The organism is Bradyrhizobium sp. MOS002, from assembly GCF_003020115.1.
Lineage (GTDB): Bacteria > Pseudomonadota > Alphaproteobacteria > Rhizobiales > Xanthobacteraceae > Bradyrhizobium.
Genome location: NZ_PYFX01000006.1, coordinates 221,807 through 331,273, shown reverse-complemented (window position 1 = coordinate 331,273; position 109,467 = coordinate 221,807). Strand labels below are relative to the sequence as shown.

Annotated in this window: 117 protein-coding genes and 1 tRNA gene (2 of these 118 only partly in view); 83 read left to right on the top strand and 35 right to left on the bottom strand. The window is 63.8% G+C overall.

What is annotated here, in order from left to right; all coding sequences use genetic code 11:
• The 8 genes from C7G41_RS21205 to C7G41_RS21170 all read right to left on the bottom strand — a co-directional run.
• On the bottom strand, nucleotides 1-755 hold the 5' portion of the coding sequence (locus C7G41_RS21205; protein WP_106944333.1) for a DegT/DnrJ/EryC1/StrS aminotransferase family protein. Its footprint begins 352 nt before the window's first position; the window shows 755 of its 1,107 coding nt (coding positions 1-755); the start codon lies at nucleotides 753-755; the stop codon falls past the left edge of the window.
• An 8-nt stretch (nucleotides 756-763) separates the two neighbouring features.
• Nucleotides 764-1,723 carry a transketolase family protein gene (locus C7G41_RS21200; protein ID WP_106944332.1) on the bottom strand — a complete coding sequence of 320 codons (960 nt, stop codon included), beginning with the start codon at nucleotides 1,721-1,723 and terminating at the stop codon, nucleotides 764-766.
• A 10-nt stretch (nucleotides 1,724-1,733) separates the two neighbouring features.
• Complete coding sequence (locus C7G41_RS21195; RefSeq protein ID WP_106944331.1) at nucleotides 1,734-2,582, bottom strand: transketolase; 849 nt, start codon at nucleotides 2,580-2,582, stop codon at nucleotides 1,734-1,736.
• Nucleotides 2,579-3,607 (bottom strand): aminoglycoside phosphotransferase family protein, encoded by a 1,029-nt coding sequence (locus C7G41_RS21190; RefSeq protein ID WP_106944330.1) that lies wholly within the window; start codon nucleotides 3,605-3,607, stop codon nucleotides 2,579-2,581. The genes C7G41_RS21195 and C7G41_RS21190 overlap by 4 nt, the downstream gene beginning before the upstream one ends.
• Nucleotides 3,604-4,215, bottom strand: coding sequence for a hypothetical protein (locus C7G41_RS21185; protein WP_245446599.1), 612 nt, complete (start codon nucleotides 4,213-4,215; stop codon nucleotides 3,604-3,606). Before C7G41_RS21185 ends, C7G41_RS21190 begins: the two co-directional genes overlap by 4 nt.
• A 5-nt stretch (nucleotides 4,216-4,220) precedes the next feature.
• On the bottom strand, nucleotides 4,221-5,222 hold the full coding sequence (locus C7G41_RS21180) for an NAD(P)-dependent oxidoreductase (protein WP_106944328.1): 1,002 nt from the start codon (nucleotides 5,220-5,222) through the stop codon (nucleotides 4,221-4,223).
• A gap of 27 nt (nucleotides 5,223-5,249) precedes the next feature.
• Nucleotides 5,250-6,821 (bottom strand): PfkB family carbohydrate kinase, encoded by a 1,572-nt coding sequence (locus tag C7G41_RS21175; protein WP_106944327.1) that lies wholly within the window; start codon nucleotides 6,819-6,821, stop codon nucleotides 5,250-5,252.
• 83 nt (nucleotides 6,822-6,904) lie between these two features.
• Complete coding sequence (locus tag C7G41_RS21170; RefSeq protein ID WP_106944326.1) at nucleotides 6,905-7,933, bottom strand: SDR family oxidoreductase; 1,029 nt, start codon at nucleotides 7,931-7,933, stop codon at nucleotides 6,905-6,907.
• A 162-nt stretch (nucleotides 7,934-8,095) separates the two neighbouring features.
• Here C7G41_RS21170 and C7G41_RS21165 point away from each other — a divergent pair, with 162 nt between their 5' ends.
• The 13 genes from C7G41_RS21165 to C7G41_RS21100 all read left to right on the top strand — a co-directional run bounded on the left by C7G41_RS21165 (nucleotide 8,096) and on the right by C7G41_RS21100 (nucleotide 28,304).
• A complete protein-coding gene (locus tag C7G41_RS21165) occupies nucleotides 8,096-8,683 on the top strand; it encodes an SIS domain-containing protein (RefSeq protein WP_245446597.1) in 588 nt (195 codons plus the stop codon).
• Between the two features lie 51 nt (nucleotides 8,684-8,734).
• The gene (locus tag C7G41_RS21160) at nucleotides 8,735-10,027 is read left to right on the top strand and encodes a class I SAM-dependent methyltransferase (protein WP_306768044.1); all 1,293 of its coding nucleotides are present in this window, start codon (nucleotides 8,735-8,737) and stop codon (nucleotides 10,025-10,027) included.
• 378 nt (nucleotides 10,028-10,405) lie between these two features.
• On the top strand, nucleotides 10,406-10,597 hold the full coding sequence (gene secE, locus C7G41_RS21155; protein ID WP_007611620.1) for a preprotein translocase subunit SecE: 192 nt from the start codon (nucleotides 10,406-10,408) through the stop codon (nucleotides 10,595-10,597).
• On the top strand, nucleotides 10,597-11,151 hold the full coding sequence (nusG, locus tag C7G41_RS21150; RefSeq protein ID WP_007602985.1) for a transcription termination/antitermination protein NusG: 555 nt from the start codon (nucleotides 10,597-10,599) through the stop codon (nucleotides 11,149-11,151). Before secE ends, nusG begins: the two co-directional genes overlap by 1 nt.
• Before the next feature lie 130 nt (nucleotides 11,152-11,281).
• Nucleotides 11,282-11,710 (top strand): 50S ribosomal protein L11, encoded by a 429-nt coding sequence (rplK, locus tag C7G41_RS21145; protein WP_007602986.1) that lies wholly within the window; start codon nucleotides 11,282-11,284, stop codon nucleotides 11,708-11,710.
• A 6-nt stretch (nucleotides 11,711-11,716) separates the two neighbouring features.
• The gene (gene rplA / locus C7G41_RS21140) at nucleotides 11,717-12,409 is read left to right on the top strand and encodes a 50S ribosomal protein L1 (protein ID WP_106944323.1); all 693 of its coding nucleotides are present in this window, start codon (nucleotides 11,717-11,719) and stop codon (nucleotides 12,407-12,409) included.
• A 90-nt stretch (nucleotides 12,410-12,499) separates the two neighbouring features.
• Entirely contained in the window at nucleotides 12,500-13,447 is a 948-nt protein-coding gene (locus tag C7G41_RS21135) for a 2-hydroxyacid dehydrogenase (RefSeq protein WP_106944322.1), read from the top strand.
• Nucleotides 13,448-14,025: 578 nt separating this feature from the next.
• Nucleotides 14,026-14,544 (top strand): 50S ribosomal protein L10, encoded by a 519-nt coding sequence (gene rplJ, locus C7G41_RS21125; protein ID WP_106944381.1) that lies wholly within the window; start codon nucleotides 14,026-14,028, stop codon nucleotides 14,542-14,544.
• Between the two features lie 54 nt (nucleotides 14,545-14,598).
• A complete protein-coding gene (gene rplL / locus C7G41_RS21120) occupies nucleotides 14,599-14,976 on the top strand; it encodes a 50S ribosomal protein L7/L12 (RefSeq protein WP_007602994.1) in 378 nt (125 codons plus the stop codon).
• Nucleotides 14,977-15,457: 481 nt separating this feature from the next.
• Nucleotides 15,458-19,573 carry a DNA-directed RNA polymerase subunit beta gene (gene rpoB / locus C7G41_RS21115; RefSeq protein WP_007602996.1) on the top strand — a complete coding sequence of 1,372 codons (4,116 nt, stop codon included), beginning with the start codon at nucleotides 15,458-15,460 and terminating at the stop codon, nucleotides 19,571-19,573.
• Nucleotides 19,574-19,701: 128 nt separating this feature from the next.
• A complete protein-coding gene (gene rpoC, locus C7G41_RS21110; RefSeq protein WP_106944320.1) occupies nucleotides 19,702-23,898 on the top strand; it encodes a DNA-directed RNA polymerase subunit beta' in 4,197 nt (1,398 codons plus the stop codon).
• 191 nt (nucleotides 23,899-24,089) lie between these two features.
• A complete protein-coding gene (locus C7G41_RS21105) occupies nucleotides 24,090-26,150 on the top strand; it encodes an FAD-dependent oxidoreductase (RefSeq protein ID WP_106944319.1) in 2,061 nt (686 codons plus the stop codon).
• Between the two features lie 132 nt (nucleotides 26,151-26,282).
• The gene (locus tag C7G41_RS21100; RefSeq protein WP_106944318.1) at nucleotides 26,283-28,304 is read left to right on the top strand and encodes an ABC transporter ATP-binding protein; all 2,022 of its coding nucleotides are present in this window, start codon (nucleotides 26,283-26,285) and stop codon (nucleotides 28,302-28,304) included.
• On the opposite strand, the gene C7G41_RS21095 is transcribed toward C7G41_RS21100, so the two are convergent.
• Nucleotides 28,232-29,470 carry an NAD(P)/FAD-dependent oxidoreductase gene (locus C7G41_RS21095; RefSeq protein WP_106944317.1) on the bottom strand — a complete coding sequence of 413 codons (1,239 nt, stop codon included), beginning with the start codon at nucleotides 29,468-29,470 and terminating at the stop codon, nucleotides 28,232-28,234. The two genes, C7G41_RS21100 and C7G41_RS21095, sit on opposite strands and share 73 nt — an antisense overlap.
• A 641-nt stretch (nucleotides 29,471-30,111) precedes the next feature.
• On the opposite strand from C7G41_RS21095, the gene rpsL reads away from it, so the two are divergent.
• The 34 genes from rpsL (at nucleotide 30,112) to C7G41_RS20920 (ending at nucleotide 51,590) form a co-directional block, all read left to right on the top strand.
• Nucleotides 30,112-30,483: a 30S ribosomal protein S12 gene (gene rpsL, locus C7G41_RS21090; protein ID WP_007603006.1), complete on the top strand. Its 372-nt coding sequence runs from the start codon at nucleotides 30,112-30,114 to the stop codon at nucleotides 30,481-30,483.
• A 15-nt stretch (nucleotides 30,484-30,498) separates the two neighbouring features.
• On the top strand, nucleotides 30,499-30,969 hold the full coding sequence (rpsG, locus tag C7G41_RS21085) for a 30S ribosomal protein S7 (protein ID WP_106944316.1): 471 nt from the start codon (nucleotides 30,499-30,501) through the stop codon (nucleotides 30,967-30,969).
• A gap of 30 nt (nucleotides 30,970-30,999) precedes the next feature.
• Complete coding sequence (gene fusA, locus C7G41_RS21080; protein ID WP_027518591.1) at nucleotides 31,000-33,072, top strand: elongation factor G; 2,073 nt, start codon at nucleotides 31,000-31,002, stop codon at nucleotides 33,070-33,072.
• A gap of 40 nt (nucleotides 33,073-33,112) precedes the next feature.
• Nucleotides 33,113-34,303, top strand: coding sequence for an elongation factor Tu (tuf, locus tag C7G41_RS21075; RefSeq protein ID WP_018456453.1), 1,191 nt, complete (start codon nucleotides 33,113-33,115; stop codon nucleotides 34,301-34,303).
• A gap of 81 nt (nucleotides 34,304-34,384) precedes the next feature.
• Nucleotides 34,385-34,693 (top strand): 30S ribosomal protein S10, encoded by a 309-nt coding sequence (gene rpsJ / locus C7G41_RS21070; RefSeq protein WP_002712302.1) that lies wholly within the window; start codon nucleotides 34,385-34,387, stop codon nucleotides 34,691-34,693.
• A 53-nt stretch (nucleotides 34,694-34,746) separates the two neighbouring features.
• The gene (rplC, locus tag C7G41_RS21065) at nucleotides 34,747-35,460 is read left to right on the top strand and encodes a 50S ribosomal protein L3 (RefSeq protein WP_106944315.1); all 714 of its coding nucleotides are present in this window, start codon (nucleotides 34,747-34,749) and stop codon (nucleotides 35,458-35,460) included.
• Between the two features lies 1 nt (nucleotide 35,461).
• On the top strand, nucleotides 35,462-36,082 hold the full coding sequence (gene rplD / locus C7G41_RS21060) for a 50S ribosomal protein L4 (protein WP_106944314.1): 621 nt from the start codon (nucleotides 35,462-35,464) through the stop codon (nucleotides 36,080-36,082).
• A complete protein-coding gene (locus tag C7G41_RS21055) occupies nucleotides 36,079-36,381 on the top strand; it encodes a 50S ribosomal protein L23 (protein ID WP_007603019.1) in 303 nt (100 codons plus the stop codon). The genes rplD and C7G41_RS21055 overlap by 4 nt, the downstream gene beginning before the upstream one ends.
• Before the next feature lie 12 nt (nucleotides 36,382-36,393).
• Nucleotides 36,394-37,227 (top strand): 50S ribosomal protein L2, encoded by an 834-nt coding sequence (rplB, locus tag C7G41_RS21050; protein ID WP_106944313.1) that lies wholly within the window; start codon nucleotides 36,394-36,396, stop codon nucleotides 37,225-37,227.
• Between the two features lie 12 nt (nucleotides 37,228-37,239).
• Complete coding sequence (gene rpsS / locus C7G41_RS21045) at nucleotides 37,240-37,518, top strand: 30S ribosomal protein S19 (RefSeq protein ID WP_007603021.1); 279 nt, start codon at nucleotides 37,240-37,242, stop codon at nucleotides 37,516-37,518.
• Between the two features lie 10 nt (nucleotides 37,519-37,528).
• Nucleotides 37,529-37,915 (top strand): 50S ribosomal protein L22, encoded by a 387-nt coding sequence (rplV, locus tag C7G41_RS21040; protein WP_007603022.1) that lies wholly within the window; start codon nucleotides 37,529-37,531, stop codon nucleotides 37,913-37,915.
• Between the two features lie 18 nt (nucleotides 37,916-37,933).
• Nucleotides 37,934-38,659, top strand: a complete 726-nt coding sequence (gene rpsC, locus C7G41_RS21035; RefSeq protein WP_007603023.1) for a 30S ribosomal protein S3 — start codon at nucleotides 37,934-37,936, stop codon at nucleotides 38,657-38,659.
• A 32-nt stretch (nucleotides 38,660-38,691) separates the two neighbouring features.
• Nucleotides 38,692-39,105: a 50S ribosomal protein L16 gene (gene rplP / locus C7G41_RS21030; RefSeq protein ID WP_007603024.1), complete on the top strand. Its 414-nt coding sequence runs from the start codon at nucleotides 38,692-38,694 to the stop codon at nucleotides 39,103-39,105.
• Between the two features lie 5 nt (nucleotides 39,106-39,110).
• The gene (rpmC, locus tag C7G41_RS21025; protein ID WP_007603026.1) at nucleotides 39,111-39,317 is read left to right on the top strand and encodes a 50S ribosomal protein L29; all 207 of its coding nucleotides are present in this window, start codon (nucleotides 39,111-39,113) and stop codon (nucleotides 39,315-39,317) included.
• A gap of 13 nt (nucleotides 39,318-39,330) precedes the next feature.
• Nucleotides 39,331-39,579: a 30S ribosomal protein S17 gene (rpsQ, locus tag C7G41_RS21020; RefSeq protein ID WP_007603028.1), complete on the top strand. Its 249-nt coding sequence runs from the start codon at nucleotides 39,331-39,333 to the stop codon at nucleotides 39,577-39,579.
• An 83-nt stretch (nucleotides 39,580-39,662) separates the two neighbouring features.
• Nucleotides 39,663-40,031 (top strand): 50S ribosomal protein L14, encoded by a 369-nt coding sequence (rplN, locus tag C7G41_RS21015; protein WP_007603030.1) that lies wholly within the window; start codon nucleotides 39,663-39,665, stop codon nucleotides 40,029-40,031.
• Nucleotides 40,031-40,345, top strand: coding sequence for a 50S ribosomal protein L24 (gene rplX / locus C7G41_RS21010; protein ID WP_007603031.1), 315 nt, complete (start codon nucleotides 40,031-40,033; stop codon nucleotides 40,343-40,345). Before rplN ends, rplX begins: the two co-directional genes overlap by 1 nt.
• Nucleotides 40,338-40,895, top strand: coding sequence for a 50S ribosomal protein L5 (rplE, locus tag C7G41_RS21005; protein ID WP_007611607.1), 558 nt, complete (start codon nucleotides 40,338-40,340; stop codon nucleotides 40,893-40,895). The genes rplX and rplE overlap by 8 nt, the downstream gene beginning before the upstream one ends.
• A 46-nt stretch (nucleotides 40,896-40,941) precedes the next feature.
• Nucleotides 40,942-41,247: a 30S ribosomal protein S14 gene (gene rpsN, locus C7G41_RS21000; protein WP_007611604.1), complete on the top strand. Its 306-nt coding sequence runs from the start codon at nucleotides 40,942-40,944 to the stop codon at nucleotides 41,245-41,247.
• A gap of 14 nt (nucleotides 41,248-41,261) precedes the next feature.
• On the top strand, nucleotides 41,262-41,660 hold the full coding sequence (rpsH, locus tag C7G41_RS20995) for a 30S ribosomal protein S8 (protein WP_007603034.1): 399 nt from the start codon (nucleotides 41,262-41,264) through the stop codon (nucleotides 41,658-41,660).
• A 16-nt stretch (nucleotides 41,661-41,676) separates the two neighbouring features.
• The gene (gene rplF, locus C7G41_RS20990; RefSeq protein WP_007603035.1) at nucleotides 41,677-42,210 is read left to right on the top strand and encodes a 50S ribosomal protein L6; all 534 of its coding nucleotides are present in this window, start codon (nucleotides 41,677-41,679) and stop codon (nucleotides 42,208-42,210) included.
• Nucleotides 42,211-42,221: 11 nt separating this feature from the next.
• Entirely contained in the window at nucleotides 42,222-42,584 is a 363-nt protein-coding gene (gene rplR, locus C7G41_RS20985; protein ID WP_007603036.1) for a 50S ribosomal protein L18, read from the top strand.
• A gap of 47 nt (nucleotides 42,585-42,631) precedes the next feature.
• Nucleotides 42,632-43,219, top strand: coding sequence for a 30S ribosomal protein S5 (rpsE, locus tag C7G41_RS20980; protein WP_007603037.1), 588 nt, complete (start codon nucleotides 42,632-42,634; stop codon nucleotides 43,217-43,219).
• A gap of 25 nt (nucleotides 43,220-43,244) precedes the next feature.
• Nucleotides 43,245-43,451, top strand: coding sequence for a 50S ribosomal protein L30 (gene rpmD / locus C7G41_RS20975; RefSeq protein ID WP_018456457.1), 207 nt, complete (start codon nucleotides 43,245-43,247; stop codon nucleotides 43,449-43,451).
• 73 nt (nucleotides 43,452-43,524) lie between these two features.
• Entirely contained in the window at nucleotides 43,525-44,010 is a 486-nt protein-coding gene (gene rplO / locus C7G41_RS20970) for a 50S ribosomal protein L15 (RefSeq protein ID WP_007611602.1), read from the top strand.
• Between the two features lie 151 nt (nucleotides 44,011-44,161).
• Entirely contained in the window at nucleotides 44,162-45,493 is a 1,332-nt protein-coding gene (gene secY / locus C7G41_RS20965) for a preprotein translocase subunit SecY (RefSeq protein WP_007611601.1), read from the top strand.
• 265 nt (nucleotides 45,494-45,758) lie between these two features.
• The gene (locus tag C7G41_RS20960) at nucleotides 45,759-46,640 is read left to right on the top strand and encodes an adenylate kinase (RefSeq protein ID WP_106944312.1); all 882 of its coding nucleotides are present in this window, start codon (nucleotides 45,759-45,761) and stop codon (nucleotides 46,638-46,640) included.
• Nucleotides 46,641-46,827: 187 nt separating this feature from the next.
• Nucleotides 46,828-47,196: a 30S ribosomal protein S13 gene (gene rpsM, locus C7G41_RS20955; protein ID WP_007611599.1), complete on the top strand. Its 369-nt coding sequence runs from the start codon at nucleotides 46,828-46,830 to the stop codon at nucleotides 47,194-47,196.
• A gap of 123 nt (nucleotides 47,197-47,319) precedes the next feature.
• Nucleotides 47,320-47,709, top strand: coding sequence for a 30S ribosomal protein S11 (rpsK, locus tag C7G41_RS20950; RefSeq protein ID WP_007603045.1), 390 nt, complete (start codon nucleotides 47,320-47,322; stop codon nucleotides 47,707-47,709).
• Nucleotides 47,710-47,820: 111 nt separating this feature from the next.
• Entirely contained in the window at nucleotides 47,821-48,852 is a 1,032-nt protein-coding gene (locus C7G41_RS20945; RefSeq protein WP_106944311.1) for a DNA-directed RNA polymerase subunit alpha, read from the top strand.
• 189 nt (nucleotides 48,853-49,041) lie between these two features.
• Nucleotides 49,042-49,458 carry a 50S ribosomal protein L17 gene (rplQ, locus tag C7G41_RS20935; RefSeq protein ID WP_063995936.1) on the top strand — a complete coding sequence of 139 codons (417 nt, stop codon included), beginning with the start codon at nucleotides 49,042-49,044 and terminating at the stop codon, nucleotides 49,456-49,458.
• 120 nt (nucleotides 49,459-49,578) lie between these two features.
• Nucleotides 49,579-50,418, top strand: coding sequence for a cytochrome c (locus C7G41_RS20930; protein ID WP_106944380.1), 840 nt, complete (start codon nucleotides 49,579-49,581; stop codon nucleotides 50,416-50,418).
• An 80-nt stretch (nucleotides 50,419-50,498) separates the two neighbouring features.
• Nucleotides 50,499-51,287, top strand: coding sequence for an SDR family NAD(P)-dependent oxidoreductase (locus tag C7G41_RS20925; RefSeq protein WP_106944310.1), 789 nt, complete (start codon nucleotides 50,499-50,501; stop codon nucleotides 51,285-51,287).
• A 9-nt stretch (nucleotides 51,288-51,296) separates the two neighbouring features.
• Nucleotides 51,297-51,590: a DUF1330 domain-containing protein gene (locus C7G41_RS20920; RefSeq protein ID WP_106944309.1), complete on the top strand. Its 294-nt coding sequence runs from the start codon at nucleotides 51,297-51,299 to the stop codon at nucleotides 51,588-51,590.
• A gap of 31 nt (nucleotides 51,591-51,621) precedes the next feature.
• Here C7G41_RS20920 and C7G41_RS20915 read toward each other — a convergent pair whose 3' ends face one another.
• Both C7G41_RS20915 and C7G41_RS20910 read right to left on the bottom strand, forming a co-directional pair.
• On the bottom strand, nucleotides 51,622-52,635 hold the full coding sequence (locus C7G41_RS20915; RefSeq protein ID WP_106944308.1) for a zinc-binding alcohol dehydrogenase family protein: 1,014 nt from the start codon (nucleotides 52,633-52,635) through the stop codon (nucleotides 51,622-51,624).
• 81 nt (nucleotides 52,636-52,716) lie between these two features.
• A complete protein-coding gene (locus C7G41_RS20910; protein WP_199198508.1) occupies nucleotides 52,717-54,330 on the bottom strand; it encodes an OprO/OprP family phosphate-selective porin in 1,614 nt (537 codons plus the stop codon).
• Nucleotides 54,331-54,642: 312 nt separating this feature from the next.
• Here C7G41_RS20910 and C7G41_RS20905 point away from each other — a divergent pair, with 312 nt between their 5' ends.
• The 4 genes from C7G41_RS20905 to C7G41_RS20890 all read left to right on the top strand — a co-directional run bounded on the left by C7G41_RS20905 (nucleotide 54,643) and on the right by C7G41_RS20890 (nucleotide 58,986).
• Complete coding sequence (locus tag C7G41_RS20905) at nucleotides 54,643-56,049, top strand: DegQ family serine endoprotease (protein WP_199198507.1); 1,407 nt, start codon at nucleotides 54,643-54,645, stop codon at nucleotides 56,047-56,049.
• The gene (locus tag C7G41_RS20900; protein WP_106944306.1) at nucleotides 56,046-57,380 is read left to right on the top strand and encodes a replication-associated recombination protein A; all 1,335 of its coding nucleotides are present in this window, start codon (nucleotides 56,046-56,048) and stop codon (nucleotides 57,378-57,380) included. Before C7G41_RS20905 ends, C7G41_RS20900 begins: the two co-directional genes overlap by 4 nt.
• Nucleotides 57,381-57,457: 77 nt before the next feature.
• On the top strand, nucleotides 57,458-57,775 hold the full coding sequence (locus tag C7G41_RS20895) for a HigA family addiction module antitoxin (protein ID WP_106944305.1): 318 nt from the start codon (nucleotides 57,458-57,460) through the stop codon (nucleotides 57,773-57,775).
• Complete coding sequence (locus C7G41_RS20890) at nucleotides 57,772-58,986, top strand: RluA family pseudouridine synthase (RefSeq protein WP_106944304.1); 1,215 nt, start codon at nucleotides 57,772-57,774, stop codon at nucleotides 58,984-58,986. The genes C7G41_RS20895 and C7G41_RS20890 overlap by 4 nt, the downstream gene beginning before the upstream one ends.
• A 157-nt stretch (nucleotides 58,987-59,143) precedes the next feature.
• Here C7G41_RS20890 and C7G41_RS20885 read toward each other — a convergent pair whose 3' ends face one another.
• The gene (locus C7G41_RS20885; RefSeq protein WP_106944303.1) at nucleotides 59,144-59,590 is read right to left on the bottom strand and encodes a hypothetical protein; all 447 of its coding nucleotides are present in this window, start codon (nucleotides 59,588-59,590) and stop codon (nucleotides 59,144-59,146) included.
• Nucleotides 59,591-59,664: 74 nt separating this feature from the next.
• On the opposite strand from C7G41_RS20885, the gene C7G41_RS20880 reads away from it, so the two are divergent.
• From C7G41_RS20880 to C7G41_RS20860, 5 genes are all read left to right on the top strand, one after another.
• Nucleotides 59,665-60,459 carry an ATP12 family chaperone protein gene (locus C7G41_RS20880; protein ID WP_106944378.1) on the top strand — a complete coding sequence of 265 codons (795 nt, stop codon included), beginning with the start codon at nucleotides 59,665-59,667 and terminating at the stop codon, nucleotides 60,457-60,459.
• A gap of 54 nt (nucleotides 60,460-60,513) precedes the next feature.
• Nucleotides 60,514-62,118 carry a flagellar hook-length control protein FliK gene (locus C7G41_RS20875; protein WP_199198506.1) on the top strand — a complete coding sequence of 535 codons (1,605 nt, stop codon included), beginning with the start codon at nucleotides 60,514-60,516 and terminating at the stop codon, nucleotides 62,116-62,118.
• Nucleotides 62,115-62,375, top strand: coding sequence for an EscU/YscU/HrcU family type III secretion system export apparatus switch protein (locus tag C7G41_RS20870; RefSeq protein WP_007603059.1), 261 nt, complete (start codon nucleotides 62,115-62,117; stop codon nucleotides 62,373-62,375). Before C7G41_RS20875 ends, C7G41_RS20870 begins: the two co-directional genes overlap by 4 nt.
• A gap of 70 nt (nucleotides 62,376-62,445) precedes the next feature.
• Nucleotides 62,446-63,264: a penicillin-binding transpeptidase domain-containing protein gene (locus C7G41_RS20865; RefSeq protein ID WP_106944302.1), complete on the top strand. Its 819-nt coding sequence runs from the start codon at nucleotides 62,446-62,448 to the stop codon at nucleotides 63,262-63,264.
• Between the two features lie 63 nt (nucleotides 63,265-63,327).
• Nucleotides 63,328-63,984 carry a carboxymuconolactone decarboxylase family protein gene (locus C7G41_RS20860; protein WP_106944301.1) on the top strand — a complete coding sequence of 219 codons (657 nt, stop codon included), beginning with the start codon at nucleotides 63,328-63,330 and terminating at the stop codon, nucleotides 63,982-63,984.
• Between the two features lie 169 nt (nucleotides 63,985-64,153).
• Here C7G41_RS20860 and C7G41_RS20855 read toward each other — a convergent pair whose 3' ends face one another.
• Together C7G41_RS20855 and C7G41_RS20850 are read right to left on the bottom strand one after the other, a co-directional pair.
• Entirely contained in the window at nucleotides 64,154-64,750 is a 597-nt protein-coding gene (locus tag C7G41_RS20855) for a hypothetical protein (RefSeq protein ID WP_199198505.1), read from the bottom strand.
• A 205-nt stretch (nucleotides 64,751-64,955) separates the two neighbouring features.
• Nucleotides 64,956-65,360: a DUF4260 domain-containing protein gene (locus tag C7G41_RS20850; RefSeq protein WP_106944299.1), complete on the bottom strand. Its 405-nt coding sequence runs from the start codon at nucleotides 65,358-65,360 to the stop codon at nucleotides 64,956-64,958.
• Nucleotides 65,361-65,508: 148 nt separating this feature from the next.
• Between C7G41_RS20850 and C7G41_RS20845 the strand changes: the two genes are divergently transcribed.
• Complete coding sequence (locus C7G41_RS20845; protein ID WP_007603066.1) at nucleotides 65,509-67,041, top strand: acyl-CoA carboxylase subunit beta; 1,533 nt, start codon at nucleotides 65,509-65,511, stop codon at nucleotides 67,039-67,041.
• Between the two features lie 120 nt (nucleotides 67,042-67,161).
• Nucleotides 67,162-67,509 (top strand): hypothetical protein, encoded by a 348-nt coding sequence (locus C7G41_RS20840; protein ID WP_106944298.1) that lies wholly within the window; start codon nucleotides 67,162-67,164, stop codon nucleotides 67,507-67,509.
• A gap of 9 nt (nucleotides 67,510-67,518) precedes the next feature.
• Here the strand turns inward: C7G41_RS20840 and C7G41_RS37875 are convergent, their stop codons facing one another.
• Nucleotides 67,519-67,671: a hypothetical protein gene (locus C7G41_RS37875; RefSeq protein WP_018456483.1), complete on the bottom strand. Its 153-nt coding sequence runs from the start codon at nucleotides 67,669-67,671 to the stop codon at nucleotides 67,519-67,521.
• A gap of 90 nt (nucleotides 67,672-67,761) precedes the next feature.
• The gene (locus C7G41_RS20835) at nucleotides 67,762-68,409 is read right to left on the bottom strand and encodes a glutathione S-transferase family protein (protein ID WP_106944297.1); all 648 of its coding nucleotides are present in this window, start codon (nucleotides 68,407-68,409) and stop codon (nucleotides 67,762-67,764) included.
• Between the two features lie 129 nt (nucleotides 68,410-68,538).
• Here C7G41_RS20835 and C7G41_RS20830 point away from each other — a divergent pair, with 129 nt between their 5' ends.
• A complete protein-coding gene (locus C7G41_RS20830; protein ID WP_106944296.1) occupies nucleotides 68,539-68,853 on the top strand; it encodes a hypothetical protein in 315 nt (104 codons plus the stop codon).
• Between the two features lie 136 nt (nucleotides 68,854-68,989).
• Nucleotides 68,990-69,268 carry a twin-arginine translocation signal domain-containing protein gene (locus C7G41_RS20825; protein WP_106944295.1) on the top strand — a complete coding sequence of 93 codons (279 nt, stop codon included), beginning with the start codon at nucleotides 68,990-68,992 and terminating at the stop codon, nucleotides 69,266-69,268.
• A 152-nt stretch (nucleotides 69,269-69,420) separates the two neighbouring features.
• Here C7G41_RS20825 and C7G41_RS20820 read toward each other — a convergent pair whose 3' ends face one another.
• From C7G41_RS20820 to C7G41_RS20810, 3 genes are all read right to left on the bottom strand, one after another.
• The gene (locus tag C7G41_RS20820; RefSeq protein ID WP_007603074.1) at nucleotides 69,421-69,672 is read right to left on the bottom strand and encodes a GCG_CRPN prefix-to-repeats domain-containing protein; all 252 of its coding nucleotides are present in this window, start codon (nucleotides 69,670-69,672) and stop codon (nucleotides 69,421-69,423) included.
• 214 nt (nucleotides 69,673-69,886) lie between these two features.
• Complete coding sequence (locus tag C7G41_RS20815; protein WP_106944294.1) at nucleotides 69,887-70,897, bottom strand: alpha/beta fold hydrolase; 1,011 nt, start codon at nucleotides 70,895-70,897, stop codon at nucleotides 69,887-69,889.
• Nucleotides 70,898-70,981: 84 nt separating this feature from the next.
• Nucleotides 70,982-71,680, bottom strand: a complete 699-nt coding sequence (locus C7G41_RS20810) for an ArsR family transcriptional regulator (RefSeq protein WP_199198504.1) — start codon at nucleotides 71,678-71,680, stop codon at nucleotides 70,982-70,984.
• Nucleotides 71,681-71,837: 157 nt separating this feature from the next.
• Here C7G41_RS20810 and C7G41_RS20805 point away from each other — a divergent pair, with 157 nt between their 5' ends.
• The 3 genes from C7G41_RS20805 to C7G41_RS20795 are packed head-to-tail and all read left to right on the top strand — an operon-like array spanning nucleotide 71,838 to nucleotide 73,393.
• Complete coding sequence (locus C7G41_RS20805) at nucleotides 71,838-72,146, top strand: NIPSNAP family protein (protein ID WP_199198503.1); 309 nt, start codon at nucleotides 71,838-71,840, stop codon at nucleotides 72,144-72,146.
• A gap of 35 nt (nucleotides 72,147-72,181) precedes the next feature.
• Complete coding sequence (locus C7G41_RS20800) at nucleotides 72,182-72,532, top strand: antibiotic biosynthesis monooxygenase (RefSeq protein ID WP_106944292.1); 351 nt, start codon at nucleotides 72,182-72,184, stop codon at nucleotides 72,530-72,532.
• Between the two features lie 51 nt (nucleotides 72,533-72,583).
• Nucleotides 72,584-73,393 (top strand): oxaloacetate decarboxylase, encoded by an 810-nt coding sequence (locus C7G41_RS20795; protein WP_106944291.1) that lies wholly within the window; start codon nucleotides 72,584-72,586, stop codon nucleotides 73,391-73,393.
• A gap of 58 nt (nucleotides 73,394-73,451) precedes the next feature.
• On the opposite strand, the gene C7G41_RS20790 is transcribed toward C7G41_RS20795, so the two are convergent.
• The gene (locus tag C7G41_RS20790) at nucleotides 73,452-73,844 is read right to left on the bottom strand and encodes a hypothetical protein (protein WP_199198502.1); all 393 of its coding nucleotides are present in this window, start codon (nucleotides 73,842-73,844) and stop codon (nucleotides 73,452-73,454) included.
• Nucleotides 73,845-74,008: 164 nt separating this feature from the next.
• Between C7G41_RS20790 and C7G41_RS20785 the strand changes: the two genes are divergently transcribed.
• Nucleotides 74,009-74,653 (top strand): trimeric intracellular cation channel family protein, encoded by a 645-nt coding sequence (locus tag C7G41_RS20785; protein WP_106944289.1) that lies wholly within the window; start codon nucleotides 74,009-74,011, stop codon nucleotides 74,651-74,653.
• A gap of 105 nt (nucleotides 74,654-74,758) precedes the next feature.
• On the opposite strand, the gene C7G41_RS20780 is transcribed toward C7G41_RS20785, so the two are convergent.
• Entirely contained in the window at nucleotides 74,759-75,982 is a 1,224-nt protein-coding gene (locus tag C7G41_RS20780; RefSeq protein ID WP_106944288.1) for a cytochrome c, read from the bottom strand.
• 280 nt (nucleotides 75,983-76,262) lie between these two features.
• Here C7G41_RS20780 and C7G41_RS20775 point away from each other — a divergent pair, with 280 nt between their 5' ends.
• The 9 genes from C7G41_RS20775 (at nucleotide 76,263) to C7G41_RS20735 (ending at nucleotide 89,734) form a co-directional block, all read left to right on the top strand.
• On the top strand, nucleotides 76,263-79,754 hold the full coding sequence (locus tag C7G41_RS20775; RefSeq protein WP_106944287.1) for an indolepyruvate ferredoxin oxidoreductase family protein: 3,492 nt from the start codon (nucleotides 76,263-76,265) through the stop codon (nucleotides 79,752-79,754).
• 542 nt (nucleotides 79,755-80,296) lie between these two features.
• Entirely contained in the window at nucleotides 80,297-81,454 is a 1,158-nt protein-coding gene (locus C7G41_RS20770; protein WP_106944286.1) for a thiolase domain-containing protein, read from the top strand.
• Nucleotides 81,454-81,843: a Zn-ribbon domain-containing OB-fold protein gene (locus tag C7G41_RS20765; RefSeq protein ID WP_106944285.1), complete on the top strand. Its 390-nt coding sequence runs from the start codon at nucleotides 81,454-81,456 to the stop codon at nucleotides 81,841-81,843. The genes C7G41_RS20770 and C7G41_RS20765 overlap by 1 nt, the downstream gene beginning before the upstream one ends.
• Nucleotides 81,844-82,099: 256 nt before the next feature.
• Nucleotides 82,100-82,960: a MaoC family dehydratase gene (locus C7G41_RS20760; protein WP_106944284.1), complete on the top strand. Its 861-nt coding sequence runs from the start codon at nucleotides 82,100-82,102 to the stop codon at nucleotides 82,958-82,960.
• A gap of 185 nt (nucleotides 82,961-83,145) precedes the next feature.
• Nucleotides 83,146-84,024 carry an SDR family oxidoreductase gene (locus C7G41_RS20755; RefSeq protein WP_106944283.1) on the top strand — a complete coding sequence of 293 codons (879 nt, stop codon included), beginning with the start codon at nucleotides 83,146-83,148 and terminating at the stop codon, nucleotides 84,022-84,024.
• Between the two features lie 131 nt (nucleotides 84,025-84,155).
• Nucleotides 84,156-85,109 carry a dihydrodipicolinate synthase family protein gene (locus C7G41_RS20750; protein WP_106944282.1) on the top strand — a complete coding sequence of 318 codons (954 nt, stop codon included), beginning with the start codon at nucleotides 84,156-84,158 and terminating at the stop codon, nucleotides 85,107-85,109.
• A 4-nt stretch (nucleotides 85,110-85,113) separates the two neighbouring features.
• Nucleotides 85,114-85,914 carry an NUDIX hydrolase gene (locus tag C7G41_RS20745; protein ID WP_106944281.1) on the top strand — a complete coding sequence of 267 codons (801 nt, stop codon included), beginning with the start codon at nucleotides 85,114-85,116 and terminating at the stop codon, nucleotides 85,912-85,914.
• Nucleotides 85,915-85,994: 80 nt separating this feature from the next.
• A complete protein-coding gene (locus tag C7G41_RS20740; protein WP_106944280.1) occupies nucleotides 85,995-86,921 on the top strand; it encodes a DMT family transporter in 927 nt (308 codons plus the stop codon).
• A 125-nt stretch (nucleotides 86,922-87,046) separates the two neighbouring features.
• Nucleotides 87,047-89,734, top strand: coding sequence for a PAS domain S-box protein (locus C7G41_RS20735; protein WP_106944279.1), 2,688 nt, complete (start codon nucleotides 87,047-87,049; stop codon nucleotides 89,732-89,734).
• A gap of 103 nt (nucleotides 89,735-89,837) precedes the next feature.
• On the opposite strand, the gene C7G41_RS20730 is transcribed toward C7G41_RS20735, so the two are convergent.
• Nucleotides 89,838-90,188 carry a GrlR family regulatory protein gene (locus C7G41_RS20730; protein WP_085395594.1) on the bottom strand — a complete coding sequence of 117 codons (351 nt, stop codon included), beginning with the start codon at nucleotides 90,186-90,188 and terminating at the stop codon, nucleotides 89,838-89,840.
• A gap of 259 nt (nucleotides 90,189-90,447) precedes the next feature.
• Here C7G41_RS20730 and C7G41_RS20725 point away from each other — a divergent pair, with 259 nt between their 5' ends.
• Nucleotides 90,448-90,945, top strand: coding sequence for a hypothetical protein (locus tag C7G41_RS20725; protein WP_106944278.1), 498 nt, complete (start codon nucleotides 90,448-90,450; stop codon nucleotides 90,943-90,945).
• A gap of 49 nt (nucleotides 90,946-90,994) precedes the next feature.
• Here the strand turns inward: C7G41_RS20725 and C7G41_RS20720 are convergent, their stop codons facing one another.
• Entirely contained in the window at nucleotides 90,995-91,378 is a 384-nt protein-coding gene (locus tag C7G41_RS20720) for a VOC family protein (protein ID WP_106944277.1), read from the bottom strand.
• A 179-nt stretch (nucleotides 91,379-91,557) separates the two neighbouring features.
• On the opposite strand from C7G41_RS20720, the gene C7G41_RS20715 reads away from it, so the two are divergent.
• The 3 genes from C7G41_RS20715 to C7G41_RS20705 all read left to right on the top strand — a co-directional run bounded on the left by C7G41_RS20715 (nucleotide 91,558) and on the right by C7G41_RS20705 (nucleotide 93,049).
• The gene (locus C7G41_RS20715; protein ID WP_199198501.1) at nucleotides 91,558-92,127 is read left to right on the top strand and encodes a hypothetical protein; all 570 of its coding nucleotides are present in this window, start codon (nucleotides 91,558-91,560) and stop codon (nucleotides 92,125-92,127) included.
• Between the two features lie 160 nt (nucleotides 92,128-92,287).
• Entirely contained in the window at nucleotides 92,288-92,821 is a 534-nt protein-coding gene (locus tag C7G41_RS20710) for a hypothetical protein (protein WP_106944275.1), read from the top strand.
• Nucleotides 92,822-92,972: 151 nt separating this feature from the next.
• Nucleotides 92,973-93,049: transfer RNA gene (locus C7G41_RS20705), tRNA-Arg, on the top strand.
• Nucleotides 93,050-93,098: 49 nt separating this feature from the next.
• Here C7G41_RS20705 and C7G41_RS37870 read toward each other — a convergent pair.
• From C7G41_RS37870 to C7G41_RS20690, 3 genes are all read right to left on the bottom strand, one after another.
• Nucleotides 93,099-93,251: a hypothetical protein gene (locus tag C7G41_RS37870; protein ID WP_018455284.1), complete on the bottom strand. Its 153-nt coding sequence runs from the start codon at nucleotides 93,249-93,251 to the stop codon at nucleotides 93,099-93,101.
• Nucleotides 93,252-93,411: 160 nt separating this feature from the next.
• Nucleotides 93,412-94,377, bottom strand: coding sequence for a helix-turn-helix domain-containing protein (locus C7G41_RS20700; RefSeq protein ID WP_199198500.1), 966 nt, complete (start codon nucleotides 94,375-94,377; stop codon nucleotides 93,412-93,414).
• 439 nt (nucleotides 94,378-94,816) lie between these two features.
• Complete coding sequence (locus C7G41_RS20690) at nucleotides 94,817-95,089, bottom strand: hypothetical protein (protein ID WP_106944274.1); 273 nt, start codon at nucleotides 95,087-95,089, stop codon at nucleotides 94,817-94,819.
• Between the two features lie 313 nt (nucleotides 95,090-95,402).
• On the opposite strand from C7G41_RS20690, the gene C7G41_RS20685 reads away from it, so the two are divergent.
• Entirely contained in the window at nucleotides 95,403-95,864 is a 462-nt protein-coding gene (locus C7G41_RS20685) for a host attachment protein (protein WP_106944273.1), read from the top strand.
• 30 nt (nucleotides 95,865-95,894) lie between these two features.
• Here the strand turns inward: C7G41_RS20685 and C7G41_RS20680 are convergent, their stop codons facing one another.
• Nucleotides 95,895-96,158: a hypothetical protein gene (locus tag C7G41_RS20680; protein ID WP_106944272.1), complete on the bottom strand. Its 264-nt coding sequence runs from the start codon at nucleotides 96,156-96,158 to the stop codon at nucleotides 95,895-95,897.
• Nucleotides 96,159-96,448: 290 nt separating this feature from the next.
• Here C7G41_RS20680 and C7G41_RS20675 point away from each other — a divergent pair, with 290 nt between their 5' ends.
• The 3 genes from C7G41_RS20675 to C7G41_RS20665 all read left to right on the top strand — a co-directional run bounded on the left by C7G41_RS20675 (nucleotide 96,449) and on the right by C7G41_RS20665 (nucleotide 98,715).
• Nucleotides 96,449-96,895 carry a hypothetical protein gene (locus tag C7G41_RS20675; RefSeq protein ID WP_106944271.1) on the top strand — a complete coding sequence of 149 codons (447 nt, stop codon included), beginning with the start codon at nucleotides 96,449-96,451 and terminating at the stop codon, nucleotides 96,893-96,895.
• A 102-nt stretch (nucleotides 96,896-96,997) separates the two neighbouring features.
• Nucleotides 96,998-97,870: a DMT family transporter gene (locus C7G41_RS20670; protein WP_106944270.1), complete on the top strand. Its 873-nt coding sequence runs from the start codon at nucleotides 96,998-97,000 to the stop codon at nucleotides 97,868-97,870.
• A gap of 98 nt (nucleotides 97,871-97,968) precedes the next feature.
• Nucleotides 97,969-98,715 (top strand): hypothetical protein, encoded by a 747-nt coding sequence (locus tag C7G41_RS20665; protein ID WP_199198499.1) that lies wholly within the window; start codon nucleotides 97,969-97,971, stop codon nucleotides 98,713-98,715.
• A 56-nt stretch (nucleotides 98,716-98,771) separates the two neighbouring features.
• Here the strand turns inward: C7G41_RS20665 and C7G41_RS20660 are convergent, their stop codons facing one another.
• Entirely contained in the window at nucleotides 98,772-99,089 is a 318-nt protein-coding gene (locus tag C7G41_RS20660; RefSeq protein WP_199198498.1) for a histone, read from the bottom strand.
• A 66-nt stretch (nucleotides 99,090-99,155) separates the two neighbouring features.
• On the bottom strand, nucleotides 99,156-100,559 hold the full coding sequence (locus C7G41_RS20655; RefSeq protein ID WP_245446606.1) for a deoxyribodipyrimidine photo-lyase: 1,404 nt from the start codon (nucleotides 100,557-100,559) through the stop codon (nucleotides 99,156-99,158).
• 177 nt (nucleotides 100,560-100,736) lie between these two features.
• On the opposite strand from C7G41_RS20655, the gene C7G41_RS20650 reads away from it, so the two are divergent.
• The gene (locus C7G41_RS20650) at nucleotides 100,737-102,467 is read left to right on the top strand and encodes a methyl-accepting chemotaxis protein (protein WP_106944267.1); all 1,731 of its coding nucleotides are present in this window, start codon (nucleotides 100,737-100,739) and stop codon (nucleotides 102,465-102,467) included.
• Nucleotides 102,468-102,523: 56 nt separating this feature from the next.
• Here the strand turns inward: C7G41_RS20650 and C7G41_RS20645 are convergent, their stop codons facing one another.
• Complete coding sequence (locus C7G41_RS20645; protein ID WP_007611501.1) at nucleotides 102,524-103,183, bottom strand: peroxiredoxin; 660 nt, start codon at nucleotides 103,181-103,183, stop codon at nucleotides 102,524-102,526.
• A gap of 391 nt (nucleotides 103,184-103,574) precedes the next feature.
• Here C7G41_RS20645 and C7G41_RS20640 point away from each other — a divergent pair, with 391 nt between their 5' ends.
• Nucleotides 103,575-104,147 (top strand): hypothetical protein, encoded by a 573-nt coding sequence (locus C7G41_RS20640; RefSeq protein WP_199198497.1) that lies wholly within the window; start codon nucleotides 103,575-103,577, stop codon nucleotides 104,145-104,147.
• Between the two features lie 55 nt (nucleotides 104,148-104,202).
• On the opposite strand, the gene C7G41_RS20635 is transcribed toward C7G41_RS20640, so the two are convergent.
• The 5 genes from C7G41_RS20635 to C7G41_RS20610 all read right to left on the bottom strand — a co-directional run.
• The gene (locus tag C7G41_RS20635) at nucleotides 104,203-106,068 is read right to left on the bottom strand and encodes an alkaline phosphatase family protein (protein WP_106944266.1); all 1,866 of its coding nucleotides are present in this window, start codon (nucleotides 106,066-106,068) and stop codon (nucleotides 104,203-104,205) included.
• Between the two features lie 1,032 nt (nucleotides 106,069-107,100).
• On the bottom strand, nucleotides 107,101-107,418 hold the full coding sequence (locus tag C7G41_RS20625) for a response regulator transcription factor (protein WP_106944264.1): 318 nt from the start codon (nucleotides 107,416-107,418) through the stop codon (nucleotides 107,101-107,103).
• 48 nt (nucleotides 107,419-107,466) lie between these two features.
• Nucleotides 107,467-108,690: an ABC transporter permease gene (locus C7G41_RS20620; protein ID WP_106944263.1), complete on the bottom strand. Its 1,224-nt coding sequence runs from the start codon at nucleotides 108,688-108,690 to the stop codon at nucleotides 107,467-107,469.
• Entirely contained in the window at nucleotides 108,687-109,412 is a 726-nt protein-coding gene (locus tag C7G41_RS20615; protein ID WP_106944262.1) for an ABC transporter ATP-binding protein, read from the bottom strand. Before C7G41_RS20615 ends, C7G41_RS20620 begins: the two co-directional genes overlap by 4 nt.
• Nucleotides 109,409-109,467, bottom strand: partial view of an efflux RND transporter periplasmic adaptor subunit gene (locus C7G41_RS20610; RefSeq protein WP_106944261.1) — the final stretch only. It continues 1,369 nt past the right edge of the window; only the last 59 of its 1,428 coding nucleotides appear in the window; its start codon lies off the right edge, out of view; the stop codon is at nucleotides 109,409-109,411. Before C7G41_RS20610 ends, C7G41_RS20615 begins: the two co-directional genes overlap by 4 nt.

The window sequence follows — 109,467 nt, the reverse complement described above, 5'->3', positions numbered from 1 at the left end:
CGACGGCGCGTGATCTCGCTGGTCTGGCCGATCAGCCAGTTGCCGACCACCGCCTGGAGGGAATCGAGCCGCGAGTTGCAGCCGAGGATCGCGATCTCGTCGCGATTCTTCATGCCGTGGTTGCGGATCAGGCGAAGCCGCTCGTTCATCCCGTCGTCGTTGGTGACGACGACGCCGGCATCGCCCCAGACGTTGAGGTTCTTGAGCGGATGCAGGGAGAAGCCGGCCGCGATGCCGTGGGTGCCGGACCGTTTTCCCGCGAACTCGGACAGGATGCCCTGGCAGGAATCCTCGACGACGGGGATGTTGTGACGCTGGGCGATCGCCATCAGCTTGCCCATGTCGGTGACCTCGCCGGTCAACTGAACCGGCATGATCGCCTTGGTTTTCTCCGTGATCGCAGCTTCGACGTAGTCGACGTTCATGCAGAAGGAGTCGTCGCAGTCGACCAGCATCGGCGTCGCGCCGGTCTCCGCGATGGCGCCGACGGTGGCGATGAAGGTGTTGGCGGCGGTGATGACCTCGTCGCCATGGCCGATGCCGAGCGCTTTGAGCGGCAGCTTGAGCGCATCGGTGCCGGATCCGACGCCGATGGCGTAGCGCACTCCGATCAGCTCGGCAAAGCGCCGTTCGAATTCGGCGACCGGCTTGCCCAGGGTGAAGTCACCGGTCGCCACCAGTCGGCCGATCTCGGCCAGGATCGGCGCCGGGTCGGAGAATTGCTCGAGCAGATAGGAATATCGAACGTCGTGCATGGGGCCCGTCAGGTGGAATGAAGTTGAGGAGAGGAGGGGTGCGAGGCGGCGAGCGCGCGCTCGATCGAGGTCGCGATGGCGCTGGCGGAAAGACCGTGCTTCTTCAGCAGAGAGTCCTGCGATCCGTAATTGTGCATGAACCGGTCCGGCAGCGACAACCGCAGCATCGAGGGCAGGCCAGAGCCAAGCTTGTCGATCAGCGCCTCCGCGACCGCGCTGCCGAGGCCGCCGGAGGGCACGTGCTCCTCGAGTGTCGCCACCAGCCTGGTGCCCCGGATCGCTTGCAGCAGCGTCGCGGTGTCGAGCGGCTTGACGGTGTGCATGTGCAGGATACCGGCGCGAATGCCCTGCGCGGCCAGCAGGTCGGCCGCAGCGAGTGCGCGCTGGAGCATGATGCCTGTCGTGACCATGACGACGTCGCCGGGCGGCCGCATCAGGATGGCCTTGCCGATCTCAAAGCCGTGCTCGGCTTTCGAGACGATAGCGTCGCCACCCTTGCCGAGCCGGATGTAGATCGGCCCGGTCCAGTCGAGCGTCTGCTCCATCAAGCGCGCCGCTTCGTCGGCGTCGCACGGGCAGACCACCGTCATGTTCGGCAGCGCCCGCATGATGGCGATGTCCTCGATCGCCTGGTGGGTGGGGCCGAGCGGCGCATAGACCAGCCCGCCGCCGTTGGCGATCAGCCGTACCGGCAGATTGTGCAGGCAGAGATCGACGGCGACTTGCTCGTAGCAGCGGCGGGTGAGGAACGTGGCGATGGTGTTGACGTAGGGCACGAAGCCTTCCATCGCGAGACCGGCCGACATGCCGATGATGTGCGCTTCCGAAATGCCTTCGATCAGGTGGCGCTTGGGAAACTCCTTGCTCATCGCGCGCAAGGTGCCAGCGCCGGGATCGGAGCCGATGTAGAGCACACGCTCGTCGCGCGTGGCGAGCTTGTGGACCATGTTCATCGCGGTGTTGCGCATGGGTAGCCGATCAAAAATCGCCGACGGCGACGCGGATGGCGTCGAGTTCGCTGTCGGTCAGCTTGTTCTTGTGATGCCAATCGGCGTTGGATTCTGCGGCCGGCAGACCCTTGCCCTTGACGGTATGGCAGATGATCGCGGTGGGTTTTCCCGGAACGGCCGGGACCTGCTTCAGGACGGTGCGCAGGGCGCCGACGTCGTGACCGTTGAGCTCCTGCACGGCAAAGCCGAAGCTGCGCCACTTGTCCGCGAGCGGCTCCAGCGGCAGGACATAATCGGTGGGCCCGTAGCTCTGCAGCTTGTTGTAGTCGATCAGCGCGACAAGATTGTCGAGCCCGTGCTTGGCCGCGCCCATGGCGGCTTCCCACACCGATCCTTCGTTGATCTCGCCGTCGCCGAGCAGGACGAAGGTGCGGTAGGTGCGCTCGCGCATGCGCGCGGCAAGCGCAAGGCCGACACCGATCGACAGGCCGTGTCCAAGCGCGCCGGTCGAGGCCTCGACCCCCGGCACCATTCCGTACTCGGGATGTCCGCCCAAGATGCTGTCGGGGCCGCAGAAACCGTTCAGCTCCGACAGCGGAAAGAAGCCGCGATCGGCCAACAGCGCATAGAGCGCCAGACACCCGTGTCCCTTGCTGAGGATCGCGCGGTCGCGGGCCGGATCGCGCGGGTTGTTCGGATCGATCCGCAGTACGTCGTCGTAGAGCACGCGGACCATCTCGATCAGCGACAATGCCGGACCGACATGTCCGCGGCCTGCGGAGCGGACAGACGCCAAAACCAAGCGGCGCAAATACAGGCTGCGCTCATCCAGCGTGCAGGTGAGGGCGGCTTCAGCGTGGGGTGAGATCTGGATCACTTCGGTAAATCGGTTCGGCGAATCGTCTGGTGAAGCCGGCGGGCTTTGTCGAGCTGACCGGCGAGGCGGATCGTAACATCGCCACCTTGCGCAGCCATTGCGCGCCGGGAGCGGCTGTCCGGCAAATAGGCGTTCAGGACAATCAGGCACCAGATTCCCTTGAACACAGGATACAGTACGTCACGGCGGATCGCAAACGAGTCATCCCCCGCCTCGAAGGCGCGCGACAGTCGTTCAATCAAGTGATTCGCGCTCGCTTCCGGCAGGTCGCTGCCGGGGTGAATAGCGGTGTCGGACACGAGCTTGACCGGATCGTCCCAACCGAAATATTCGAAGTCGATGAATCGCAAACGCCCGTCTTCGGCGCGCAACGCGTTGTGCAGTCCGAAGTCGGACGGACTTAGCGCGCGATGGTTGGGCGCAAGGTCCGCCGCGGGATCCTGGCCCAGTTCCGCGTAGCGCCGGCGGAGCTGCCGAATCGCGAGGGCCGTGCTGGGAACCAGGCTGTCCTCGATGAACGCGCGCAGGTCGGGATGATCATCCGAGGCCCGCCTCAATCCGTCCAGGCGCTGCTCGTACTGGGCGATGGCCGCCTCGGGCGAAAAGATGCTGGCTGAGGCGTTCCGCAAATTCTGCGCGCCTTCGGCGTCGCGCAGCTTTTGCAGCGCGATGAGGAAATCGGCGAGCTGATCGGCATCGTCGCCCTGGGGGCGCAGCACCGCGGCTTCGCCGTCGAACCATTGGTAAAGCGCGCAGAACGCATCCGCGTCCTTCGCGACCGGCCGCGGTGTCGACGTGATACCGTGGCCCGCCAGGAACGAGAGTGCATCATACTCCTGTCCCAGGCGATCGCGTCCGTCGGACGGATAATGCTTGAGGGCAAGGGGCGGCCCCTCCGCCATCTGCAGCCGAAACACCCTGTTGTTGCCGCCGGACCGTGCCGGCTCGGCGGCTGCGACACGCGTACCGGCGAGGCGACTGCCGATCGCCATCGCATCCGGCGCGGTGATGTCGGTCTCGCTCATGCCGCAAACACCTCGCGGCGGATATCGGCCCATGTCGCGATCGGCTTGCAGTGTTCGGGGTGGGGAGGCTGCGCCTGCGTGAACAGGATCGATCGCGTGGTCGTCGGAAAATGCGGTTGCTCGAAGACGTCGACGAGATCGTCGATGAAGACATCGAGCTCCAGGCTCGCAACTCTCTCGACCTTGGCGGCCAGTGTGTCCTCGAAATAGACGTCGCCGATCGCCAGCGCCGCATCCGCAGCGTCGATCAGGCTGGCTCCCCGCAACCAGCTGCGCGCGGCGTCGCGCAGGTCGGTGCGGTCGGGGTCCTGATGACCGAATCGGGTCTTGTGGCTGACGATACAGACCTTCGAGCCGGCCTGCCTGCACGCCGCCAGGAATTCGCGCACTCCGGGATAGATCTCGGCGCCGCCAATTCCCTTGCCGTAGACGAAGCCTTGCAGTCCTTGCCAGGCAAGCTCGCCGCCCGCGCGGGATCGGAGATGATCCCGTAGGTCGGTCTTCAGCCCCTCCCATCCTTCCGGCACCAGCCCACGCTCACGTGCGACGGCGGCAAAGACCTTGTCGTAGCAGATGATCGTGTTGTCGAAATCGATGCCAATCCGCACGCCGCTCACTTCAGGCTGATGTTCTGCATCATCTTGATGTTGAAGTACCGGGGGTCGTTGAGCGAGTTCGGCAGGCGACCGCCCTTGAAGGCGTCCACGAGGCCGGACACCGCCTGTTCGATCGTATGGCTCGGCGCAAAGCCGAGCTCACGGCGGATCTTCTCCGAAGAGACGTGGTAGGAGCGGAGATCGTCGGTCGGCTCGACGACGACGTCGACATTGCTGCCGACCACCGACTTGACGATGTCGGCGATCTTCATCAGCGAGTGGTTCTCGTAGCCGATATTGTAGGTCTTGCCGTCGATCTTTGCGTCGTCCTGCTGGAGCAGGAACAGATAGGCGGCCGACATGTCCTCGATGTGCAGATTGGGCCGGCGCTGCGATCCGCCGAACACGCGGATGCGGCCGGTGTTGACCGCGAGATTAGTCAGGATGTTGACGACGACGTCGAGCCGCTGCCGCGGTGCGTAGCCGCAGACCGTGGCGGGGCGAACCGTGCAGGCGACGAACCCGGACGCGGCCTCGTCGGCAAGGTCTGTCTCGCACATCGCCTTGAACTTCGAGTAGTCCGTGAGCGGCTCGCAGGACAGGTCCTCCGTCACCTCGGCTTCGTCCTTGATGCCGTAGACGCTGGATGAGGAGGCGTAGATGAAGCGCTTGATGCCCGCCTTCTTGGCGGCGCGCACCATCGGCCGGAAGCAGTCGTAATTGATGGACTTGCCGAGCCCCGGGTCCAGCTCGAACGACGGGTCGTTGGAGATGCAGGCGAGGTGGATCACGGCGTTGTTGCCGCGCAGGGCCTCGTTGATCGCGGCTTCGTCACGGATGTCGCCTTTGATCAGGCGCAAATCGGGATTGCTGCGGACGGCATCGAATACGTCCTCGCCATACATGAACAGGTCGAGCACGGTGACCTTGTGGCCCGCGGCCAGCAACTGGGGAACCAGCACGCTGCCGACATAGCCGGCACCACCGGTGACCATCACATTCCATTTTCGACCAATCACTATCGTTCTCCAGTATCTGCCGTCGCGCTACTTCAACAACGCGGTGACGAACTTGACCAGCGGCACCTTTTCGACCGAGCTGCGGTGGCCGACGATCCCGACCTTGATCGCGCCGGCTGCGTTGCCGATGAAGGCGACGTCCTCGATGTTGCCGCCGGCGGCGACCAGCGGCGCGGTGATGGTCAGGAAGGCGTCCCCCGCGCCGACGGTGTCGACGACGGTCTTGGTGAAGGCGGGAACGCGCGTGACGCCGGTTTTTGACGAGAAGGGGTAGCAGCCGAAGGAGCCGTGCGTGATGATCATGTTGTCGCAATCGATCTTGCCGTGCAGGCCGGCCTCGATCACGGACGCGATGTCGCTGAACTTGTCGGTTGCCGCCAGACGCGCTTCCGGTGCGTCGATGCAGATGTAGTCGGCCCGCGGATACCTCGTGATCAAATTGTAACCGTGATTCCCGCTGTTGCTCTGGGCATTGACTGCCAGGAACCTGGAGTTGGCGATCAGGGTGTCGATCGTGCTCGCCGCGATCATGCCGTGACCGAAATCGGTGACGATCACCACGTCCGCACCACGCACGCGCTCCGTCGTGATACGGTCGATCTCCTTCCGATCGGCCTCGTCGAGCGGCGTGTCGTCCATGGTGTAGACTTCGAAGAGCTTGTGCAGATATCCCAGCTCGACGTACCGCGATTTGCGGGTCGTCGGACGGCCCTGAAGGCGGATCGGCGTCAACGTGACATTCGGGCGGACATGCGTGCGGATGAACTCCTCGGGGTAGTCGTTGCCACCCAGCGTCGTGACGACCTCCACCGACTTGCAGAAGCTCGCGACATGGTTCGCTGCGGCAATGACGCCGCCGGCAAATTGCTCGCCGCTCTTGAACAGCGTGGCGACGATGTTTTCCTTCGAGGCCTTTCCGAGCGCCGTGACGTACTGGTATTCGTCGATGATGGTGTCGCCGACCAGCACGACGTGCATGTCCTGCACCTTGTCGATCAGCTTCAGCAGGCGGTCGGCGCCGCCACCTTCGCGGACTTTTTGCAGGTAGTCGCGGAGTGGCGGATCGTAGATGTCGAAATACCGGTTCACCAGCGACGAGGAGCTGAACGTCACGTCGCGCGTGAACACGATGCGCCCGCCGTGACGCTCGACGGCGTCGCGCTCGGTCCGGATCTTGCCGGTCACGTCGTCTTCGGGATTCTCGTAGTCGGATCCCTTCACATAGATGTCCGGCCGCACCGTATCCAGGATCGGCTCGGCGCTGGAGGTGTGATTGATGCCGACCCAATCGACGGTCGCAAGCGAGGCCAGCATCTCGGCCCGCATGTTTTCGGGGAAGATTGGCCGGCCCGGTCCCTTGTTGACGTAACGGTCGGCGGTGATCGTCACCATGACGACGTCGCCCTCGTTGCGCGCCGCCTGGATGTGCCTGATATGGCCGAGATGCACGAGGTCGAAGACGCCGTGGCAGAGCGCAACCTTCCGGCCCCGCGCTTGCGCGGACCGCGCGATCTCACCCAGTTCCTCGATTGTCTTGATCTTCTCGTGCGCCGCCAGTTGGTCGTTCAACGCGGGATTATCGGTCGGAACATTGCCCATGTGAATAACCCAAAGCGCCGGCCGGCCTCAGCCGGGCGGTCCGGAATTGATCGATTCGGGGCAACGATACCCGGCGAACCTGTTCACTGGCTTGCCTTCTGCGGCGTGCCGGACGCCGCGTCGTTGTTGTCCCCGAGATATTTGAACCAGTCCTTCGTGGCATCCGCGATCTTGTCCACGGTCCACAGGGGGGCATCCTTGTACTGATCCATCGACTTCAGCATCGTCGCGACCCCGTCCTCAAATTTTACCTTCGGCGTCCATTTCAGGACCCGCTTGATCTTGGAGATGTCGGCGTAGGTGCAATCGGGCTCGCCGGGACGCTTGGGAATGTGGACCTTGTCGCCGCCGAGAAGCTCGACCAGCCGGTTGACACTGTAGGTGTTGTCGGAGCCGACGTTGAAAATTTCGTTCGAGACCTCGGAGCGCGCGGCGGTCACGAAAGCATCGGCCACATCGCTGACGAAGGTGAAGTCGCGGGTCTGCTCGCCATCGCCGACCACCGTGAAGGGCTTGCCGGCGAGCTTCTGCGCCATGAACACGCCGAACACGGCACCGTAGGTGCCCGTGGTGCGATGCCGCGGCCCGTACACGTTGAACAGGCGTAGCGCGATCGCGGGCAGCTTGTAGACCTGGCACCAGTGCATGACGCACTGTTCGCCGAGATTCTTGGTGAGCGCATAGGGATACATCGGCCGGATCTCGGCGCTCTCCGGCGTCGGATAGACGTCGGGAATTCCGTAGCAGGACGACGACGCGGCATAGACGAAGCGGCTGACGCCGGCCTGCCGTGCAGCCTCGAGAACGTTGACCGTGCCGTCGACATTGGCGCGGTGATACGGGATCGGGGACTCGATCGAGGGAACGATGTCGGCCAGCGCGGCGAGATGGAACACCCAGTCGATGCCGTCGAAATGCGGCTTGATCGATTCGAGTTCGGTGATGTCGGCGCGTACGATCTTGAGCCGACTCGAATCGACGCGCGAGGCCAGATTTTCGGGGCGTCCGATCACGAAATTATCGAGCGCGACGACCTCGTGGCCATCGTCAAGCAGGCGGTCGACGAGGTGACTGCCGATGAAACCGGCGCCACCGGTAACGATGCATTTCATAGGAACATCCGTGATGCGAATGCCCAGCGAAACAGGCCCGCCAATGTTGAGTGCAAGGTGGAAACCGAATCGCCTGCTGGTCAACTTCGAAGGTAATATACCTTTGCAATCGCTGGTGATAGCCGGTATCAGGGCGTCATGTCGCCGTCGAGCCGCGAGCCCATGCCTGCCGAGTCCGTCGATCCCGATCACAAGGCTTTCCTTGACGACTACGTAGGGCGCCTCCATCGCGCGACGGCAATTGACGACGGGGTTTTCGCCCGGATTTCCGCCACCCGCACGGCCTGGTTGCGCGCGCGCGAGCAGGGCGGCCGCGTCATTTTCATTGGCAATGGGGGCTCGGCCGGCATCGCCTCCCATCTCGCGATCGATCTGGCGAAGAACGCATCGGTGCCCGCGCTCTGCTTCAGCGATGCCAGCATGATGTCGTGCCTTGCCAATGATTACGGTTTCGAGGACTGGCTTGCGCATGCTGTGAGGCTGAGCGCCCGCGCCGGCGATTGCCTCGTCGCCATCAGCTCGTCGGGACGCTCGAAGAACATTCTCAATGCGGTCGCGCAGGCGCGGACGATGAAGCTCGATGTGATCACGCTGTCGGGCATGAACGCGGAAAATCCGCTGCGCAATCTCGGCGACGTCAATTATTACGTCGACAGCCGCAGCTACAACATCGTCGAGACCACGCACCAGTTCTGGATGATGGCCGCGATCGACCTCATCATCGGTCGCGCGGAATATCCGGCGTCCTGAGGCGGTGCCGTCGATCTGATCACCACGGGGTGAGATACCTCACCCGCTCGCATGTCTCTGTTTTCCGGTCCTACGATGAAAAATCTGTTTTACGTCCGCCATACCTGCCGCCTCTGTCATTCGGACAAGCAAGAGCTTGTCGTCCCGATGGCAGGCATGCCCATCGGTACGCCGAACTTCCAGGTGCCGGACGCAAGCGTCGACGATCCCGTCTTTCGGGCCGCGGTGCCGATGGCGCTGCACCTGTGCGCGGACTGCGGCCACCTGCAGATTCTCCACGTCGGCAATCCAGAGATCCAGTACCGAAACTACGTTTATACCACCTCGCTCTCGCTTGGTCTGCGGGAGCACTTCGCAGGTTATGCCAACGACGTCGTCAGCCGGTTCGCCATCGCGCCGGGCTCGCTGGTCGTCGAGCTCGGCAGCAACGACGGATCGCTGCTCGGTTTCTTTAGGGAGCGCGGCATGCGGGTGCTGGGTGTCGATCCCGCCGTCGACATCGCGCGGCGGGCGACGGAAGCGGGAATCGAGACCATCGGCGATTTCTTCACCGATGCCATCGGTCGTCGCATCCTGCAAAGCCACGGCGCGGCCAGCGTCGTGATTGCCAACAACATGATCGCCAATGTCGACAATCTCGACCCGCTGGTGATCGGGGTTCGCGACGTGCTCGCGCCGGACGGGCTGTTCGTTTTCGAAACGCAGTATGGCGTCGACGTCACCGAGAAGAACCTTCTCGACACCGTCTATCACGAGCATCTGTCGTATTTTAACATCAAGCCGCTGACGCGTTTCTTCGCGCGCCTCGGCATGGAAGTGATCGACGTCCAGCACATCGAGACCAAGGGCGGCTCGATCCGGGTGACGGTGCAGCGTGCCGACGGCGCGAAGAAGCCGTCCCCGGAGGTCGCGCGCTTCATCGCCGAGGAAGACCGGCTCGGCGTCGACCAGCCGGCCTACTATGTGCCCTATGCGAAGAGGATCGCCGCCATCCGCGACGAGTTGGTCGCGATGGCCGATGCCGCTCATGCGCGTGGCCAGCTCGTGGCCGGCTACGGCGTCTCGGTCGGTACCACGACCCTGCTGCCGCAGTTCGGCATGGAGAACAAGATCGACTTCCTGGTGGACGACGATCCCAAGAAGGGGAACGTGATGGCCGGCCCGGGGTACGACATCCCGATCCTGCCGCCCGCCGCCCTTTACGAGCGCAAGCCGGCGTTCGTCGTCGTCTTCGCCTGGCGGTATGTGGATCCGATCCGGGCCAAGCATGCCGCCTATTTCGCCGGGGGCGGAAAGTTCATTGTGCCGTTGCCGGGCATTGCGACGATCGACCGGGCCGACTGACTTCGAGGAGGCGCTAGAGGGGCGGCAGGTGAGGGGGGCCTGGTAGTGTCGTCCTGCGAGGAACCGGCTGCGGCTTTGGGACGGCGCATTGCAGGGGGCCAGATAAGCCCTTGATCGGCCTGATCTCTGGTCGGTCGTTCGGGGAGGTCGTTTTGCGCGCGTTTAGCCTCCCTATCTTGACCTTTGGCCCCATCCGCAGTAGATACCGCGCACTCGCAGCCGGCCCGTTAGACGCGGATCTCCGGCGCGGCTTTGAAATCCCCGAACAATCGAGCCCGGTTTCCGGCTCATCCTTCGAGACAGAGGGCTGGGCAAACGGCGGCTGTTCGGATCCCTGAAATTCATTCGCGTCTGTCGACGGACGTTGGACATCAAGCGATGGCAGTCAGCCCGTTCAAGTTCTTGCAGGAAGTGCGCTCGGAGACCGCCAAGGTCACCTGGCCGACCCGCCGCGAGACCACGATCACCACCATCATGGTGTTCGTCATGGTCGCCGTGGCCTCGATCTTCTTCTTCGCCGCCGACCAGATCATCCGTTACCTCATCACCTTCCTTCTGGGCATTCACTGATGGCAACAGCAACGGCTCAATTGTCTGACAAGCGCTGGTACATCGTCCACGCCTATTCAAACTTCGAGAAGAAGGTCGCCGAATCGATCCGCGAGCAGGCCAAGCAGCGCGGGCTCGAGGAGCTGTTCGAACTGGTGCTGGTTCCGACCGAGAAGGTCACGGAAGTGCGCCGCGGCCGCAAGATCGACGCCGAGCGCAAGTTCTTCCCGGGCTACGTGCTGGTGAAGATGAAGCTGACCGACGAGGCGTTTCATCTGATCAAGAACACGCCGAAGGTGACCGGCTTCCTCGGTGCGGAAAACAAGCCGATGCCGATCTCGGAAGCCGAGGCCATGCGCATCCTGCACCAGGTGCAGGAGGGCGTGGAACGGCCGAAGGCGTCGGTGTCGTTCGAGATCGGCGAGAACGTGCGCGTGGCCGACGGCCCGTTTGCCTCGTTCTCCGGTGTGGTCGAGGAAATCGACGAGGCGCGCTCGCGCGTGAAGGTCGCCGTGTCGATCTTCGGCCGCGCCACGCCGGTCGAACTGGAATTCGGTCAGGTCGAGAAGGTCTGATCGGGTAGGCGCGAGACTTCGGTCTCGCGCAACAAGAGGCCGTGGGAGGGAGAGGGCGGTTGCCAGCCGCATCCGACCCAGACCACGAACCTGAAACCGCCGGCCCAGGCCGGCCCAACAGGAGTGATACATGGCAAAGAAAGTGACCGGATACCTGAAGCTTCAGGTCCCGGCCGGTGCGGCGAATCCTTCGCCCCCGATCGGTCCCGCGCTCGGTCAGCGCGGTCTCAACATCATGGAGTTCTGCAAGGCGTTCAACGCCCAGACCCAGAAGGAAGAGAAGAACACCCCTATCCCGGTGGTCATCACCATTTATGCGGACCGTTCCTTCACCTTCGAGATGAAGACGCCGCCGATGTCCTTCTTCCTCAAACAGGCTGCCAAGATCCAGTCCGGCTCCAAGGCGCCGGGCCGTGACAAGGCCGGCGCGGTGACCAAGGCGCAGGTGCGCGAGATCGCCGAGAAGAAGATGAAGGATCTCAATTGCGATTCCATCGAATCGGCCATGAAGATGGTCGAGGGCTCTGCCCGCTCGATGGGTCTTGAAGTGGCGGGGTAAGCGGTCATGGCAATCGGAAAACGTTTGAGCAAAGCCCGCGAAGGTGTTGATCGCGAAAAGCTTTATCCGCTGGCGGACGCCATCAAGATGGTCAAGGAACGCGCGAAAGCGAAGTTCGACGAGACCATCGAGGTCGCGATCAATCTCGGAGTCGATCCGCGTCACGCCGACCAGATGGTCCGCGGTGTCGTGACCCTGCCGAACGGCACTGGCCGTACGCTCCGCGTTGGCGTGTTCGCCCGCGGCGCCAAGGCTGACGAGGCCAAGGCTGCGGGTGCCGATGTCGTCGGCGCCGAGGACCTGGTCGAGAAGGTGCAGAACGGCACGATCGATTTCGACCGCTGTATCGCAACCCCCGACATGATGCCGCTGGTCGGCCGCCTCGGTAAGGTGCTCGGCCCGCGCGGCCTGATGCCGAACCCGAAGATCGGCACCGTGACCATGGACGTCACCAGCGCCGTGAAGGGCGCAAAGGGCGGCTCGGTTGAGTTCCGTGTCGAGAAGGCCGGCATCCTGCAGGCTGGCGTCGGCAAGGCCTCGTTCACCGAGGAAAAACTGGTCGAGAACATCAAGGCTCTGGCTGACGCTGTCTCCAAGGCCAAGCCGGCCGGTTCCAAGGGCACCTACATCCAGCGGGTTGCGGTGTCCTCGTCGATGGGCCCCGGCGTGAAGGTCGAGCCGGGCACCATTCTCGGCTAAGGCTAGTAAATTGCATGAGGCGAGGGGCGGAATTGGGCAACCGATTCCGCCCCTCGTCGTTTGTGATGGCGTTCACCGGAAACAAGAACAATGACTGACAAGGTCCTGATCTACTCGCGCTTTCCCAAGACGATGATGGCGCGCTTCGCCGAGCGGTTCGAGCTGCTCGACACCGGCGGCAAGCCTGTGCGCGAGGTGTTTTCGGCCGACGAGCTCGGCGGCATCCGCGCGGTGCTCACCGCCGGCGGCACACCGCTGGGCGCCGAGGCGATGGACCTGTTTCCGCAGCTCGGCACTATTGTCTGCTACGGCACCGGCTATGACGGTGTTGACCTGAAGGCGGCTGCTGGCCGCAACATCGCGGTCGGGCATAGCCCCGGCGCCAATGCGGCCTCGGTCGCCGACATCGCGATGACCCTGATGCTCGCGACGACGCGGCGGCTCCTGGTTGCCGACCAGTACGTCCGAAGCGGGGATTGGGCGGCGTCAAAGCCCTCGCCGATGATGCGCCCGCAGGCCGGGATGCCGGGCCGCCGCATCGGCGTCTACGGCATGGGCGAGATCGGCCGCAAGATCGCGGAGCGCTGCGCCGCCTTCGAGAGCGAGGTCGGCTATTTCAGTCGCAGCAGATACGATCTGCCCTATCAATATTTCCCGACGCTGGAGGCGCTCGCCGACTGGTGCAGCGTGCTGATGATCGCGGTCCGGGCAGGGGCCGAGACCCAGCATGCCGTCAGCGCCGATATCCTCAGGCGCCTCGGGGCGGACGGCTATGTCGTCAACATCTCCCGCGGCTCGGTGATCGACGAGAAAGCCCTGGTGGCGGCGCTTACCGAGAAGACCATCGCCGGCGCCGGTCTCGACGTCTACGACAAGGAACCGCACGCTCCGGACGCGCTGACGGCGCTGCCCAACGTCGTGTTCGCCCCCCATATTGGCGGCCACACCCTCGAATCGCACGTCGCCATGCAGAGCTGCGTGCTGGCGAACCTGACCGCATTTTTCGAGGGCAAGCCGCTGCCTTACGGGGTCAAATGAGCTGAAATCGGCCCCTGTCCGCCCTGATTAAGCGCGAGCGACAACGGATTGGAACTGGTGTGAATTTTGCTCTTGGCAAGCAGGCCCCGAGCGGTTAAAGAACCGCTTCCGGACGTGCCGGCCTCGGCTGGCGCGTTCGTGCACGCATTCCGAAAACAAGCGATGGAGATCATTCCTTTTCAGGGCGTCCGTGAGGATTTGCCGGAAAAGGAGGGAAAGCCGTCGGGCGTGGGGTGCGGGCAGAGGTCGGACGGTTCGCCGGCTGACCTTGTCCTGTCCAAGACTGCAGGCGCCCGCGGGGAATTTCGATTTCTCAACGGCTTAATCGCATGGCCTGCATAGACGGGTGAAGACCGGATTTCACTTCGTGCCCACCTTAGGGTCGGTTGCGGAATGGGTTTGGTTCGGACCTCGACACGCCGTGGGCTCCTGTTGGCTCCCGGAGGGCAGGCTTTGAATTGTCGTCTTGCCCGGCGTGTCCGATGGGTTTGGCCCTGAGGTTCAGGTTTGGGCGGGACGATGGGTGCAACCCGGCGGTCCCCGCTTTCGCGATGACCGCCAACCGGAAAGAGCTTGCTGTGGAACGAGCGGCAAAAAAGGAAGCGGTCGAACAGCTCAATGCGGTCTTCAAGACCACGAGCGTCGCGGTCGTTGCCCAATATTCCGGCCTGACCGTTGCTCAGATGCAGAAGCTGCGCATGCAGATGAAGCAGGCTGGCGCCTCGGTGAAGGTCTCGAAGAACCGTCTCGCCAAAATTGCTCTTGAAGGCACTGACGTCGTTGCCATCGGCCCCATGCTGAAGGGACCGACCGTGATCGCCACTTCGGACGATCCGGTAGCGGCGCCAAAGGTCGCTGTCGAATTCGCCAAGGCGAACGAAAAGTTCGTCATCATTGGCGGCTCGATGGGAAAGACCGTCCTGAATGTCGACGGCGTGAAGGCTCTTGCCTCGCTGCCGTCGCTTGACGAACTGCGCGCCAAGATCGTCGGCCTGCTTGTGGCCCCGGCGACCAAGATCGCTCAGCTCGCCAACGCGCCCGCGGGCAAGCTCGCGCGCGTCATCCAGGCTTATGCCTCAAAGGGCGAAGCGGCCTGACGCCCTTCGCAAAACTCAAACCCGAACCAGACTTACATTCAAGGAAACTGAACAATGGCTGACCTGCAGAAGATCGTTGACGACCTCTCGAGCCTCACCGTGCTCGAAGCTGCCGAACTCGCGAAGCTCCTCGAAGAGAAGTGGGGCGTTTCGGCTGCCGCGGCTGTCGCCGTGGCCGGCCCGGCTGGTGGTGGTGCTGCCGCCGCTCCGGCCGAAGAGAAGACCGAGTTCACGGTTGTTCTTGCCGCCGCCGGCGACAAGAAGATCGAGGTCATCAAGGAAGTCCGCGCCATCACCGGCCTGGGCCTGAAGGAAGCAAAGGACCTCGTCGAGGGCGCGCCGAAGCCTGTCAAGGAAGGCGTGAACAAGGACGAAGCCGAGAAGCTCAAGGCCCAGCTCGAGAAGGCTGGTGCGAAGGTCGAGCTCAAGTAAGCAGCGCTTACTGGCACGAGATCCCGGTCAGCATCATCGCAACCGGGATCTCGGTCCACTCCCCGAAAGGGTGGGCCAGATGCAAAAGGCGTGCGACGGAACGACCCGACGCAGGCCGAACACGAAAAAGTGTGGGGATTTGAGGGTTTACCCCTCGAATCTGCACTAATGTCGCCCCATATCGGGTCGGCAGCACGAAAGCGCGGTGGGCAGGGATGCCGCATTCCCTGTAAGCCGTTGGGAGAGCAAGCTATTTCGGGCTTTTGCAGTCCGTGAAGAGGTTGGTTGTGACGGGCGGGCGCGCTACTGCGCCCCGCGCGTCGTTTTGCGTTTTGAAGGTCTGAAGAACAGATTCAGGACATTCCTGCCTGAAACTGAGTCTCCGGCCCCCAAGACGGGTTCGAAAATTCAACCCGGGAAGCGGCGGTAGCCGAGTTCCGGAGGGCGCGCCCAAATCGGGCGACGAAAATGAGAGGCCACGATGGCGCAGCAGACATTCACCGGTCGCAAACGCGTTCGCAAGTTCTTCGGACACATCAAGGAAGTGGCCGAGATGCCGAACCTCATCGAGGTTCAGAAGGCGTCCTATGACCAGTTCCTGATGGTCGACGAGCCCCAGGGCGGGCGGTCGGACGAGGGCTTGCAGGCGGTGTTCCGCTCGGTGTTCCCGATCTCCGACTTTTCGGGCACCTCGATGCTGGAATTCGTCCGCTACGAGTTCGAGCCGCCGAAATATGACGTCGACGAGTGCCGCCAGCGCGGCATGACCTTCGCGGCCCCCCTCAAGGTGACGCTGCGCCTCATCGTGTTCGATATCGACGAGGAAACCGGCGCGAAGTCGGTCAAGGACATCAAGGAGCAGGACGTCTACATGGGCGACATCCCGCTCATGACGATGAACGGCACCTTCATCGTCAACGGCACCGAGCGCGTCATCGTCTCGCAGATGCACCGTTCGCCGGGCGTGTTCTTCGACCACGACAAGGGCAAGACCCATTCGTCGGGCAAGCTGCTGTTCGCCGCCCGCGTGATCCCGTATCGCGGCTCCTGGCTCGACATCGAGTTCGACGCCAAGGACATCGTCTATGCGCGTATCGACCGTCGCCGCAAGCTTCCGGTGACGTCGCTGATGTTCGCGCTCGGCCTCGACGGCGAGGCGATCCTCAGCACCTTCTACAAAAAGATCCAGTACAAGCGGATCAAGGAAGGCTGGCGCGTTCCGTTCGACGCCAATCGTTTCCGCGGCTACTCGACCATCAACGACCTGATCGACGCCGATACCGGCAAGGTCGTGCTCGAAGCCGGCAAGAAGCTCACCGTGCGCGGTGCGCGTCAGATGCAGGAGAAGGGGCTGAAGGCGCTGCGCCTGTCGGATGCGGAGCTCGTCGGCAACTACATCGCCGAGGACCTCGTCAATCCCAAGACCGGCGAGATCCACGCGGAAGCCGGTGAAGAGATCACCGACAAGTCGATGAAGGCTCTCAACGAGCAGGGCTACAAGGAGCTGCCGCTGCTCGACATCGACCACGTCAATGTCGGCGCCTACATCCGCAACACGCTCTCGGCCGACAAGAACATGACGCGCGAGGACGCGCTGTTCGACATCTACCGCGTGATGCGTCCCGGCGAGCCGCCGACGCTGGATTCGGCGCAGGCGATGTTCCAGTCGCTGTTCTTCGACGCCGAGCGCTACGACCTCTCGGCGGTCGGCCGCGTCAAGATGAACATGCGCCTCGACCTCGATGCGCCCGACACCCAGCGCACGCTGCGCAAGGAAGACATCCTCTCCGTCATCAAGACGTTGGTGGATTTGCGCGACGGCAAGGGCGAGATCGACGACATCGACCATCTCGGCAACCGCCGTGTGCGTTCGGTCGGCGAGCTCATGGAGAACCAGTACCGCATCGGCTTGCTCCGCATGGAGCGCGCGATCAAGGAGCGCATGTCTTCGGTCGACATCGACACGGTCATGCCGCAGGACCTGATCAACGCGAAGCCGGCGGCCGCCGCCGTGCGCGAGTTCTTCGGCTCCTCGCAGCTCTCGCAGTTCATGGACCAGACCAACCCGCTGTCGGAGATCACTCACAAGCGCCGCCTCTCGGCACTTGGACCGGGCGGTCTGACCCGCGAGCGCGCCGGCTTCGAGGTGCGCGACGTGCATCCGACGCATTACGGCCGCATCTGCCCGATCGAGACGCCGGAAGGTCCGAACATCGGCCTGATCAACTCGCTCGCGACCTTCGCGCGCGTGAACAAGTACGGCTTCGTCGAGACGCCTTACCGCAAGGTCAAGGACGGTCGCGTCACCGACGAGGTCGTGTACCTTTCGGCGATGGAAGAGGGCCGCTACACGGTCGCGCAGGCCAACGTGCCGCTCGATCCGAAGGGCCGCTTCACCGAAGATCTCGTGGTCTGCCGTCACGCCGGCGAAGTCTTGCCGGTGACCCCGGACAAGGTCGACTACATGGACGTGTCGCCGAAGCAGCTCGTTTCGGTCGCCGCCGCGCTGATCCCGTTCCTCGAGAACGACGACGCCAATCGCGCGCTGATGGGCTCGAACATGCAGCGCCAGGCGGTGCCGTTGGTTCGCGCCGAAGCGCCGTTCGTCGGCACCGGCATGGAGGGCGTGGTTGCGCGTGACTCGGGTGCTGCGATCGCGGCGCGCCGTTCGGGCGTGATCGACCAGATCGACGCAACCCGCGTCGTGATCCGCGCCACCGAAGATCTCGATCCGACCAAGTCGGGCGTCGATATCTACCGGCTGATGAAGTACCAGCGCTCCAACCAGTCGACCTGCATCAACCAGCGTCCGCTGGTGAAGGTCGGCGACATCGTCAAGAAGGGCGACATCATCGCCGACGGTCCGTCGACCGATCTCGGCGAGCTCGCGCTCGGCCGGAACGTGCTCGTCGCGTTCATGCCGTGGAACGGCTACAACTTCGAAGACTCGATCCTGCTCTCCGAGCGGATCGTGAAGGAAGACGTCTTTACCTCAATTCATATCGAAGAATTCGAGGTGATGGCCCGCGACACCAAGCTCGGACCCGAGGAAATCACCCGCGACATTCCGAACGTCTCGGAAGAAGCGCTGAAGAACCTCGACGAAGCCGGCATCGTGTATATCGGCGCGGAAGTGCGCGCCGGCGACATCCTGGTCGGCAAGATCACGCCGAAGGGCGAAAGCCCGATGACGCCGGAGGAAAAGCTCCTGCGCGCCATCTTCGGCGAGAAGGCTTCCGACGTCCGCGACACCTCGCTGCGCGTTCCTCCGGGCGTGCAGGGCACCATCGTCGAAGTGCGCGTGTTCAACCGGCACGGCGTCGACAAGGACGAGCGTGCGCTGGCGATCGAGCGGGAAGAGATCGAGCGTCTGGCCAAGGACCGCGACGACGAGCAGGCGATCCTGGACCGCAACGTCTACAACCGTCTTGCCGAGCTGCTCGAAGGACGGCAGGGCATCGCCGGTCCGAAGGGCTTCAAGAAGGACACCAAGATCACCCGTGCGGTGCTCGAGGAGTACCCGAAGTCGCAGTGGTGGCTGTTCGCTTCGCCGAACGACAAGCTGATGGCCGAGATCGAGGCCATGCGGAAGCAGTACGACGAGTCGAAGAAGGGGCTGGAACAGCGCTTCCTCGATAAGGTCGAAAAGCTTCAGCGCGGTGACGAATTGCCGCCCGGCGTGATGAAGATGGTCAAGGTCTTCGTCGCGGTGAAGCGCAAGATCCAGCCCGGCGACAAGATGGCCGGCCGCCACGGCAACAAGGGCGTGGTGTCGAAGATCGTGCCGATCGAGGACATGCCGTTCCTCGAAGACGGTACGCATGCCGACATCGTGCTCAATCCGCTCGGCGTGCCCTCACGCATGAACGTCGGACAGATCCTCGAGACCCATCTCGGCTGGGCCTGCGCCGGCCTCGGCAAGCGTATCGGCCAGACGGTCGATGCCTATTTGTCGAAGCAGGACATCAGGCCGCTGAAGGAAACCTTGAAGAAGGTCTACGGCGAGGACGAGACGATCAAGTCGCTCAACGACAACGAGTTGATCGAGCTCGGCCACAATCTGAGCCGCGGCGTTCCGATCGCGACGCCGGTGTTCGACGGCGCCAAGGAAGCCGACATCGAGGAGATGCTGAAGCTTGCCGGTCTGGACGCTTCGGGCCAGTCGACCGTCTATGACGGCCGTACCGGCGATGCCTTCGACCGCAAGGTGACGGTGGGCTACATCTACATGCTCAAGCTGCACCATCTCGTCGACGACAAGATCCATGCGCGTTCGATCGGTCCGTACTCGCTCGTCACCCAGCAGCCGCTGGGCGGCAAGGCGCAGTTCGGCGGCCAGCGTTTCGGCGAAATGGAAGTGTGGGCGCTCGAGGCTTACGGCGCGGCGTACACGCTCCAGGAAATGCTGACCGTGAAGTCGGACGACGTCGCCGGCCGTACCAAGGTGTACGAGGCGATCGTGCGTGGCGACGACACCTTCGAGGCCGGTATTCCGGAATCGTTCAACGTGCTGGTCAAGGAAATGCGCTCGCTCGGCCTCAACGTCGACTTGCACAATTCCAAGGTCGGACCGGGGACGGCGGAAGCGGCCGAGTAATACGACCCTCATGCCCGGCCTGAACGGCCGGGCATCGGCGCCCAGTCCTGGAATCGCGAGGGCAGGGCGCCCCGCATAGTGATTTTCGAATTTGCTGCCGGAGGCGACCGGCACGCGAGGAGAAGACGATGAACCAAGAAATTATGAATCTCTTTAATCCGACGACGCCGGCTCAGGTCTTCGACCAGATCCGGATCTCGATCGCGAGCCCCGAGAAGATTCTGTCCTGGTCGTACGGCGAGATCAAGAAGCCGGAAACCATCAACTACCGTACCTTCAAGCCCGAGCGCGACGGCCTGTTCTGCGCCCGCATCTTCGGGCCGATCAAGGACTACGAGTGCTTGTGCGGCAAGTACAAGCGCATGAAGTACAAGGGCATCATCTGCGAGAAGTGCTCGGTCGAGGTCACGCTGTCGCGCGTCCGGCGCGAGCGCATGGGCCATATCGAGCTCGCAGCCCCCGTCGCCCACATCTGGTTCCTGAAGTCGCTGCCCTCGCGCATCGGCCTCCTGCTCGACATGACGTTGAAGGATCTCGAGCGGATCCTCTATTTCGAATATTACGTCGTGCTCGAGCCGGGCCTCACCGCGCTGAAGGACCGTCAGCTCTTGTCGGAAGACGAGTATCTGAAGGCGCAGGACGAATACGGCCAGGATTCCTTCACCGCCATGATCGGCGCGGAAGCGATCCGCGAGCTGCTCAAGGGCATGGACCTCGAGAAGCTCGAGCTGACCTTGCGCGCGGAGATGCAGGAGACCGACTCCGACATCAAGCACAAGAAGCTCGCCAAGCGCCTGAAGATCGTGGAAGCGTTCCGCCACTCCGGCAACAAGCCGGAATGGATGATCATGACCGTGGTCCCCGTGATTCCGCCGGACCTGCGTCCGCTGGTGCCGCTGGACGGCGGCCGCTTCGCGACCTCGGACCTCAACGACCTGTATCGCCGCGTCATCAACCGCAACAACCGCTTGAAGCGGCTGATGGAGCTGCGCGCGCCGGACATCATCATCCGCAACGAGAAGCGCATGCTTCAGGAGGCCGTCGACGCGCTGTTCGACAACGGCCGCCGCGGCCGCGTCATCACCGGTGCCAACAAGCGTCCGCTGAAGTCGCTCGCCGACATGCTCAAGGGCAAGCAGGGCCGGTTCCGTCAGAACTTGCTCGGCAAGCGCGTCGACTATTCGGGCCGTTCGGTGATCGTGGTCGGTCCCGAGCTGCGCCTGCATCAGTGCGGCCTGCCGAAGAAGATGGCGCTCGAGCTGTTCAAGCCGTTCATCTACTCGCGGCTTGACGCCAAGGGCCTGTCCACCACCGTGAAGCAGGCCAAGAAGCTGGTCGAGAAGGAACGGCCCGAGGTCTGGGACATCCTGGACGAGGTCATCCGCGAGCATCCCGTGCTGCTCAACCGCGCACCGACGCTGCATCGCCTCGGCATCCAGGCGTTCGAGCCCGTGCTGATCGAGGGCAAGGCGATCCAGCTCCACCCGCTGGTCTGCGCCGCGTTCAACGCCGACTTCGACGGCGACCAGATGGCCGTGCACGTTCCGCTGTCGCTGGAAGCGCAGCTGGAAGCGCGCGTCCTGATGATGTCGACCAACAACATCCTGCATCCGGCGAACGGACAGCCGATCATCGTGCCGTCGCAGGACATCGTGCTCGGTCTCTATTACGTCTCCATCATGCGCGAAGGCCTGCCCGGCGAGGGCAAGATCTTCGGCGAGATGGCGGAGCTCGAGCACGCGCTGCACGCGAAGGTCATCCACCTCCACACCAAGATCAAGTACCGGTGGGAAGGCATCGACGAGACCGGCAAGATCTCCAAGCGCTGGATCGAGACCACCGCTGGCCGCGTCATGCTGGGCAATTTGCTGCCGAAGAACCCGCGCGTTCCGTACGAGATCATCAACAAGCTGATGACCAAGCGCGAGATCTCCGGCGTCATCGACCAGGTCTACCGCCACTGCGGTCAGAAGGAGACGGTGATCTTCTGCGACCGCATCATGGCGCTCGGCTTCTACAACGCGTTCAAAGCCGGCATCTCGTTCGGCAAGGACGACATGGTCGTGCCGCACTCCAAGTGGAAGATCGTCGAGGCCACCCGTACGCTGGCGAAGGATTTCGAGCAGCAGTACAACGACGGTCTGATCACCCATGGCGAGAAGTACAACAAGGTCGTCGACGCCTGGTCGAAGGCCACGGAAGAAATCGCCAAGGCGATGATGAAGGAGATCTCCTCGACCAAGAAGACGGCGAGCGGGGCGGATGCCGACATCAACTCGATCTACATGATGGCTCACTCCGGTGCCCGCGGTTCGCCGGCCCAGATGCGCCAGCTTGCCGGCATGCGCGGCCTGATGGCCAAGCCGTCGGGCGAGATCATCGAGACGCCGATCATCTCGAACTTCAAGGAAGGCCTCTCGGTGCTCGAGTACTTCAACTCGACCCACGGCGCCCGCAAGGGCCTCGCGGACACCGCGTTGAAGACCGCGAACTCCGGTTACCTGACCCGTCGTCTCGTCGACGTCGCGCAGGACTGCATCATCACGCAGGACGATTGCGGCACCAAGCTCGGCATCAAGATGCGCGCCATCGTCGATGCCGGCACCGTGGTCGCTTCGCTCGGCTCGCGCATCCTCGGACGCACGGCCTGCGAAGACGTGCGTGACAGCACGGGCAAGGTGATCTTCAAGCGCGGTACGCTGATGGAAGAGAGCCATCTGGATGCCATCCATCAGGGCGGCGTCCAGGAGGTGAAGATCCGCTCGGCGCTGACCTGCGAACTCGTCAACGGCATCTGCGGCAAGTGCTACGGCCGCGATCTCGCTCGCGGCACGCCGGTCAACCACGGCGAAGCGGTCGGCGTCATCGCGGCGCAGTCGATCGGCGAACCTGGCACCCAGCTCACCATGCGCACCTTCCACATCGGCGGTGCGGCGCAGCTGAACGAGCAATCTTTCGTCGAATCCAACTTCGACGGCAAGATCGTGATCAGGAACAAGGCCATCGCCCGCAACAGCGACGGCCACCTGGTGGCGATGGTTCGCAACATGGTGATCGCGATCGTCGATGCCGACGGCACCGAGCGTGCGACGCACCGTATTCAGTACGGTTCGCGCCTGCACGTCGACGAGGGCGACATGGTCAAGCGCGGCCAGCGTATCGTCGAATGGGATCCCTACACCCGTCCGCTCCTCACCGAGGTCGAAGGCACCATCGGCTTCGAGGATCTGGTCGAGGGACAGTCGATCTCGGAAACGCTCGACGAGGCCACCGGTATTGCCAAGCGCGTGGTCATCGACTGGCGCTCGATGCGCGGCGGCGGGGACCTGCGTCCCGCCATCGTGATCAAGGGCAAGGACGGCAAGGTGCTCAAGCTCGCCCGTGGTGGCGATGCTCGCTACATGCTGTCGGTCGATGCCATTCTGTCGGTCGATGTCGGCGCCAAGGTCCAGGCGGGCGACATTCTCGCCCGTGTCTCGACCGAAAGCGCCAAGACGCGCGACATCACCGGCGGTCTGCCGCGGGTGGCGGAACTGTTCGAGGCTCGGCGTCCGAAGGATGCGGCGATCATCGCCGAAATCGCGGGCACCATCCGGTTTGGGCGCGACTACAAGAACAAGCGTCGCATCTCGATCGAGCCGATGGACAAGACCGACGAGGCGCGCGAGTACCTGATCCCGAAGGGCAAGCACATCCACCTTCAGGACGGCGACGTCGTCGAAAAGGGCGACTTCATCGTGGAAGGCAACCCGGCGCCGCACGACATTCTGGCGGTCAAGGGCATCGAGGAACTCGCGGCCTATCTGGTCAACGAGATCCAGGAGGTCTACCGGCTCCAGGGCGTGCTCATCAACGACAAGCACATCGAGGTGATCGTCCGTCAGATGCTCCAGAAGGTGGAAGTCACCGACCAGGGCGACACGGACATGATCTCGGGCGAGCAGATCGACAAGATCGAGTTCGACCAGATCAACGCGAAGGCCAAGGAAGAGGGCAAGAAGATCGCCACGGGGACGCCGGTTCTGCTCGGCATCACCAAGGCGAGCCTTCAGACCCGCTCCTTCTTCTCGGCAGCCTCGTTCCAGGAGACCACCCGCGTCCTCACGGAAGCGGCGGTCAACGGCAAGGTCGATCCGCTCGAAGGCCTCAAGGAGAACGTCATCGTCGGCCGGCTGATTCCGGCAGGCACAGGCGCCTCCATGGCGAAGATCCGCGAAGTCGCGGTGAAGCGCGACAAGATGATCCTCGACGAGCGCGAGAAGCAGGCGGCCGTCGTGCCGCCGGCGCCGGAAGTGGAGCCGATGGCGCTGCCACCTGCGGAATAATCGTTCATCCGTAGGAATACCGAGGACACTGAAAAGGCCGGCGCAAGCCGGCCTTTTTGCTGCTTTGTTTCCCTGTTGCGGTGCAGGATCAACCTTTGTTCATCTTTCCTTCAGGCGCAAAAGCGCTTCTGCTAGGAGAGCTTAGACCGGTGGTCCCGCGAAGGGGGCGGGCCGGAGACCACGGAATCCTCATGCTTGACCTCGCAATCGTAGGCGGCGGCCCCGGCGGGCTGATGAGCGCTTGGTATCTGAAGCGCAAGCTCGGCGACCTCTGCCGCGTCACCATCTACGAGGCATCCGACCGGCTCGGCGGCAAGATCGTCACGCGCAAATTCGATTCCGCGCCCGCGATGTATGAAGCCGGCGTTGCCGAGATCTACGACTACTCGATGACCGGGCCGGATCCGTTGCGCGAGTTGATCCAGCATTTCGGCCTGCAGACCATTCCGATGGATGCCGAGCAGGTGCAGTTCGGCGGCGAGCTCCTCAACGACGTCGCGGGCATGCGCCGCAAATACGGTGCCAAGACCGCAGCCGCGATCGAGGCGTTCCGTAAGCGCTGCGCCGAGGCGATGACGCCGATCGAGTATTACGAGGGTGTCGGCGCGCACGACAACGAGAATCCCTGGGCCTACAAGACCGCCGAACAGGTGCTCGACGAGGAGGTCGAGGACGAGACCGCAAAGCGATTCTTCAAGGTGATGGCGCGCTCGGACCTCGCGACCGAGAGCCACAACACCAACGGGCTCAACGCGCTCAAGAACTACCTGATGGATGTCGACGGCTATATCGGCCTCTATTCCATCCAGAACGGCAACGAGCAGCTCATCGAGTGCCTCCAGTCAGAGGTCAATGCCGACATCCAGCTCAATCACCGAATCCTCACGGTCGGCAAGGCGCCGACCGGCCGCTATCAGCTCAAGATGATGAACGGCAAGGGGCCGGAGACGCGCGACTTCGACCTTGTGCTGGTCTGCCTGCCGCATTCCTGGCTCGGGACCGTCGGTTGGGAGGGCGAACAGCTCCGCAAGTCGATGGTCAAGCACGTCTCGTACTTCGACCGTCCCGCGCATTATTTGCGTGTGTCGATCCTGTTCGACACGCCGTTCTGGGGCGACAAGATCGCCGGCGCCTGGTTCATGTCGGAAGCCTTTGGCGGTTGCTGCGTCTATAACGAGGGCGCGCGCCATGATGTGGGCAAGCACGGCGTGCTGAACTGGCTGATTCCGGGCTCTGACGCGCTCGCCTTTGCGAATCTCTCCGACCAGGAGCTGATCAATGCCGCGCTGAAATCGCTGCCGGCATCGTTCGGCGATGCGCGCGCGCATTTCATGGAAGGCAAGATCCACCGCTGGTTGTCGTCGGTGAACGCGATTCCGGGCGGCTTGCCCGTGCGCGACGTCATGACCAATCACCGGCCCGAGCCGAAGGAACATCCCGGAATCGTGGTGGTCGGCGACTATCTGTTCGACTCGACGCTGAACGGCCTGCTCGATTCCTCGGACGCGGCGACCGACATCATCTTGACCGAGATGATGCGCCTGCGCCGCGAGCGTTCGCAGGACGACAAGCCACTCTCGGACAAGATCGATCGCGACTATTTTGACAATTATCGCGGCCAGGGTCCCTACAGCGAAGCCTGGCACCACTTCACGGATCCCGACTATCTCACAAAACTGATCGGCATCGTCTGGGGCAAGACCAAAGGCACGAAGCTCTTGATCGCGGGCTCGGCCAGCGGCGAGCTTGTCGGCGCGCTGCGTGATCGCGGCATCGATGCCTGGGGCATCGAGAACAACCGCACCATTCACGCCAGAACGCCGAAGGCCTTGAAGAAGTACAACAAGCTCGTTTCGATCACCGACATGCCGTTCAAGGACGGTGCGTTCGACTTCGTGTTCGAGACCAGCCTCTGCCATCTTTCCCCGAAGCAGGTGGTCCGTGCGATCAGGGAGCTGAACCGCGTGGTCAAGACCGGGCTCGTGTTCGGCTCGATCACCTCGGACATGGCGCCGGCCCTGATCGACCGCTACGACCTTCTGCGCGGCGTCAAGAAGCTCGGCACCTGGTGGGAATGGTCCGAACTGTTCTTCGGCAACGGCTTCGACCTGTCGATGCACCGCAAGGACTGCACCGACGCGCTCTGGGAGGCGACGCTCGCCGCCAACAAGGGTCCGGGCCAGTGGTACGCCGACGCCGATTCCTTGCGCTATTCCTTTTTCGACAAGGTCGAGGACGAGGAAGACGACTAGCCGCTTGAAACGGGCGCCTTCGCCAATTGTTTTGCCGAATTCATCCTGATCGCATAGAATCGATGCAATAGCGGTTTCCGCTATTTCCTGCTTTCTCTGCGGTCATGCCGGCCGTCAGCATCGGTTGGTTTCATGGCGTCCAAGCCCCTCCCGCCCGACAAACAGAAGCTCGCCGCGGAAGAGGCGGCCGAGCTCGACGACAAGCTCGTCCCCACCGTCAAGCCGGACCTCGAAGACGACGAGGACGATGAAGACGAGGAGGATGGCGGGCTGGAGCTCGATGACGACGATGAGGACGAGGACCTCGTCGTCTTTACCGCGCGCGAGGCCGCTGGCGCGCTCGCGACCATCCTGGGCTTCGTCAAACCCTTCCTGGTCAACTACAAGCAGATGCTGTCCTTCGTGGCGTTCGGCGTCTTCGTCGAGACGCTATTCAACGTCATCATGCCGCTCAGCCTGAAGTACCTGATCGACGACGCGCTCGGCGAGGAGGATTTCCAGGCGCTGTACAAGATCCTCGGCGTGCTCGCGGTCGCGGGCATCTTCACCTCGATCGTCGCGGTCTGGTACGAACGCTGGGATGCACGGCTTGCGGCGTGCATCATCTCCGACGTCCGCAAACGGCTGTTCGAGCACGTCCAGGACCTGCCGGCAGCCTATTTCGGCCGCACCAAGCGCGGCGAGATCCTGTCGCGCTTCTCCGTCGACCTCGCGGCCTTCGAGGGCTCGGTCAAGACATTTGCCAACAGCGCGGCACTGCCGTTCCTGGAGTTGATCGCGGGCATCATCCTGATGGTGTTCCTGAACTGGCAGCTCGCGGCGGTTGCATTGCTGGTGTTCCCGATCACGCTGATCGGTCCGCGCATGCTCACGCCGAAGGCTGTTCAGGCGAATTACGAGCAGAAACTCAATGAGTCCGCGCTGCTCGGCATGGTGCAGGAGAACGTGGCGGCGCAGGCCGTGATCAAGGCGTTCAGCCTGCAACGCCGGATGTTCGGCTTCTTCAAATTCCGCAATGACGAGACGCGAAACAAGATGGCTTCGGCGGCGTTCCTGTCGACCATGGTGGAGCGGACGGTCACCATCTCGGTGCTGCTCTTGCATCTCGTCGTGCTCGCGATCGGCGCGTATCTGGCGACGAAGGGGCAGATCACCATCGGCACCTTCGTCACCTTCGAAAGCGCGTTCTGGGAGGTGTCCTACAACATCGCCCATGTGATGCATTTCATTCCCGTGTCGATCTCCTCGGCAGCCGCGATTCGTCACATGCAGGAGCTGCTCGACGAGCCCACGCGCAGCGCCGATCGTGCCGGCGCCCCCGATCTGCCCCGCATCACCAACGACATCACCTTCGACCACGTGACCTTCCAGTACGAAGGCAGCCAGACGCCGGTGCTGGACAATCTCAGTCTCAAGCTCAATGTCGGCAAGCGCATTGCCATCGTCGGCCCTTCGGGCTCCGGCAAGAGCACGCTGCTGAATCTGATCCTGCGGCTTTATGTGCCGGACGAGGGGCGCGTCACCATCGACGGCGTCGACGTCCGCAAGGTGACGCTGGATTCGCTGCGCCGGAGCATGGCGGTGGTGTTCCAGGAGAACATGCTGTTCAACATGTCGATCCGGGAGAACATCCGGCTCGGCAAGGAGGGCGCGACCGACGAGGAGGTGGAGGAGGCGGCCAAGAAGGCCGAGATCCACCGTTACATCATGAGCCTGCCGCAAAGATACGACACGCCGGTGGGCGAGCGCGGCGATACCTTGTCGGGCGGCCAGCGCCAGCGCATCGCGATCGCGCGCGCTGTCATTCGCAATCCCTCTGTGCTGCTGCTGGACGAGGCCACTTCGGCGCTCGACCAGACCACGGAAGCCGCGATCAACCGCACGCTGCTGAAGGTTGCCAAGGGCCGCACCATGATCTGGTCGACCCACCGCCTGACCTCGGTGGTCGAGATGGACGAGATCATCGTGATTTCAGGGGGCAGGGCGATCGAGCGCGGCTCGCATGCCGAGCTGCTTGCCAAGAACGGCACCTATCGCACGCTGTGGAACGACCAGATCCACCAACCGCATGGCGCGCCGGCTCACGTCGACGAGGACAGCGACGAAGACGACGAGGATGAAGACGACGTCGACGAGGACGATGAGGAGGAGTGACCGAGGAAGTTCGGCTCCAGATGGAAGGCTCCTCCCAGCGGCCGCAACAGCCCCTGAACCGACCAGGCAATGAAGCGTGCCCAGCGCTGCGCGGTCCAATAGGGGCTCGTCGCAATGGAGACTGAGCGGAAGTCGAACGCCTTCGCCGTCGACCAATGGTCGCACGCTCGCTTGACCGGATCTGCGTAGAAGGCGGCGATCTTGCTTGCATCCATCCCGTCGGAGGCGAGCCACTGCGGGATGTAGAGGTTGCAGAGCCGCTCGACGTCGGTGAAGACCTTGTCGCACCCGGTGCCGGCGGCCGGGCAGGAGGTCGAGAAGGCATCGCCCACCAGCACGAGACCGGGTTGGCCGCTGGCGTCGTTCACATAGAGATCGACCGGGCGGATCTTCAGCTCACCGGGAATGTCGAATGGTCCGGTGATGCGCTTGAGTCGTGGCAGCGCGGCGTTCAGCGTCTCGGCGGGCGCGCGGCGCAGCTCAAGCAGCCAGGGATCGTCGAAGCTGCGGTAGACGAACAGATTGGCGCGCATCCGCGTCCCGATCGGAAAAAGCGTGAGGTACGGGATGCGGTCGCTCGGCCGTTCCGAGAAATAGGTCAGAGCCGGGAAGTCGAACGAGTCTCGTCCCGCGGGTACCACGTCGAACCCGATCGAAATCGAATGGCAGGCACTGACGACTTTTCGCGCGATTCCCAGCTGATGGCGCAGGCCGACGTTGAGGCCGTTGGCGAGCACGACCAGCCGGGCGGAGACCATCTCGTCGTTTGAGAGAGTGATCTTCTGCCGCTCCGCGCTTGTCTCGACCGAGACGGCCTTGGCGCAGATGCGTTCGACGCCGGCAGGAATTTCGTCGCGGACAGCGTTGACGAGGGCATCGTAGAGAATGTTGAACTGCCGGCTCGGCGCCTTGTCGAGAAGGCGGCCGAAGCGCGCAATCCAGTTCTCACCCACAAAGGTCGCGCGGCGCAGCACCGATTCGGCGATTCCCGTCTGAAGGAATCGCCCGACCTGCACATGACCGCTGAGTTTTTCGACTCGAAAGTCCGCCGAATAGCTCTCATGCGGATCGATGAGGATACTCGAAATGCCGCTACGGCCGAGCATCGCGGCGGCGGTCGAGCCGGACAATCCCCCGCCGATAATGGCTATGTCGGTGTACCGCATGGCCCAATCTCTGCCCAAGGCGGCACATTGGCGTCCCAACAGGAAAGAAAGCCTTAGCCAAAGGTTATAAAAGTATATTTAATCCGGGTATAAATAGGATTAGAGGTAGCAGAACGCGCTCTTCGTTTCCATATTGCGAAGGCGCAGCGTGCGGCCCAGGAAGCGATTTCGGCAGGCGCGGGAAGCGGTTCTGACTGACGTTTCGCCTTGACTTGACCGACTCCCACTTATAGAACCCCCTCACTTAACGACAGGCGGTGAGCATCGCCAACGTCGGAACGGGCCACCCGTTTGATCCCCCTGGGGATCGCCAGGACGGGCACCAACCTCGACGAATGCCGCTCAAACGCTGTCGATCATAGCTAGGCAATGCCAGTGCGATTTTAGTTCTCGCGAGCATGTTCTCTCGAGATCGAATTCGGATGCATGACCTCGGTGCGCGGGCCGCAGCTTCAAGCTGACCGGTTCAACTACTGCGGTCCTCTGTGGCGTCGAAGCGCTTTCCGCCCGTTGATGGGTGGTTGGCGCGATTTCGCTTTGTGCGGATTGTCCCGCGGAAGGCGGCCTCGTCGGGCGGGTAGCTCGAAAGAATTTGCGGACCCGGTGACGGGCCGCGGCAGAACACAAAGGGTAATGCCAGGATGCCGACGATCAACCAGCTGATCGCTCAACCGCGGGAAGTGCAGAAGTCGCGCAAGAAGGTGCCGGCACTGCAGCAGTCGCCGCAGAAGCGCGGTGTTTGCACGCGCGTTTACACCACGACCCCGAAGAAGCCGAACTCGGCGCTTCGTAAGGTTGCCAAGGTGCGCCTGACCAACGGCTTCGAGGTGATCGGCTACATCCCCGGTGAGGGCCATAACCTCCAGGAGCACTCGGTGGTCATGATCCGTGGCGGTCGCGTCAAGGACTTGCCCGGCGTGCGCTACCACATCCTCCGCGGCGTTCTGGATACCCAGGGCGTCAAGAACCGTAAGCAGCGCCGTTCGAAGTACGGCGCCAAGCGTCCGAAGTAAGCGGGAACCAGGTCCATGTCTCGTCGCCATTCTGCCGAAAAACGCGAAGTCCTTCCCGATCCGAAGTTCGGGAATATCATCGTCACGAAGTTCATGAATTCGGTGATGTACGCCGGAAAGAAGTCGGTCGCCGAAGGCATCGTCTACGGCGCGTTCGGCCTCATCGAAAGCAAGACCAAGCAGAACCCGCTCGGCGTGTTCGAGGCGGCACTGGAGAACGTCATGCCGACGATCGAAGTGCGCTCCCGCCGCGTCGGCGGCGCGACTTATCAGGTTCCGGTCGAAGTTCGCTCGGTGCGCCGTCAGGCGCTGGGCATTCGCTGGCTGATCTCGGCTGCGCGCGATCGCAACGAGAAGACGATGACCGAGCGGCTCTCTGCGGAGCTCCTGGACGCGTCGAACAACCGGGGTAACGCCGTCAAGAAGCGCGAAGACGTGCACCGGATGGCGGAAGCCAACCGCGCCTTCTCGCACTATCGCTGGTAACGGCGACACACGGAATCTAAGGAACACTCCATGCCCCGCGTTCATGCCATAGAGAATTACCGCAACTTCGGTATCATGGCGCATATCGATGCCGGCAAGACCACGACCACCGAGCGCATCCTCTATTACACCGGCAAGAGCCACAAGATCGGCGAAGTGCACGAAGGTGCCGCGACGATGGACTGGATGGAGCAGGAGCAGGAGCGCGGCATTACGATTACGTCGGCTGCGACCACCGCGTTCTGGGAAGGCAAGCGTCTCAACATCATCGACACTCCCGGCCACGTCGACTTCACCATCGAAGTCGAGCGCAGCTTGCGCGTGCTCGACGGTGCCGTGTGCGTGCTCGACTCGAACCAGGGCGTCGAGCCCCAGACCGAGACGGTCTGGCGTCAGGGCGACAAGTACAAGGTTCCGCGCATTGTCTTCGCCAACAAGATGGATAAGACCGGCGCTGACTTCTACAAGTGCATGCAGGACATCGTCGACCGCCTCGGCGCAAAGCCGATCGCGATCCAGCTTCCGATCGGCTCCGAGAACAACTTCAAGGGCCTGGTCGATCTCGTTCGTATGAAGGGCGTGGTCTGGGAAGAAGAGAAGCTCGACGCCAAGTTCGTGGACATCGATATTCCCGAGGACATGGTCGAGAAGGCCAAGGAATATCGTGAGAAGCTTTTGGAAGCCGCCGTCGAACTCGACGACGAAGTTCTCGCCGCTTACCTCGACGGCAAGGAGCCCGATGAGGCGACGTTGAAGCGCTTGATCCGCAAGGCCGTGCTGACTGGCGCGTTCTTCCCGGTATTGTGCGGCTCGGCGTTCAAGAACAAGGGCGTGCAGCCTTTGCTCGACGCGGTCGTGGATTATCTGCCGTCGCCGGTTGACGTGCCTGCCATCAAGGGCGTCGACGAAGACGGCAACGAGGTCGTTCGCCTGCCGGACGACAAGGAGCCGCTGGCTCTGTTGGCCTTCAAGATCATGGACGACCCGTTCGTCGGCACCATCACCTTCTGCCGCATCTATTCCGGCACGCTGCTGTCGGGTACCGGCGTCATCAATTCGACGCGCGACCGCAAGGAGCGCATCGGCCGCATGTTGCTGATGCATGCGAACAACCGCGAAGACATCAAGGAAGCCTATGCCGGCGACATCGTCGCACTGGCTGGCCTGAAGGAAGCGCGCACCGGTGACACGCTGTGCGATCCCGACAAGGCGGTGATCCTCGAAAAGATGGAATTCCCCGAGCCGGTCATCGAGATCGCGATCGAACCCAAGTCCAAGGCCGACCAGGAAAAGCTCGGCGTGGCGCTGGCGAAGCTCGCCGCGGAGGATCCGTCCTTCCGCGTGTCGACCGACCAGGAGTCCGGCCAGACCATTCTCAAGGGAATGGGCGAACTCCATCTCGACATCAAGGTCGACATTCTCCGCCGCACCTACAAGGTCGATGCCAACATCGGCGCGCCGCAGGTGGCGTTCCGTGAGCGCGTCACCAAGAGGGCCGAGGTCAAGTACACTCACAAGAAGCAGACCGGCGGTACCGGTCAGTTCGCGGAAGTGTCGATCGTGGTCGAGCCGAACGAGCCCGGCAAGGGTTACGAGTTCGAGTCCAAGATCGTCGGCGGTGCGGTTCCGAAGGAATACATCCCCGGCGTCGAAAAGGGCCTCAACAGCGTGATGGGCTCTGGTGTCGTTGCGGGCTTCCCCGTGGTCGACGTCAAGGTTCAACTCGTCGACGGCAAGTATCACGACGTCGACTCGTCGGCGCTCGCCTTCGAAATCGCATCGCGTGCTGCATTCCGTGAAGCCTTGCAGAAGGGCAAGTCCGTCCTGCTCGAGCCGATTATGAAGGTCGAAGTGGTGACCCCGGAAGATTACACCGGCTCGGTCATCGGCGACCTGAATTCCCGGCGCGGTCAGATCCAGGGCCAGGACATGCGCGGCAACGCCAACGTCATCAACGCGATGGTGCCGCTCATGAACATGTTCGGTTACGTGAACAACCTGCGCTCGATGAGCCAGGGTCGCGCGACCTTTACCATGCAGTTCGACCACTACGCAGAAGCGCCGGCCAACGTGTCGGCAGAAGTCCAGAAGAAGTTTGCCTGATTGTCGTCGGTCTCGAACTGACGATTGAACGGAGAGTCAAATGGCCAAAGCAAAGTTTGAACGTAACAAGCCGCACTGCAACATCGGCACCATCGGTCACGTCGACCATGGCAAGACGTCGCTGACCGCGGCGATCACCAAGGTCCTCGCCGAAGCCGGCGGCGCGACGTTCACCGCGTACGACCAGATCGACAAGGCGCCGGAAGAGAAGGCGCGCGGTATCACGATCTCGACGGCGCACGTCGAATACGAGACCAAGAACCGCCACTACGCGCACGTCGACTGCCCCGGCCACGCCGACTACGTGAAGAACATGATCACCGGCGCCGCCCAGATGGACGGTGCGATCCTGGTCGTGTCGGCCGCTGACGGTCCGATGCCGCAGACCCGCGAGCACATCCTGCTCGCCCGCCAGGTCGGCGTTCCCGCGCTCGTCGTGTTCCTCAACAAGTGCGACATGGTCGACGATCCGGAACTGCTCGAACTCGTCGAGCTCGAGGTTCGCGAGCTGCTCTCGAAGTACGAATTCCCGGGCGACACCATCCCGATCATCAAGGGCTCGGCGCTCGCCGCCCTCGAAGATTCCGACAAGACGCTCGGCCATGACGCCATCCTCGAGCTGATGAAGCAGGTCGACGCCTACATTCCGCAGCCGGAGCGTCCGGTCGACCTGCCGTTCCTGATGCCGGTTGAAGACGTGTTCTCGATCTCGGGCCGCGGCACCGTCGTGACCGGCCGCGTCGAGCGCGGTATCGTCAAGGTCGGCGAAGAAATCGAGATCGTCGGTCTGCGCGCCACGCAGAAGACCACGGTCACCGGCGTCGAAATGTTCCGCAAGCTGCTCGATCAGGGCCAGGCCGGCGACAACATCGGTGCGCTGCTTCGCGGTACCAAGCGCGAGGACGTCGAGCGCGGCCAGGTGCTGTGCAAGCCGGGTTCGGTCAAGCCGCACACCAAGTTCAAGGCTGAGGCCTACATCCTCACCAAGGAAGAGGGCGGTCGCCATACTCCGTTCTTCACCAACTACCGTCCGCAGTTCTACTTCCGCACCACCGACGTGACCGGTGTCGTGCATCTGCCGGAAGGCACCGAGATGGTGATGCCGGGCGACAACATCGCGATGGAAGTGCACTTGATCGTGCCGATCGCGATGGAAGAGAAGCTCCGCTTCGCGATCCGCGAAGGTGGCCGCACCGTCGGCGCCGGCGTCGTCGCCTCGATCATCGAGTAATTACGAGAATAGGGATCGGCGAATAGCGAATGTGACATTCGCTATTCGCTATTCGCCACCCCACTGAAGAAAGACCACGGCATGAACGGCCAAAACATTCGTATCCGTCTCAAGGCGTTCGACCATCGTATCCTCGATACGTCGACCCGCGAGATCGTGAACACGGCGAAGCGCACCGGCGCGCAGGTCCGCGGACCCATTCCGCTGCCCACCCGCATCGAGAAGTTCACCGTCAACCGTTCGCCGCACGTGGACAAGAAGAGCCGCGAGCAGTTCGAGATGCGCACTCACAAGCGCCTGCTCGACATCGTCGATCCGACCCCGCAGACCGTCGATGCTTTGATGAAGCTCGACCTGGCCGCCGGTGTCGACGTCGAGATCAAGCTCTAAGATTTTTGGATCACGTTCGCCACTAGCGGACAGAAAGAACAGGAAGCACGCCGATGCGCTCCGGAGTGATCGCACAAAAGGTCGGGATGACGCGGGTCTTTACAGAGGCCGGCGAACATATCCCCGTGACCGTGCTGAAGCTCGGCAATTGCCAGGTCGTAGGCCACCGCACCGAAGAGAAAAACGGTTATGTCGCGCTCCAGCTTGGTTCTGGCAGCCGCAAGACCGTGTACATGCCCAAGGCGGAGCGCGGCCAGTTCGCGGTCGCCAAGGTCGAGCCGAAGCGGCAGGTCGAGGAATTCCGCGTCTCCGCGGATCAGATGATCCCCGTCGGTGCCGAGATCCTGGCCGACCACTTTGTCGTCGGTCAGTTCGTCGACGTCACTGGTACTTCGGTCGGTAAGGGTTTTGCCGGCGGTATGAAGCGCTGGAACTTCGGCGGTCTGCGCGCCACCCACGGCGTGTCGGTCTCGCACCGTTCGATCGGTTCGACCGGCGGCCGTCAGGACCCGGGCAAGACCTGGAAGAACAAGAAGATGCCCGGTCACATGGGCGTCGACCGCATCACCACGCTCAACCTTCGGGTCGTTCAGCTCGATGTCGAGCGCGGTCTGATCCTCGTCGAAGGCGCCGTTCCCGGCTCCAAGGGCGGCTGGATCCGCGTGCGCGATGCCGTCAAGAAGCCGCTGCCGAAGGACGCTCCGAAGCCCGGCAAGTTCAAGGTTGCTGGCGAAGCGGACGCTGCTCCGGCTGCGCAGGAGGCGTGAGATGGAATTGAAGGTCACGACCCTCGAAGGTAAGGAAGCCGGCTCCGTCCAGCTTTCCGACACCATTTTCGGCCTCGAGCCGCGCCAGGACATCATTGCGCGTTGCGTGCAGTGGCAGCTCAACAAGCGCCAGGCCGGCACCCACAAGGCCAAGGGCCGCGCCGAGATCTGGCGCACCGGCAAGAAGATGTACAAGCAGAAGGGTACCGGTGGTGCTCGTCACGGCTCGGCCCGCGTGCCGCAGTTCCGCGGCGGTGGCCGTGCCTTCGGTCCGGTGGTGCGTTCGCACGCCACCGATCTGCCGAAGAAGGTCCGTGCGCTCGCCCTCAAGCATGCGCTCTCGGCCAAGGCCAAGGACGGCGATCTCATCGTGATCGACAAGGCTGCGCTGGAAGCAGCCAAGACCAAGGCGCTGCTCGGTCATTTCTCCGGTCTGGGTTTGACCAACGCGCTGATCATCGACGGCACCGAGCTCAACAACGGCTTCGCCGCTGCGGCTCGCAACATCCCGAACATGGACGTGCTGCCGATCCAGGGCATCAACGTCTATGACATCCTGCGCCGTCGGAAGCTTGTTCTGACCAAGGCCGCCATCGATGCGCTGGAGGCGCGCTTCAAATGACGAAGAACATCGAGCCTCGCCACTACGACGTGATCCTGTCGCCGGTCGTGACCGAAAAGGCCACGATCGCCTCGGAGCACAACAAGGTGCTGTTCAAGGTGGCCGCGAAGGCGACCAAGCCGCAGATCAAGGAAGCGATCGAGAAGCTGTTCGACGTCAAGGTCAAGAGCGTCAACACGCTGGTCCGCAAGGGCAAGACCAAGATCTTCCGCGGCAATCTCGGCTCGCAGTCGAACTCAAAGCGCGCGATCGTGACTCTCGAAGAGGGTCACCGGATCGACGTGACCACCGGTCTGTAAGGTCGTACGACGATGGCACTGAAGACATTCAATCCCACGACGCCGGGCCAGCGCCAGCTGGTCATGGTCGATCGTTCGGCCCTCTACAAGGGCAAGCCGGTCAAGGCGCTCACCGAAGGCAAGCACTCCTCTGGCGGCCGCAACAACACCGGTCGCATCACCGTGCGCTTCCGCGGCGGCGGTCATAAGCGGACGTTGCGTACCGTCGATTTCAAGCGCGACAAGGTCGATGCGCCCGCGACGGTCGAGCGGCTGGAATATGATCCGAACCGCACCGCGTTCATCGCGCTGGTCAAGTACGAAGACGGCACCCAGGCCTATATCCTGGCGCCGCAGCGCTTGGCCGTCGGCGATTCCGTCGTTGCCGGCAACTACGTCGACGTGAAGCCGGGCAATGTCATGCCGCTCGGCAACATGCCGGTCGGCACGATCATCCACAACATCGAGGTCAAGATCGGGAAGGGCGGCCAGCTCGCCCGTTCCGCGGGCACCTACGCCCAGCTCGTCGGTCGCGACCATGACTACGTGATCATCCGCCTGAACTCGGGCGAACAGCGCCTGGTGCACGGCCGTTGCCGCGGCACGATCGGCGCGGTGTCGAACCCGGATCACATGAACACGTCGATCGGCAAGGCCGGCCGTAACCGTTGGCTGGGCCGCAAGCCGCACAACCGCGGCGTTTCGATGAACCCGATCGACCATCCGCACGGCGGTGGTGAAGGTCGTACCTCGGGCGGTCGCCACCCCGTTACTCCGTGGGGCAAGCCGACCAAGGGCAAGAAGACCCGCTCCAACAAGTCGACCAACAAATTCATTCTCCTAAGCCGCCACAAGCGGAAGAAGTAAGGAACGCCGGACATGGTTCGTTCAGTCTGGAAAGGCCCGTTCGTCGAGGGTTCTCTGCTCAAGAAGGCAGATGCCGCGCGCTCGTCCGGCCGTCACGACGTCATCAAGATCTGGAGCCGTCGCTCGACGATCCTGCCGCAGTTCGTCGGTCTGACCTTCGGCGTCTACAACGGTCAGAAGCACGTTCCGGTGGCCGTCAACGAGGAAATGGTCGGTCACAAGTTCGGCGAGTTCTCGCCGACCCGTACCTTCCATGGCCACTCCGGGGACAAGAAAGCCAAGAAGGCTTGAGGATTAAACGATGAGCAAACCTAAGCGCGAACGGAGCCTCGCCGAGAACGAGGCAAAGGCGGTCGCCCGGATGCTGCGGGTGAGCCCGCAGAAGCTCAACCTGGTCGCCCAGCTCATTCGCGGCCGGAAGGCGGCTGCTGCGCTCGCCGACCTGCAGTTTTCGCGCAAGCGGATCGCGGTTGACGTGAAGAAGTGCCTGGAATCGGCTATTGCCAACGCCGAGAACAACCACGACCTCGACGTCGACGATCTCGTCGTGGCGCAGGCCTTCGTCGGCAACGGCCTCGTGATGAAGCGCTTTGCCGCCCGCGGCCGTGGTCGTTCGGGCCGTGTCTACAAACCATTTTCACAGCTGACGATCATCGTTCGTCAGGTCGAAGCCGCAGCAGCGGCTTAAGGGACGCAGGAGAACACGATGGGTCAAAAGATCAATCCGATCGGTCTGCGTCTCGGCATCAACCGGACCTGGGATTCCCGCTGGTACGCCGGCAAGCAGGAATACGGCAAGCTGTTGCACGAGGACGTCAAGATCCGCGAGATCCTGCACAAGGAACTCAAGCAGGCTGCCGTCGCCCGCATCGTGATCGAGCGTCCGCACAAGAAGTGCCGCGTCACCATCCACTCGGCTCGTCCGGGCGTGGTGATCGGCAAGAAGGGCGCCGACATCGACAAGCTGCGCAAGAAGGTCGCGGACATCACCGCGTCCGACGTCGTCATCAACATCGTCGAGATCCGCAAGCCGGAGCTCGATGCGACGCTGGTGGCCGAGTCGATCGCGCAGCAGCTGGAGCGCCGCGTGGCGTTCCGCCGCGCCATGAAGCGCGCCGTCCAGTCGGCGATGCGTCTCGGCGCGGAAGGCATCCGCATCAACTGCTCGGGACGTCTGGGCGGTGCGGAAATCGCGCGCATGGAGTGGTACCGCGAAGGTCGCGTGCCGCTGCACACGCTGCGCGCAGACATCGACTACGGCGTTGCGACCGCGTTCACGACCTTCGGCACCTGCGGTGTCAAGGTCTGGATCTTCAAGGGCGAGATCCTCGAGCACGATCCGATGGCCCAGGACAAGAGAATGGCCGAAGGTGAGACTGGTGGCGGCGGTGATCGCGGCGGCCGGCAGCGCCGTGACAACGCTGCGGCCTGACGCCAGCACAGAGAATTTGAGGGCTTGAAGCCATGATGCAACCTAAGAAAACGAAGTTCCGGAAGGCGCATAAGGGCCGTATCCACGGCGTTGCGTCTTCGGGCGCGACGTTGGCCTTCGGCCAGTTCGGTCTGAAGGCGACCGAGCCTGAGCGCGTCACCGCGCGCCAGATCGAAGCCGCTCGCCGCGCGCTGACGCGCCACATGAAGCGCGCCGGCCGCGTCTGGATCCGCATATTTCCCGACGTTCCCGTGTCGAAGAAGCCTGCCGAAGTCCGCATGGGTTCCGGCAAGGGCGCGCCGGAATTGTGGGTCGCGCGCGTCAAGCCGGGCCGGGTGCTGTTCGAGATCGACGGCGTCAACACGCAGACGGCGCGTGAAGCGCTGACCCTGGCGGCAGCCAAGCTGCCGATCAAGACGCGCTTCGTCGAGCGCATTGCGGAGTAATGGCCATGGCCCAGATGAAAATCGAAGACATCCGCGCGTTGAGCCCTGATCAGCAGGATGATGCCATCCTGAACCTGAAGAAGGAGCGCTTCAACCTGCGCTTCCAGCGTGCCACCGGGCAGCTCGAGAACACCTCGCGCCTGCGCGAGGCCCGCCGTGACATCGCCCGGATCAAGACCGTCGCCGCGCAGACGCGCGCGAAGAAGAAGTAAGAGGCTTACGAAGATGCCGAAACGTACTTTGCAGGGCGTGGTCGTCAGCGACAAGCAAGCCAAGACCATCGTGGTGCGCGTCGATCGCCGCTTTACGCACCCGATCTACAAGAAGACGATCCGCCGTTCGAAGAACTACCACGCGCACGACGAGAGCAACGAGTTCAAGCCGGGCGACATGGTGTGGATCGAGGAATCGAAGCCGATTTCGAAGTTGAAGCGCTGGGTCGTGATCCGGGGCGAACACAAGAAAAGCGCCTGATCTGTTGGCTTTAGCCGACTGACTTCAGGTAAATGTTGAGCGCCGGCTGGGCTGGCGCAAAGAGAAGAGGACGAGGTGCATCAATGATTCAGATGCAGACCAACCTCGACGTGGCCGATAATTCTGGCGCACGCCGTGTCATGTGTATCAAGGTGCTCGGGGGCTCCAAGCGCCGCTACGCCACGATCGGCGACATCATCGTTGTCTCGATCAAGGAAGCAATTCCGCGTGGCAAGGTGAAGAAGGGCGACGTGATGAAGGCCGTCGTGGTGCGCGTCCGCAAGGACATCCGCCGCGCCGACGGTTCGGTCATCCGCTTCGACCGCAACGCCGCCGTTCTGATCAACAATCAGTCCGAGCCGGTCGGTACCCGTATCTTCGGGCCCGTGCCGCGCGAGCTGCGCGCCAAGAACCACATGAAGATCATCTCGCTCGCGCCGGAGGTGCTGTGATGGCTGCGAAGATCCGCAAGGGCGACAAGGTCGTCGTGCTGACCGGTCGCGACAAGGGCCGCACCGGCGAGGTGTTCGAGGTGCGCCCCGATGCCGGCACGGCGCTGGTGCGCGGCATCAACATGGTCAAGCGTCACCAGAAGCAGACGCAGGCCCAGGAGGGCGGCATCATCTCGAAAGAGTCGCCGATCCAACTGTCCAACATCGCGTATGTCGGCAAGGACGGGAAGCCGACCCGCGTCGGATTCAAGATTCTGGCGGACGGCAAGAAGGTCCGCATCGCCAAGAGCTCGGGAGCTGAGATCGATGGCTGAGGCCGCTTACACGCCGCGCCTGCGCGCGGAATACGACGCGAAGATCCGGACGGAGATGACCGAGAAGTTCGGTTATGAGAACGTCATGCAGGTTCCGCGCCTGGACAAGGTCGTGCTGAACATGGGCGTTGGCGATTCCGTCAACGACCGCAAGAAGGCCGAGAACGCCGCTGCGGAATTGACCCAGATCGCCGGCCAGAAGGCGATCGTGACCTATTCGCGCGTCGCGATCGCGACCTTCAAGTTGCGTGAGAACCAGCCGATCGGCTGCAAGGTCACGCTGCGCAAGGCCCGCATGTACGAGTTCATCGATCGCCTGGTGACGGTCGCGCTGCCGCGCGTCCGCGACTTCCGCGGCTTGAACCCGAAGAGCTTCGACGGCCGCGGCAACTACTCGCTCGGCCTCAAGGAACACATCATTTTCCCCGAGATCGACTTCGACAAGGTCACGGAATCCCGCGGTATGGACATCACCGTCTGCACCACGGCCAAGACCGACGACGAGGCGAGGGCCTTGTTGACCGCATTCAATTTCCCGTTCCGGCAGTGAGACGCTGACCTAAAGCCTCTCAAACGCGGATACCCAGGAGCCAAGCATGGCAAAGAAGAGTTCAATCGAGAAGAACAACCGGCGCAAGCGGATGACGAAGAACGCCGCCCCGAAGCGCGAGCGGTTGAAGGCGATCATCGCCGACAAGACGCTGCCGATGGAGGAGCGGTTCGCCGCGACCCTGAAGCTGGCGGAAATGCCGCGCAATTCGTCGGCGACCCGCATCCGTCTGCGTTGCGAGCTGTCGGGCCGTTCGCGCTCGAACTATCGCTTGACCAAACTGTCCCGAATCGCAATGCGGGACCTTGGCTCCAAGGGCATGGTCCCGGGCCTCGTGAAGTCCAGCTGGTAAGGAGGGTCGTTTAAATGTCTACGCACGATCCAATCAGCGATCTGATCACCCGCATCCGCAACGCGCAGATGCGCTCCAAGAACAAGGTCTCCACGCCTGGCTCGAAGATGCGCGAGAACGTGCTCGAGGTGCTGAAGAGCGAAGGCTACATCCGCGGTTACGCCACGCTCGAGCACTCCTCGGGCCGCAGCGAGATCGAGATCGAGCTGAAGTATTTCGACGGCGAGCCCGTTATCCGCGAGATCGAGCGTGTCTCCAAGCCCGGGCGTCGCGTTTACGCCTCGGTGAAGAACCTGCCGCGGGTCAATAACGGACTCGGCATTTCGGTGTTGTCGACGCCGAAGGGAATCATGGCCGACCACAGTGCGCGTGAAGCGAACGTGGGCGGCGAAGTTCTCTTCACGGTGTTCTGAGAAGGATTTTTGATCCATGTCACGTGTTGGCAAAAGGCCGGTAGCGGTGCCGTCGGGTGTGACCGCGACCGTCGACGGGCAGACCGTCAAGATGAAGGGGCCGAAGGGCCAGCTTCAGTTCGTCGTCCATAACGACGTCGAGGTGAAGCTCGACAACGGCCAGGTCAAGGTGAACCCGCGGGTCGAGACCAACCGCGCGCGGGCCCTGTACGGGACCGCTCGCGCCCAGGTCGCGAATCTGGTCGAAGGCGTCACCAAGGGCTTCGAGAAGAAGCTGGAAATCACCGGCGTCGGTTACCGCGCCGCGCTGCAGGGCAAGAACCTGCAGCTCGCGCTCGGCTACAGCCACGATGTGGTCTACGCGATCCCGGAAGGGATCACGATCACCGTGCCGAAGCCGACCGAGATCACGGTGACGGGCAGCGACATTCAGCGCGTCGGCCAGGTCGCCGCCGAGATTCGCTCCTATCGTCCGCCGGAGCCCTACAAGGGCAAGGGCGTGAAGTATGTTGGCGAATTCATCTTCCGCAAGGAAGGCAAGAAGAAGTAACGGAGCCGGTCATGTCGAAAGCCAAGGTTACGAATGCCCGGCGCAAGCGCAGTGTACGTCTGAAGCTGCGCCGCTCGGGTGGCGGCCGTCCGCGCCTGTCGGTGTTCCGCTCGTCCAAGCACATCTACGCCCAGGTCATCGACGACCTGAAAGGCGAGACGCTGGCCTCTGCCTCGTCGCTCGAGAAGTCGATGCGCGATGGCGGCAAGACCGGCGCCGACATCGATGCGGCGAAGGCGGTCGGCAAGCTGCTGGCCGAGCGCGCCGCCGAGAAGGGTGTCAAGGAAGTCGTGTTCGATCGCGGCAGCTATCTCTATCACGGGCGCGTCAAGGCTCTTGCCGACGCGGCGCGTGAGAGCGGGCTGAGCTTCTAACAGAATTTGAGGATTGAGGCGTAAGCCTCTGAAGGACTGGAAAAACCATGGCAGAACGCGAACAACGTGGTGGACGCGATCAACGCGGCGGCGGACGTGAACGCAGGGAAGAGCGCGACAGCGAGTTCGTCGACAAGCTCGTCCACATCAATCGCGTCGCCAAGGTCGTCAAGGGCGGCAAGCGCTTCGGTTTTGCAGCGCTGGTCGTGATCGGCGACCAGAAGGGCCGCGCCGGCTTCGGTCACGGCAAGGCGCGCGAAGTGCCCGAGGCGATCCGCAAGGCAACCGAATCAGCCAAGCGCAACCTGACCCGCGTGTCGTTGCGCGAGGGCCGCACGCTGCATCACGACATCGCCGGCCGTCATGGCGCGGGCCGTGTTTACCTGCGCGCAGCTCCGGCCGGTACCGGCATCATCGCCGGCGGTCCGATGCGCGCCGTGTTCGAGACGCTCGGCGTCCAGGACGTGGTTGCGAAGTCGATCGGCTCGTCGAACCCGTACAACATGGTTCGCGCGACCTTCGATGCACTGAAGCATCAGGATTCGCCGCGCTCGGTCGCTGCCCGCCGCAACATCAAGGTGTCCACCCTCCAGTCCCGCCGTATCGGTGGTGACGCCGAGGCGGTTGCCGAATAACGGAAGCTTTTCGGAGTAGACGCCTATGGCCAAGAGTGCCGTTACGACCGCAAAGACGATCAAGCTCGAGCAGACCGGCAGCGCGATCCGCCGCCATCACTCGCAGCGTTCGACGCTGATCGGGCTCAAGCTCAACAAGATCGGCCGCATCAGCGAACTGCCGGACACCCCGGCGGTCCGCGGCATGATCTTGAAGGTTCACCATCTCGTTCGTATCGTCGACGAGAAGTAAGCAAAGGCGCACGATCCCGAAGCGGGGACCCGTTTTCGGTGAAGGTCATGCGCAAGAAACAAGGAGCAGGGCGATGAAGCTCAGCGATATCGCCGACAATGCCGGCTCGCGCAAGAAGCGTATGCGCGTCGGCCGCGGCATTGGTTCGGGCAAGGGCAAGCAGGCCGGCCGCGGTGGCAAGGGCCAGACCGCGCGTTCGGGCGTGCGCATCAAGGGTTTCGAAGGCGGCCAGATGCCCTTGCATCGCCGTCTGCCCAAGCGCGGCTTCAACAACATCTTCCGCATCGAGTTCGCCGAGATCAATCTCGACCGGCTCCAGGACGCGGTCGATGCCAAGAAGATCGACGCCGGCAGCGTCGTGAACGTCGAATCCCTGGTCAAGGCCGGCGTGCTGCGCCGCGCCAAGGGCGGCCTGCGGCTGCTCGGCCGCGGCGAGTTCAAGGCCAAGCTCAACATCGAAGTGCACGGCGCCTCGAAGACCGCGATCGCGGCGGTCGAGAAGGCCGGCGGCTCGGTGAAGATCCTCGCGCCTGCCAAGGAAGAAGGCGAGGCGGCGTAACAACTGCGTCATCGGCCCGCGGCTCGCGGGCCTTTACGCATGCGGGACGATGGACTTATCGAAGCCGTAGCCCCAGATAATGTCCGGTGTCCGGTATAATGTAGCCCGGCCGCGGGCATAACGGCGCAAAAGCGGCGGGAGAAAGTCCAAGATGGCCTCTGCAGCGGAACAACTGGCAGCCAATCTCAATTTCGGTGCGTTCGCCAAAGCCGACGAACTGAAGAAGCGCATCTGGTTCACCTTGGGCGCGCTGCTCGTTTATCGGCTCGGGACCTACATCCCGCTGCCCGGCATCGATCCCAACATCTGGGAGCAGGTGTTCCGCTCCCAGGCGGGCGGCATCCTCGGCATGTTCAACATGTTCGCCGGCGGCGGCATTCACCGCATGGCGATCTTCGCGCTGAACATCATGCCGTACATCTCGGCCTCCATCATCATCCAGCTCCTGACCACCGTCTCGCCGCAGCTCGAGGCGTTGAAGAAGGAAGGCGAGTCCGGCCGCAAGCTGCTGAACCAGTACACCCGCTATCTCACGGTGATCCTGGCCGCGTTCCAGTCCTACGGCATCGCGGTGGGCCTCGAAGGCGCCGGCAACGTCGTCAGCGACCCCGGCATGTTCTTCCGCCTGTCCACGGCGATCACGCTGACCGGCGGCACCATGTTCTTGATGTGGCTGGGCGAGCAGATCACCTCGCGCGGCATCGGCAACGGCATTTCGCTGATCATTCTCTCCGGCATCGTCGCCGAGCTGCCCGCGGCGCTCGCCAACATGCTCGAGCTCGGCCGTCAGGGTGCGATGTCGACCGGCCTGATTCTGGTCGTCATCATCATGGCGGTGGCCGTGATCGCCTTCATCGTGTTCGTGGAGCGCGCCCAGCGCCGGCTCCTGATCCAGTATCCGAAGCGCCAGGTCGGCAACAAGATGTTCGAGGGGCAGTCTTCGCATCTGCCGCTCAAGCTCAACACCTCGGGCGTGATCCCGCCGATCTTCGCGTCCTCATTGCTGCTGCTGCCGACCACGGTTGCGAACTTCAACGCGGGCAGTGGGCCGGAATGGTTCCAGTGGATCAACACCCAGCTCGGCCACGGCCGTCCGCTCTTCCTGATCATGTATCTGGCGTTGATCGTGTTCTTCGCCTTCTTCTACACCGCGATCGTGTTCAATCCGACCGAGACTGCGGACAATCTGAAGAAGCACGGCGGCTTCATTCCGGGTATCCGTCCGGGCGAGCGTACCGCGGAATATATCGACTACGTGCTGTCGCGCATCACCGTGCTCGGCGCGGTCTATCTGGCGATCGTCTGCTTGATCCCGGAAATCCTGATCTCCTACGCGTCGGTGCCGTTCTACTTTGGCGGCACTTCGCTGCTGATCGTCGTCAGCGTCACCATGGACACGGTGGCGCAGGTACAGGGCTATCTCCTGGCGCATCAGTACGAAGGTCTGATCCGGAAGTCGAAGCTGCGCGGCCGGCGCCGTTAAGCGCGGCGTCCTCTCGGGCGGCGCAATTGCGCCGCCGATTCGCCGCGCGTGCAACGCGCGCGGACGACGAGCCGGCCATTCGGTCGCCTCGGCAGAGCCGCTCTTAGTGTCGTGCAAGCACTGATCTCAAAGGCTTCTTGGCGTCCGGCCATTTGCTCCCCTATGATATGGGTAGCGGTGCGGCGCTGATTATGATTTGCACTGTAACTGGACTTCAAAACACAGGTGCGCGACGTATCGCGCACCAATCGGGGGGCGTACGCCGATGAGAATTATACTTCTGGGGCCACCGGGATCGGGCAAGGGCACCCAGGCGCAGCGACTGGTGCAGCGCTATGGCATCGTCCAGCTCTCGACCGGTGAGATGTTGCGTGCAGCAGTGGCGGCCGGAACGCCGGTCGGTCTCAAGGCCAAGGAGATCATGGCCAGCGGCGGTCTCGTGCCAGATGATGTCGTGGTCGGAATCATCTCCGACCGGATCGATCAGCCGGACGCCAAAAACGGTTTCATCCTCGACGGTTTCCCGCGGACCGTGCCGCAGGCCGAGGCGCTGGATGAGTTGCTCAAGCACAAGCATTTCAAGCTCGACGCCGTGATCGAGCTCCGCGTCAACGAGAGCGCGCTCCTGAACCGCGTCGAGACCCGCGTCGCCCAGATGCGCGAGCGCGGGGAGGAGGTCCGGCTCGACGACACCCCGGAGGTCCTGACCAAGCGACTCGCCAGCTACCGCAACCAGACGGAACCGCTGATTCACTACTATTCCGAGCGGCGGAAGCTCTCGACCATCGACGGCATGATGGCCATCGATGAGGTCACCCGCGCCATCCATCGCCTGCTCCTGGCGCTCGGGGCGGTCGAGCCCAAGGTGCACGGCAAGGCGCATGGCAAGGCCCGCGCCCGGAGCGCGGCCAAGGCGGGCCCAGCCAAAAAGGCCAAGGCGGCGAAGAAATCGGCCAAAAAGCCGGCGAAGACGACCAAAAAGGCCGCCAAATCCAGGAAAGCGGCCAAGAAGGCCGTGACGGGTCCCAAGAAAGCGGCCAAGAAGACCGTGAAGAAGAAGGCAGCTAAAAAGACCGCCAGGAAGGCTGTCAAAAAAGGTGCCAAAAAGGCCGCAAAAAAGGTCACGAAAAAGCGAGCTAAGCGCTAGCAGCGGTTGACGAAAGCCCCCTGAATCCCCTAATAAGCCCCGCATCCAAGTCGGATAGTTTCAAACGATGCCGGGCCCCAGGAAGACCAGGGGTGGGCGTCGTGTTCGCGTTTGTGAACACCTGCCCGAGAAACCAAGCACTTAAAGCGCGATTCCTGACGAGGGATCGGCGACAGGAGAGAAGGCCGTGGCCCGTATTGCCGGCGTGAACATCCCGACCAACAAGCGCGTGCTGATCGCGCTCCAGTACATCCATGGCATCGGCCAGAAGATCGCCGGTGAGATCATGGAGAAGGTCAAGATCCCAGACGATCGTCGGGTCAATCAGCTCAGCGACGCCGAAGTGCTTCAGATCCGCGAAGTGATCGACCGCGACTATCTCGTCGAGGGCGATTTGCGTCGTGAGGTCGGCATCAACATCAAGCGTCTGATGGACCTCGGCTGCTACCGCGGCCTGCGCCATCGTCGTGGTCTGCCGGTGCGTGGCCAGCGTACCCACACCAATGCGCGCACGCGCAAGGGTCCGGCCAAGGCGATCGCCGGCAAGAAGAAGTAAGTTTTCGCATCCAATCACGGCGTGTGGCGACCCGGGGATGACCCGTTCGCCACACGCCTTTCGTTCCACAGGTGTAGCCGCTGGCATTACGGCGGCGTTTGAGATCTTCAGGAAAGGTAATCTATGGGCAAGGAAGCCACCCGCGTTCGTCGTCGTGAGCGCAAGAACATCGCCTCCGGCGTCGCGCACGTGAACTCGTCGTTCAACAACACGACCATCACCATCACCGACGCGCAGGGCAACACGATTGCATGGTCCTCCGCCGGCACGATGGGCTTCAAGGGTTCGCGCAAGTCGACCCCGTATGCCGCACAGGTTGCCGCTGAGGACGTGTCGAAGAAGGCGCAGGAACACGGCATGCGCACGCTGGAAGTCGAAGTCGCCGGTCCCGGTTCGGGTCGCGAATCGGCGCTCCGGGCGCTCCAGGCCGCGGGCTTCACCGTCACCTCGATCCGCGACGTGACCACGATCCCGCACAACGGTTGCCGTCCCCGTAAGCGTCGGCGCGTTTGATACCAGATTGCGGGCGCATTGGCGCCCGCGATGACTTTTTGCAAAGCCGTGGAAATGATCTGCGGCCTTTCTCCAACGCCAGTGCCTGCCACAGCAGTCTGACTGGCCTGTATGGGTGAAACAGTGACGATCCAGAAAAATTGGCAAGAACTGATTCGGCCGAACAAGCTGCAGGTGCAGCCCGGCAGCGATCCGGCCCGTTTCGCGACCATCGTCGCCGAGCCGCTCGAGCGCGGTTTCGGCCAGACGCTCGGCAACGCGCTGCGCCGCATCCTGCTGTCCTCGCTCCAGGGCGCGGCGGTGCAGTCGGTGCACATCGACGGCGTGCTGCACGAGTTCTCCTCGATCGCGGGCGTCCGTGAGGACGTCACCGACATCGTGCTCAACATCAAGGACATCTCGATCAAGATGCAGGGCGAAGGCCCCAAGCGCATGGTCGTCAAGAAGTCCGGCCCGGGCGTCGTCACCGCCGGCGACATCCAGACCGTGGGCGACGTCGTCGTACTCAATCCCGACCTGCAGATCTGCACGCTCGACGAGGGCGCCGAGATCCGCATGGAGTTCACGGTCGCAACCGGCAAGGGCTACGTTCCCGCCGAGCGCAACCGTCCCGAGGACGCGCCGATCGGCCTGATCCCGGTCGACAGCCTGTACTCGCCGGTCCGCAAGGTTTCCTACAAGGTCGAGAACACCCGCGAGGGCCAGATCCTCGACTACGACAAGCTGACCATGACGATCGAGACAAACGGCGCGCTGACGCCGGATGATTCCGTGGCCTACGCCGCGCGCATCCTGCAGGATCAGCTCAACGTGTTCGTCAACTTCGAAGAGCCGCGCAAGGAAGTCGCCCAGGAGATCATCCCGGACCTCGCCTTCAACCCGGCCTTCCTCAAGAAGGTGGACGAGCTCGAGCTGTCGGTACGTTCGGCCAACTGCTTGAAGAACGACAACATCGTCTACATCGGCGACCTCGTGCAGAAGTCGGAAGCCGAAATGCTCCGCACTCCGAACTTCGGCCGCAAGTCGCTGAACGAGATCAAGGAAGTGCTGGCCCAGATGGGTCTGCATCTCGGCATGGAAGTGCCGGGCTGGCCGCCGGAGAACATCGACGAGCTCGCCAAGCGCTTCGAGGATCACTACTAGGACTTCGTCGTTCCGGGGCGATGCGCGAGCATCGAACTGTGGTGCGCAATTGCGCACCTGAGAACCTCGAGATTCCGGGTTCGGCTCTGCGAGCCGCCCCGGAATGACTAACTGGGCGAACGCAGGCGGCCCACCTGAGCAACATGTCCGACGAACCGTCGCGGCAGTTTCAACGTAAGGAATAGTTACATGCGTCACGGCAAGGTTCATCGTAAGCTCAACCGCACCGCCGAGCATCGCCGCGCGATGTTCGCCAACATGTGCGCCGCGCTGATCAAGCACGAGCAGATCGTCACCACGCTGCCGAAGGCGAAGGAATTGCGTCCGATCGTCGAGAAGCTGATCACCCTCGGCAAGAAGGGCGGGCTATCCATGCGCCGCCAGGCCATCTCCGAGATGCGCGACAAGGATCAGGTCAGGAAGTTGTTCGACGTCTTGGCGCCCCGCTACAAGGATCGCCAGGGTGGCTACACCCGCATCATCAAGGCCGGCTTCCGCTACGGCGACAATGCGCCGATGGCCGTGATCGAGTTCGTCGACCGCGACGTCGATGCCAAGGGCCAGGACTCTGGCCCGGTGCAGGAAAAGGAAGCCGAGGCGGCGTAAGCCGACCGGCAGAGAGTTTTCAGAAAGCGGCGTCCTCGGGCGCCGCTTTTTTGTATGGCGCGGCGGCATCTCATGCCGCGCATCGCTTCGTTGAACGCGATTCCGGCCGGGGGGCTCTCGATGAGGATTGTGTCAGGGATTGCGCTGGCGCTGTTGATGTCACCGGCCTCTGGCGAGACGCTGGTCGAGCGCGGCGCCTATCTCGCTGGCAGCGTGATGGTTTGCCACAACTGTCACACGCCGCGAGGACCGCAAGGGCTCGATCTCTCGCGCGCGCTCTCCGGCGGCAGCCAGGTATTTGACGAGCCCGCCTTCAAGGTCTCTGGCTCCAACATCACGCCGGACAAGGACACCGGCATCGGCAACTGGACCGACGCGGACCTGAAGCGGTTTCTCGTCAGCGGCGTCAGGCCGAACGGAACCAGGGTCGCGCCGATCATGCCGACCGCGTTCTACACGGTGCTCACGGCCCGCGATCTCGACGCGCTGGCGGCTTACTTGCGCTCGGTGCCGGCCGTGCACCACGATACGCCGGCACCGGAATACAGAAGCGCGCTGAAGCCGGAGACGCCGACCTATGCCGGCAAGCGGGCGAACGAGCCTGAACTCGCCGACAGGCTCGCGCGCGGCCGCTATCTCCTGACCATCGCCCATTGCCTGGAATGCCACACACCGGAAGGCCCGTCTGTCGTGCACGATTTCGCTGGAGCGAGCGGCAAGGGCGGCCGGACATTCAAGGGGCCGTGGGGCGAATCCGTCTCCGCCAACATCACCGTGGATACAGCCGCGGGCATCGGTGGGTGGAGTGACGACGAAATCAAACGTGCGATTACGCAAGGCATCGCACGCGACGGCCACAAACTGAAGCCGCCGATGGCCTATGCTGCCTATGCCAGCATGACGGCCCAGGATCTCGATGCCATCGTCGCGTTTCTCAGGACGCTTCCGCCTCGCAACTGATCCCTCACGCGTCGGTGAGGGGCGATTGCGCCCGCCCGCGCAGCGCACGATATCTCCGTCAGCTTCAATGGAGACATCGCATGAACATCGACCTTTCCGGTAAGACCGCCCTCGTGACCGGCTCGACCGCCGGCATCGGCCACGCCATTGCCAAAGGCCTTGCCGTCGCCGGTGCGAGCGTCGTGATCAACGGACGCGGCCAGGACAAGGTCGATGCGGCCGTGCGCAAGCTGGAGGGCGCGGGGGCCAAGGTCCGCGGCATCGCCGCCGACGTCTCGACCGCTGCGGGCTGCAAGGCGCTGGCCGCGGCGCTGCCGGACGTCGACATCCTCATCAACAATGCTGGCATCTTTGAGCCGAAAGACTTTTTCGACATTCCGGACGAGGACTGGAGCCACTTCTTCGAGGTCAACGTGATGAGCGGCGTGCGTCTCTCGCGCGCGTATATGCAGGGCATGCTCAAGCGCAACTGGGGCCGAATCGTCTTCATCTCGTCCGAGTCCGGGCTCAACATCCCCGTCGAGATGATCCACTACGGCATGAGCAAGACGGCCCAGCTCTCGGTCGCGCGCGGCCTGGCGCAGCTCACACGCGGCACCGGCGTCACCGTCAATTCCGTGCTGCCGGGCCCGACAATGTCGGAGGGCGTCGAGACGTTCGTGAAGGATCTTGCCAAGCAGAACGGCCAGTCAGTCGATGAGGCCGCGGCCAATTTCGTCAAACAACATCGCCCAAGCTCGCTGCTCCAGCGCTTCGCCAGCGTCGATGAGATCGCCAACATGGTGGTCTATGTGGCCTCGAAGCAAGCCTCCGCGACCAACGGTGCGGCGTTGCGTGCCGAGGGCGGCATCGTCAACACCATCGCCTGAGGCCTGCGTATGCCGGCCTATGTGATTTCCGAGGTCGAGGTGCGCGACAGAGCCGCGATGGAGGCCTATCGCACGCTGGCCGCAGCGACCATCGCGCAATATGGCGGCCGCTATCTCGTGCGCGGCGGCGCCGCCGAGCTCGCCGAAGGCAACCTTCAGCCGAAGTCCATCATCATCGTCGAATTTCCTTCGATGGCGCGGCTCAAGGAATGGTATGCCTCGGCCGAGTATGCCGAGGCGCTGAAGCTGCGGCAGACGGCGCTGGAGCGTCGGCTGCTGTTCGTCGAGGGCGTGGCGCCGTAGACAAGCCCGGGCATGACGGAGTGAGGGGCTGCTACCACCCCTCCAACACGATCTTGCCGCGCGACTTGCCGCTTTCGAGCAGCGCATGCGCGCGCTTGAGATTGACCGCGTTGATCGTGCCAAAGGTCTGGTCGAGCGTGGTGCGCAGCACGCCCTTGTCGATCAGGTCGGCGACGTCGTTGAGCAGATGATGCTGCGCGATCATGTCGGCGGTCTGGAATGAGGAGCGCGTGAACATCGATTCCCAGTGCACCGAGATCGCCTTGCCCTTGAACGCGCTCATGGTGAATTCCGGGGGATCGTCGATCAGGCCGAACTTGCCCTGCGGTGCCATCAACTCTGCGATCGCCTTGTAGTGCTGGTCGGTGAAGGTGAGGCTCGCCACCAGCGCGACGGGCGGCAGCTTGAGCTTCTCGATCTGCTCCTTCATCGGTTGGCCGTGATCGATCACCGCATGCGCGCCGAGATCGAGGCACCATTTTTGCGATTCCGGCCGCGTCGCTGTCGCCAGCACCGTCAGTCCGGTGAGGCGGCGGGCGAGCTGGATCAGGATCGAGCCGACACCGCCGGCGCCGCCCGTGATCAAGAGCGTGCGCGGATCGACACTCTTGCCGGGCACCGCACTGAGCCGGTCGAACAACAACTCCCAGGCGGTGATGGAGGTGAGGGGAAGGGCGGCGGCCTGCGCGAACGACAGGCTCTGCGGCTTGTTGCCGACGATGCGCTCGTCGACGAGATGGAATTCGGAATTGGTACCCTGGCGCAGGATCGAGCCGGCGTAAAATACCTCGTCGCCCGGCTTGAACAAGGTGACCTCGGGACCGACGGCGTCGACCACGCCGGCCGCGTCATAGCCCAGAATCTTCGTTTCCCCCTCCGGCGGGGCGGCGCGCTTGCGCACTTTGTAATCGACCGGATTGGCCGAGATCGCCTTCACGGCGACGCGGATGTCGCGCCCGCCGGGCTCGGGCTTTGCGGTCTCGAAATCGATCAGCGCGTCCTGATCCTCGATCGGAAGCGATTTCTTGTAGCCGACGGCCTTCATGGCGTGTCTCCTTCAGATAGCGTTGCAGATGCCGGGTCCCGGGTTCGCGTTTTCGCGCGCCCCCGGGACGACAAGCGAGACCTAGAACGCGAACTGCGTCCGCATCGCGACCGCATCGAACTTCGAGCCGACATCGGCGGTCGAGACCGGCGAGGCCTGCCTCGACACCGTGCCATGCAGATAGTCCAGCATGAAACGGACGTTGCCGTTGACATACCAGTTCAGCGCCGCCGTGTAGACGGTCTGCCGGCCGCCTGCGATGCCGGTGGCGGTCCCGAGCTGATCGTTGAGGTCGACCGTGGAGAAGCGTCCCGCGATTTCCCACGCGCCCCAGCCGCCGCCCTCGAGCGAGAACGGGTGCGCCGGCTTGACGCCGCCATAGGCCGCATTCGCCGCATTATAGCTGCGACCCTCGCCTGTGAGCACGTAGCCGGCCTGCGCGTAGCCGCCCTGGAATTTGAGGCTCGGCGCTCCCAGCGGCGGCAGGCCGGTATTGGCGCTGCGATCGATGTTGTACCAGAAATACTCACCTTGCAGGATCAGCGGTCCATAAGTGGCGGCGGCTTCGACGCTGTAGACCTGCGCGCCGGAGGCATTGGCGATTGCGCCGGTCGTAGCCAGTGCCGTGGGATCGATGCGCAGTTCTGGACGGTCGCTCAGCGTCACCGTCTGTGCGCCCGTCACCAGATTGCGCGTCGGCTGGATCAGCCATTCGGCATTGCCGCCGAGATGGACTGAGTAGTCCTTGCCGCTGACGACCTGGCCGGCGACACGGGCGACCGCGCCGTATTGTTCCGTGGTGCCGTTCGGCGCAACGCTTGAGGCTGAGTGGATCGCACCGGTGGCGGGACCGGTGACATAGGCGCCGGCCCAGAACACGTCGTTGTACCAGCGCGTGCCGACCGCCGAACGGAAGTCGCCCGCAGCGATGCTGGTGGCGAAGATGCCGGCCGAGGCGCGCTCCATGAAAATGATATCGTTGGAGCTCGTGGCCTCATCGAGAGTGTAGGGCAGGTCCATGATGCCGCCTTCGATGGCCATCTTGCCGCCGAACGGTTTCAGGCCGGTATAGCTGAGATAGGCGTTCTCGACGCCGGAGACGCCGCCGCCGGGCAGCGAACCTGGAGCTGTGCCCCCAAATCCGTCGGAGGAGCCGCCGAAGTCGTAGACCAGCGCGAAGTTCCAGTCGTGGAAGAACTTGCCGGCGAGACCGATGCGCGCGCGGCGGACGTTCTCGCCGCTGTCGAGCTTCTGCGGCACGGTTGCCGCCGTGTTGGGCCGATAGTCATAGCCGCCGACGTCCCAATGCAGGCGGCTTGTGATCCCGACGCAATTTGCCCCATCGGCAGTGCAGATGGTGGGCCGGTTGTTCGGCATCGTCACGACCACGCCGGAGGCGGGCGCCGGTCCCTTGAGCGGGATCGCCGCATTGGCGTTGGCGACGACGGCCTTCGCTTCGGAACGCGCTTCGGCTTTCGCCTCCGCCTTCGCCTCATGCCTGGCCTTCGCTGTCGCCGCGGTATTCGCGGCGGTCTGGCTCTGGAGCTTGTCGAGCTTCTGCTCCAGCATCTTCAACTGCCGCTTCAGGAGCGCGATCTCCTGGTCGCTGCTGCTGGCCGATTGGGCCTGGGCCTGCGAGGCTGCTAGTGCGCCGGCGAGACCAATCGCCGTGGCTGCAATTCTTCTCCTGCTCACGTCATGACTCCATCGTTTGACGAACTTCCCCAAGTCGCTGGCGGAGAGTCTAGGTATGATCGATGACTGCCCCGCGACGCTGCGCCCGGTTGCGCGGTTCCCACTGATGCAAATTCGCCGCAACCGAATCCGCCTTGCACAACCATGCAAGATGACGCACATCGTGCCAATCGGCAGCCCCGGCAAATTGCTATTTCGCACGCAGAGCTTGCAGGCCGGACACACCAAAAAGGGGGCCGAATATGCCGCCGGGCGCCCTTCTATTGGGGGGCGAACGCGCCTATATTCCGGCGTCTTTTCCAAGAGGTAGGAATGTTTCGATCGACCTGGGCCGCCGTCGTCACGGCACTGTGCATAGCCTTTTCGGCCAACTTCAATCCGGCCGCCGCGCAGGACCGCCGTGTGCCGTCCTCGCCTGCCGAACTGCGGCTGTCCTATGCGCCGATCGTGCAGCGGGTGCAGCCGGCGGTCGTCAACGTCTATGCCGCCAAGGTGGTGCAGAACCGCAATCCGCTGCTCGACGACCCGATCTTCCGCCGCTTCTTCGGCGTGCCCGGCCAGCAGCAGGAGCAGGTACAGCGCTCGCTTGGTTCGGGCGTGATCGTCGATCCGTCCGGGCTCGTTGTCACCAACGTCCATGTCATCGAAGGCGCCGACCAGGTCAAGGTGTCGCTGTCGGACAAGCGTGAGTTCGAGGCCGAGATCGTGCTGAAGGACTCTCGCAGCGATCTCGCGGTGCTGCGGCTGAAGGACACCAAGGAGAAGTTTCCGGCTCTCGAATTCACCAATTCGGACGAGCTGCTGGTGGGCGACGTCGTGTTGGCGATCGGCAATCCCTTCGGCGTCGGCCAGACCGTGACGCACGGCATCATCTCGGCCTTGGCGCGCACGCAGGTCGGTATCACCGACTACCAGTTCTTCATCCAGACCGACGCGGCGATCAATCCCGGCAATTCCGGCGGCGCGTTGGTCGACATGAACGGCAGGCTCGCGGGCATCAACACCGCGATCTATTCGCGCTCCGGCGGCTCGCAGGGCATCGGCTTCGCGATCCCCGCCAACATGGTGCGCGTCGTCGTCGCCTCCGCCAAGGGTGGCGGCAAGGCGGTGAAGCGGCCTTGGCTCGGCGCGAAGTTGCAGGCGGTGACGCCGGAGATCGCCGAGAGTCTCGGCCTGCGTTCGCCGACCGGTGCGCTGGTCGCAAGCGTCGTTCCGAACGGACCGGCGGCCAAGGCCGGGCTGAAATCCTCCGACCTGATCGTCTCCATCGACGGCCAGACCGTGGATGATCCCAACGCCTTCGACTATCGCTTCGCCACACGGCCGCTCGGCGGCTCGGCGCAGATCGACGTGCAGCGCGGCGGCAAGCCGGTCAAGCTGACGGTGGCGCTGGACGCCGCGCCCGATACCGGCCGCAACGAGCTCGTCATCACCGCGCGCTCGCCTCTCCAGGGCGCGAAGGTCTCGACCATCACTCCGGCGCTCGCCGACGAGCTGCATCTGGACGCCGACACCGAAGGCGTTGTGGTCACCGATCTCGGCGGCGACAGCGCCGCCGCGAATGTGGGCTTCCAGAAAGGCGACGTTATCCTGGCGGTCAACAACCAAAAGATCAGCAAGACCAGCGACCTCGAAAAGGCGGCGGCCGAGCGCCAGCGCATCTGGCGCATCACGTTGGTGCGCGGCGGTCAGCAAATCAACGTCACGCTGGGCGGATGAGTCCGAAGCGACCACAGGAGACGCCAACTCTCTTCGCCGCGGCGGGGCTCGATCACGAGGCTCCGCATCCGCTGCCGGATCGGCTGCGTCCGCGCGCGCTCTCGGAGGTCGTCGGCCAGGATCACATCCTGGGTCCCGACGGCGCGCTGACGCGCATGCTGGAGACGCGTACGCTGGGCTCGCTGGTGTTCTGGGGCCCGCCAGGCACCGGCAAGACCACGGTGGCGCGGCTGCTCGCGGACGCCACCGATCTGCATTTCGAGCAGATCTCCGCGGTGTTCTCAGGGGTCGCCGATTTGAAGAAGGCCTTTGAGGCCGCGCGTGCACGCCGCGAGATGGGCAAGGGCACGCTGCTGTTCGTCGACGAGGTGCATCGCTTCAACCGCGCCCAACAGGATTCCTTTCTGCCCGTCATGGAAGACGGCACGGTGGTGATGGTCGGCGCCACCACCGAAAACCCGTCCTTTGAGCTCAACGCGGCGCTTCTGTCCCGGGCGCGTGTGCTGGTGTTTCGCTCGCTCGACGCGGTCGCGATCGAAAAGCTGTTTGCTCATGCCGAGGAGGTCGATTGCCGCAAGCTGCCGCTCGACGATGAAGCGCGCGCCGTGCTGGTGCGCATGGCCGACGGCGACGGCCGCGCGTCGCTGACGCTCGTCGAGGAAGTCTGGCGTGCCGCGCGCAAGGACGAGATTTTCGACGCCGCGCAGTTGCAGGAGATTTTGCAGCGCCGCGCGCCGATCTACGACAAGTCGGCCGATGGCCACTACAATTTGATCTCGGCACTGCATAAGTCGGTGCGGGGCTCCGATCCCGATGCCGCGCTGTATTATCTCGCGCGCATGCTGGATGCCGGCGAGGACCCGCTGTTTCTGGCCCGCCGCGTCGTGCGCATGGCGGTCGAGGATATCGGGCTTGCCGATCCGCAGGCGCTGGTCATCGCCAACGCCGCCAAGGACGCCTTCGACTTTCTCGGCCATCCCGAAGGCGAGCTCGCGATCGCGCAGGCGGTGGTCTATCTCGCCACCGCACCGAAATCGAACGCCGTCTACACCGCCTTCGGCACGGCGATGCAGGTCGCAAAGCAGGCCGGCTCGCTGCTGCCGCCGAAACACATCCTCAACTCGCCGACCAAGCTGATGAAGTCGGAAGGCTACGGCGCATCTTACGAATACGACCAAGACGCCCCCGACGCCTTCTCCGGCCAGGACTACTTTCCGGAAGCCCTGGGCCGCCAGACCTTCTACGACCCGCCCGACCGCGGGTTCGAGCGGGAGATCAGGAAACGGCTGGATTATTGGGCCAAGTTGCGGAAGGAGCGGGGTGGGACCTAGCTCTTTGGGCTTGCTGCAGGGTTCGATTTACGGTTTACGTAACGCGTAATTCACGCTAGTCCGGCCAAGAAATCGCAATGCCCCGCACGCCCATACATCCCGGTGAACACCTTGCCGAAGAACTGCGACAACTCGGCATCTCCGCCGCAGAACTCGCGCGTCAGGTCGATGTACCCGTGAACCGGATCACCGGCATCATCAATGGACAGCGCGGCATCACGGCCGATACGGCGTTGCGTCTTGGTCACTGGTTCGACACCAGCCCGCAGTTCTGGATGAACCTGCAGCAGCAATATGAGCTGCGCCTCGCGGAAGAAGAGGTGGGGGCGCAGGTTGCGTCGCTGCCGCGCCGCGCGACGGTGCAGTCGACACGAAAGCTTGGAAAAACCGCATGAGCCGCCGCATCAAGAGAATGAACCCAAAACCTCGCGAGCGCGATGAGCGCAAGGAGGCGCGCCCGTTCAAGGCGCGCAGCGCGAAGCCAGCTGGGCCACGGCCGGGTGGCAAGCCCGGCGCGAAGCCGCCGCGCTTTGCGAGCGAGCGCGTCGAGCGGCGCGTGCCCAAAGCCGAACCGGAGAAGGTTGCGCCGGCAGAGTCCGTCGAGGCATTGCTGCCGACCAAGGTGCAGACCGTCAAGGTGACGGCCGACGAGAACAACATGCGCGTCGATCGCTTCCTTGAAGCGCACTTTCCCGGCCTGTCGTTCTCCCACATCCAGCGCGTCGTTCGCAAAGGCGAGCTGCGCGTCGACGGCAAGCGCGTCGACAGCAAGGACCGCCTGGAGGAGGGCCAGAGCGTCCGCATTCCGCCGCTGAAGCTCGACACGCCGAAGGCGCCCAACCCGCAGTCGGAGGCGGCGCAAAAGACGCTTGCCGCGCTGAAGGAGATGACGATTTACGAGGACGACGACGTTCTCGTGCTGAACAAGCCGGCCGGGCTTGCCGTGCAGGGCGGCTCGGGCATGACGCGACACATCGACCAGATGCTGGAGGTGATGCGCGATTCCAAGGGCCAGAAGCCGCGCCTCGTGCACCGCATCGACAGGGAGACGTCGGGCTGTCTCCTGGTCGCCAAGACCCGCTTTGCCGCCTCGCATCTGACCGGCGCGTTCCGTTCGCGGTCGGCACGAAAAACCTATTGGGCCTTGGTGCCCGGGCTGCCGAAGCCGAAGCAGGGCCGCATCTCGACATTCCTTGCCAAGGAGGAGAGCGAGGACGACACCATCATGCGCATCGCTCAGCATGGCGACGAGGGCGCGAGCCACGCGATAACGTATTATGCGGTGGTCGAGACCGCCGGCAACAAGCTCACCTGGGTGTCGCTGAAGCCGGTGACCGGGCGGACCCACCAGCTGCGCGCCCACATGGAACATATCGGCCACCCCATCGTCGGCGATCCCAAATACTTCAACATCGAGAACTGGCAACTCCCGGGCGGCCTGCAAAACCGGCTGCACCTGTTGGCGCGCCGCATCGTCATCCCGCATCCGCGCGGCGGCTTCATCGATGCCACCGCGCCTTTGCCGCAGCACATGCAGCAGTCGTGGAACCTGCTTGGGCTCGATGCAAGCAGATTTGATCCGATCGAGAACGCGCCTGAAGAGTAAGTAGAGGCGCGAACCAGTAGGCGCGCGGCTAGCCACATTCTCCGCTGTCATCGCCCGACTTGATCGGGCGATCCAGTATTCCAGAGGCGGTAATGGATACGGAGAAGCCGCAGCGTACTGGATGCCCCGGTCAAGCCGGGGCATGACAGCGGTGGGTTCAATTCCGAAACTGCTCCAGAAACATCCGCAGGCTATCGTGCGGGCTCTCGACATCCGTGATCAACCAGCCCTCGGGCCCGCTGACCAGGATGAAGTTCAGAGTCACCGGCCGGCCGCAGTTGTCGAAATTCGCCGCGACATAGGTCTTGTCGTACTGCCTGCGAATGACCGCGATAGCGACGGGGCCGAGCTTCCAGCTCGGGCTCTGCACCAGGAAATCGTAGGGCTCGACCCGCAGCGCTGACCACATCTTGCGTAAGGAGGGGTCGAAGAATTGCCGGGCGGTGGCGGCATCCCGCGGCAGGCCTTTCGAGAGCTCCGGCGTGCCCTGGCCATAATGGGCGTAGACGTTGCGGACCACCGATTCCGGAGTCCGAAAGCCGGCCTGCGCCGCGGTCGGCAAAAACCCGGCTAGCAGAGCCACAATGCCCGCAAGTTCCCTCATGCCTCCCGCTCGCTTTATCGGCCGCCGGTCTTACCTTACAAGCCTAGCATTGAGTGATCGGGGCCGAAAACCAGATGCGCGAATTGTTCGATGAAGCTGCGGGGCGATCCCCGCTTGATCCGCAGGAATTGGTCCGCCAGGCCGCGCGCGTGCCGTTGCGCAAGCGCTTCTACAAGGAGGTGGGGGTGGCCGAGGCTGAGGGCGGCTTTGCCATCACGCTTGACGGCAAGGCGATCCGCACACCGTCCGGCCGCCAGGTGATCATCCCATCGCGAGACCTCGCCGATGCGGTGGCTGCGGAATGGGCGGATCAGGACGAGACGATCAAGCCCATGACCATGCCGCTGACGCGGATCGCCAACAGTGTGGTCGAGGGCGTCGTCGACCGCGTCGATCTCGTCACGGACGACCTTGCAAAATACCTCCAGTCCGATCTGCTGTTCTATCGCGCCGGCCATCCCGAGGGACTTGTCGCCCGCGAGGCCGCGCATTGGGACCCCGTGCTGTTCTGGGCCGCGGAGACGCTGGGGGCGCACTTCATCCTGTCCGAAGGCATCATGCATGTGACGCAGCCGGATGAGGCTGTGCGAGCCGCGCGTGCGGCACTGCCGGGGGATGCCTGGTCGGTCGCCGCCCTCCACGTGATCACCACCCTGACCGGCTCGGCACTGCTGGCGCTGACGCTTGCTCATGGCGTGCGCGACGCCGACCAGGTCTGGGCGGCAGCTTATGTCGATGAGGACTGGAACGCCGAGAAATGGGGCGTGGATGAAGAAGCGGCCGCGCGCCGCGCCGCCCGACTGAGGGATTTCAAGGCTGCGGTCCAGGTCCTGGCGGCGGTAAAGCCGCCCTCGGCCGAAGGTCCTTAACGAGAGGTTTACGACGCAGGCGTTAGGGTGGCCCGTGCTCCTGGGCCCCTCGCGATGCCGACGCCGATAAGCTCGATCCTTCCCGTCAGTGCTGCCAGCCCCGTGGCTGACGCGGCGACGCCGGATCTTGTGCTGCAGGCCGGCAGCGTGGTCGACGCAAGAGTCGTCAGCGTGCTCGCCGACAATCTGGTGCGGATCGCGATCGCCAATCTCTCGATGGATGTGATGTCTGAGGTGTCGCTGACACCAGGCCAAAATCTCCAGCTTGCGGTGTCGCAGAACGGCGGCACCATCCGGCTCGCCGTCATGGGCGGGGCAGGTGAGGCGGCCGCCGATCAGGTCACGCTGACGCCGGCTGCGGCCTCGCTGGTGGATAGCCCACCGATTGCGCCGTCAGCGGGTACGGCGCGCAATACCCTGACTCCGTCCGAACAGGCTGCTGTCGCGACGGCCTCTGCCGAGGCCGCGACGAAACAGGGCAGCCAGGCGCCCCTGTTCGCCAATCTGGCCGCGGTCGTCACCGGTAGCGATCTTCCGGCAGGGCTGAAGCAGGCGATGCTGGGCGTGCTGGCGCAACAGACGCCGCTCAACGCCGGACTCGATGGCGGCGACATCGAATCCGCCTTTCAGAAGTCCGGGCTGCTCCTCGAAGCCTCGCTCGCCGCAGGCGCGCCGCCGTCCTCCGGAACGATGCCGGATTTGAAAGCCGCGCTGCTGGTGCTGCGGCAGACGCTGGCAACGCTCGAGGCGGCGCCACAGACGCAAGGTGCCGCCCTTCCAGCTGGTACCATGGCGACACCGCAGGTCGCTGCCGCGCAGACGCAGGCTGCACAGTCCGCATTGTCCGCAACCGAACCCGAGATCGCCCAACCGCTGCAAATGCCGCGCAGCGCCAATCTCGCGGCCTCTGTGTTGGCGGACATCGCTGGCGGTGCTCCGCAGGCCGCGATGCCGCGGATCATGTCCGCAGGCCTTGCCGCGAGCCTCCTGCAAGAGATCACGCAAAACCTGCCGCGCATGACGGGCAATTTGCCGGGCTCGAACAAGGCGGTGCCTGACGGACATATTTTCGAAGCCGCCGCGCACGTGACGCCACCGCCGGTTCGCGGCGCGTTGCCGTCGCCGCAATCCATCGCCTCGCCGTCACTCGCGCCGGATACGCCGCTTGCCGCGACCGTGCACCGCCTGCTCGACGATACCGATACCGCGCTCGCACGCCAGACCTTGCTCCAGGTCGCTTCGCTCCCCGATCGCACCGACGCCAGCGGTCACAGGATCGACCCGACAGTGCCGCAGTGGAATTTCGAGATTCCGTTCGCTACGCCGCAGGGCACCGCAATGGCGCAGTTCGAGATCTCGCGCGACGGCGGCAATGAATCCGCCGATCCCGCCAAGCGCGCCTGGCGCGCGCGATTCACGCTCAATGTCGAGCCGGCCGGCCCCGTGCACGCTTTGATTACCCTGAACGGCGACACGACTTTCGTGCGGATGTGGGCGGAGCGGCCGGCGACCGCACAGCAGCTTCGCGCCGGAATCGGTGAGCTCAACCAGGCCCTGAGCAGGGCCGAGCTCAAGCCCGGCGACATCCTGGTCCGCGATGGCACCCCGCCACAGCCCGCACCGGCCCGCGCCGGTCACTTCCTGGATCGCGCCACATGAGCGACCCGTCGAAGCTTGCGATTGCACTCCACTACGAGAAGGGCAGCAACGCGCCGGTCGTCGTCGCCAAGGGCAAGGGCACGATTGGCGAAAAGATCGTCGAGATCGCCAAGGCCAACGACATCCCGATCGAGGAGAACGAGATCCTGGCCGGCGCGCTGTCCAAGGTCGAGCTCGGCGAGGAGATTCCGCCCGACCTCTACAAGGCCGTCGCCGAAGTGCTGGTGTTCGTGCTGCGGCTGTCGGGCAGGCGGTAGCTGTCATCGTTTCACCACGATAGCGGCTGCATGGTCGCGGCCATCTTCATCGTGTAAACGGACACCGCCAGTGCTTACCCGCCGTTCCACCCTCGGCCTTCTCGCCGCAGCTGCCGCTTTGCCATCGCGTGCATTCGCCCATGTCGCGCCGCCGCGCAACGAGATCCGTGACAGCCTCGCAAAGCGCTTCACCGACCTCGGCACGGCCGGGACATTCGTCGGCTACAAGGTCGAGGACTACCTGGTCGTTGCGAGCGACAAGGAGCGTTCGGGCGAGGCGAAGCTGCCGGCTTCGACCTTCAAGATTCCGAACTCGCTGATCGCGCTGGAGACCGGCGTGGTCACTGACCCCGACAAGGACGTATTTCCCTGGGATGGCGTGAAGCGTCCGATCGAGGCCTGGAATAAGGATCACACGCTGCGCAGCGCGATTCTCGTCAGCGCGGTGCCGGTCTATCAGGAGATCGCGCGTCGGATCGGGCAAGAGCGCATGCAGAAATACGTCGATCTGTTCGACTACGGCAATCGCGACATCGGCGGCGGCATCGACCAGTTCTGGCTCACCGGCGCCTTGCGCATCGATCCGGTCGAGCAAGTCGATTTCGTCGACAGGCTGCGCCGCCGTGTGCTGCCGATTTCGAAGCGCAGCCAGGATCTGGTCGCTGACATCCTGCCGGTGACCAAGATCGGCGACAGCGTCATTCGCGCCAAGTCGGGGCTGCTCGGCGCCGAGCGCGGCGAGCCGTCGCTGGGCTGGATGGTGGGCTGGGCCGAGAAGGGCGAAGCGCACACCGTGTTCGCGCTGAATATGGATTGCAAGGAGCCGCGTCTGGTCGGCGAGCGCATGCCGTTGACGCAAGCCTGCCTTGCCGAGATCGGCGCAATCTAGCGTTACCGCGCTGGCGCCGCTCGACTAGCATCCTCCGGGTCAAGAAAAAACCGGGAGGACAAAATGAACTCAACGCCGCTCTGGCTGACGTCGCTCACGCTTGCCGCCGCGGGCGGCTGGGTCGCCGCCACGATGTTTGCAGCGCCCGCCACCAGCAGGGAGCCGCGCTTTGCGCAGCTCACGATGGACCAGCTCGACGCCAAGCAGAAGCCGCTCGGCGAGCAGATCATGAAGGTCTCGAGCGTCGGCATCGGCGGGCCCTACAATCCGATGATCCGCAGCCCGGTGCTCGGCCAGCGCCTGTTCGACCTGTTCCACTATCTGCGCTGGGAAACCTCGGTCCCGACAAAACTCAACGAATTCGCGATCCTGATCATCGGGCGGCAATGGCGCTCGCAGGTCGAGTGGTATGCCCATGCGCCGCTCGCGGCGAAGGCGGGCCTGTCGCCCGACATCATCGCGGAGCTGAAGGCCAACAAGCGGCCTGCGAAGATGGCCGAGGACGAGGCTGTGGTCTACGATTTCGTCACCGAGCTCACCACGACGAAGAAGGTCGGCGACGAAACCTATGCTCGCGCGAAGAAGGTGTTCAACGACCAGCAGATCGTCGACCTCACCGTGGTCGCTGGCAATTACGTGATGGTTGCGATGCTGCTCGCAATGGCGGAGGAGACCGTGCCGCCGGATAAGCAGGAGCCGTTCAAGCCGGGCGAGCCTTGAGGTTCGTCGTTGCGAGCCCAGCTCTCTCTACGCGTCATTGCGAGCGCAGCGAAGCAATCCAGGGTGCCTCCGCGGAAAGATTCTGGATTGCTTCGCTTCGCTCGCAATGACGGAGTATGTGGCGTCGACATCGCCCTTCACGCGCTCCTCGTGGTGATGCGCGACGGCCTCAGGCCTTGTCAGCCGCCTTCTTCACCGTCAACGCCTGGTCGATCGCAAAACCGCCGATCTCGCTCATCGCCTGCGAGATCACGTCGCCCTTGCGGGCAAAGCCGGCGGAGAGAAAATCGAACTGGGTGCGCGCCAGCCGCAGCACCTCGATCGGCACGGAAATGGCGGTCTCGTTGAAGCTGTCGACTGAGGCGTGCAGCGTCTCCAGCTCGCTTGTGAGCTGGCCGATATGGCTCTCCGCGTGCTGCATCAGGCCGAGCAGGCTGCCGCGCTCGGCATCGAATGCCGCGCGCTCGGCCGCCGCGGCCGCGGTGACCTCGGCAAGCTGGCTGCGCAGCCCGTCAATTTGCTTGACCATGGCGTCGGACGCCATCTCACCGGCCTCGCGCAGTTCGCTGTTGCGCGTGTTCTCTTCGTGCTCCCGGTGATAGAGGCGTTCCGCCGACATCGCCCGCTGTGCCAGCGACTCGATCAGCGCGGCCGCGCGCAGCAGCATCTCGCCGTTCCGCCCTGACACCATGATGGCCATGCGCCGCAGGAAGTCGGTGGTTTCGGACGATGAGTTCGGCGGCAGTGGGACGACCGTCGCAGACATGAGGTGATGCTTGCAGCCGGAAATGATGACCGCCGCCGTACCGACTGAGCTCACGCAACATTCGGCGCCTGATCGCAAGCCTGGAGCAAGCCTGAATCGGCGGGTCCGGTCAACTGGCTGGCGCAGCAAATACGCTCTCGTAGCCCGGATTACGCTGCGCTCCATCCGGGCTACGCAGTTAGCCGAGGCACCGCACAATTGACCGTCAGGTATCCTTCTGCCGGCCGATCCGGCCGAGATGGGTGAAGCCGAAGCCGGCCGAGTATTTCAGGCCATAGCCCAGCGCCCGGTCGAGGCCGATATGGGCGAGCCAGATCAAGGCGATGGACAGTGTGAGCGGCGAGGCGAGGCCGAAGCCGAGCGTCAGCAGCGCGACCGGCGCCATGTAGCTGTGGGCGGCGTTGTAGACCATCGCGCCGAGTTTGGCGTCGGCCAGGTATGCCAGGAAGCTCAGATCGGGGACGAGGAAGAGCAGGGCAAAGACCGCCCAGGAGCCGTCCCAGGTCCAGTAGAGCATCACCATTCCCACAAACAGGGTCAGGCCCTCCAGCCGCAGCAGGATGTTGACGCCGCCCGTCGCCGCGCCGGTCTCGGCCGTTCCTTCGGTCATGCTCGTCTCCCAGGCAAAACTTTGAAATTCCTTGCGCTTTCCCGCTGCGGCAAGGCAGCCCTGCGGGACCGAAAGCCGCTTCCCGGCCCGCAAAATGCCGTGTTAGAACCCCGGCAATCGCATTTAGGCTAAGAACTGGCGGGAGCAAATGAAGAATATCCTGGACGCCCTTGAAGACCGTCGCGCCGGCGCAAAGCTCGGCGGCGGCGAGAAGCGCATCGAGGCGCAGCACGCCCGCGGCAAGCTGACCGCGCGTGAGCGTATCGAGCTCTTGCTCGACAAGGGATCGTTCGAGGAATTCGACATGTTCGTCGAGCACCGCTCCACCGAGTTCGGCATGGAGAAGAACAAGGTGCCCGGCGACGGCGTCGTCACCGGCTGGGGCACCGTCAACGGCCGCAAGACCTTTGTCTTTGCCAAGGACTTCACCGTGTTTGGCGGCTCGCTGTCCGAGACCCACGCGCTCAAGATCACAAAGCTCCAGGACATGGCGATGAAGGCGCGTGCGCCCATCATCGGCCTCTATGACGCGGGCGGCGCCCGCATCCAGGAGGGCGTCGCCGCGCTCGCCGGCTATTCCTACGTGTTTCGCCGCAACGTGCTCGCCTCCGGCGTGATCCCGCAGATCTCCGTCATCATGGGCCCCTGCGCCGGCGGCGACGTCTATTCGCCTGCGATGACCGACTTCATCTTCATGGTGAAGAACACCAGCTACATGTTCGTCACCGGCCCCGACGTGGTGAAGACCGTCACCAATGAGGTCGTCACGGCGGAAGAGCTCGGCGGCGCCTCGGTGCACGCCACGCGCTCCTCGATCGCCGACGGCGCCTTCGAGAACGACGTCGAGACGCTCTTGCAGATGCGGCGCCTGATCGACTTCCTGCCGTCCAACAACACCGACGGTGTGCCGGAATGGCCGAGCTTCGACGACATCGGCCGCGTCGACATGTCGCTCGATACGCTGATCCCCGACAATCCGAACAAGCCCTATGACATGAAGGAGCTGATCCTCAAGGTCGTGGACGAGGGCGATTTCTTCGAGATCGCGGACGCTTTTGCCAAGAACATCGTCACCGGCTTCGGCCGCATCGCCGGCCGCACGGTGGGCTTCGTCGCCAACCAGCCGATGGTGCTGGCCGGCGTGCTCGACAGCGACGCTTCCCGGAAGGCCGCGCGCTTCGTTCGCTTCTGCGATGCCTTCAACATCCCGATCGTCACCTTCGTCGACGTGCCGGGCTTCCTGCCGGGCACTGCGCAGGAATATGGCGGCCTGATCAAGCACGGCGCGAAACTGCTGTTCGCCTATTCGCAGTGCACCGTGCCGCTGGTCACCATCATCACCCGCAAGGCTTATGGCGGCGCCTTCGACGTCATGGCCTCCAAGGAGATCGGCGCCGACATGAACTACGCCTGGCCGACCGCCCAGATCGCGGTGATGGGCGCCAAGGGCGCGGTCGAGATCATCTTCCGCGCCGACATCGGCGATCCCGACAAGATCGCCGCGCGCACCAAGGAATACGAAGACCGCTTTCTCTCCCCCTTCATCGCCGCCGAGCGCGGCTACATCGACGACGTCATCATGCCGCACTCGACGCGGAAACGGATCGCACGGGCGTTGTCGATGCTGAAGGACAAGAAGGTGGAAACGCCGGCGAAGAAGCACGACAATCTGCCGTTGTAACGCCTCATAGCCCGGATGAGCGAAGCGACATCCGGGTTTTCCATCCAAGTCCCGCATGTCGCTTCGCTCATGCGGGCTACTGATTCTGTTTCCTGACTTGGCATCCTCGATCCAAATCGAATGACCGAAGACGACCCGACCGACGAGATCTCCGACATCGAAGCGCGGATCGAGGCTTTGGCCGAGATCGCCGAGCGGTGCCGGAAGTACATCCTGGCATCCAAGCTCGCGATCGGTGGCGGTGCTGCGCTATTGCTGATCACGATCCTCGGCTTGCTCGGGATGGGTCAGACCGCGGCGCTAGGATCGATCGCTCTGGTGCTCGGCGGGATCGTCTCGCTCGGTTCGAACGTCAGCACGCTGCGGCAGACAGAGAGCGCGATTGGTGACGCGGAGGCGCTTCGGTCTCAACTGATCAGCCGCATCGACCTTCGCGTGGTCGCCGATACTCCGATGAAGCTGGTGTAGCGCGCCAGTTTACGCGGCAGCCCTGCGTGACAGCACCTGCAACTCTTCGCGGCATTCGGCTGCAAACGCCTGAAGCTGCTCCGCGGTTTGCCGGTCGAGGATCGCCTTTGCCAACCTTTCGGCGCGGGCAAGCTGGTCTCTGAGATATGCGATGCGGGCCATGTGTCACCTTCCGCAGGGTTGATTTGATGGCTGTGAGCTTACGGCTACTGCCGGATTAGTTATGTGAGGCACGTCACACCCCACGCCGCGTCAGCGCGTCGCGTCCGCCGCAGCGAAATGCGCCATCTGGTCCGAGCGGGCCTTGGCGAAGGCCGGGCGGGCGGTGGCGCGCGCGACGTAGGCGCGGCAGGCGGCACTGTCCGCGAGCCCATCGAACTGATCGACGATGCGCAGCACGTCTGACATCAGGATGTCGGCGACGGAGAAGGTGCCTGCCAGCCATTCGCGGTTGGCCAGCACCGCCTCCATGTGCTTGAGGCGGAGTTTTAGGAAGTCGTCGACGAATTTCCACGCGGCCGTATCGCTCGGATGACCCATGAACTTCGACATCGTCCAGGGCAGGCTCGCCATCTCCACCGAATTGAGCGCGGCGAACAGCCATTCCGTGGCTTCGTTGCGGCCGCGCGGATCTGATGGCAGCAGCTTCGTGCTGAGGCCGCCGAGATGCAGCAGGATCGCGCCGCTCTCGAAGATCGAGAGATCGCCGTCGGTCAGCCACGGCACCTGCCCGAACGGCTGGTGCGCAAGATGCTCGGCGCCGCGCCCGTCGAACGGCGCGCTTGCGACGCGATAGGGCAATGCGGCCTCTTCGAGCGCCCAGCGCACCCGAAGGTCGCGCACGAAACCGCGCGGGGGCGGGGGAACCCAGTCGAAGGTGGTGAGCGTGAGGTCGGGCATGTGGTGTCTCCGTCTGCTGTTCGGGCATAGGACGGGTGAGAGATGCGCGTTCCGACACCGCTGCCAACTCTTTTTGTCGTCGGCGACACAACCGGCTAGTCTCACCCCAAACAACAGGAGGAAAATCCGATGCCGTCAGCCTTCTTCGTCGTCCGCGCCATCGTCACGGATGCCGGCAAGCGCGCCGCCTTCGACAGATGGTACGAGACGGAACATCTGCCCGACGCGGTGAAGGCTTTCGGTATTAGCAAGGCCTGGCGATTCTGGAGCCTCGACGATCCCTCACTGCATCAGGCGATGTATCAGTTCGAGAGCGAGGCTTCGCTACACGCCATGCTGAAGGGCGATGCGCTGACGCAGCTGGTGGCTGATTTCAACCGCGATTGGCCCGACGTGGCGCGCACGCGCGAGTTGCTGCTGCTGGCGCAGGAGTTCGGGAAATAGGGCATCCGGGCTACGGCGCTGCGAATCCTCCTGTCACCTGCGCAACGAACCTGAACGCGCGATTCAGCTTCGGTTCATGTCGTCACCGCGACACTTCCCCTGCATCACGGGCACGACCATCCAAGAGGAAGAAGTCATGGAGCGCCGGAATTTTTTGAAATTTGCAATCGGTGTCGCGGCCGGAGCTGCCGCGTTCACGACCGCCGCGAAGGCTGCGCCACTGGCGCCGCAGCCGCTCGGTGATGGCAGCATGCCGCAAGGCAATCCCGACGCTCATCCCGCAGTCACCAGCAGCGAAGAGGCAGCGCAGTTGAAGCCGGAGCAGGTGCACTGGCACGGCCACCACCGTCATTGGGGTTGGCGCCGCCGTCACTGGGGCTGGCATCGCCGGCGCTGGCATCGCCGCCATTGGTAAGCTTCGCGCAAGCCAGGCTTGAACGGGGGGACCGCGATCGCGGTCCCCCCGTTTTGATTCTAAACATCCCGGTGCGACGTCAGGCGCTCAAAAAGAAAATGGCCGCGCAGGCTTTCGCCGCGCGGCCATTTCGCTATGCGAGAAAAACGAGATCAGAACGGGCGGCAGCGGCCGGCGTACCAGCGGAAGCCGTAGGGGCACACGCGCGCGCGCGGCACGACCACGACAGGGGCCGGCGCAACCACGATCGGACCCGGGCGGACAACGACCGGACCGCGCATCGGGCGGCAGCCGCCATAGGCGCCGCGATACCAGCCGGGGCCGCAACCGCCGGCGGCGCTGGCCGCCTCGCTGAAACCAACGACCGCGCTGGCGAGCATCACGGCGGCAAACAGGTATTTCATTTGATCTTCCTTCTCGTCTTTGGGGGTAGGCTTTGGAGGCAGGATTGGGGCAGGCAGGAGAGGTTGGCGATTTCGGCGCACCATGAATCAAAAGACACGATTCGACACGTTAAAGTTCGCAACATGCCGACACGACGCGCCCCAAATTTGCCAATGATGACCTGAATGCGGCATGAACATTCCCCGCACGCGGCTCCGGACGACAGCAATGTCGCTAGCGGCCGAGAAAGCCCAGCACCAGCTCTTTGTACTTCTCCGGTGATTCCAGGAAGACGAGATGGCCGGTGTCCGGGATTACCTCGGCCCGCGCATTCGGCATCTTCGCGGCCAGTGCCTTCGCCAGCTCGGCGTTCTGCCCCATTTTCGCGCGCAGCGCCTCCGGCGCGTTCGGCCGGCCCGGTGCGTTGTGGTCGTCGGCCCCCATGATGAACAGCGTCGGCTCGGTGATCAGTGCGATCTCGTGCGCCACCGGCTCGCGATAGATCATCTGGCCGGAACTGACGAAGGCGCGCAGCCAGCGTGGATAGTCCGGGCTGCCCTTGATGTTGAAGCGGGTGTCGATGAACGGCGTGATCGCCTCCGCCGGCAGCTTGATCGCATAGTTGGTCTGCAGCTGCTTGCGGTAGCCATCGGCCGTGAGCTTGTCCTCGGCCTCGATGATCTTCTCGGTCGGCGTCGGCGGGACATAGAAACGGTAATCTTCCAGCCCGATTGGGGCCGTCAGAACAAGGTGAGCGACGCGGTCGGGAAAGGCGCGGGCGATGCGGACGCCCAGCATGCCGCCGAGGGAATGGGCGACGATCTCGGCCTTATCGATCTTGAGGTGATCGAGCAGCGCGATAGTGTTGCGCGCCAGATTGTCGAAATGCAGCTCGCCTGTTGGCTTGGAGGATTTGCCGAAGCCGATCTGGTCCGGCACCACGACGCGGAAGCCGGCCTCGCTCAGCATCTTGATCACAGGCGCCCAGTAGCTCGACGGGAAGTTGCGCCCGTGCAGCAGCACGACGGTGCGGCCGTTCGGCTGCGCAGGCGGCACGTCCATATAAGCCATGCTGAGCTGCTCGCCGTCATTGGTCAGAGGCAGCAGGTGCACGGGATAAGGATAGGGAAAGCCTTCGAGCGCGATACCGTAGGGCTCGCGCGGGGCGGTATCGGCGGCGTGGGTGGAGGTGAGCGGAGAGGCGGTGAGGACGGCGACGAGCGCGGCCGAAGCAAAGCGGATCATGGAGGTCTCTGTGTGTGACAACCGTGGCCATAAACGCGTGGATGGCCGGGTCAAGCGAGAGACGTCGTTCACACGGAGTTGTGTTCAGTCCCGCCCATCACCGAACAACGCGGCAAACTGCTTCTCGCCGGTGCGCGTAAAATTCACCACGCGGCTGCCGGGCGTGGCGTCGCGGGCGGCCCATTTCAGCTCGGCGAAACGCTGCATCATCGCGGCGCCCAGCGTGCCGGCGAGATGGTGGCGCCGCTCGCTCCAGTCGAGACAGGCCTTGCAGACCGGCCGGCGCGGATGGGCGAGCATGTCGGGCGAGATCTGCAAATGCTTCGCCAGGAAGCGCTCGCCCTCCGCCGTCAGCTCGATCTCCTGCTTCTTCTGCCTGACCAGGTTTCGCGCGCGCAGGGTGTCGAGCATCTGCACGCCGAGATCGCCGGCGAGATGGTCGTAGCAGATCCGCGCACGCCGCAGCGCCGGATCCTTCGGCCCGGTGCGCACGCGCATATGGCCGGTCCGCGCGGCGAGGCCCGCAAGGCCCTCCAGCACACCGGCGACGTCGTCGTCGGTGAGGCGGTAGTAGCGGTGGCGGCCCTGCTTCTCCGGCTCGATCAGGCCACCGGCCTCGAGCTTGGAAAGATGCGAGCTCGCGGTCTGCGGCGTGATGCCGGCCTCCTGCGCCAGCTCGCTCGCCGTGAGCGCGCGGCCGTTCATCAGCGCAGTGAGCATGTTGGCGCGGGCGGGATCGCCGACCAGCGCGGCGATCATGGCGATGTCCGGACCTGATTTCATGCTTCGATGGTAGCCGAAGCATTGCGGTGGGGCAAGCGCGTAGCGTGTTGCCACGGACTCGTCATTGCGAGCGAAGCGAAGCAATCCAGACTGCTTCAGCGGCGGCGGTGTCGCTCGCGCTTCTCGCAATGACGGTGTGGAACCAGAGGAGCCCATCATGTCTATCACCGTCTTCATCCGCTACCAGCTCGATCCCTTCAAGCGCGCGCAGTTCGAGGAGTATTCGAAGCGCTGGCTCACCATCATCCCGAAATGCGGCGGCGACCTGATCGGCTATTTCATGCCGCACGAGGGCACCAACAACATCGCGTTCGCGCTGATCACCTTCGAGAGTCTGGCTGCGTATGAGACCTATCGCGCCCGGCTGCGTCAGGATACGGAAGGCATGGCGAACTTCCATTTCGCCGAGGAGCACAAATTCATCCTCGCGGAAGAGCGCACGTTTCTGCGCCAAGTGGTTTTGTAGGTGGTATTGTAGGCCATCAACTCAAGGAGACGCCCATGATCGCCGTGATCTTCGAGGTCTGGCCGAAGCCGGAACACCGCCAGGATTATTTCGACCTCGCGGCCGACCTCAAGCCGATCCTGCAAACCATCGACGGCTTCGTCTCGGTCGAGCGTTTCGAGAGCCTGACCGAGAAGGGCAAGATCTTGTCGGTGTCTTTCTGGCGGGACGAGGCCGCCGTGCAAGCCTGGCGCAACACGATGGAGCACCGCCGCACCCAGGCCAAGGGCCGCGCAAAGATCTTCGCCGATTATCATTTGCGTATCGCCAGCGTCATTCGCGACTACAGCATGAATGATCGCGAGCAGGCGCCGAAGGACAGCCGTGCGGTGCACGACGCGCACTAGCGCTCGCGGCGGCACGTCCCCATCTCTGCGCGGCCAACCAGGGAGAGAAACATGCATGTGACAACTGCTGACAAGCGCGCGACCTTCAGGAAGATGCACGAGAGCGGCTGCTTCATCCTGCCCAATCCAGTCGACATCGGCAGCGCCAAAGCGTTGCAGCATCTCGGCTTCAAGGCGCTCGCGTCGTCGAGTGCGGGCTTTGCCTGGACCATCGGCAAGGCCGACAACCACGTCTCCGTCGAGGCGGTCTGTCAGCATCTGGCAACATTGAGCTCTTCCGTCGACATCCCCGTGAATGCGGATTTCGAGGGCGGCTTTGCGGTCGAGCCGGATAAGGTCGCGGATAATGTCGAGCGCTGTGTGCGCACCGGCGTTGCCGGCCTGTCGATCGAGGATTCCACCGGCAACAAGGACAAGCCGATCTACGAGCGCGCGCTTGCAGTCGAGCGCATCAAGGCGTCGCGCAAGGCGATCGGCGACAGCGGCGTGCTGCTGGTCGGCCGCTGCGAGGCCTATCTGTGGGGCGTGACCGACCTCAAGCTTGTCATCGACCGGCTCACCGCTTACGCCGACGCTGGCGCCGATTGCCTTTACGCGCCGGGCCTGAAGAGCCGCGAGGACATCGCCGCGGTGGTGAAGGCTGTCGCACCCAAGCCGTTCAATCTGTTGATCGGCGGCTCCGGGCTCTCATTGCAGGAAGCTGCCGATCTTGGCGTGCGCCGGATCAGCGTCGGCGGTTCACTCGCTCGCGCCGCCTGGGGCGGCTTCATGCGCGCCGCGAAGGAAATGGCGGAGAAGGGCACCTTCTCGGAACTCGCGAGCGGCTATCCCGGCGGCGAGCTCAACAAGATGTTCAGCTAGAGACAGCCGAAAGCGGCGGGATGTGAGTCCCGCCGCTGTCGCATAGTGTTGCAAATTGTTACTTCGCGCCGTCAGCCGGTGCCGGCGTATCCGGTGCCGGTCTGCTCGGCGCGGCGCCCGTGGTCACGCCCGGCCCGGTGTTGGTGCGCGGCGTCACGTCGCGCATGCCGGGAGGTGCGGCCGGATTGGTAGCCGGTGCCTGCTGGGCGGTCTGCGTTGCCGGCGTGGTGCTGGCTTGGTTGCCGGTGCCGGTGTTGTTCAGGCCATAGAACACGGCACCCAGCACCAAGGCGATTGCCACTGCGAACAGGGCTACTTTGCCGCTGGAGGCGGGGCCTTCGCCGAGCTCCGGGTCGACCTGAAGCTGGGCATCCCGTCGCGCCGCATTGCGATACTCATCATCGGCGAGATTCGGGCGGTACGGATCGTCGATAAAACGGTCGTCAGCCATCGATTGGGTCTCCTCGATTATTGCGGCGGGACAACCCATAGATGCGAGATTCTGTTCCGCCCTCCTTAGTGCTTTCGTCGCATGTTGCGTCCGCGGCGGGAATCGGGAACCTGTTCGCAGGGAACCTGAAGCGTAAGTTTCGCTGGCGGGAAGGGAACCAAACGATGTGGAGCTTGCCGCCGACCGATAGCGTGCTGCATCTGTTGTCGCTGGTCGCGGTCGCGGCGCAAGGCATGACGGCCGCGCTCGCTGCCGGCCGCCGCAGCATGGATTGGCTCGGCGTCTGCTTCCTCGGCTGCATCACGGCGCTCGGCGGCGGCACCTTGCGCGATCTCTTTCTGGGGCATTATCCGCTGGCCTGGGTGCAGAACCCCATCTACCTCGCGCTGGCCGGGGGCGCCGCCTTCCTCACCATTCTGATGGCGCGCCTGGTGCACCGGCTGAAACTGGCCTTCATCGTGCTCGATGCCATCGGCCTCGTCGTCTTCACCATGATCGGCTGCGACATCGCCTGGCAGATGGATGCCACGCTGCCAATCGTCATTGTCTCCGGCATGGTGACCGGTTGCGCCGGCGGCGTCTTGCGCGACGTGCTCTGCAACGACGTGCCGCTGCTGTTCCGCTCCGAGCTTTACGCCAGCGTCTCGGTGGTGACGGGCCTGTTCTATGCGACCGCCTTCGGTCTCAAGTTGAACGCCGAGCTCTGGACTGTTTTGACGTTCGTGCTCGGCATCAGCTTCCGTCTGCTCGCGGTGCGCTACAAATGGGAGATGCCGAAGTTCGTCTTTACGGAAGAGGAGGAGCGGTAGCTCAATCAACGCCGTCATTGCGAGCGCAGCGAAGCAATCCAGTGTCCCTCCGCGGAAAGATTCTGGATTGCTTCGCTACGCTCGCAATGACGGAGAGGAGGCGACCTACTGCTCCTTCCGCGCCTTCGCCACCTGCGCCGGCGTCACCAGCGGCGCGGCATTGCCCCAGGAATTGCGGATGTAGTTCGTCACTGCCGCGATCTCGTCGTCGGACAAGTTCTTGCCATAGGCCGGCATCTCGCCAGTGTTGGGCGCGCGCGGCGTCGTCACGGTGTGGGCGCCGTCGAGGATGATGCGCAAGGTCGAGGACGGATTGGCCGATTGCAGCAGCGCGTTGGCAGGCAGCGGCGGATAGATGCGCGGGCTGCCTGTACCGTCGGCCTCATGGCAGGCGATGCAGAGCTTGGCGTAGACGGCCTGGCCGCCCTTCAACTCGGCCTCGTCAGGCGGCGTCACGATCGTCTCACGGCGTGCCGGCGGCAGGCTCTTCAGGTAAACCGCGATCGCGCGCACGTCGGCATCGCTCATCTTCGAGGTCGAGTTGACGACCACCTCCGCCATCAGCCCGCCGGCATGGCTCCTGACGTTGCGCCCGCTTTGAAGATATTCCGTGACGTCCTCGACGGTCCACGATCTCAGCCCGGTGCGGGCGGCGCCGTCGAGCCTTGGCGCGTACCAGCCGCCGACCTCGTTGCCCGCCAGTGCCTGCGCCTGCTTGTCCGCGCCAAAATAGTTCTTCGGCGTATGGCAGGCGCCGCAATGACCGAGGCCGGTGACGAGATAGCCGCCCCGATTCCACGCCGCGCTCTGGCTCTGGTCCGGCTCGAACAGGCCCGGCTTGAAGTACACAATGTTCCAGATCCGCATCAGGCCGCGATAGCTAAACGGCCAGCGCAGGTCCGGGGGCTTGTTGCGGCTCGTGACGGCCGCGAGCGTTCCGAGATAGGCCCGGATCGCCAGCGTGTCGTCCTTCGTCATCCGCGTGAAATAAGGATACGGGAACGCCGGGTAATAGTTGGAGCCGTCGGGCGCGATGCCGGTGCGCACGGCACGGGTGAAATCGGCATCGGTCCAGGCGCCGATCCCGGTGTCGCGGTCCGGCGTCAGGTTCGGCGCGTAGATCGCGCCGAACGGTGTGTCGATGCGCTTTCCTCCCGCGAACGGTTTGGCGGGATCGGCGGTGTGGCACCCCGCACAGTCGCCGGCCTCCACCAGCGTCTTGCCGTAAGCGATCAGCTCCGGTGACGGCTCGGCAGCGACGGCCGCGCTCGCAACCGCACTGCACAACGCCAGACCCACGAGAGCCAGGCCAGCCAGAATCGTCCGCATCGAAAGCCTCTCCTGCGACCCATCGACGCCGGCCGGGATGACCGGGCGTCAATTCGTTGCGCGACGGCGGGGGTATGGTGACACAAAATGAAAATCGCGGATGCCAATGCAGCCACGAAATTGCGATTTTTACCCGGCGCTGCCTTTGGTCCAGAATTGTGATGCGGAGCGTGAAATATCCGACATAGAGTGGCGGAAATGGTCGGCGCGCCCTAGCTAAAAACAACGGGCAGGCAACGGCTTAAGCAGCCAAGCGCTCAAAAGGGCGGAAGAGGACATAATGGGCATCAACCAGGGTCCGATCAGTCTCGATCAGAAATACACCCAGGACACCGGACATATTTTCACGACCGGCATTCAGGCCCTGGTCCGCCTGCCGATGGCCCAGATCCGGCGCGACCGTGCCGCGGGGCTGAACACCGCGGGCTTCATCTCCGGCTATCGCGGCTCGCCGCTCGGCGGCTATGACCAGCAGCTCTTCGCCGCGCGCAAGCATCTCGAGCAGTACAACATCAAGTTCCAGCCCGGCGTGAACGAAGATCTGGCCGCGACCGCAGTCTGGGGCTCGCAGCAGCTCAACCTCTCGCCCGGCGCCCAGTATGACGGCGTGGTCGGCATCTGGTACGGCAAGGGCCCCGGCGTCGATCGCTGCGGCGACGTCTTCCGCCACGGCAATGCCGCGGGCTCCGCCAAGAACGGCGGCGTCCTGTGTCTCGCCGGCGACGACCACGGCGCCAAATCCTCGACGGTCCCGCATCAGTCCGACCATGCCTTCATGTCGGCGCTGATGCCCTATCTCTACCCGTCGAGCGTCCACGAGATGATCGAGATGGGCCTTCTGGGTATCGCGATGTCGCGCTATTCGGGCTGCTGGGTCGGCATGAAGGTGATCACGGAGACCGTGGAGACCACCGCCGAGATCGACCTCACCGACGAGATGACTCCGTTCGTGATCCCGACCGATTTCGAGATGCCGGAAGGCGGCCTCAATCTGCGCTGGCCCGACGACCGCTTCGCCCAGGACCGCCGCCTGCAGGACTACAAGGGCTTTGCCGCGATCGCCTTTGCGCGCGCCAACAAGGTCAATCGCATCACCATGGACTCGCCGAACGCCCGCTACGGCATCATGGCGTCCGGCAAGAGCTACGAGGATATCCGGCAGGCGCTGCGCGAGCTCGGGATCACACCCGAGGTCGCCGCCAAGATCGGACTCCGATTGTACAAGATCGGCATGCCGTGGCCTCTGGAGCCGGAAGGCGTCAGGCAATTCGCTGTAGGCCTCGAGGAAATCTTCATCATCGAAGAGCGCCGCGAGATCGTCGAGAACCAGGTGAAGCAGGAGCTGTTCAACTGGCGCGACGACGTCCGTCCCCGGATCATCGGCAAGATGGACGATCACGACAAGCGCTTCCTCCCCTTTGCCGAAGAACTCAGCGTCGCCTCGCTGGCCAGCTCGCTCACCGAGCGTCTGCTTCGACTTGATCTCAATCCCGAAATTGCAACCATGCTGCGCGCCAAGGCCGATTGGTTCAACGGCCGCCAGGCGTCGCAAATGCAGGCGACCGCGCCTGTCGCCCGCACCCCGTATTTCTGCTCCGGCTGCCCGCACAACACCTCCACCAAGGTGCCCGAAGGCAGTCGCGCCTTTGCCGGCATCGGTTGCCACTTCATGGCACTGTGGATGGATCGCTCGACCGAGACCTTCACGCACATGGGCGGCGAGGGTGTGCCGTGGGTCGGCGTCGCCCCCTTCACCAAGGAAGAGCACGTGTTCGCCAATCTCGGCGACGGCACCTATTTCCATTCCGGCAGCCTCGCGATCCGCCAGGCGATCGCCTCCGGCGCCAACATCACCTACAAGATCCTCTATAACGACGCGACCGCGATGACCGGCGGCCAGCATGTCGACGGCGAATTGTCGCCGCAGCAGATCACCTTCCAGCTTCACAGCGAAGGCATCCGCGAGATCTATCTGGTCTCGGAAAATCCCGACGCCTATCCGGCCAACGAGATCGCGCCCGGCGTCAAGACCGCGCATCGTGACGAGCTCGACGCGGTCCAGAAAACGCTGCGCAAGGTCAAGGGCGCGTCCGCGATCGTCTTCGTTCAGACCTGCGCCGCCGAGAAGCGCCGCCGCCGCAAGCGCGGCACGATGGAGGATCCGGCGCGCCGTGTGCTCATCAATCCCGCGGTGTGCGAAGGCTGCGGCGACTGCTCGGTGCAGTCCAACTGCATTTCCGTCGAACCGCTGGAGACGGAGATGGGGCGCAAGCGCGCCATCAACCAGTCGACCTGCAACAAGGATTATTCCTGCGTCAAAGGCTTTTGCCCGTCCTTCGTCACCGTCGACGGCGGCAAGATGCGTAAGCGCGCGCCGGCGGGCGTCGGCGATATCGGCAATCTGCCCGAGCCGGCGTCGCGCCCCAATTTGGACAAGCCCTACAACATCGCGGTGGGCGGGGTCGGCGGCACCGGCGTGCTGACGATCGGCGCGCTGCTCGGCATGGCCGCGCATATCGAGGGCAAGGCCTCGATGATCCTCGACATGTCGGGCCTGGCACAGAAGGGTGGGGCGGTGCTGAGCCACGTCCGCCTGTCCGACCATCCGGCCGAGGTGACATGCTCGCGCATCGTCACCGGCACCGCGGACGTCGTGCTCGCCGCCGATGAGGTGGTCGCGGTTGCCAAGGACACCATCTCGCTCTGCGACAGCAGCCGCACCCGCGGCATCATCAACAGCCACGTCATCCCGACCGCCGACTTCGTCCTTAATCGCGACTTCAACTTCCAGACCCGCAAGCTGAACGGGTTGCTGGAAACCGCGCTGCACAAGGACTCGGTGTTTTTCGACTTCACCAAGCCGGCCGAACAGCTGCTCGGCGACAGCATCGCCACCAACATGATGATGATGGGCTACGCCTATCAGAAGGGCCTCTTGCCGTTGTCGGCGGAGGCGATCGAGCAGGCGATCGAGGTCAACGGCGTCTCGATCAAGATGAACAAGGAAGCCTTCAGGCTCGGCCGCCTCGCGGTCGCCGATCCCGCACGACTTGCCGACATGCTGAAGGGCACTGACGAGGTGGTTGCGCCCAAGGCGCTGGACGCCATGACGCTCGACGAGGTCATCGAGCATCGCACCAGGCATCTCACGGCGTACCAGAACGGCCGCCTCGCAAAACGCTATCGCAAGCTGGTCGACCAGGTCAGCGAAGCCGCCAGGCAGGGTGGCTATGACGAGGCGCTGACCCGCGCCGTTGCGGTCAACTACGCCAAGCTGCTGGCTTATAAGGACGAATACGAAGTTGCGCGCCTCTACACCGACGGCGCGTTCGAAAAGCAGCTCCGCGACCAGTTCGAGGGCGACTTCAAGTTCAACTTCAACCTCGCCCCGCCGATCCTCAGCCGCGGCGTTGACGCGCTTGGGCGCCCGAAGAAGCGCGCGTTCGGCCCGTGGATGCTCCCGGTGTTCCGCGTGCTGGCGAAATTCAAGGTGCTGCGCGGCTCGCCGCTCGACATCTTCGGTCGTAGCGCCGACCGCAAGCTCGAACGCGATCTGATCGCCGGCTACGAGAAGGACGTCGCCACCGTGCTCGGTCTCTTGTCGCCGCTCACGATCGACACCGCGGTGGAGCTACTCTCGTTACCCGACCGCATCCGCGGCTACGGCCCGGTCAAGGAGAAGGCGGTCGCCGACGCCAAAGCCCGCTACGCTCAGCTCGCCGCCGATTTGGCGAACCCGCCGCCGGCACCAAGGCAGATCGCGGCGGAGTAGAATTTGTTGGGTGGGAGTCGCTAATCCACCCACCAAATTTCTGTTTGAAATCAATCTCCTTTCTACTGTGCATGGGGTTGTTTTCGCAGAAAAGAGGTTTTCGATAAAGCGAAACCGCTTGTGCCGTCGGGCAAAACACCTTTACGGTTCTGCCCGGCGTTCTCGTCATTGCGAGCGCAGCGAAGCAATCCAGAAATGCGTCCGCGGAAAGATTCTTGGATTGCTTCGCTGCGCTCGCAATGACGGTGAGAGAGCGAGGCGGCCATCTACGACCGTCACCCTGAGGTGCTCGCCTCTTCGGCGAGCCTCGAAGGGCGACAGCCCGACTGTTGCCGCGCGGGATAGGCCGTAGAATCTCGGCCGTGCATCCTTCGAGGCTCCCGGCGCGATGCATTGCATCGCGCCACTCGCGCCTCAGGATGACGGATGGGGAGTTGCGCCAACCGCTGCCCTCTCGCCCGGCGGAATATTTCCGCGCTTGCCAACGGGGCAGCAGCGGTTCAGAAAAAACCGGAAGTGAGAAACGCCAGCGGAGACCTTATTTGACCATCAAGGGCAAGGCCTACATTGCCGGGATTTTTGAACACCCGACCCGGCATGCGCCAGACAAATCCACCGCGCAGCTCCATGCCGAGGTCGCCAAGGGCGCGATCGAGGATGCTGGGCTCTCTAAGGACGATGTCGACGGCTATTTCTGCGCGGGCGACGCTCCCGGCGGCGCCTGGCCGATGGTCGATTATCTCGGTCTCAACACCAAGAAACTCCGCCATGTCGATTCCACCGAGACCGGCGGCTGTTCCTACATCATCCATCTCGGCCACGCCGCCGAAGCGATTGCCGCGGGCAAGTGCTCGATCGCGCTGATCACGCTGGCGGGCAAGCCGCGCACCGGCGCGATGCCGCCGCGCGCGGCCGGCGCCGAGGCCGATTTCGAGACGGCATACGGCGCGACCACGCACAATGCCTACGGCATGTGTGCCATGCGCCACATGCACGACTATGGCACCACCAGCGAGCAGCTCGCCTGGATCAAGGTCGCGGCCTCGCACCACGCGCAATACAATCCGCATGCGATGCTCAAGGACGTCGTCACCGTCGAGGACGTGCTGAATTCGCCGATGATCTCCGATCCCTTGCATCGCATGGATTGCTGCGTCGTCTCCGACGGCGGCGGCGCGCTGATCGTGACGACGCCGGAGATCGCAAAAAGCCTGAAGAAGCCGCTGGTCAAGCTGATCGGACATGGCGAGGCGATGAAGGGGCCGCGCGGCGGCAAAGATCTCGACCTCACGTACTCCGCCGGCATCTGGTCCGGCCCGCGTGCGTTTGAGGAAGCCGGCATCACGCCGAAGGACATCAAATACGCCTCGATCTACGACAGCTTCACCATCACCGTCCTGATGCAGCTCGAGGACCTCGGCTTCTGCAAGAAAGGCGAGGGCGGCAAGTTCGTCGCCGACGGCAATCTGATCTCGGGCGTCGGCAAGCTGCCGTTCAACACCGATGGCGGCGGCCTCTGCAGCAACCATCCCGTCAACCGCGGCGGCATGACCAAGATCCTTGAGGCCGTGCGGCAGCTGCGCGGCGAGGCGCATCCGAAGGTGCAGGTCAAGAATTGCGATCTCGCCATCGCCCACGGCACCGGCGGCCTGCTCGGCGTCCGCCACGCCGCCTCGACTGCGATTTTGGAGCGCGTGTGATGAGCGAAGCTAAAAAATATCCGGCCCCGGTGACGAACCCCGAGACCGCTGCGTTTTGGGAGGCCGCCAAGCAGGGCAAGTTCATGATCAAGCGCTGCACCGCCTGCGGCGAGGCGCATTACTTCCCGCGCGCGATCTGCCCGTTCTGCTACTCCGACAAGACGGTGTGGGAGGAGTCTTCGGGCGAGGGCACGATCTACACTTACAGCCTGATGCGGAAGTCGCCGACCGGCCCTTACGCGATCGGCTACGTCACGCTGAAGGAGGGGCCGTCGCTGCAGACCAATTTCGTTGATTGCGATCTGACGACGTTGAAGATCGGCCAGAAGGTGAAAGTGGTGTTCAAGCCGACCGATGGCGCGCCATTGCCGTTCTTCACGCCGGCTTAGTTTGCTTTCTTCCTTCTCCCCTTGCGGGAGAAGGTGGCTTAGGCCGCCTTTGGCGGCCGTTCTTAAGAGACGCCGAAGCGAAGCTTCGGCTTTGGCGCCGGATGAGGGGTATCGCTCCGCGGAGAACGCTTTCACTGCGGAAGCAACCCCTCACCCAAACGAGTTTGCCGCACGGCTCTCGTAGCCCTCTCCCGCAAGGGGAGAGGGCACTTCGACTGGCAGCGGCGCATAAGAATCCGGAGGGGAAACCAGAAAAATGTCCGCCAGATACGATGAACTCAAAGGCCTGAAAAACCTCGGCCAGAAATACGCCTACACCGATCGCGAGGTCATGCTCTACGCCTATGGCATCGGGCTCGGAGCAGATCCGATGGACGAAAACGAGCTCGCTTTCGTCAACGAGGGCACGCTGACGCCGCGGCCGCTCAAGGTGGTGCCGACCTTTGCCTCCGTCGCCGCGTGGGGCGCGGGTCCCGGCGAGATGAACCTCAACCGCGTGATGGTGGTCGACGGCGAGCGCGACATCACCTTCCACCAGCCGCTGCCGGTGGCTGCGCATATCACCGCCGACTCCTCCGTGATCGAAGTCTACGACAAGGGCAAGGACAAGGGTGTCGTCATCAGCCACCAGACCGTGCTCAAGAATGAGAAGGGCGAGAAGCTGGCAACTCTGGTCGCCTCGCGCTTCGCCCGCGGCGATGGCGGCTTTGGCGGCCCGAACCTGACCCAGCCGGATCCGCACAAGATCCCGTCGCGCGCACCGGACACGACCATCGACATCGTCACGCGCCCCGACCAGGCGCTGGTCTATCGTCTCTGCGGTGACCGCAACCCGCTGCACTCCGATCCCGAATTCGCGAAAAAGGCCGGCTTCCCGCGTCCGATCCTGCACGGCATGTGCACCTACGGCATCACCTGCCGCGGCGTGCTCCAGACCTATGCCGACTACGACGCCTCCGCCTTCCGCCAGCACGTCGCGCGGTTCTCCTCGCCGGTCTATCCCGGCGAGACCGTGACCATGGACCTCTGGAAGGACGGCAGCGTGATCTCGTTCGAAGCGAAGGTGAAGTCGCGCGGCGTCACCGTGATCAAGAACGGCAAGACGGTGCTGGGGTAGCAACACGCGACGGCCGTCGTCTCCCTCGCCCCGCTCTTGCGGGGAGAGGGTGGGGTGAGGGGCTCTCACCACGAGCCGAGACGGTATTGAGACCTGTATCCCCTCACCCGGATCGCAAGGCGATCCGACCTCTCCCCGCAAGCGGGACGAGGTAAGAAAGAAAACAAAACCAGGGAGACGCCACCATGGGACTACTCGACGGCAAGGTTGCGCTGATCACCGGCGCGGGCGGGGGGCTCGGTGAGGCCTACGCAAGGCTGTTCGCGCGGGAAGGGGCGTCCGTCGTGGTCAACGACCTCGGTGGCCCCCGTGACGGCTCGGGCGCCGACACATCGATGGCGCAGCTCGTGGTGGATGCGATCAAGGCCGAAGGCGGCAAGGCCGTCGCCAACGGCGCCGACATCTCCACCATGGAAGGCGGCCAGTCGGTGTTCGACGACGCCATCAAGCATTTCGGCCGCGCCGACATCCTCGTCAACAATGCCGGCATCCTGCGCGACCAGACCTTCGCCAAGGCCAGCGAGTCCGACTGGGACAAGGTCATCAAGGTGCATCTGAAAGGCACCTTTTGTTGCACCATGCCGGTGTTTCGCTGGATGCGGGAAAACGGCGGCGGCGTGATCGTCAACACCTCCTCGACCTCGGGCCTGATCGGCAATTTCGGCCAGAGCAATTACGGCGCGGCCAAGGGCGGCATCTGGGGCCTGTCCAACGTGCTGGCGATCGAGGGCCGCAAATACAACATCCGGATCTGGACGCTTGCCCCGGGCGCGCTGACCCGCATGACCGCAGACCTGCCCCGCTATAAGGAGAACCCCTCGGCGGCGCTGGGGCCGGACGGCATCGCGCCGGCCGTGCTATACATGGTCAGCGACTTGTCCGGCGACCAGACCGGCAAGGTGCTGGGCGTGTCCGGGCCCCGCGGCGTGCGCGAAATGCGGATGATGGAAATGGACGGCTGGAAGCCGCCGCACACGGGCTGGAAGGCCCAGGACATCGCCGATCATGCCCAGGAGATCTTCTTCTCCGAGGAGCAGATCAAGATGGGCGCGCGGCGGTTTTAGCCATTGTTGTCGTTCCGGGGCGATGCAAAGCATCGGAGCCGGAACCTCGAGATTCTCAGGTGCGCAATTGCGCACCATAGTTCGATGCTGACGCATCGCCCCGGAATGACGAACAAGAGGATAGAGACCCGATGAAACTCACCGCCGACGCCAAGGGCACCTTCGCAATCGCGCCGACGCCGTTCCACGACGACGGCCGGATCGACGAGCGCTCGATCGACCGCCTGACCGATTTCTACGAGGAGGTCGGCTGCGACGGCGTCACGGTGCTCGGCATTCTCGGTGAGGCGCCGAAGCTCGATGCCGCCGAGGCCGAGCAGGTGGCGGTACGCTTCGTCAAGCGCGCCAAAAAGATGCAGGTGATCGTCGGCGTCTCCGCGCCGGGCTTTGCCACCATGCGCTCGCTGGCGAAGGTCTCGATGGAGGCCGGTGCGGCCGGTGTGATGATCGCGCCGCCGCCGTCGTTGCGGACCGACGACCAGATCGTCGGCTATTACAAGCAGGCGGCCGAGGCGATCGGCCCCGACGTGCCCTGGGTGCTCCAGGACTATCCGCTGACCTTGTCGGTGGTGTTCACCCCCGCCGTGATCCGCAAGATCGTCACCGACAATCCGAACTGCGTGATGCTCAAGCACGAGGACTGGCCGGGACTGGAAAAAATCTCGACGCTGCGCAATTTCCAGAAGGACGGCTCGCTGCGGCCGCTGTCGATCCTCTGCGGCAATGGCGGGCTCTTTCTGGACTTCGAGATGGAGCGCGGCGCCGACGGCGCCATGACCGGCTATGCCTTCCCCGAACTCCTGATCGACGTCGTCCGACTTTCGAAGGAAGGCAAGCGCGACGCCGCCCATGATCTGTTCGATGCCCATCTGCCGCTGATCCGCTACGAGCAGCAGCCTGGCGCTGGCCTTGCCGTGCGCAAATACGTGCTGCAGAAGCGCGGCATCATCGCCTCCAGCGCCCAGCGCAAGCCCGGCGCCACCATTACCCCGGCGGCGAAGGCAGAGGTCGAGTACCTGCTGTCGCGCGTGGCCCGCGTCGACAAGCGCGCCAATCTCGGCCCGCAATCCAGCGCAGCAGGTTAGTTGAATGGCCGAGGCATCAGCATCACGCCCCGCGTCGACGATCCTCCTGCTGCGCGACGGCGCAGCAGGGAAGGAAATTGAAGTCTTCATGATGGTCCGCCATCATCAGATCGAGTTCAATTCGGGCGCGCTGGTGTTTCCCGGCGGCAGCGTCGATGCCGGCGATCAGGAGATCGTCGCCCGGTCCGATCTGTATTCGGGCGGCGAGGGCTTGAGCGAAGCGGACCGCGGTTTTCGGATCGCCGCGATCCGCGAGACCTTTGAGGAAAGCGGCATCCTGCTGGCGCGGTCGAAGGATTCGGGCACGCCGGTGGATGCCAGGCGCGCCGGCGAGATCGCCGATGCGCATCGCGTCGCGCTCAACGAGCACAAGATCAGCTTCCTGAGCATTCTGGCCGACAACGGCCTCCAGCTCGCGCTCGATACGCTCGTGCCTTACGCGCACTGGATCACGCCGGAGGGGATGCCAAAACGTTTCGACACCTGGTTCTTCCTTGCGGCAGCACCGCCCGACCAGCTCGGCGCGCATGACGGAGGGGAGTCGACCGACTCGATCTGGGTCTCGCCGCGCGAGGCGGTGGAGGGCGGCGAGAGCGGCCGCTTCAAGCTGCCGTTCCCGACCACGCGCAATTTGATCCGGCTCGCCAAGCAGGTCAGCGTGAGCGCCGCGCTCGAGCACGCCCGCGGCATGTCCGTCGTGACCGTGATGCCTGTCATGACCAAGACCGAAACTGGCCGTCAGCTCCGCATTCCCCGCGAGGCCGGCTATGACGGCGAGGTGTTCGAGGTCGGGGCGGTCGGCTAGGACACTTCGACACACAGCGAAGTATCGGCGAGGGCAGACGCGCTAGGTTCCGTCCCTGACAACGGGACGGGACGCGCGACATGGCCAACCGGCAGGACAATCGGCAAGACAACAACGTCGCGGTCGAGCTGGCGCTGCTGCTCGCGCTCGCGACGCTCTGGGGCGGCTCCTACACCTTCATCAAGCTCGGGGTCGCCACGATTCCGCCGATCACGCTGATCGCAGCGCGCACCACGATTGCGGGCCTGCTGCTGCTCGCGATCATGTGGGCGCGGGGCATCAGGATGCCGAATGATGCCGCGACCTGGCAACGCTTCGCCTTCCAGGCCGTGCTCAACAGCGTGATCCCCTGGACATTGATCGCCTGGGGCGAGCGCCACGTCGATGCCGCGCTCGCGACCATCCTCAACTCGGCCGGCCCGATCTTCACCTTCCTGCTCACGGCCGTTGTGACGCGTCACGAGGCGACGACACCGCGCAAGCTGGTCGGCGTGGTCGCCGGCATGGCCGGCATCCTGCTGATCGTCGGCGTCGATGCCTTCCATGATGTCGGAAGCGGTCTCGTCGCGGAGGCCGCCATCGTTGCCGCCACCATCTGCTACGCCTGCGCAGCGATCTTCGGTCGCGGCTTCAAGGGCCTCGATCCCATGGCGCCCGCGGCCGGCTCGCTGCTGGCGGGGGCGGCGGCGCTGATCCCGGCCTCGCTCATCGTCGAGCAGCCCTGGACACTGTCGCCCTCGCTGAGTTCCGTGCTGGCGCTGCTCGCGCTGGCGACCTTCTCGACCGCCGCGGCCTTCGTGATCTATTTCCGCCTGATCCAGACCCTGGGCTCGGTCGGCACCACCGCGCAGGCCTATCTACGCGTGCCGATCGGTGTTGCCATCAGCGTCGCCTTCCTGGGCGAGAGCCTGAGCCGGACCGCCTGGATCGGCCTTGCCTGCATCGTCGTCGGCGTCGCCGCCATGACCATCCCGGCCCGGCCGCCGGCCGACGTCAAAACGTCATAAAACCGGGGCCGGGGAAGGCGGCAGGGCTTCAATATTAAGGATATTCGGCGGCCAGACGCATGTTCCCCCGGGACCGCAATACGTCGTATATTGGAGCTCCAATAGCCCGGTCCTCACATCACCCAATGTCCGCTGAATTGACGCCGACCCCTGAGAAAAAGCGAACATTCTCGCTCTCCATCGGCCAGCTTACCTTCGGCAGCTTCCTTCTGGTGCTGGCGGTGATCATCGTCACCTCGACGGCGAGCGTGATCGCGATCCGGCACATCGACACGACTTTTGCCGAGCTGCAGCGGCTGCAGAGTGTCGGCGACCTCGCCGAGGACATCGACCGCCGCATGAACGAGCTGCGGCTCGCTGCGCGCGACTTCGTCACCGATCCCGGCGCCGGCATCCAGTTCAAACAGGTGGGCGAGGCGGCCTCGACGCTCAGCGACATCCTGAAGAAGACCCGCATCGAGCTCGTGCCCGAGCAACAGGATATGATCGACGGGGTCAGCGAGCGGCTTGCGACCTATCGCAGCGGCCTGGAGCGGATCTCGACCTTGATCGACCGCCGCGCCCAGCTGCTCGCTGGCCTGCCGCCGCTCCGCGACCAGTTCGACGCGGCTGTCTCCGGCACCGCGGACCGAGAGCTGGCGTCCCGCCTGTCGGAAGCGCAGAGCCGGATCGCGCTCGGATTGCTTGCGCGCAACCCGTCCGCGGCCGAGCAGGCGGCGCAAAGCATGCGGGCGATGGGCGTCACCGATCCCAAGCTCAGATCGGCCGTCAACGACTACGCCGAGGCGATCATCGCGGTCGCTGTCCGTGAACGTCAGATCGCCGACATCGATCGCGAGGTGCTGGGAACCGAAGGCCGGCTGATCGGCCGCGTCACCGAATTGCTGCGCGAGGTCAGCGCCCGGCGCGGTCATGTGCTGTCGCGCGACTTTGCCCGCACGCTGACGGAGGCGCGCTGGCAGAGCATCGTGCTCGGCACCGTCGGCGTGCTGATCGGCATTCTCGCGGCCGGCTTCGTGGTGCGGCGGACAGTCCGTCCGCTCGCCCAGATCGCGCGGTCGATCCGCGCGCTCGCAGCCGGCGAGAAGAACACCTCGATCCCGTCCGCCGACCTCGACAATGAGATCGGCGACATCGCGCGGGCGGCCGAAGTGTTCCGCCGCGCGCTGGAGGAGGCCGACACGGCACGCGAGGCGGCGGTGCGCGCGCTGACCGAGCAGCGCCTCGCCGAAGAGAGCTACCGGAAACTGTTCGAGGGCTCGGTCGATGGTATCTATGTCACGACGCCGGCCGGCGACCTCCTCAACGCCAATCCGGCGCTGGCGAGGATGATGGGCTATGACAGCCCCAAAGATCTCATCGACAGCATCAACGACATCGCCCACACGATCTACCTCAATCCCGAGGCGCGCGTCGAGTATCAGCGGCTGATGGCCCGCGACGGCATGGTGCGCGAGTTCGAATACCAGGTGCGCCAGCGCGGCGGCGACATCCTGTGGCTGTCCGACAGTGCCACCGGCGTCCGCGACGAGGCGGGCAACATCGTCCGCTACGAGGGCACGCTGCGCGACATCACCGACCAGAAGCGCGCGGAAGACGCCATCGCCGAAGGACGGCGCCTGCTCCAGCAGGTCATCGACACCGTGCCCGCGGTCATCAACGTCAAGGACCGCGAGCTGCGCTACGTACTGATGAACCGTTACATGGCCGGCATCTTCGGAATCGAGCCCGGCGATGCACTCGGCCGCACCACGGCCGACCTGATGTCGCGCTACGGCGCGGCCAAGTCCGACGAGAGCGACAAGCGCGTGCTGACGCTGCGAAAAGGTCTCGGCTTCTACGAAGAGGAGTACATTGATTCGTCCGGCCACATGCGGCAATGGCTCGTCAACAAGCTGCCGCTGCTCGATGCCGAAGGCGAGATCGAGCGGATCGTCACCGTCGCGCTCGACATCGGCGAGCGCAAGCGCGGCGAGCAGGAGATGCGGAAAGCCAAGGAATCCGCCGAGACCGCGCTGCGCAATCTGCGCGAGACCCAGGCCTCGCTGATCGAGGCGGAGAAGCTGGCGGCGCTCGGGCGCCTCGTCGCCGGCGTCGCGCACGAAGTCAACAACCCCGTCGGCATCAGCCTCACGGTCGCCTCCGCGCTGGAGCGCAAGACCGCGATGTTCACCGCCGAGGTCGAGCGTGGCGAGCTGCGCCGCTCCGCGCTCAACGACTTTCTTCACACCAGCCGCGATGCGTCCTCGCAGCTCGTCGCTAATCTCAACCGCGCCGCCGAGCTGATCCAGTCGTTCAAGCAGGTCGCCGCCGACCGCAACTATTCGGACCAGCGCAGCTTCGATCTCGGTGACCTCACCGAGCAGGTGGTGATGAGTCTGCGGCCGGGCCTGCGCAAGCACAATCTGACGCTCAATGTCGAGTGCCAGCCTGATCTGACCATGAACAGCTATCCCGGACCGTACGGCCAGGTGCTGACCAATCTGTTTCTCAACGCGGTGGCGCACGCCTTCCCGGACGGCCGGCCGGGGACCATCGACATCCAGGTGCGCCAGTCCGGCAAGGACAATGTCGAGATCATCTTCTCCGACAATGGCTGCGGCATGTCGCTCGACGTTCGCCGCCGTGCCTTCGATCCGTTCTTCACGACGCGGCGCGACCAGGGCGGCACCGGTCTGGGACTGCACATCGTCTACAGCATCGTCACGAACAGGCTCGGCGGACGGCTCGATCTGGATTCCGAACCGGGCAGCGGCACACGTGTCCAGATCATCCTGCCGCGCGTGGCGCCGCTCGAGCAGGCCGCGGAATAACTCGAGCGTTTTCGAGCGAAGTGGATGCCGGCTCGGGTGAAGAAAACAACTCGAAGCAACAATTGAGAGCTTCGGTTCTGATTCAATCAGAACCGAAAATGCTCTAGTCGGCCTCTGCGAGCTTGTGCAGCGTCGCGCCGAAAATCTGGCTGGCCTTGCCGACCAGCGCGGTGCCCGTCATGTCCCCGCGCGTTTCCGTGAAGGTGCCGCTGAGGCCGATGCCGACCGCGGCAGGGCCGCCGAACAGCGGATTGTCGTCGCCCCGCGGCGAGGTGTGACGCTGGACCAGCACCTCGCCCTTGAAGGTGTTGTCCTTCACCGTGTAGCTGCCGGTGTAATAGAGGTAGGCATCGCCGCCAAGAATCTTGCCGTCGCGAAACAGAATCACGCCGCTGCCCTTGCCGACTCGACCATCGAGCAGGTTCACGTGAATCGAATAGAGGCCGTTCTTCATAACGTCCCGAGGCCGGCCGCCATCGCCCAATGGCGTAACCGGTACGGTATTTATGCCAAAGCGCATGCGCTCGCGCAACGCGGCAGTTTACCGACCGGCCTTGCGAGAGCCTGCCCGTGAGCCGTAGTTGTCCCGGCTTGTCTATGACACCGCCATGACGGTCTGATCATGAAGCGAGGCCAGTCGTTGCGAATCAAGTTGGCCCGCGAAATGCATAACCATTGTTGCACTGGCCGCGGGGTGCTGGAGCAAGACCAACGTGAGCAACTGGATCGATTCCGGCGGCGAGAAGCCGCGTCTGTACAGTGTGCGTCCCACAATTTGCGAAACACGACAACGGCGGATTGACGGCGCGGCACGCCGGCGAAGCGTGGCAAGCCTCGCTTGCGCCCTGGCCCTGATCGCGCTCGCAGCCCCCTTCGGGCACGCGCGCGACCGCGGCCAGTTCGTCAACACCAATGCCGAATTGAAGGCCTGGTTCGACGGACTGCGGAGCGCCAAGGGGCCTTGCTGCTCCGATGCAGACGGCTCGGCGCTCTCGGACACCGACTGGGACAGCAAGGACGGGCACTATCGGGTCCGCGTTCCGCGCTATGGCTACATGATCGACGGCCGACCGCAGGAGCTCGTGTGGGTCGACGTGCCCGAGGAGGCCGTGATCTCAGAGCCGAACCGGGTGGGGCGCACCATGGTCTGGCCGATCTACGGCTACATGGGCGTCGCCATCCGCTGCTTCATGCCCGGTAGCATGACTTAGGCGCGCCGGGCGGCACGTCGCGCGGTGAGCCGATGCGTCGCGCGTCGTGTCAGGTATATTTCTTGTCGCGCTCGAGCAGCTCGATGGAGATGCCTTCGGGGCCGCGGATGAAGCAGATGCGCACGCCGGGGCGGATCGTGGTCGGTTCGCGCGTGAAGGTGACGCCCTTGGCCTTGATCTCGGCGGCAACAGCGTCGATGTCCTTCACCGTGAGACCGAAATGGTCGAGGCCCTGATGCGGATGCGGCGGTGGCGGGTTGACCGCGTTGTCGCCCTCGAGTGGCGCAATAAAGATCCTTGCGCCGCCGAGATTCACGTCGATCCGTCCGGGCGCTTGCACGATCTCGCCACCGAGGATGTCCCGCAGCCAGGCCGCCGTGGCCTCCGGATCGGGGCTGCGCAGATGGACGTGATCCCAAGTGACGATTGGCATTTCATGTTCTCCCGACGGGTCTTGATGTTGCAGCGCATGTTAGCGGCCTCGGCCGGTGACCGCCACCGCTCTTGCCGACTCGACAGCTGCGCGGGAACCTTAGTTCGTCTTCCGGATTAAGGTAAGCAGTGGCCGGATCCGTTGTCGAACGTGCTTCCGCCGCGATCGGTGAGGCAACCATGAACGCCGGGTTTGACCGCATCGGGTTAGGGCGTTTCGCCGAGACCGGCGAACGACTGGCGCGGGCAGTGACGATCGCGAGCGTTTCATTTGGACGAGGCCTGCTGTGGCTGTTGGCGGCCATCATCGTCGGTTGCGGCATCTGGATGCTGCTCCCCCTCTCCAGAGGCAACAGTGCAGAGCCGGTGAGGTCTGAGGTGGCCGCGGTCGAGACGGCGCCTTCGGGTGATGCGGCCGCCGCGTCGCCGCCTTCCGAAGCTCAGATTCCGACAATGGCAGAACTCGGTCGGATCAGGATTTCATCTCAGACCTGGCGCCGCGGCGGCCTTGGCTCGAAGGCGCTGGTGACGTTCACGCTGCGCAACGACAACGACTATGCCGTAAAGGATGTCGAGATCCTCTGCGCTTTTGCGCGGCGCGATGGCAGTCATCTCACCGACCGCAACCGCGTTCTTGCGGACCCGGTCAGCATGAAGAGCCGCAAGACTTTTGCGCGCATTCCTGTCGGCTTCGTCAACGTGAATGCCGATCAGGCGAAGTGTTCGCTTGTGTCAGCACGTCGGACATAAAGCCGGCATTGCCCGGTAGCGGAAAAGTTACTGTCCCGTGGCCTTGGCCAAAAAACTTGGCGTCGCCATTTGAACCGAACGGCTGGGCCAGGAACCAATTAAATGATCGCCTGTTAAGGCGGAGAGCCCACGCGGGGATGCGGCGGGCGGAGCGTGGCCAATGCCCATCTTTCGGTATTTTTCCTTTGTTGGTGGAGCCTTGCTCGCCCTGCTGTTTGCGGCGAACTACGTGCTGCCAACTTCGCCTGTGACGCAGGCTGTCGCAACCGCAAGCAACGAACAGCCGTTGATCCGGATCCGGTCCGATCGCCACCTGCCGGAGCGCGTCGTGCTCGACACCAGTCAGCCGACGCTTGCCGCCCCTGCGGTGAAGGTCGCCGCTGTCGTGGCTCCCCAGCCGCCCGTGGAGGGCATGTCGCCGGCTTTGGCCGAGATATCAGCCAAGGCGCGGGTCCGCGAGACGTTCGCCCAATTCACGCCGGCGGCGAAGGGCGCTCCCGCTGCGGTCAAGAAGACCGAAGCCAACGCACAGCTTCAGGCGCAGGCCCAGCTCCCTCAAACCCAGTCCCCTCAGATCTCGGCGCAGCAGCCCAAGCGCAAGGTCGCCAGAACGCATCCGGTGCCGCAGAAGGGGCGGCCGATGATGGTGATGGCGCAGCAGCCGCATTTCGGCTTCTTCAACAGCACCTGGTAAGAGCGGGTCTGACCGTCTCGAATCGGGGCGGGAAGGGCTTTTTATTGGCCGGCCTCTCTGCTAATTCGAACCCATCCGAACGTCTTCCGGCCTGCTGGCCCGCCAGCAGCGATCTGGGGCATCTCGGTTACGGCCCAATGTCTGGGCCAGGGCGCTCGTAGCTCAGCTGGATAGAGCATCGGATTTCGATTCCGAGGGTCGGGAGTTCGAATCTCTCCGAGCGCGCCACTTGCAGGGCCAGATTTTTCGGATCTGGCGGCGAGGCCGTGAGCGGTCTCTATTTGCCCTGGATCTTCAGCCCATTGGGACCGACATTGATTTGCAGGCCGTCGGGCTGCTTCTTCGTCTGGTAGAGATTGTAGCCGAGCACGGCTGCCGTGACGACCAGAGCACCGATGATCAGAAACAATACGTTGCGGCTGATAGACATTTTTTCCCCGAACCACTTGGTTGACGGCAAGAAAACCCCGCGCGTAGGACGCGCGGGGTGCTTCAGTGCGGCCGCCGGCGCACTGCTTGGATAATGCGGTTCGAAGGAACTGGTTCCCTTGGCGCGTGCGCCGCCTGTGCAAGGCCGGAGCCGTGTCTTGTCAGCCTGCCATCGGACCGGCTTGCCGGCCCCGTGCCAGCGTGTCGGACGGCGCTTCGTGGAAGGTCGCGCGGTAAGCTGCGGCAAACTCCCCCAAATGGTGAAAACCTTGGGCGCGCGCGCATGTGGCGACGTTGGCGCCCCCGCCCTTGAGAAGGCGAGACCGCGTCGCCCACAGTTTTTTCAGGCGAATGTACTGGTGCAGGCTCATGCCGCGGACCTTGCTGACGGCGCCGCCGAGCGTCCGGATCGAGACGCCAAACTCGCCGGCGAGATCGGCGGTATAGATCGGAGCGGTCGGATGTGCTGCGACGTAATCGTCGATCCGTTGCACAAGTTTGATCGACCGCTCGCCCTGGACGGAGGCACTCCGGTCTGAGAGCGGATCGATGCGAAACAGATCGTCGAGCGCGAGCAGCAGGCCTTCCTGGAGATGGGCGGCCACCTCGGACGTTTCGAACAAGACCGGCTGCACCGACGCGGTTCGCAGAATGTCGAGCAGGAGCTGCCGTATGTGGAGCAAAGCGGGGCGGTTCGCGCCATAAGCCCGCAAATCGTCCGCCTGATCGAACCAGCCCCGGTCACTCAGGCCGGGTGACAAGATGATCATCGCATGATGATTGGTCCGGCGCTCGACGAAATGGCATTCATCGCTGCCGCGGAGCGCGATGAAGAAACGCGCGTCGAGATCCATGCCCTTGGAATTAACCTGAAGATCGTCCGTCATGGGCAGGATCACCATCCCGCCGGGCATCCGATAGGTGGCGTCGAGAATGCGTGCGAACGAGCGCATCATGACGACGCGGCAGCCGGGCAGGGAGACGACAGCGCGAGCCGCCGCGAAATTCCGGACGTCGAGCGGAATGCTTCTCGCATCCTCCATCGATTCGATCGGCCGAAATGCATCGACGTCGGCAAAGCCGATCAATTGAAGCGCCGAGGATGGGGCGAGGGCGTCGAACAACATGACTGTGGCCGGCTGCCGCAATGTGACAATCAAATGAACGTCAGTACATCGCCATCAATGGCGAAACATCGCGCTTCAGTAAACCGGATTCCGGGCCGTAGTATTGGGGACATCATGGCATGGAGCCCGGCGGATCGATGTCGTCGTCAACGGTCTCGAGTCATGGGCTGGCCGGACGCGAGGTCGATGAAATGCAGCCGCGTGCAGGCGGGACAGGCGAAGGAGGCAAAGCTCTGCGCCTCCTGTCTCTGCTGCTTCTCAAGATGTGTCTGCACATTCATGCCCGTCTGGGGACATCGAAAAACGATCAAATCGACCATCGTCGAAGAATGACGGCGTGGCGGATTTCGTCTTTGATCTAGATCAGTTTTGGAAAGACGCCAGACCAACATTCCTTGATCTCGCAAAAGCGAAGGGGCCCCGGAGGGCCCCTCTAGAATCACCAGCGGCGGTAGCGTGGTCCGTAATAGCGAGGCCCACCATAAAAGCGCGGTGCATATCGGGGACCGTAGTACGGCCGCGGCGCGTAGTATCCATAGTAGTTCGGGCGCCAGAAGCAGCGTCCCCAGGCGTCACAGACCATGCGGACCTGCTCGACGTCCGAAACCTGCGGCGTCGCAGGAGCAGGCGCGATGGGCATGGCGGACGCCGCCGGTGATGCGACCAACGCACCCAACAGGGACGCGGCGACGAGGCCAATTCTAAGCTTCATGATGTCTTTCTCCGCTTACGCAATACAGGGATATCGAAGTTTGTTCTGATCAAATTGTGGCAGGACCGAAATGTAATGCTGATGAACAGGTCTTCAGCCAGCCCGCCGCAGGCCTGACCTTTAGCTCCGCCAAACTATCCCAGGTTCGCGCTCTTGACCAATGCCGCGCTTGCGTTTGCGCCCCGCAGGACATCGCCACCATCCTTGATCCCGCGCAATTCACCGGTGCGGCTTCGTCCCTAAGCTTGGCGTTATGGCCAGCCTTTCGAGCAATTCGAAGAGCAGGCTCGCGAGGTCGCTTTGGAGCTGTGCAATGGACAAAATGAGAATCGACAAGGGTGACTGGCTGGTCGTGTGCGACGGGCGCAAGGCGCTCATTCTGGAAAACCTCGGCGATGGGATGTTTCCGAACCTCCATACCAAGGAGGTGCACGAACAGCCCAATCCCTCCACCGCTGCGCAAGGGACCGACGCGCCGGGCAGGCTCCATGGCGCGGCCGGCAGCGCGCGCAGCTCGGTGGAGCAGACCGATTGGCATGACGAGGCCGAGCGCGCCTTCCTGCGTAGCCTGGCCGGCCGGCTCGATGCCGCCGTCAGCTCGGGCGAGACCTCGGCCTTGACCATGGTGGCCTCGCCGCGTGCGCTCGGGATGATCCGCGCCGACTATTCGGATGTGGTGCGCAAGGCACTTCAGGGCGAGGTCGGCAAGGATCTCGTCAAACTGCCCGTCTACGAGATCGAGAAGCAATTGTTGCTATCGGGCGCCACCAAATAGCGGCTCCCGCAGGGGACGCGCCTGCGCCCCTCAGTAGCAGGGGTGCCGGCGGCGGTCCTGGCCGACATAGGCGGCTGCGCTCTGGTAGCAATGGTTGGTCGACGGGCCGTCGTAAAAGGCGAACGTCCCCGGCGCGATGCCCGGCCCGTAATTGTGCAGATAGCTGATTGGGTAGGGCAGCGGGTTCGTATAATGGCGGTGATACCGGTGGTGTCCCCGCGCCTCTGCGAGGCCAGGGGCAAGGATTGCGGTCGACAGGGCGGCAACCGCGGCTACAAGCTTCAACTTGCTCATCTCGAATCTCCGGAACCCGCACGAATAGGTTAGCCGCTTATAGCCAGTTCGGGCGGCGGGGACACCTATCTGGCGCCCGGGAATCGAGGCCAATCCCACAGATTCCCGGGTGGGTGTGACAGAATTGCCGGACCTGTGGTCCAAACCTGCCCATTTTTGGCCTTTTCGGGATGCTTAACGAATTCACCACACAAGTATGACCAAAGAGAATTAGCTCAAGAATCCTGTTGCCGGCCTTTTGGGGGTCCATAGGCCGGTCCATTCCTGAAGGTTGTCGCTGTCACCCCGCCATGCGCATTACGCTTCTGAGCCTGCTGTTGCTCTCGGTCATCGCCGCCACGCCGGCGCGGGCCGAACTGCACATTACCCGCGACCACGGCGGCTATGTCGAGGAGTACAAGACCAAGTACAAGCGCGTCCGCGAGAAGGGCGAGCGCGTCATTATTGATGGCATCTGCAACTCGGCCTGCACCCTGGTGCTCGGCATCGTGCCAATGAACAAGATCTGCGTGACGCCGCGCGCCAGCCTCGGCTTCCACCAGGCCTACTACGACAAGGCCTTCACCTTCGGCATCAAGGTCACCAGCGCGGAGGGGACGTCCGACCTGATGGCCTATTACCCCGACACGGTGAAGGACTGGATTCGCCGCAATGGCGGGCTCACCACCGACATGAAAAAGATCAAGAACGGTGTCGAGCTCTGGAAGATCATCGATCCCTGTCCGGACGAATGGTGAGCGGCTGAGCCGTCCGGTCCGTCGCAGCGCAGCATCGTCCGAACGAAATTGGCCGAAATTCGCATTGCCGCATTGGCCGCCTGTGAGGCAATGAGGGCGGCAATGAACCAAAATCAAGAAGCCCTGGCCGCCCGCGCCGCGCCGATCCTGTTCGTCCTGCTCTGGAGCACCGGCTTCATCGGCACCAAATACGTCATCAACAATGCCGATCCCTTGACCTACCTCGCCATCCGCATGGCGTTTGTGGTCGGTCTGATGGCAATCATTGTCGCGATTGCGCGACCGAAATGGCCGGACCGTATCGGCATCGCGCACAGCGCCGTCGCCGGCATTCTCGTCCATGGCTTCTATCTCGGCGGCACTGCAATCGCGATCGCGCACTCGATTCCGGCCGGGCTCTCCGCGCTCATTCCGGGCCTTCAGCCGATCCTGACCTCGACCATCGCCAACCGCTGGCTCGGGGAGAAGGTGACGCCGGTGCAATGGGCGGGGCTCCTGCTTGGCCTCGGCGGCGTGGTGCTGATCCTGCACGGCCGTCCCATGACCGGCGAAGCCGGGCTCGGCTGGCTCGCCTCGGTGGTCGCGCTGATCAGCATCACGCTCGGCACGCTCTATCAGCGCCGCTACTGCAACCACATCGACTGGCGCGCCGGCAATCTCGTGCAGTACGTGTCCGTCACGATCTTCTTCGCGATCGGCGCCTTCCTGTTCGAGGACCGCGTGGTGCACTGGACGCGCGAGTTCATGCTCGCGCTGGCCTGGCTCGCCGTGGCGCTCTCGATCGGGTCGATCGGGCTGCTGTACTGGCTGATCCGCCACGCCGCCGCCACGTCTGTTGCAAGCCTGTTCTATCTGGTGCCCGCCGTGACGGCGCTGATGGCTTATCTGCTGTTCGGTGAAAAGCTCGATGCGCTGGCGATCGCGGGCATGGTGATGTGCGCGGCCGCGGTGTTCGTGGTCAACCGACGCTTCTAGGACCGGCGGGCCGGGGTGCCGGAATACATCCCTGACGTGCGGGGTGCGTCCGTGTTAGGCTTGGGGCATTTCAGCCTCCCTTTCACACGGTGATTTCCATGAAGAAAGCGCGTCGTGCACTGCTCGGCAGGTCCCTGAATCCGGTCCAGATTGCCTGCATCAATTATGCAGAGGAGATGATGAGCGAGCGGATGATGGCGCGGCTCACGGCCGCGCTGCAGAAATGCTATGACGAGCACTTCATGCCGGTCTGGGGCTACCCCGTCGATCTCGACGTCACCCGCAAGCCGAAGCCTACCGACTGGCAGCTGGTCTATTTCGACGATGCGACCCACAAGAATTTCCTCGGGCGGCATGAATTGACGCATCGGGGACAGCCGATCTCGAAGATCTTCCTCAAGGCGCTGGCCGAGGACGATCCGGTCAGTCTGGCAGCCTCGCATGAGCTGTTCGAGATGGTGCTCGACCCCATGGCCAATTTGTGGGCCGACAAGACCCGGCACACCCAATATGCCTACGAGGTCTGCGACGCAGTCGAAGAGGACGCCTTCGTCGTCAACGGCTTCCCGATGTCGAACTTCGTCTATCCGTCCTGGTTCGAACCCTTCAAGCATCCCCGCGGCACCAAGTTCGACCATATGGGATCGCTCAAGGAGCCGTTCTCGATGACCGAGGGCGGCTACGTCATCAAGAAGGTGAACGGCAGGAGATTGATCAAGCAGTTCGGCTCACCCGAGAAACGGCGGCGCTTCAACGCCGAGGACCGGCGCGGCCATCGCAGCGAATTTCGCGATCCGCAAGGCGAGCATCACCCGGGCCGGCGCGCAGCCAAGCGGCGAAGGTAGGGTATCGCCGGGGGCGTCTCCGGGCGCGTCCGCCCCCGGAGACTTGAGCGTTGCGATCAGCGCTTGGCCTTCTTGGCCTTCTTTTTCGACTTGGCAGCCTTCTTGGTAGTTTTCTTTGCTGTTTTCTTGGCCGCCTTCTTCGACGACTTCTTTGCAGCTTTCTTCGAAGTCTTCTTGGCGGCCTTCTTCGAAGTTTTCTTCGCAGCCTTCTTGGCTTTCTTCTTGGAAGCCTTCTTTGGCGCTACTTTCTTCGCGACCTTCTTGGCTGCTTTCTTGACCTTCTTCACCGCAGTGACAGCGGCGTCCTTGGTCGCTTCAACGGCGGCGGTGATCGTGTCCATCGCCTGTTCGGTCATTGGCTTGTCGTCGTCCATTTCGTCCCCCACGGTTTGCATGGAGCGATGACGATAGCGGGTTTCATAATTGTGTCAAAGCAACCCTCAACCTTTGCGGATCTTGGCGTAGGCGGCGAGCGCGCGCTCACGTCCCCTGGCATGATCGACGATCGGCTGCGGATAGGTCTTGCCGAGCGTGACGCCGGCGCTCGCGAGCTCGATCGGCGTCGCCTGCCAGGGCTGGTGGATCAGCTTGGCCGGCACGTCCTTCAACTCGGGCACCCAGCGTCGCACATAGGTTCCATCCGGGTCGAACTTCTCGCCCTGGAGCACCGGATTGAACACGCGGAAATAGGGCGCAGCGTCGGCGCCGCAGCCGGCGACCCACTGCCAGTTGGCGGGATTGCTGCCGGCATCCGCATCGACCAGCGTGTCCCAGAACCAGCTCTCGCCGTCGCGCCAGTCAATCAGCAGGTGCTTGACCAGGAACGAGGCGACGACCATGCGCACCCGGTTGTGCATCACGCCGGTGTGCCAGAGCTGGCGCAAGCCGGCGTCGACGATGGGATAGCCGGTGCGCCCGCGCTGCCAGGCGGCGAGCGCCTTGGCGTCGGGCTTCCATGGGAAGCCGTCGAAATTCGCTTGGAGGTTTTCGGTGGCAAGGTTGGGATGGTCGTGCAGCAGGTGGCGGCAGAACTCACGCCAGCCGAGCTCGCTCAGGAACTTGTCGACGCCGGATCCGATCGCGGGATTTTCCGCCGCGGCGAATCGCGCGGCGTGCCAGACTTGGCGCGGGCTGAGTTCGCCGAACCTCAAATGCGGTGACAGGTGTGAGGTGCCCTCGCGGTCCGGGCGGTCGCGATCGCCGACATAGCCTTGTGCGGTGCGCCTGAGGAAGTCGCGCAGGCGGGCGCGGGCGGAGGCTTCGCCGGGGGTCCATGTCTCGCGCAGCCCGCCGGCCCAATCGGGCTTGGCCGGCTCGAGCTTCCAGGTCTCCAGCGCGTCGCTGGCGACCGTCGGCGCCGGACGCAGCTCCTTCGGCGCCGGCAGGGGTTTTGGCGGGTCGCCGAGCGCCAGCACGCGCCGCCAGAATGGCGTGAACACGCGCAAGCCGCGGCCTTCCTTGTTGCGGATTGCCGCAGGCGGAACGAGCAGGTCGCCCGGGAAACTTTGCGAGTCCACGCCGATCTTTGCCAGCGCTGCTTCGAGCTGCCGCTCGATCGCCTGATGCGGCGCCTGTGCGATCTCATTCCAGTAGACAGTGCGGGCTCCGCTCTCGCGGACCACCTCCGCGATCACCCTGGCCGCCGGTCCCTTGCGCAGGATCAGCGATCCGCCGCGCGTGGCAATGTCGGCGCCGAGCGCCCGCAGCGACTGCGCCAGCCACCAGCGCGCCGCGGCGCCCGGCGCTCGCCCGGCCGCGTCGTCCAGCACATAGAGGCAAATCACCGGCGCGCCGGTCTTCGCAGCGGCCTTGGCGGCAGCGTGGAGGGCGGGATGGTCGGACAGGCGGAGGTCATCGCGAAACCAGACGATGATGGGCGGCGGGCTTGGCGTGGTCCTTGGCGTGGTCAGGGTAGCCTCGTTAACGATTTGGAAAGCATGTCGGGTGCGGCGATGGAACCGTCATTAATGCGACCGTAAGCCGATTGCACGAATATGCAGGAATTACGGGGGTCATTGGTCATGTACGAACGTGCAACGGCGAAGTTTCTGCCGCAATTCAAGCTTGGCACCAAGGCGCTCCTGTGCGCGGTGCTGCTGATCGCCATGAATACGGCGCTCGTGGTCGGCGCCGGCTATTGGTCGCTCACCTCCGCTTTCAACGATCGGGCGCTCCGCGACATCGAGGTGAGTTTGCGCACGCTGGCGCTGGCCTTTGCCGAGGTCGTCCCCGATGCGAAGATCACGATGCGGGATGGCACGGTTGTGCGCGCCGAGATTCCCAGGATGCCGGAGTTCAAGGATCACGCCATCGTCGATCGCGCGGTGTCCTATGTCGGCGGCAATGCGACCCTGTTCGTGTTCGACGATGCGAGCGGGCAGTTCGTGCGACGCTCGACCAACGTGAAGAAGGAAAATGGCGACCGCGCCGTCGGGACCCAGCTTGCCGCCGATCATCCGGCCCAGGCGCTGCTGCGTCGCGGCGAGGCCTACAAGGGTCCGGCCACGCTGTTCGGCAAGTCCTTCATGACCGCCTATTTCCCGATCCCCGACGCCAGTGGCAAGGTCGCCGGCATCCTCTATGTCGGCATCCCGATGGCCCAGTTCGAGAGCATGCTGGCCCAGACGATCGAAAGCATGGCGGCCGCCGCCGGGCTCGCCGCGCTGCTGGTGCTGGTGCTGACCCTGCTCGTCGTCCGCCGTGTCACCAAGCCGCTGACCTCGGTCACGCGCTCGCTGACGGCGCTCGCCGAAGGTCGGAGCGACGTCGAGATCGATTGCGAGGATCGCGCCGACGAGATCGGCGAGATCGCCCGCACGGTCGCGGTGTTCAGGAGCAATTCGCAGGAGCGGGCGCGGATGCGCAGCGAGCAGGCGGCGGCTTCGGCTGCAGCCGCCGAGCAGCGCAAATCCGACCTGCGCAATTTCGTCGAAGAGTTCCGCGGCGGCGTCGGCGGCATTCTCGACAAGGTGCTGACGTCGTCAGGCGAATTCGAGCGGGCGGCGCGGCAGCTCACCGACACCGCGCGCTCCACCGCCGATCTGTCGGCGCGGTCGGCGGGAGCCTCCGAAACTGCCTCCGAGCACGTGCGTTCGGCGGCGTCAGCCTCGGACGAGCTGTCTCAATCGATCTCCGAAATCACCCGACGGGTTCAGGAATCGAACGTCATTTCCGCTGAGGCGGTGCGGCAGGCCGAGGCGACCGATCAGCGCATTGCGCAGCTCTCCGAGGCGGGCGCGCGCATCGGCGATGTCGTCAAGCTGATCACCTCGATCGCCGAGCAAACCAACCTGCTGGCGCTGAACGCGACCATCGAGGCCGCGCGCGCGGGCGATGCCGGTCGCGGTTTTGCGGTGGTGGCCCAGGAGGTCAAGACGCTCGCCGGCCAGACCGCCAAGGCGACCGACGAGATCTCGAACCAGATCGCCAGCATGCAGCTTGCGACCGAGGAATCGGTTGTCGCCATCAAGGCGATCAGCCAGACCATCGAGCGCATCAGCGGCATCGCCGGCTCGATCTCGGCGGCGGTCGAGCAGCAGAAGAGCGCGACCCAAAACATCGTCACCAGCGTTCGCGCGGCGGTATCGGGGACGGCCGATGTCGCCGTCAACGTCCGTCAGGCCGCCGAGGGTGCGAACGAGACGGGTGAGACGTCCAGCCGGATGTTTGCCTCCGCCCAGGCGTTGTCGGGCGAGAGCCTGCATCTGAAGGCCGAGGTCGAGGGCTTCCTCGAACGCGTGCGCGCGGCGTAAGAGCTAACATCGTCATCCCGGGCGACGCTGACGCATCGCCCGGGATGACCGTTGGGTTATTTCGGCTGCGGCACGATCCGGATGTAGGGCTTCGGCTCCTTCCAGCCCTGCGGATAGATCGTCTTGGCCTCGTCATTGGAGACCGAGCCCGCGATGATGACGTCGTCACCCTGCGACCAGTCGGCCGGGGTCGCGACGCGATGCTTGGCGGTGAGCTGGAGCGAGTCGATCACGCGCAGGATCTCCTGGAAGTTCCGGCCCGTGGTCATCGGATAGACCAGCACCAGCTTGATCTTCTTGTCCGGCCCGATGACGAAGACGTTCCGAACAGTCTGGTTGTCGGCGGCGGTGCGGACAAGGGGATCGCCTGAGATGGCAGCCGGCAGCATGCCGTAGAGCTTGGAGACGTTGTAGTCGGTATCGGCAATCATCGGGAAGTTCGGCGCAGCACCTTGCGTCTCCTTGATGTCCTCCGACCATTTGGCGTGGCGGTCGACCGGATCGACCGAGAGACCCATCAGCTTGACGCCGCGCTTGTCGAATTCCGGCTTCAGCCTGGCGAGCGCGCCGAGCTCGGTCGTGCAGACCGGGGTGAAGTCCTTGGGGTGCGAGAACAGCAGCGCCCAGCTATTGCCGATCCAGTCGTGGAACTTGATCTTCCCTTCGGTGGTCTCGGCTTCAAAGTCGGGGGCGGTGGCGCCGATCGGAAGTGTCATGGTTCTACCTCATCGCATTGAATTTGCTTGATAATTCATCTTTGGTGCCACTCTCAGTATAGGGGCTCCGCGACCCCAAGTGAACGTCAAGTGAACCGCTTCAAGTAAAATGTGAATTCCTTCTTTGAAGGCCTGATTTGCTAGCACCTTTTTGTTACAGCGGCACCTGCGGCGAAACATCTCCACCGGGGCTATACGGGCGCGATTGCCCCGAGAAAGCCTTTTATGACTTCCATCACGCTCGCCCGTCGCTTCCCAGAACCGAAATGGTCCTGACAGCGACCAATTGGCAACCATTGAGAAAAGTCGCGATCCCCGTACCGAATCATTAACCACCCCTTTACGCCGGCATGAAAATGCTGGTCGATCAGAAGAAATCTGGAAGTGAACTATGTCTGCCGCTGCGCATAAGTCTGTTGAGTCGCCGTCCCTCGAACCGTCCTGCCGCGATACCTCGGCCCATGCACTGACCATCGTGCGCGACGGCGTGATCACGGGCGAAGGCCCGACCACCAAGGGAAGGGTGCACTTCTCCCGCTCGCTTGATGCCGATGATACCGCCTGGTGCATCCGCATCCTGACCGCCACAGCCGTCAACGACCAGCCGATCAGCCGCACTGAGGCCGAAGTGCTGTTCGAGATCAACGAAGCCGCGACCGAGCGCACCGATGGCGGCCGCTTCGACGACCTGCTCGCCAAGGCGGTTGCTCACTATGCCGCGAGCGCCTCCGGCCTGAAGGTGCCGCCGCGCAGCGTCGCGCTGTCGGCCGAGTCCGATATCGAAGGCTGGGCGCCGTCCTATGCCTCCAAGGTCAACAGCGAAATGCTGGAGTGGATCGCCGGCCAGATGCGCGGCAAACGCCAGAACAACCGTCGCCTGATGGCGATGGTGGCGACTTTCCTGGGCGCCACCGCGCTGCCCCTGGCGGGCCAATTGCCGAACGTGTTCGACATCGGCATGTAAGATTTTGGGCATGTAAAATTCTGCGCCTCTCACGAGGACGCATTGAACGGCGGGGTTATTTCCCCGCCGTTTTTTGTTTGCCGGTGTCCAACTCGAGGCCGAGCGTGCGGCCCGGGAAACCGGCAGTGTCGAAATAGCGCTGGCTGCCGACGCGCTGGAAGTTCAACACGGTCTGCAGGCCGTTCTCGGACTTCTTCGACTTCTCGACCCCCTTGTACGCCTTCGGCACGATGCCGTTGGGCAGGGCCTCCGACATCACGCGGCCAACCAGGCCGCCGTTCTGCGATCCGCGCAGGCCGAGGAGCTGGGCGGCCGTCATACCGACGTCGGCATTGCTGACCGGGATCTCGCTGACATAGCCGGCTTTGAAGTCCGGGCCGATGGCGGCCATGAAGTTCATGGTGTCGCCGCGGCTGAAGCTGCCATGCATGCCCTGGCCCTGGCGCAGCACGGTGTCGGCGACCTGCACCGAGCAGTTGGTCGGCGCCTCGCCGCAATCGCTGGCATAGGAGCGGAAGTTGACGACGATCGCAGGCGTCGGCGTCGCCGCCTTGCCGCGCAGGCTGACGCTCGACAATGGCAAGGTACCAGGGAAGCGGCCGAGCTGGTCGTCCACGAACAGGCCGGAGACGTAGTCCTGCTCGAGCAGCGTCTTGATGGTCTTGGCCGCCAGCTTCTTGTCCTTGTTCGGCAGATAGATCAGGTCGGAGCCGCCATTGGTGGCGACGACGAGATCGGGCTTCTCCGGATCCTTGCCGAGCACGCCGTTGCCGGCTTTGGGGTGCTTATTGCCCTCGATCTTGGCGTTCTTGTCGTTGGGATCGAACAGCGGCAGGTCGAGCGCCTTGGCCAGATCGAGCGCCAGAAAGCCCATCGGCAAGAAGTCCTTCGGCGTGTCGTCATAGCTGACCTTGGCCGAGGGGCTGGTCTTGCTTTCCTTGGAGATGGTCGAGAAGCCGTGGTCGGCCTGGACCATGATGTTGGTGTTGGCGGCGAGCCCGAGCTCGTCCAGCGCCTTGCGGAGCTGGGCGAGGTTGTTGTCGGCATTCTTAATGCCGGCCATCGAGGTCGGCCCGTTGATGCCGGGCAGGATCTGGTTGAGGCTGTCGCCGGTGTTGTGCTGGCTGCCGTCGGGGTCGCGCGACCAGAACACCAGCACGAACGGCTTGTTGCGCGCCTTGAACATCGGCAGCACGACCTTGGCCGCGACGTCGGCGAAATAGGCCTGCTGCGCGACGTTGGCGACAATGGTGCCCGGCGTCTTCGCATCGCCTGCCTTGGAATTGTCGCCGCGCGGCGGCGTGGCGAGGGGCAGGCCGGCCTTGGTCAGCGCGTCCTTAATCTCGTCCGACAGCGCCACGCCGTTCTTGCCGCCGGTGGCATCGTCGAACACGACCGAATGCAGGCCGGCCTTTTCGGGCTTGTCGGTGTGGTCGAACTGATAGGTCGGACCGTGCTTGCCGAGCGCGGCCGTGCTGTAGCCCTTGTCGCGGGCCAGCTTCAGGATCGTGTCCTCGTTGAGATAATCGCCCTTGAAATGCTCATCGATGTCGCCGAGCACTGCGTCGTTCTCGATGAAGGGGACGACGGTGTCTCCGGCGGGCACCGAGGTGTAGTTGGTCCAGATCGTGTTGGAGAACACGCCGGTATCGCCGAGATAATGGCCGGTCGACATCGCCGAGCCATTGGCCATGGTGAAGGTCGGGAACAGCGAGTGCGAATTCTTGAAATTGACGCCCTTGTCGCGGATTTCGGCCATTGCGGGGGCGGTCTCGGGTGTGACCTTCAGCGCCCGCAGACCGTCCGGAATGAACAGGATCAGGTTGCGGGGCGTGTTGTTCTCGGCGGAGGCAGGTCCGGTCGAAAGTCCGGCGGACAACACTGTCAGTCCGGCTGACATCAACACCAGTGAACGGCGCATCAAAATCTCTCCCTGCGAGGCAACTTGGCCGCCAACCGCGGCCCCCGGCTTCGTTTAGTTTCGCTGCATGACGGTTTTGTTACAAGAGCGGAGCGGCATGCAAAGAAGGGCAGGGGCCCCGCTCTGCGCTGCGTCGGGGGCACGAGATCGCGGTGTCGGCAGGCAACTGCTTCAGCATCGTCATTGCGAGCGCAGCGAAGCAATCCAGACTGTCCCCGCGGAAAGATCTCTGGATTGCTTCGCTGCGCTCGCAATGTCGGAGTGGAGGCGGCGCCTTGTCCCGGACGCGGTGCGGCACGCAGTGACGCTCCGCAGAGCCGGGACCCAGAAGGCCGCGCACTCGCTGTTGCATGGGCCCCGGCTCTGCAGCGCACCGCTAAGGGGCGCTGCGCTGCGTCCGGGGCACGAGAGCGTTGTCGAATGACTGACATGGGATCGCATCCTCGCGGCGTGTTCGCCCGAGCTTTGCCTCGATGCCTCACCCCCAATGAAAGAGGGCGCAGGGAAGACCGGGTGCCGGCTGGCACCCGCGGTCCACTGTGCGGGATTGTCGTAACAAGATTGCACAGCGGCATACAGGTGAAGCCCAACACACGGCCTTCCCTGCGCAGTGGTTTTACGGCTTATGTCGTGCTCTCCCCGGGGAGCGATGCACTATTGCCCCCGTCGCCTTGCGGATGGCTGATGCGTGTGCCCGGTCGGGCAACCCACATCACCGCAACGCTTGGCGCACAGACCCCGGGCGCCAGGACCACACGATTTTGCCGTACGCCGATCACACCGGTCGTGTGCGCGACGCCTTCACTCACGGTTGCCCGCCCTGCGAAGCCGTTCGCGCCGATGTTATCAGCGTCCACCGCCGTCCGGCCCGCGTTCGTGACGATCGCGATACGCCCCTCTTCCCAGGGCCGGAGTGAGAAATTCCTAACAAAAATCCGAATTCTAATAAAGAGAAATATTTTGCCGCCGTTCCGTTGACCCCGGACTTGGGTGTTTCGCCCGAAATGACGCAAGGTATTGTGGCCTGAGCGGTCAATCCGGCGCCGTCGGCACCAGCGTATTCTGCGCGACCGCCTTGGCCGGCGCTGCCGTCGCCGAATTGCGGCCGCCATTGGCCAGGTTGCGGCGAAGCGATGGCGGCGCCGCCTGGAGGGCAAAGATGATCGCGATCTGGGTCCGGTTCTGAAGGCGGTATTTGCGCATGATGTTGCCGATGTGCGCCCGGACCGTGTTCTCCGAGATCTTGAGCTCGTAGGCTATGTTCTTGTTCTGCATTCCGCGTGCGATCAGCATCATCAGGTCACGCTCGCGTGGCGTTGGTGTGATCGGGTGTTTCGAATCCGGACTCATGACTGCTCCTCCGTGGCCTTTGGTCGATGCGAACACCCCAGCATGTTCTCACTCCGTCTTGAGTGCCTCGATCGGACTGAGCTTGGATGCCTTGTGGGCAGGATAAAAGCCGAAGATCAGGCCGGTCGCGATCGAGAAGGCGAGGGCAAGGCCGATCGCCTGGCCGTCGATCGAAGTGATCCATCCTGCCATACGCGCGACCGTCATCGAGAGCGTGACGCCGGCACCGACGCCGATCGCGCCGCCGAGCAGGCAGAGCACGAGCGCCTCGCAGAGAAACTGAAGACGGATGTCCCGCATCCGCCCGCCAAGCGCGCGGCGGATTCCGATCTCCCGCGTCCGCTCGGTGACCGACACGATCATGACGTTCATGATGCTGATGCCGCCAACGAGCAGCGAGACCGAGGCGATGGCGACGAGCAGGAGCGCGACGGTGCGGATCGCTCCCTGCTGCGCTTCCATGGCGGCGGCCGGATCCTGGACCTTGAAGTCGTCCTCCTGGCCGGCGGGAATACGGTGGCGCTGCCGCAGCAGGTTTTCGATCTCCGTTCGCGCCCCCGCCATCTGTCCGTCCGCAGCCACCTTGGCGATGATGTAGGCGACAGAATCCCGGTTGATGTTGCTTGCGCTGCCGAGGAAGCGCAACTTGGCCGTGGTGAGCGGCACGAAGGCGACGTCGTCCTGCGCCGGTCCCTTGCGGTCGAGGACGCCGACCACTTCGAGCGGCACCTTCATGATCCTGATCTGTGCGCCGATCGGGTCCTCGCCGGGCGCGAACAGCTCATGCGCCACCGTGCTGCCGAGGATCACGACCTTGCCGGCTCCTGCCTCCTCGCTGCCGGAAAAATAGCGCCCGGTCGCAAGCTGCCAGTCGCGCACCATGAAGTGCCCGGTCGTCGTCCCGTTGATCGTCGTGTTCCAGTTCTTGCTCTCGTGAATGACCTGGGCCGTTCCTGCAATCGAGCCGGCCGCTGCCTGGATCTCGGGGATCTGCTCGAGGATCGCCTGCACGTCACTCTCGGTCATGGTCAGCTTGCTGCCATCCTTGAGGCGCACGCCGCCCTGGTAGACCGCGCCGGGGTTGATCATCAGCACGTTGGCGCCGATCGAGCGGATCTGTTCCTGGAGGCGAAGCTGCGCGCCAGACCCGATCGCAAACACGGTTACGATGGACGCGACGCCGATCACGATGCCGAGCATGGTGAGGATGCTGCGCAATGGATTGAGGCGCAAGGCGTGCAACGCGATCTGGAAGCCCTGGAGCATCGTCATGGCTCAGAACTCCGTTTCGGCAGGATCGGAGCCAGCGTTTCGTCAGCGACGAGTGCACCGTCATGCAGGCGGATCGTGCGCCGGCACTGGGTCGCGATGCCGGGATCATGCGTGATCATCACGATGGTCTGGCCGGTCCGGTTGAGCGCGGCGAACAGGGCCAGGATCTCGGCGCCGGTACGGCTGTCGAGGGCGCCGGTCGGCTCGTCGGCGAGCACGATCAGCGGGGAGGCGATCAGGGCGCGTGCGATCGCGACGCGCTGCTGCTCGCCGCCCGAGAGCTGCCGCGGGAAGTGGTGGGCCCGGTGCACCATGCCGACGGCCTCCAGGCTCTGCTCGGCACGGGCCAGACGTTCCTTGCGGCTGATGCCGCAATAGACCAGCGGCAGCGCGACGTTCTCAATCGCATTGTGGCGAGCGAGCAGATTGTAGGACTGGAATACGAAGCCGATGCTGCGGGCGCGCAGGGACGACCGATGATCTTCCGAGAGATCGGCTACGTCGGCTCCCTCGAGATAGAGCGCGCCCTCGCTCGGCAGGTCGAGCAGCCCGATCATGTTCATCAGCGTCGATTTTCCCGAGCCGGACGGTCCCATCACCGCGACGATCTCGCCTCGTTCGATGTCGAAGCTGACATTGCGCACCGCGGCCACCGCTACGCCGTCGGCGCGATAGGTCCTGGAGACCGACTGCAGGCTGATGAGGGGCGGGGGGGCCGTCATGATCCGAACCTGATGCCGAGAAACTCCATGCCGGCCGGCCGGATGGCCTGACCCA

Excerpts from the sequence above, each read along its gene's own strand:
- C7G41_RS21200 (WP_106944332.1), bottom strand. The coding sequence starts at position 1,723 with ATGCGCAACACCGCGATGAACATGGTCCACAAGCTCGCCACGCGCGAC.
- C7G41_RS21190 (WP_106944330.1), bottom strand. The coding sequence starts at position 3,607 with ATGAGCGAGACCGACATCACCGCGCCGGATGCGATGGCGATCGGCAGT.
- C7G41_RS21175 (WP_106944327.1), bottom strand. The coding sequence starts at position 6,821 with ATGGGCAATGTTCCGACCGATAATCCCGCGTTGAACGACCAACTGGCG.
- C7G41_RS21170 (WP_106944326.1), bottom strand. The coding sequence starts at position 7,933 with ATGAAATGCATCGTTACCGGTGGCGCCGGTTTCATCGGCAGTCACCTC.
- C7G41_RS21165 (WP_245446597.1), top strand. The coding sequence starts at position 8,096 with ATGCCTGCCGAGTCCGTCGATCCCGATCACAAGGCTTTCCTTGACGAC.
- C7G41_RS21160 (WP_306768044.1), top strand. The coding sequence starts at position 8,735 with ATGTCTCTGTTTTCCGGTCCTACGATGAAAAATCTGTTTTACGTCCGC.
- secE (WP_007611620.1), top strand. The coding sequence starts at position 10,406 with ATGGCAGTCAGCCCGTTCAAGTTCTTGCAGGAAGTGCGCTCGGAGACC.
- nusG (WP_007602985.1), top strand. The coding sequence starts at position 10,597 with ATGGCAACAGCAACGGCTCAATTGTCTGACAAGCGCTGGTACATCGTC.
- rplK (WP_007602986.1), top strand. The coding sequence starts at position 11,282 with ATGGCAAAGAAAGTGACCGGATACCTGAAGCTTCAGGTCCCGGCCGGT.
- rplA (WP_106944323.1), top strand. The coding sequence starts at position 11,717 with ATGGCAATCGGAAAACGTTTGAGCAAAGCCCGCGAAGGTGTTGATCGC.
- C7G41_RS21135 (WP_106944322.1), top strand. The coding sequence starts at position 12,500 with ATGACTGACAAGGTCCTGATCTACTCGCGCTTTCCCAAGACGATGATG.
- rplL (WP_007602994.1), top strand. The coding sequence starts at position 14,599 with ATGGCTGACCTGCAGAAGATCGTTGACGACCTCTCGAGCCTCACCGTG.
- rpoB (WP_007602996.1), top strand. The coding sequence starts at position 15,458 with ATGGCGCAGCAGACATTCACCGGTCGCAAACGCGTTCGCAAGTTCTTC.
- rpoC (WP_106944320.1), top strand. The coding sequence starts at position 19,702 with ATGAACCAAGAAATTATGAATCTCTTTAATCCGACGACGCCGGCTCAG.
- C7G41_RS21105 (WP_106944319.1), top strand. The coding sequence starts at position 24,090 with ATGCTTGACCTCGCAATCGTAGGCGGCGGCCCCGGCGGGCTGATGAGC.
- C7G41_RS21100 (WP_106944318.1), top strand. The coding sequence starts at position 26,283 with ATGGCGTCCAAGCCCCTCCCGCCCGACAAACAGAAGCTCGCCGCGGAA.
- C7G41_RS21095 (WP_106944317.1), bottom strand. The coding sequence starts at position 29,470 with ATGCGGTACACCGACATAGCCATTATCGGCGGGGGATTGTCCGGCTCG.
- rpsL (WP_007603006.1), top strand. The coding sequence starts at position 30,112 with ATGCCGACGATCAACCAGCTGATCGCTCAACCGCGGGAAGTGCAGAAG.
- rpsG (WP_106944316.1), top strand. The coding sequence starts at position 30,499 with ATGTCTCGTCGCCATTCTGCCGAAAAACGCGAAGTCCTTCCCGATCCG.
- fusA (WP_027518591.1), top strand. The coding sequence starts at position 31,000 with ATGCCCCGCGTTCATGCCATAGAGAATTACCGCAACTTCGGTATCATG.
- tuf (WP_018456453.1), top strand. The coding sequence starts at position 33,113 with ATGGCCAAAGCAAAGTTTGAACGTAACAAGCCGCACTGCAACATCGGC.
- rpsJ (WP_002712302.1), top strand. The coding sequence starts at position 34,385 with ATGAACGGCCAAAACATTCGTATCCGTCTCAAGGCGTTCGACCATCGT.
- rplC (WP_106944315.1), top strand. The coding sequence starts at position 34,747 with ATGCGCTCCGGAGTGATCGCACAAAAGGTCGGGATGACGCGGGTCTTT.
- rplD (WP_106944314.1), top strand. The coding sequence starts at position 35,462 with ATGGAATTGAAGGTCACGACCCTCGAAGGTAAGGAAGCCGGCTCCGTC.
- C7G41_RS21055 (WP_007603019.1), top strand. The coding sequence starts at position 36,079 with ATGACGAAGAACATCGAGCCTCGCCACTACGACGTGATCCTGTCGCCG.
- rplB (WP_106944313.1), top strand. The coding sequence starts at position 36,394 with ATGGCACTGAAGACATTCAATCCCACGACGCCGGGCCAGCGCCAGCTG.
- rpsS (WP_007603021.1), top strand. The coding sequence starts at position 37,240 with ATGGTTCGTTCAGTCTGGAAAGGCCCGTTCGTCGAGGGTTCTCTGCTC.
- rplV (WP_007603022.1), top strand. The coding sequence starts at position 37,529 with ATGAGCAAACCTAAGCGCGAACGGAGCCTCGCCGAGAACGAGGCAAAG.
- rpsC (WP_007603023.1), top strand. The coding sequence starts at position 37,934 with ATGGGTCAAAAGATCAATCCGATCGGTCTGCGTCTCGGCATCAACCGG.
- rplP (WP_007603024.1), top strand. The coding sequence starts at position 38,692 with ATGATGCAACCTAAGAAAACGAAGTTCCGGAAGGCGCATAAGGGCCGT.
- rpmC (WP_007603026.1), top strand. The coding sequence starts at position 39,111 with ATGGCCCAGATGAAAATCGAAGACATCCGCGCGTTGAGCCCTGATCAG.
- rpsQ (WP_007603028.1), top strand. The coding sequence starts at position 39,331 with ATGCCGAAACGTACTTTGCAGGGCGTGGTCGTCAGCGACAAGCAAGCC.
- rplN (WP_007603030.1), top strand. The coding sequence starts at position 39,663 with ATGATTCAGATGCAGACCAACCTCGACGTGGCCGATAATTCTGGCGCA.
- rplX (WP_007603031.1), top strand. The coding sequence starts at position 40,031 with ATGGCTGCGAAGATCCGCAAGGGCGACAAGGTCGTCGTGCTGACCGGT.
- rplE (WP_007611607.1), top strand. The coding sequence starts at position 40,338 with ATGGCTGAGGCCGCTTACACGCCGCGCCTGCGCGCGGAATACGACGCG.
- rpsN (WP_007611604.1), top strand. The coding sequence starts at position 40,942 with ATGGCAAAGAAGAGTTCAATCGAGAAGAACAACCGGCGCAAGCGGATG.
- rpsH (WP_007603034.1), top strand. The coding sequence starts at position 41,262 with ATGTCTACGCACGATCCAATCAGCGATCTGATCACCCGCATCCGCAAC.
- rplF (WP_007603035.1), top strand. The coding sequence starts at position 41,677 with ATGTCACGTGTTGGCAAAAGGCCGGTAGCGGTGCCGTCGGGTGTGACC.
- rplR (WP_007603036.1), top strand. The coding sequence starts at position 42,222 with ATGTCGAAAGCCAAGGTTACGAATGCCCGGCGCAAGCGCAGTGTACGT.
- rpsE (WP_007603037.1), top strand. The coding sequence starts at position 42,632 with ATGGCAGAACGCGAACAACGTGGTGGACGCGATCAACGCGGCGGCGGA.
- rpmD (WP_018456457.1), top strand. The coding sequence starts at position 43,245 with ATGGCCAAGAGTGCCGTTACGACCGCAAAGACGATCAAGCTCGAGCAG.
- rplO (WP_007611602.1), top strand. The coding sequence starts at position 43,525 with ATGAAGCTCAGCGATATCGCCGACAATGCCGGCTCGCGCAAGAAGCGT.
- secY (WP_007611601.1), top strand. The coding sequence starts at position 44,162 with ATGGCCTCTGCAGCGGAACAACTGGCAGCCAATCTCAATTTCGGTGCG.
- C7G41_RS20960 (WP_106944312.1), top strand. The coding sequence starts at position 45,759 with ATGAGAATTATACTTCTGGGGCCACCGGGATCGGGCAAGGGCACCCAG.
- rpsK (WP_007603045.1), top strand. The coding sequence starts at position 47,320 with ATGGGCAAGGAAGCCACCCGCGTTCGTCGTCGTGAGCGCAAGAACATC.
- C7G41_RS20945 (WP_106944311.1), top strand. The coding sequence starts at position 47,821 with ATGGGTGAAACAGTGACGATCCAGAAAAATTGGCAAGAACTGATTCGG.
- rplQ (WP_063995936.1), top strand. The coding sequence starts at position 49,042 with ATGCGTCACGGCAAGGTTCATCGTAAGCTCAACCGCACCGCCGAGCAT.
- C7G41_RS20930 (WP_106944380.1), top strand. The coding sequence starts at position 49,579 with ATGAGGATTGTGTCAGGGATTGCGCTGGCGCTGTTGATGTCACCGGCC.
- C7G41_RS20925 (WP_106944310.1), top strand. The coding sequence starts at position 50,499 with ATGAACATCGACCTTTCCGGTAAGACCGCCCTCGTGACCGGCTCGACC.
- C7G41_RS20920 (WP_106944309.1), top strand. The coding sequence starts at position 51,297 with ATGCCGGCCTATGTGATTTCCGAGGTCGAGGTGCGCGACAGAGCCGCG.
- C7G41_RS20915 (WP_106944308.1), bottom strand. The coding sequence starts at position 52,635 with ATGAAGGCCGTCGGCTACAAGAAATCGCTTCCGATCGAGGATCAGGAC.
- C7G41_RS20905 (WP_199198507.1), top strand. The coding sequence starts at position 54,643 with ATGTTTCGATCGACCTGGGCCGCCGTCGTCACGGCACTGTGCATAGCC.
- C7G41_RS20900 (WP_106944306.1), top strand. The coding sequence starts at position 56,046 with ATGAGTCCGAAGCGACCACAGGAGACGCCAACTCTCTTCGCCGCGGCG.
- C7G41_RS20895 (WP_106944305.1), top strand. The coding sequence starts at position 57,458 with ATGCCCCGCACGCCCATACATCCCGGTGAACACCTTGCCGAAGAACTG.
- C7G41_RS20890 (WP_106944304.1), top strand. The coding sequence starts at position 57,772 with ATGAGCCGCCGCATCAAGAGAATGAACCCAAAACCTCGCGAGCGCGAT.
- C7G41_RS20885 (WP_106944303.1), bottom strand. The coding sequence starts at position 59,590 with ATGAGGGAACTTGCGGGCATTGTGGCTCTGCTAGCCGGGTTTTTGCCG.
- C7G41_RS20880 (WP_106944378.1), top strand. The coding sequence starts at position 59,665 with ATGCGCGAATTGTTCGATGAAGCTGCGGGGCGATCCCCGCTTGATCCG.
- C7G41_RS20875 (WP_199198506.1), top strand. The coding sequence starts at position 60,514 with ATGCCGACGCCGATAAGCTCGATCCTTCCCGTCAGTGCTGCCAGCCCC.
- C7G41_RS20870 (WP_007603059.1), top strand. The coding sequence starts at position 62,115 with ATGAGCGACCCGTCGAAGCTTGCGATTGCACTCCACTACGAGAAGGGC.
- C7G41_RS20860 (WP_106944301.1), top strand. The coding sequence starts at position 63,328 with ATGAACTCAACGCCGCTCTGGCTGACGTCGCTCACGCTTGCCGCCGCG.
- C7G41_RS20855 (WP_199198505.1), bottom strand. The coding sequence starts at position 64,750 with ATGTCTGCGACGGTCGTCCCACTGCCGCCGAACTCATCGTCCGAAACC.
- C7G41_RS20850 (WP_106944299.1), bottom strand. The coding sequence starts at position 65,360 with ATGACCGAAGGAACGGCCGAGACCGGCGCGGCGACGGGCGGCGTCAAC.
- C7G41_RS20845 (WP_007603066.1), top strand. The coding sequence starts at position 65,509 with ATGAAGAATATCCTGGACGCCCTTGAAGACCGTCGCGCCGGCGCAAAG.
- C7G41_RS20840 (WP_106944298.1), top strand. The coding sequence starts at position 67,162 with ATGACCGAAGACGACCCGACCGACGAGATCTCCGACATCGAAGCGCGG.
- C7G41_RS37875 (WP_018456483.1), bottom strand. The coding sequence starts at position 67,671 with ATGGCCCGCATCGCATATCTCAGAGACCAGCTTGCCCGCGCCGAAAGG.
- C7G41_RS20835 (WP_106944297.1), bottom strand. The coding sequence starts at position 68,409 with ATGCCCGACCTCACGCTCACCACCTTCGACTGGGTTCCCCCGCCCCCG.
- C7G41_RS20830 (WP_106944296.1), top strand. The coding sequence starts at position 68,539 with ATGCCGTCAGCCTTCTTCGTCGTCCGCGCCATCGTCACGGATGCCGGC.
- C7G41_RS20825 (WP_106944295.1), top strand. The coding sequence starts at position 68,990 with ATGGAGCGCCGGAATTTTTTGAAATTTGCAATCGGTGTCGCGGCCGGA.
- C7G41_RS20820 (WP_007603074.1), bottom strand. The coding sequence starts at position 69,672 with ATGAAATACCTGTTTGCCGCCGTGATGCTCGCCAGCGCGGTCGTTGGT.
- C7G41_RS20815 (WP_106944294.1), bottom strand. The coding sequence starts at position 70,897 with ATGATCCGCTTTGCTTCGGCCGCGCTCGTCGCCGTCCTCACCGCCTCT.
- C7G41_RS20810 (WP_199198504.1), bottom strand. The coding sequence starts at position 71,680 with ATGAAATCAGGTCCGGACATCGCCATGATCGCCGCGCTGGTCGGCGAT.
- C7G41_RS20805 (WP_199198503.1), top strand. The coding sequence starts at position 71,838 with ATGTCTATCACCGTCTTCATCCGCTACCAGCTCGATCCCTTCAAGCGC.
- C7G41_RS20800 (WP_106944292.1), top strand. The coding sequence starts at position 72,182 with ATGATCGCCGTGATCTTCGAGGTCTGGCCGAAGCCGGAACACCGCCAG.
- C7G41_RS20795 (WP_106944291.1), top strand. The coding sequence starts at position 72,584 with ATGCATGTGACAACTGCTGACAAGCGCGCGACCTTCAGGAAGATGCAC.
- C7G41_RS20790 (WP_199198502.1), bottom strand. The coding sequence starts at position 73,844 with ATGGCTGACGACCGTTTTATCGACGATCCGTACCGCCCGAATCTCGCC.
- C7G41_RS20785 (WP_106944289.1), top strand. The coding sequence starts at position 74,009 with ATGTGGAGCTTGCCGCCGACCGATAGCGTGCTGCATCTGTTGTCGCTG.
- C7G41_RS20780 (WP_106944288.1), bottom strand. The coding sequence starts at position 75,982 with ATGCGGACGATTCTGGCTGGCCTGGCTCTCGTGGGTCTGGCGTTGTGC.
- C7G41_RS20775 (WP_106944287.1), top strand. The coding sequence starts at position 76,263 with ATGGGCATCAACCAGGGTCCGATCAGTCTCGATCAGAAATACACCCAG.
- C7G41_RS20765 (WP_106944285.1), top strand. The coding sequence starts at position 81,454 with ATGAGCGAAGCTAAAAAATATCCGGCCCCGGTGACGAACCCCGAGACC.
- C7G41_RS20760 (WP_106944284.1), top strand. The coding sequence starts at position 82,100 with ATGTCCGCCAGATACGATGAACTCAAAGGCCTGAAAAACCTCGGCCAG.
- C7G41_RS20755 (WP_106944283.1), top strand. The coding sequence starts at position 83,146 with ATGGGACTACTCGACGGCAAGGTTGCGCTGATCACCGGCGCGGGCGGG.
- C7G41_RS20750 (WP_106944282.1), top strand. The coding sequence starts at position 84,156 with ATGAAACTCACCGCCGACGCCAAGGGCACCTTCGCAATCGCGCCGACG.
- C7G41_RS20745 (WP_106944281.1), top strand. The coding sequence starts at position 85,114 with ATGGCCGAGGCATCAGCATCACGCCCCGCGTCGACGATCCTCCTGCTG.
- C7G41_RS20740 (WP_106944280.1), top strand. The coding sequence starts at position 85,995 with ATGGCCAACCGGCAGGACAATCGGCAAGACAACAACGTCGCGGTCGAG.
- C7G41_RS20735 (WP_106944279.1), top strand. The coding sequence starts at position 87,047 with ATGTCCGCTGAATTGACGCCGACCCCTGAGAAAAAGCGAACATTCTCG.
- C7G41_RS20730 (WP_085395594.1), bottom strand. The coding sequence starts at position 90,188 with ATGAAGAACGGCCTCTATTCGATTCACGTGAACCTGCTCGATGGTCGA.
- C7G41_RS20720 (WP_106944277.1), bottom strand. The coding sequence starts at position 91,378 with ATGCCAATCGTCACTTGGGATCACGTCCATCTGCGCAGCCCCGATCCG.
- C7G41_RS20715 (WP_199198501.1), top strand. The coding sequence starts at position 91,558 with ATGAACGCCGGGTTTGACCGCATCGGGTTAGGGCGTTTCGCCGAGACC.
- C7G41_RS20710 (WP_106944275.1), top strand. The coding sequence starts at position 92,288 with ATGCCCATCTTTCGGTATTTTTCCTTTGTTGGTGGAGCCTTGCTCGCC.
- C7G41_RS37870 (WP_018455284.1), bottom strand. The coding sequence starts at position 93,251 with ATGTCTATCAGCCGCAACGTATTGTTTCTGATCATCGGTGCTCTGGTC.
- C7G41_RS20700 (WP_199198500.1), bottom strand. The coding sequence starts at position 94,377 with ATGTTGTTCGACGCCCTCGCCCCATCCTCGGCGCTTCAATTGATCGGC.
- C7G41_RS20690 (WP_106944274.1), bottom strand. The coding sequence starts at position 95,089 with ATGAAGCTTAGAATTGGCCTCGTCGCCGCGTCCCTGTTGGGTGCGTTG.
- C7G41_RS20685 (WP_106944273.1), top strand. The coding sequence starts at position 95,403 with ATGGACAAAATGAGAATCGACAAGGGTGACTGGCTGGTCGTGTGCGAC.
- C7G41_RS20680 (WP_106944272.1), bottom strand. The coding sequence starts at position 96,158 with ATGAGCAAGTTGAAGCTTGTAGCCGCGGTTGCCGCCCTGTCGACCGCA.
- C7G41_RS20675 (WP_106944271.1), top strand. The coding sequence starts at position 96,449 with ATGCGCATTACGCTTCTGAGCCTGCTGTTGCTCTCGGTCATCGCCGCC.
- C7G41_RS20670 (WP_106944270.1), top strand. The coding sequence starts at position 96,998 with ATGAACCAAAATCAAGAAGCCCTGGCCGCCCGCGCCGCGCCGATCCTG.
- C7G41_RS20665 (WP_199198499.1), top strand. The coding sequence starts at position 97,969 with ATGAAGAAAGCGCGTCGTGCACTGCTCGGCAGGTCCCTGAATCCGGTC.
- C7G41_RS20660 (WP_199198498.1), bottom strand. The coding sequence starts at position 99,089 with ATGGACGACGACAAGCCAATGACCGAACAGGCGATGGACACGATCACC.
- C7G41_RS20650 (WP_106944267.1), top strand. The coding sequence starts at position 100,737 with ATGTACGAACGTGCAACGGCGAAGTTTCTGCCGCAATTCAAGCTTGGC.
- C7G41_RS20645 (WP_007611501.1), bottom strand. The coding sequence starts at position 103,183 with ATGACACTTCCGATCGGCGCCACCGCCCCCGACTTTGAAGCCGAGACC.
- C7G41_RS20640 (WP_199198497.1), top strand. The coding sequence starts at position 103,575 with ATGTCTGCCGCTGCGCATAAGTCTGTTGAGTCGCCGTCCCTCGAACCG.
- C7G41_RS20635 (WP_106944266.1), bottom strand. The coding sequence starts at position 106,068 with ATGCGCCGTTCACTGGTGTTGATGTCAGCCGGACTGACAGTGTTGTCC.
- C7G41_RS20625 (WP_106944264.1), bottom strand. The coding sequence starts at position 107,418 with ATGAGTCCGGATTCGAAACACCCGATCACACCAACGCCACGCGAGCGT.
- C7G41_RS20620 (WP_106944263.1), bottom strand. The coding sequence starts at position 108,690 with ATGACGATGCTCCAGGGCTTCCAGATCGCGTTGCACGCCTTGCGCCTC.
- C7G41_RS20615 (WP_106944262.1), bottom strand. The coding sequence starts at position 109,412 with ATGACGGCCCCCCCGCCCCTCATCAGCCTGCAGTCGGTCTCCAGGACC.